The sequence below is a fragment of the Ochrobactrum sp. AP1BH01-1 genome, from assembly GCF_018066705.1.
Taxonomy (GTDB): domain Bacteria; phylum Pseudomonadota; class Alphaproteobacteria; order Rhizobiales; family Rhizobiaceae; genus Brucella.
This window is the reverse complement of sequence record NZ_JAGPOU010000001.1, coordinates 170,828-286,170: the sequence shown is the minus strand read 5'-3', so window position 1 is coordinate 286,170 and position 115,343 is coordinate 170,828. Positions and strand designations below refer to the sequence as shown.

The window sequence follows — 115,343 nt, the reverse complement described above, 5'->3', positions numbered from 1 at the left end:
TTCGCTGCAGATGTCCGGGCGGATGACGCAACATCAGCGCTCGTAGCGCCCTCGCCTCGCGAATGACGGGTGCAGGTGCCACGAGGTAGCCGAGCCGAAGTCCCGGAAATAGAGATTTGGAAAAGCTGCCCACATAGAGAACGCGACCATACTGGTCGAGCGATTTCAACGCCGGCGTCGGTGGCTGGAGAAAGCTCATCTCGAATTCGTAATCGTCCTCAACGATGACGAAATCGCGTTCCGCAGCTGCCTCCAGCAAAGCGATACGCCGCGCCCGGGGCATGGTGGCGGCTGTGGGGGATTGATGACTTGGTGTAACAAAGACCGCGTCGATCCCATCCGGTAGCAGTTCCGGCGGCAAGCCGCCTTCATCGACGTCGAGTGCCGTAACACGGGCTCCTGTCAGATGGAGTGTAGCGCTGATATCCGGATGCCCGGGGTTCTCACACGCGACATGCGAACGTCGCGTCAGAAGCAGATGGCTGATGATCCAAAGCGCGTTCTGTGCGCCAACAGTGACCAATATCTCGTCCTGCTCTGCGCGTATCCCACGGCTCGGTAGAGTCCTGGAACGGATATAGTTGACGAGTTCCACGTCGTCGGAAGCCGCGAAGTCACCAGCCATCAGAGTGAAATCCTCCCGTGCCAGCGCGCGCCGGGCGCAATCACGCCATGCGGCCAAATCGAACAAGGTCTGGTCCATCTGGCCATAGAGAAAGGGATAGCGATATTTCCGCCAATCGAGAGGCTTGCGGATGGTCTTGGCGATATTGAATCCGGGACGCAGCTTGGACGACCAGTCGACTGCGATGTCGGGTGCCAGCAGAATGTCCTTGTCGGGACGGCTTACCGGCGGCGTCGTGGCTACGTGATAGGCACTGCGCGACCGTACTTCCAGATAGCCTTGGGAAACAAGCTCCTGATAGGCCAGTGTTACGGTTAGGCGCGAGACTTTCAGATAATCGGCCAGCCCTCGCGTCGACGGCATGCGCGCACCGGGTAAAACGGCGCCGGAAAGAACGGCGGTTACGGCTGTTTCCCGGATCTGCGATTGCAACCCGCTGTTTCGGCTACCGTCTATGAAGAATATCGTCGGCGGGACTGCCTCCAAGGCCTTGCTCCGTTAGCACATCTGAAACTTCACCCAACTTTGCGTCAGTTTTTCCGCTTCGTGCTTCACTTAGCAATAGCGTTTCTTCTTTCTGTTTCTCTCCGTGGAATAATTTCAGTGGCAAAAACGAGCGGTCGCCGCGATTTCCGGGTTGTGCCGTCTCGGGCGCCTAACTGGACCTATTGACTATTCCAACTGGATATAAGGCAAATGCGATGGCACGGATATCGTTCGTAACTGGAACTAGAGATTGGCGAAAAACGCCAGCGGTCGTGACCAAGTCAGGCATGGTTCTTAAATGGAAGGGGAACTCCATGAACTATTTCAACAGCATAAAACGGGTGGTGTTATTTTCGGCCGTAGCAGCGCTTTCAACATCTGCGGCCTATGCCGAAACCACGGTCGTGGTCGGCTATCAGCAGATCGTCGGGCCATTTCTGACCGCGATCGCCGACGGAAAGTTCGATGCGGCAGCAAAGGAAGCCGGATACAAGATCGACTGGCGCCAGTTCGCATCGGGTGGCGATATTTCGACGGCACTTGCGTCCGGGAATGTGCCGATTGGCGTTATCGGTTCAACGGGCATCGCAGCCGCCGCTACACGTGGCGTCGACCTTCAACTCTTCTGGATCCTCGATAATATCGGTAAATCGGAAGCACTGGTAGCGCGCGAAGGCTCGGGTATCGAGAAGCCGGAGGACCTCAAGGGCAAGAAGATCGGCGTGCCTTTCGTCTCGACCTCGCACTTCCATCTTCTCGTCGGCATGGACGATATCTGGAAGATCAATCCGCGTGACGCGGAGATTCTCAACATGACACCGCCGCAGATCGTTGCTGCCTGGCAGCGTGGTGACATCGATGCGGCCTATGTCTGGCCCCCTGCTCTTTCTGAAATCCTCAAGTCGGGCAAGGAAATTGCCAATTCCGAAGAGATCGGCGCGAAAAGCGTCCCGACTTTCGACGGGCTAGTGGTCGACAAGAGTTTCGCCAGCGACAATCCGAAATTCATGACCGCCTTTACCACGGTGCTGAAGGATGCCTATGCCGACTACAAGGCCAATGCCACTCAATGGACGGCAGATTCCGAACAAGTCAAAGGCATGGTCAAACTGATCGGCGGCAATGCAGCCGACATACCAGGGGCGCTCGCACTACTGTCATTCCCGACAGTAGAGGAACAGGCTTCGCCCAGTTGGCTCGGTGGCGGCAAGGACAGCGGTGCGCTCAAGTCCGTTACCCAGAGTGCCAAATTCCTCGTCGATCAAAAACAGCTCGACCAGGCTCTGGATGACTATAGCGGCAACGTAAATGGTAGTTTTGCCGAAGCCGCCGCAAAGTAATTACGTGAAGTAATTCAAGCGCCTCCGCCAGCGGATGTCTTTAGAAGACAGTCGCTGAACCGAGACGGTTCCTGCAACGACGCAACCTTTGGTTTATGCCGGAACCGCTTTCTCGTTCCCGAAAGGTGACGTTATGGAAACCTTGAACGTATCGAATGTCAGTCTGACTTACCCCGGTCTTTATGTGGAAGAAGCCGTGATTGCACTGAAGGGTGTCAATCTGCGGATCGACAGCGGGGATTTCGTCGTGGCGCTGGGTGCCTCCGGCTGCGGCAAGACCACGCTTCTCAATCTGATGGCGGGGTTCATGATCCCCTCATCCGGTGAAATCACGCTGGGCGGAAGGCAGGTGCGCGGCCCCGGCGCCGACAGGGGTGTCGTGTTTCAGAAACACGCACTTCTTCCGTGGCTGAACGTCATCGACAACACCGAGTTCGGCCTCAAGCTTCAAGGTGTGCCGAAGGCGGAACGCCGCGCACGCGCCACAAAAAATCTGGCTCTGGTAGGCCTGCAGGATTTTCACAATCACAAGATCTACCAGCTTTCCGGCGGCATGCAGCAACGGGTCGGCATTGCCCGCGCCCTGACCTGTGATCCGGCAATGTTGCTCATGGATGAACCGATGGCAGCGCTCGATGCCCTCACCCGCGAGACAATCCAGGAGTTGCTCTTGCGGGTCTGGCAAGTGACCAACAAAATGTTCTTCTTCATCACTCACAGCGTCGAAGAGGCCCTGTTTCTCGGTTCGCGGTTGATCGTCATGTCGCCGCGTCCTGGACGGATCACCCATACCTACGATCTGGATTTCAACCGGCGCTTTCTGGAATGCGGTGACGCGCGCGCCGTAAAGTCCAGTCCCGATTTCATCAAGATGCGTGAGACAATTCTGGGGATTATCTATGGCGATGAACGTGCATCAGGAAACCCGGAACTGGTCCATGCTTGAGTTCGTAACTCGGGCGCGGCCAGTTAAACCCGGTAAAATCTATGGCGCCCCCGGCGACGGCAATAGCGGCTTTATAAGCCTTGTGACCGCACTGATTTTGCTGGGGCTCTGGTTTCTCGTGACAGGAATGGGATGGGTCAAGCCGCTGTTTCTTCCTTCTCCTTTCGCAGTCTATGGCAAGTTCATGGTGGCGATGACCGATGGCGTGGCAAACTCCACTCTGGCCGAACATACGCTCGCCAGCCTTGGGCGCGTATTGGGTGCCTTCGCGATTGCCTGTGTCACGGCAATTCCTATCGGCATCATGATGGGCATGAGCAGTTTCGTTCGCGGCGTTCTGGACCCGATTATCGAGTTCTACAGACCGCTGCCACCTCTCGCCTATCTGCCGCTGATCATCATCTGGCTCGGCATCGGTGAATTTCCGAAGGTGTTCCTCATCTTCCTCGCGATCTTCGCGCCGATGGCGATTGCGGCCAGAGCCGGCGTTCGCTCGGTCTCCACTGAGCAGATTCACGCCGCCTATGCGATGGGAGCATCCCGGACGCAGGTGATAACGCAGGTCATCATGAAAGCGGCAATGCCGGAAATCTTCACCGGCATGCGCATCGGCATCGGTGTAGGCTGGACGACGCTGGTTGCCGCGGAAATGGTGGCGGCACATCGCGGGCTTGGCTTCATGGTGCTCAATGCCGCGCAGTTTCTGGCAAGCGACACCGTCATCATGGGCATCATCGTCATAGGCGTGTTCGCTTTCGCCTTCGACCTTCTGATCCGCTATCTGGAAAAGGTCCTTATTCCATGGAAGGGCAAAATCTGACGGTGTCACGACCGCTTTAACCAGCCTGACCCAAGTCCAATTCGCAATATCAACCGCGCGGCAGTGCTGCCGCGCCACGGGGGAGTTTTGCCCGAAATGAGGGCAAATACGAGACTTACCAAGGAGCAATGGAATGTCCGCCGGACAACTCACAGAGAAGCATTTTTCCGACCTCTTCGACGCCTTCAACCGGCATGACATCGATGCGATCATGGCGTTTTTTGCTGACGATTGCGTGTTCTTCACCATCGGCGGCGATGAAGTTTACGGTACGCGCCTCGAAGGAAAGGACGCCATCGCAAAAGCTTTTTCGGGCGTATGGGCTGCCATGCCCGACGTGAGATGGGATGGGCATCGGCACTTCGTAAGCGGCGACCGCGCCGTGTCCGAATGGACTTTTCGAGGGACGGATGCCAATGGCGCACGCGTCGAGGCTGAAGGCTGCGATCTCTTCACACAGCGCGGCGGCAAGATCGTCCGCAAGCAGGCATTCCGCAAGAACCGGCCTTTGCTGAAGGCGTAAGCCCCAACATTGTCCGTCGGTGATTTGGAGGACCGACATATGGATACCCACACGCTCAACAGTTTCTCGGCCACCCAACCATTCGATCCCGCCTATGATCCGGTGGTTTCGAAAACGCCCGGGCAAGGCCGCGACTATGCGCCAACCTACTGGATCGGCACGGCTGGACCCGCGCCCGAAGATTACGGCCCCATTCGCGGTGATGTCGATGCCGATGTAGTGGTCGTTGGTTCGGGCTATACTGGGCTTTCTGCCGCGATCCACCTCGCCCGCGACCACGGCATCAAGGCGACGGTTCTGGAAGCGAACGGCGTGGCCTGGGGGTGCAGCACCCGAAATGGCGGTCAGGCGCAGATTTCCGCTGGCCGGCTCAAGCGCTCCCAATGGATCGAGCGCTGGGGCGTGGATGTGGCACGCAAGCTGCACCGGGAAATCGCCGAAGGGTTCGATCTCTTTCGCGCCCTGATCGCGGAGCCGGAAATCGATTGCGATCCACAGGATGGCGGCCATCTTTACATTGCGCATCGCGACAAGGTGCTTCCAGCGCTGGAGAAGGAATCCCGCCTGCTGAACGAGGTTTTCGGCTATGGCACCCGCATGGTGGGCCGCGAGGAAATCCACCGCGATTTCATCCGCGATCAGGAAGCCCGCGGCGCAATGTACGAACCGGACGGCATCGGCATCCATGCTGCAAAGCTCGCCTTCGGCTATCTCAGGCTTGCCCGCAAGTTGGGCGCGAAGGTGCACACGGCAAGCCCGGTACTGAGTTGCCGCAAGAACGGCAATGTCTATCATCTCAACACGCCGAACGGGACGGTCAAGGCGCGGCAGGTCTGTTTTGCAACTGCTGGTTACACGTCGCCCGGCCTGCATCCGCTGACCCGCTATCGGCTGATGCCGGTCTTGTCGAACTCGGTCGTGACACGCCCGCTGACGCCGGATGAAATCGAGGCTTGTGGTCCAAAGACCGGCATTCCGTTGACGGACACGCGCACGCTTCGCCATTACTACCGCTTTCTCCCCGATGGGCGGATGCAGATCGGCAGTCGCAGTGCCATTACCGGGGCCGATGCACCGAACCCGAAACATTACGATCTGCTGCTTTCCGGCCTCTACCGGAAGTTCCCGGCGCTCACCGGCATCGAGATCGATTATTCTTGGTGGGGATGGGTCGATGTCAGCCACGACATGATGCCCCGCATCTATCGCCCCGACCCGGCGCAGGAAATCTATTATGCCATGGGTTATGGCGGCAATGGCGTGATGTATTCGGCGCAGGCTGGACGCCGCGTCGCCCAATTGATGACAGGTCGCGGACAGGGACTGGACCTGCCTATCTTCACCTCCGAATTGCCGAGCTACGGCATGCTGACCCCATTCAGGCGCATAGGCCAGCGCGCAATGTATCGCTGGTATGCGCTGAAAGACGAAGTTCTCTGAATTCCAAGGAAAGGTACGCGCCATGAAAATGACGACGGAAGAGGCATTTGTTAAGGTTTTGCAGATGCATGGGATAGAGCATGCATTCGGCATCATTGGTTCTGCGATGATGCCGGTATCGGATCTGTTTCCAAAGGCGGGCATTACCTTCTGGGATTGCGCGCATGAGACGAATGCGGCGCTGATCTGCGACGGCTATACGCGTGTGACCGGCAAGATGGGGATGGCGATTGCTCAGAATGGCCCCGGCGTGACCGGCTTCGTCACCGCCATCAAGACGGCCTACTGGAACCACACGCCCATGCTGCTTGTCACGCCGCAGGCTGCCAACAAGACCATCGGTCAGGGCGGCTTTCAGGAAGTAGACCAGATGGCGCTTTTCGAGGAAATGGTCTGCTATCAGGAAGAGGTGCGCGATGCGACCCGCATTCCCGAAGTGCTGAACCGGGTGATTGAGAAGGCATGGCGCGGCTGCGCACCGGCACAGATCAACGTTCCGCGCGATTTCTGGACGCAGGTTATTGATGTGGACCTGCCGCAGATCGTGCGGCTGGAGCGCCCAAGCGGCGGACGCGAGGCGATTGCCGAAGCCGCAAAGCTTCTGACGGAAGCAAAATTCCCGGTCATTCTTAATGGCGCCGGTGTCGTTATTGGCGGCGCAATCCCGGAATCCATCGCACTTGCCGAAAAGCTCGATGCGCCAGTCTGCTGCGGCTATCAACACAATGATGCCTTTCCAGGCACGCATCCGCTGTCCGTAGGCCCACTCGGCTATAATGGTTCGAAGGCCGCGATGGAATTGATCGCCAAGGCTGACGTTGTTCTTGCCCTCGGCACACGCCTCAATCCATTTTCGACACTGCCCGGCTATGGCATCGATTACTGGCCAAAGGAAGCCAAGATCATTCAGGTCGACATCAATCCGGACCGCATCGGGCTTACCAAGAAAATCTCGGTCGGCATTTGCGGTGATGCCAAACAGGTTGCGCAGCAAATCCTCGTCCAGTTGGGAGCCAATGCGGGCAATGCCGGACGCGACGAGCGCAAGCAACTCATCCATCAGCGCAAGTCCGCCTGGCTGCAACAGCTTTCCTCGATGGACCACGAGGATGACGATCCGGGCACGCACTGGAATGTGGAAGCGCGGGCGCGTGAAAAAGACCGCATGTCGCCGCGGCAGGCATGGAGGGCCATTCAGGCTGGCATGCCGAAAAACGCCATCATGTCCACCGACATCGGCAATAATTGCGCCATCGGCAATGCCTATCCGAGCTTCGAGCACGGACGCAAATATCTGGCGCCGGGCATGTTCGGCCCCTGTGGGTACGGCTTTCCGTCGATTGTCGGCGCAAAGATCGGCCAACCTGACACGCCAGTGGTCGGCTTTGCGGGCGATGGGGCTTTCGGCATTTCGATGAACGAGATGACTTCCATTGGCCGAAAGGGTTGGCCAGCAATCACCATGGTCATCTTCCGCAACTATCAGTGGGGCGCAGAAAAGCGCAACACGACGCTTTGGTACGACAACAATTTCGTCGGCACCGAGCTCAATCCGAATCTGAGCTATGCAAAGGTGGCGGATGGCTGCGGTCTCAAGGGCGTTACCGTCGATAGCCAGCAGGCACTCACCGAAGCCTTGCAGACGGCGATCGACGAACAGGCAAAGGGCGTGACCACCTTCATCGAAGTGGTGCTCAACCAGGAACTGGGCGAACCATTCCGCCGCGATGCAATGAAAAAGCCGGTGGTCGTGGCGGGCATCGACAAGGCCGACATGCGGCAGCAAATACCGGTTTAAACCAGTCCATCAATTCGGGCCGGGGGTAAAACTCCCGGCCACTCCAGAGAAACATATTTCAATGCTGCCGTTGGAAAAGATTTTTGAGAAAGCGCGTTCAAGACCGCGTCACATCGTGCTGGCCGAAGGCGAAGACCCGCGCATCATTGATGCGGCGCTGCGTGCCGAGCGCGAAAACATTGCCCGGATCACGCTTCTGGGTTCGCGGGATGTTATTGACGGGCAGATGGATGGATCAAACATCGAGATCATCGATCCCAAGACATCGGCCAGAAGTGCTGATTATGCACGCGCTCTTTACGAACTGCGCAAGGCCAAGGGCATGACGCCGGAACAGTCCGATTCAATGGCAAGAACGCCGCTAGGCTTTGCGGCCATGATGGTACGTGAAGGCGATGCGGACGGGACAGTTGCCGGTGCAGTTGCGACGACAGCCGATGTGGTGCGCCATGCGCTCCAGATCATCGGCAAGGCCGAAGGCGCTTCACTCGTATCGAGCTTTTTCCTGATGCTGCTGTGCCAGTCCCATCATCAGAAGAAAGGCGCTTTCATCTTTGCCGATTGCGGCCTCGTGGTAGAACCGGATTCCGCGCAGCTCGCAGACATCGCGATGCAGTCGGCGGAATCCTACCACCAGTTGACCGAAAAGGACCCTGCTGTCGCGATGTTGTCCTTCTCAACCGGCGGCAGCGCGGCGCATGAGCGCGTGTCAAAGGTCGTTCAGGCAACCCGGACGGTCCGGGAGTGGAAGCCGGATTTGTGTATCGATGGCGAACTGCAATTCGACACGGCCTTCGTGGAGGCGATCAGCCACGCCAAGTCACCGGATTCGCCGCTTAAGGGCAACGCCAACGTGTTTGTGTTTCCCAATCTCGAGGCCGCCAATATCGGCTACAAGATTGCCCAGCGGATCGGCGGCGCACAGGCCATTGGTCCCGTGCTTCAGGGGTTGGCAAAACCTGCCAACGACCTTTCCCGCGGTTGCAGCGCTGACGATGTCCTCCACATGATCGCTATAACTGTCAATCAGGCCAAGTGAAGGACACCGCGCTAATTGCAGCAGCTAGGACTTCAGGAAGCGCGCGGCTATGTCGTAGAGAAACTGCGGCAGCACGGTAAAGGCATAGGGAGCGTAGACCCGTTCCAGCCGCTGATGGTACTCACGGCCCCACGGACCGATATTCACCACTGGATACGAAAGTGCCTTCGGATTGGCGCGATCTATGAATTGAGCTGCCGGTGTGTTGGCCGCAATGACCTCACTATCCGCCGCATCCGGAATATGACCGAAGAAACTCATATCGGAAATACCGGCAAATATCTCCCGATACCGGATTGTCGTATCGAACTGGCGCTCCGCATCCACCCGCGCGGTTTCCAGCGCTTCTGCGAAACGTTGTTCCTCAACCGTTTCAGTCCCCATGCGAACATGCGGATAGACGAGACTTCCGAAGCCAATGATGACTGTTGGGCCTGTAATGCGTGCCTCGGCAACCATACGATCCACAAGTTCCCGCGTAATGAGAAGCGGGTTGTCGCTGCTTAAAAGTTCAGCTTCCAGCGCTGCAATCCGTTCCAGCGCCGCCCCGCCGCCAACGCGCCGAACTTCCTCGCGTAATTCCGCCGTAGTGAGAATTCGGCCCTTGTGATTGGTGTCGCTGGCACTGCCAACGAGCCTTGCGAAGCGCTCTGCCTCGACATTGAAATGTGTGATTGCGCGGTCCAAGGCGTCATCGACAATCGTCTCGAAGCGCTGGAACAGAGCGTCAGGCGAGACGGAATGGGTCAGCCAGTTGAACGCGATCCATGTCCGTTCCGGCGTGGTCACTTCATAGCCGCCACGGAAATCTCGTGCTTCAAGACAAATAGGCGGTGGCGAAACCTCGCCGTCAGCCGTATCGCAAAGGGCGGCATTGGCTTCGACTGCCCGCATGATTTCCGACGCAATGAGGTGCGCACTGACACCTTCGAACGGATAGCTCGCATGCGACGGTTGCCCAACGACGAAAGCAAAGGGAAGCTGTTTGCCGATCGTGCCACGATAGATGGCGCGGCCTTCGGCACCATCCCCCTGATCGCTCGTCGCGTCCAGATTGATACCGGCAACGATATCGAGGCCCCAACGTTCAACAAGTTCCGGCAAGGCATCGCGCAGGCTGCGCATCCCTCGCGAACCACGCTCTTCGTCAGGGGTAGCGAACAGGATCAGATTGCCTTCCCGGTCCGGCTGCTGCGAGAAACGTTCCAATACTGCAATGCCTGCGGCGACCCCGCTTTTCATGTCGAGCATGCCGCGTCCGGGAACGTAATTTCCGCTCTGGAAATCGGCGAGAGCCTTTTCCTCGTTCGGCGCAAGCGGACGGCTCGTAAGGTCTGCAAGAAGCGCTTCAAGCAAAGCATCGGGTTCAAATGCCAGATGCTTCAGATCCCGATAATTGCCGGTTTCCACCACATCGAAATGGCCGGCCAGCGCCAAGGTTCGCCGCCCTGTACCGCGAACGACCGCGATGACATTCTTGGTTATCGGCGAACCATGGCTGTCGATGACAGCAATATCGTCAGGATTTTCCTGGAAATAGGGAATCTCGCGCAAAAGCTCGGCAAGCTTGGGTCCGAACGATGCCTCGTCAGGTGTTCCTGTCTCGCTTGGCCATCTTACCATGCGATAGGAGAGTTCTCGCACCCGTTCGGTCGGGTTCCATTCATTTGGATTTGCCACGGTCTTTCCTCGCTCAATAGTTCCCCATCCCCGTTCCTGCTCAGGCACGGGCGGGTATCATAATCCGGTTTTTAAAAGTCGACTTACTGGTTGAGGTGTTTTCTCAGGAACGCTCTCGTTCTCTCATTTTCCGGATTGGTGAAGATTAAATCCGGCTTGCCTTCCTCGACCACAACGCCCTTATCCATGAAGAGCACCTTGTCGGAAACTTCAGCCGCGAAGCGCATTTCATGGGTCACGATCAGCATGGTCATATGCTCCTGCGCGAGCTGCTTCATTACCTGATTGACTTCCTCGACCAGTTCCGGGTCAAGCGCGGATGTCGCTTCGTCGAACAGCATGACTTTCGGCTGCATCGCGAGTGCGCGGGCGATAGCCACACGCTGCTTCTGCCCGCCCGAGAGACGCGATGGATACATCGCAGCCTTGTCGGCGAGACCGACTTTCTTCAAAAGCGAAACGGCCAGTTCCTGGGCTTCCTGCTTGCTCTTGCCCTTCAACTTGATGGGCCCGAGCGTGATGTTCTCCATCACGTTGAGGTGCGGAAACAGATTAAAGTGCTGGAAAACCATGCCCATCTGCTGGCGCACGGCATTGATATGGCGCTCGAATGCTCGTCCATTCAAAGGCTGGTTTACCTGTACGCCGTCCAACAGTATCTGGCCCGAATTGACTGTTTCCAGATGGTTGATGGAGCGCAGCAGCGTGCTTTTACCGGAACCAGACGGGCCGATAATGGCAATGATCTGGCCGCGTTCGACCGACAGGTTTATGCCTTTGAGAACCTCGAGTGCGCCATAAGCCTTGTGGACGTCGCGCACTTCCACCATGGGTTTGCTGTTGCTCATCGGTAAGCCTCGACTTTCTTTTCCATCCAGTGCAATCCGGCTTCCAGGATGAGATTGAGTACGTAGAAGATCACTGCGGCAGTGATGTAGAATTCAAACGGGCTGTAGGTTTCGCTGATCGCCTGTTGCGATGCATGAACCAGCTCGGTGATGCCGATTACCGACACAAGCGCTGTGTCTTTCAGAAGAGCGATCAGATTGTTACCCACCTGCGGCAGCGCGTTGCGAACTGCCTGCGGTACGATGATGTAGCGCAGTGTCTGGCCACTGCCGAAACCCAGCGAGCGAGCGCCTTCGTTCTGCCCCGGATCGACGGTCAGGATCGCAGTGCGGAACAGATCGGAATTATAAACCGCGAAATGCAGACCAAGGCCGATGATGCCCGTCCACACGGCGGGAATGTTGATGCCGACCTGTGAAAGGCCGTAATAGAGCAGGAACAGCTGCAAAAGCAGCGGAGTGCCCATGAACAGCCAGATGAAAAAGCGAACAGGATAGCGCACCAGCCAATTGCCATAGAGCACGAGCAGGGCAAAAGCGATGCCGCCGAAGAAACTGACGATGGATGAAGATACAGCGATAATGAGCGTCCACCAGACGCCGGTCATCAGGAGTTCGGTATAAGGCGGGACGATGGAGAAATCGAGTTGCATGGTGTCACCGCCTATTTGAGTGCGTAGCGGGCTTCGAGGAAATCGACGAAGCGTGCAACGATATAAATGAGGACCATGTAGATGGCCGCAGCGATGCCGAAGATTTCAAACGGTCGGTAGGTTGAGCCGATGAAGCGCTGGGCTGTATAGGTCAGTTCGACCACCGAAATCGCTGAGACCAGAGCGGACCCCTTGATCAACATCACTGTGTTGACCCCGAGCGAACGGATCATCAGGCGGGCTGCCTGCGGCAGAACTACAAAGCGCATCGACTGTCCACTGCTGAAGCCGATGGAGCGTGCGGCCTCGTTCTGGCCAGCATCCACCGTTAGAATGGCGCCTCGCATGGCTTCGGCGTAATATGCGCCGATATTGAGCCCGAGACCGATTGCTCCGGCTGCGAAAGGCTCGAGATTGATACCGATCTGCGGTCCGCCGAAATAGAGTACGAAAAGCTGCAAAAGACATGGAGTGCCGCGAAACACGCTGACATAAGCCGTTCCGATAAACCGCAATGGCCAAAAGCGCGACAGTTTCGCGGCTGTGGCAAGCGCGCCAACGCTCAATCCTATGAGAATGGCCAGCGCCGATATTTCGACGGTGACCAGGGCGGCCTCCAGAAAATATGGAAAGACCTCCGCCATCAAAGAGAAATTCATTATCTCCCCTTTCCTGTCTGGAAAACCAAGCCGGAAAGATATGTCGCCGGGACGTTCAACTAATTGCCGTCCCGGCAATGGTTCATACGTTTAGCGGATGTCGCGACCGATCCACTTGGTCGAGATCTTCTCGTAGGTGCCGTCGGCCTTCATGTCATCGAGAGCCTTGTTGATCGCGTCCTTCAGCTCAGGATTACCCTTGCGCAGGGCGATGCCGACATTATCGGTGCCCTGAAGTTCAGGCGTATCGAGCTGGCGAACCTTTTCGCCGCTTTCTTTGATGGCGATCAGTATCGGAATATCATCCGAGGCAATGGCGTCCACGCGGCCCGAACGAAGCTCGAGCAGCAGTTCCGGAATGCCTTTGTAGGTGCGAACCGTCCAGCCGCCCTGCTCGCGCGCCCACTTGTCACTGGTTTCACCAAGCGTAACGGCGATGGTCTTGCCCTGCTTCAGTTCGTCCATGGTCTTGATCGGCGAAGCTTCCGTCACGAAGATGCCGCGGCCACCACGATAGTAAGGGCCCGCAAAATCGACCGCTTTTTCACGTTCTGGCGTAATGCTCATGCTGCCGACGACCACGTCGAACTTGCCCGCGCGCAGACCGGCAATGATACCGTCGAAAGCCGTGGTTACGACAACCGGCTTCACACCAATGCGCTTGGCAATTTCAGTGCCGATATCGACGTCGAAGCCGACAACCTGGTTCTGGCCGTCGACAAAGCTGAAGGGCGGGAAAACACCGCTCATGCCGATGCGCAATTCACCGCTCTGTTTGACCTTTTCGAGGTCGTCAGCATGGGCGGGAGCAAGCATCATTAAAGCGCCCACGCCAGCTGCAATGAGTGAAGACAGAAGAGTTTTCATTTCGTTTTCTCCTAAGTGATCGTAATGCGATCACGGGCGATGCCCGTTCCGAGCGCCGGACCGGGCGCATCTTTCCAGATCGTCGACACCTGACAGGCGGCGGCAAATTGCTCGGGAAAACAGATTCGGAACGGACAAGACCGTCGCGTCCTGGTTACCCAGGAGCGGGAGAAAGAAAACTCCATTGATCCACCTCCGAATTCCCCATGCCGGTTGCGTTGCTGCTTATCCGGCTTGTTTGTTTTCAAGCACGCTAACGGAGCAAAGGATCAACGAAAACGCCATTTCTGTATAGAAATGTCTAGTAATCTGCGATAAACGCAATCAAATTGACAAAATCGTCAAAAGGCGGTGTGACGATGGATGATCTGGATCAACGATTAATCTCGGAACTGCGTATCAATGCACGTGCGTCCATCCCGACGCTTGCAAGCATCCTTGGTGTAGCGCGAGGCACGATCCAGAGCCGGATGGAACGTCTGATTGCATCCGGCGTCATTGCAGGCTTTACAGTCCGGCTGAAAGATCATGGTGCCACCGACATGATCCGCGGCATCATGATGATCGAGCTGACGGGACGAAACATCAAAAGCGTTATCGCGACCTTGCGTAAAAATCCCGGCTTTTCCGCAGTGAACACGACCAACGGAACCTGGGACCTGATCGCGGAGATCGAAGTCCCCAATATGAATGAATTTCACCGTCTGGTAACAGGCATTCGCGCCATGGATGGGATAGCGAAGTCCGAGACGCATATCTTTCTCGGACCCGCCTGAGCCCCGACAGTTTATTCTGCCGCTTCCGCCCCATAACCGAACTGCATAACGCCTTGCGGCGCAGCCACGCCCGGCAGAATGCGGCCATCATCCACCGGCGTCCCCATCTGGATGCTCATTGGAATGACGCCGGCCCAGATCGGCAGCGCATAATCGGCATCGTCATCCTTCGGCGGGCCCGAACGGACTTTTGCCGAAGCTTCGTTCAGTTCCAGTTCGAGAAGCATGGTGGCCTTCAGCTCCTTTGCCATCATCGGACGCAATCCTTCCCAACGACCAGGGAAAAGGCCGTTTACGAAGCTGCGCAGGTGATGTTCCTTCATCCCGACATCTGAAACCTTGTGCGCTGTCCCGAATGCCATGACCGAGCGATAATTGCAGGAATGATGAAACGCCGACCGGGCAAGAACCAGCCCGTCGAGCAGTGTGAAGCTTACACAGACTTCCGCTTCATCGCAGCTTTCCAGCATGCGGCTGGCGGACGACCCGTGCCAGTAGATGAAATTGCCTTCGCGCCATACCAGCGTCGGCGTGACATAGGGCGTTCCGTTGAACACATAGGCGACATGCGCCAAAGGTTGCGCATCAATGATTGCGTGGACCGTGGCTGCGTCATAGGCGCCGCGTTCGTGCAGGCGTTTTACGCGGCTGCGTTCGGTGGGGGCTTTGGTCATGACCGATATTTCTCCTTTATGTCCAGCCCAATTACCTGCATAGTGGCTTTGATAAAATAGCCACTTTGACCGAATACGAAGATGCCAATTTCCAATACGCTTCCGGAGTTCGGGATTGATCGCGCCAGCGATATTCCGCTTACCGCCCAGTTGGTTGACCAGATAAGGCAAGCTGTTTTAGCCGGGCGGCTGAAGCCAAATGCCAGACTGCCGTCCACCCGCGCCTTGTCCTTGGAACTTGGCTTGTCGCGAACAACTGTTCTTGCGGCATTCGATCAGTTGATTGCCGAAGGTTACCTGGAGGGACGACTGGGTTCGGGCACTCGTGTCACCGCAGAACTTCCCGATAGCAAGCTGACCGTAAATCAACCGCCCATCCATGTAATCGACCAGCCGCGTTTTCATCGGGAGAATCCCAAACCCTTTCGTCTCGGCCTATTCGATAGCGAGCATTTCCCTCACGATGAGTGGGGAAAACTTCTGGGCCGCATCTGGCGCAAGCCTGCCCCGGACCTATTGAGCACTGATGATCCCTTTGGCTTTCATCCTCTGCGATCATCGCTCGCCCGGCATTTGCACGAATGGCGCGGCATGCTCGTGTCGCCGGAACAGATCGTCATAACCGGCGGCAGCGCAGACGCGCTTTCACTCATCCGGGAAGCCTTGTTCACCCGCGGCGACAGGCTGTGGATGGAGGAACCGGGATATCCACCGGCGCGCAAGATCCTCGGCGTCAATGGCCTCGACATCGTTCCAGTGCCGGTTGACGGTGGAGGTCTTGATGTTTCCACCGGACGAGAAAAGGCGAACGATGCGCGCGGTGCGTTTGTTACACCTGCACGGCACCACCCGACAGGGGTAACCATGACGTTGGGACGCCGTCTCGAACTCATTACCTGGGCAAGAGAACGTGATGCGATAATCATCGAGGACGATTATGATAGCGAGCATCGGTATATCGGCCAGCCGCTGCCAGCACTGATGTCGCTCGACCCGGGCCGCATTCTTTATATTGGAAGCTTCTCCAAGGTATTTTCGCCCGTCCTGCGGCTCGGTTTTCTGATCGTGCCGTCGCACAGAGTGACGCAATTTCGGGAACTACGGCAGACCTTGTTTCCCGCGCCCTCGCCGCTGGCGCAGCCAGCGCTGGCTGCTTTCATTGAAACGGGAGCTTTTGCCCAACACATAAGACGTATGCGCCGCATCCATGCCTCGCGCCGCCGCAAACTGATAGCAGCGCTTGCACCTGGAGAACCGGATCTGTTCCGGATTGAAGCTCCGCCTGCCGGACTATCCTTACTTATGGCTTTGCCAGAGGGACAAAGCGATACACATCTCGCGTCCGTTCTGGCAGAGGCTGATATCGAGGTTCATCCGCTATCGACGCTCTTTACAAAACTGACGCCACGTCAGGGACTTATTCTCGGTTTCTCAGGATTTGATGAAACCACACTGGAAAATTCTGCAACAGCTTTGATAAAAATCCTCAAACAGTCGAATTAAAGAATTCGCATTAGCAATTTCGTAAACTTTGGATTCAGCTTTTCCCGGTAAGCTTTGATTAGCAATTAGCTCGGGAGGAGCGTTGCAGCCCATTTGTTTTGCGTTACGGGTGCTCATGCGTTCTTCGGTTGTATCAGTCATTGCCCTTGCCTGCGCCGCCTTGACGGGCTGTACGTCAAGCTCCGGCGTCGACAGCATCATGCTTCAGTCGAAAACCTCGGCTGAGACAACGAGTTCGGTTGTCCGCCCGGTTCCACCCGCTCCTTTGAGCGAAATGGCGAGCGCGCCCCAGCCAATGCCCGCGGCAAATCAGGAAGAAGTACTGGCATGGGCTGGCCCTATTCCGGATGCCGGTCCGTTCAAGACGGAGCCGCCAGCTCCCATTGCGCCGAGACCACAGCCCCAGGAGCGTCCACAGGCCCGGATTTCGGTGCCGACTCCGGAGATCGCGGCCTATCCACCCGTGCGCCTTGCACCGCAGGAACGATCCAGAGTCTACAGCCACCGCTTTCGCGATGCGAAACCAATCAATTTCGGACGTTCATCGCCGCGCAAGCTGGCGGTGCACGGCGTGGATGTATCCCGCTGGCAGGGCGATATTGATTGGGTGAAACTGCGCACGCAGGGCGCAAACTTCGCCTATATCAAGGCAACTGACGGCGGTGACCATCTCGATCCCATGTTCCGCAAGAACTGGCGCGAGGCGAAAGCGGCTGGCATCAAGCGTGGTGCCTACCACTTCTTTTACTGGTGCCGTGTGGCAAGCCAGCAGGCCGATTGGTTCATCCGCAATGTTCCCAAGGAAGCTGATGCGCTTCCACCAGTCATAGACGTGGAATGGAACGGGGATTCTTCCTGCAAGAGGCGGCCTTCTCCGGCGCAGGTGCGGGAAAAAATGCAGGTCTTCATGGACAAGCTGGAGCAGCATTACGGCAAGCGACCGATCATCTATACCGCTCCGGATTTCTACGACGACAATCTGAAAGGTGCTTTCACCAACTATCCTTTCTGGCTGCGCGCAGTCGCCCAGCATCCGTCCAAAGTCTATCCCGGTCGCCCGTGGACTTTCTGGCAGTATTCGGGATCGGGCCTGTCACAGGGCGTAAACGGAAAGATTGATCTGAATGTGTTCCACGGCTCGGAAGACGACTGGCACAGATGGTTGGCGCGCGCCGGCAGCTAATTGCTCTCGAAGCTGGCAAGAGGCCAGTTTCGATGTTATGAACTCGTATCAGGGATAACCGAAGCTTTGCCTCGAAACCCGGCATGCAATCTCACCATGCCGGGACGTTTGTTGCCCGCATGGTGTTACCATGAAGGGGAACGCCAAACATGGACACCCGGATATTTGTGCTCGCGCTGGCGACATTCGTTACCGGCACCGCCGAGAACATCATTGTCGGCATTCTTCCCGGTATTGCCCGAGGCTTCGATGTTTCAGTCAGCGCCGCCGGTCAGTTGACCTCGATTTTCTCCCTTACCTTTGCGCTGGCCGCTCCGCTCGCGCTCATCCTCACCACGCGGTATGAGCGGAAAGCCATTCTGGTCTCTGCGTTGGGTGTTTTCATTGCAAGCAATATCGTCGCGGGCTTGAGCCCCAATTACGGGATTCTGTTTGCCGCGCGTATCGGGATGGCGGCGGCAAGCGCGGCCGTCTGCTTGGTCGCCACGATGCTGGCAACGGAAATGGTCAATCCGGCAATGCGTGGCCGCGCTATCGGAATCATATTCATGGGTATCAGCGGATCGATGGTGGCAGGTGTTCCCACGGGAATGGCCGTCAATGAGTGGCTGGGCTGGCGAGCGGTATTCCTGTGTCTGGCATTGGCAGCAGCATCGGTTCTGCTCCTGTCAATGTGGGCATTGCCCGGCGCGGGGCGCCGCCAGCGCGGCTTGCCGCCCTACATGCCGCACTTCAAATCCTTCCGGCTGGTATCGGCGCAACTGGTTTCCATCCTGATGATTGGCGGTCACTTCGTACTGTTTGCCTATCTTGCACCCTACCTTCTGGATGCAGTGCACGTCTCTTCGCGAAAAATTATCTGGGCAATGTTGGCCTTCGGGGTGGCCGGAATGGCGGGCGGGTATCTCGGTGGGCTGCTCGTTGACAAGGTGTCTCCACGGTTGGCTATCGTGCTGACGCCGCTTCTCTATCTGACGGCACTAACAGCGATACCGCTCGCGATCGGCTTCAGCCCTGTTTTCGGTGTGATGCTGATGATCTGGGCTTGTTTGAGCTGGATGATATCGCCAGTCGTTCAGAGTTTTCTCATTACGACCGATCCTGCAACGGCAGAGGCCGGGGTCGGGATCAATCTCTCCGCCATGCACGTGGGCGTAGCTCTCGGCACGGTAACAGGCGGGCTTGCGTTAGAGTCCATGTCGTTGCAAGCCCTGCCCTGGACAGGATCTATTCTGGTCACGCTGTCCTTGCTATGCGCTCTTAACGCTTCCCGATATTCTGCAGGTCGTAAGGCGTCGATTGATACATCTCGTTGATCCAGTTTCCGAACAGAAGATGCGCGTGGCTGCGCCAGCGATTTTCCGGCTGGCGCGTCGCATCGTCTCCAGGGAAATAGTTTGCCGGAACCTTCGTGTCTGGCTGGACCTGAATGTCGCGGAAATACTCATCCGCAAGCGATGTGGTGTCATACTCCACATGGTTGAACATATGGAGCGAGCGGTGATGCGGATCGTCCAACAGGCAGAGGCCTGTCTCTGGACTATCGACCAGCACCTTCAGCCCACTATCCGCCGGAATGTCGCTCTTGCGCACCTCGGTCCACCGTGAAACCGGTATCTTGAAATCATCCGAGAAGCCTCGAAGATAAGGCGATGAAGGCGCAAGGTTGCGCTGGCTATAGACGCCTGAGGCCTTGTCCGGGAGTTCATACTTGCCCATGCCGTGAAAATGATGAACGGCGGCCTGCGCCGCCCAGCATATATTCAGCGTCCGGTGCACATGGGTCTGCGTCCAGTCGAAAACACGCTGCATTTCGTCCCAATAGGTGACTTCCTCGAACTCGAGCCGCTCGACCGGGGCACCTGTAATGACAAAGCCGTCAAAGCGTTGATCCTGCACATCTTCCCACGGCTGATAGAAGGACAACATGTGATCGGCAGGCGTATGGCGCGCCACATGATTGGTAATTCGAACGAGGGTCAATTCCACCTGCAACGGTGTTGCGCCGAGAAGACGCGCAATCTGCGTCTCGGTGGTGACCTTGTTCGGCATAAGATTGAGGAGGCCGATCCTCAGCGGACGAATATCCTGACGAATGGCATCTGCTTCCCGCATGACCATAACGCCCTCGGCCTGGAGAACACTGGTTGCTGGCAGATCGTCAGGAATTTTAATCGGCATGTCGCGTCGGTCCCTAGTTTATGTTGGAGCGGACGCGAGTGGCTTTATCCGTATATTTGCCGGTTGGGCCACATCCTCCCCTTACAGAGAGTACCACCTTGCCCGGAAAGGCAGGTTGGCGTTGGGCGTCGCCCCAACTCTTGATGTGATGACACTTCTACTCAAACTCTCTCAGGGTGGCAATAGGGTTTAAGTGCCGCCTCGAACTGTTTGAGAAATTTCCTTTTCAGGGGCTGGCCACTGCGCGAAATCCGCACTGCGACGGACACGGAATTTGGAATGAAGGACCTTTAAATATGGTCGACTGCAGCTTTCAGCTCAGCGACGCACGCGGCTGATGTCCGAAATGATCGTTCCGCAGCGAAACCGAAGGCGATTGCACGAGAATCCTTTTCTTCGACTGAAACGCGACATGAAGCATGAACTTCTGTCGCACCGGTGGCTTCGATTATCCGGCCTACATTATGGGCGTTGACGCCGCTGCCGGGCATGATGCTGATGCGCTTGCCAGCCTTTCCCGCCAGCTGCCGCAGATTGTCCAGTCCCTCTTCCGCGGTCTGCGACAGGCCGGACGTCAGGATGCGCTCGAAGCCGAGCGCGATTGCCTGCTCCAGCGCTGTCTCCGCGTCTGGCACGAGATCGAAAGCGCGATGGAGCGTCGTTCCAAGCCCTTTTGCCTCTGCAACCAATCTTTCCAACAAAGTAACATCAAGCGAACCATCGGGAAGCGAAGCGCCCAGGACGACCCCTGCCAAGCCGGCATTTCTGGCGTTGCCAATGTCTGCCGCCATGAGGGATTCATCCTCAGCCGAGAAGCAAAAGCTGCCCGCATGGGGTCTGATCATTGCGTAGACCGGGATTGGCGCTTTTGAAGCAAGCGCCATCAATGCCTGCGAGGGCGTCAAGCCACCAAGTTCAAGGGCGGAACAGAGTTCGATGCGATCCGCGCCACCTTCAATTGCCGAATGAAGACCTTCGGCGCTATCCACGCAGACTTCGAGTAACACGCTCACGCCTGATGCCCCAATATCGCCGCCCCGACCAAACCGCCATCGCTGCCGAATATTCCGGGAACGACGATCGACTGTTCTGTTTTGCGCAGGATTCGGGCTCTCACCGCTTCATCAATGGCCGAAATCAGCTCGGACGCCGTGGCAAGCCCACCGCCTACGGGAATGATGGACGTGCCGGTTACGTTGACGACTGCAGCCAGCGGATCGGCAACCAGCTGGAGATAGGCGGAAACTGTCCTTCCAGCCTTGTGACAACCGGCGAGCCAATCTTGTATAATCTCATGGCTGGTTGCATCGGCGGCATTCAAAAATCGATGCAGCCTCTCAATTCCGCGCGCGCCGCCAATGGTATCGACACAACCGCTTTGCCCACAGCCGCAACTGAACCGTGGGACGTGCATAGTTTGTCCATCAATTTCTACGGATGTGTTCAGTATCGGGCCGTGTTCCCATTCGCCCGTCAATCCGCCCTTTCCTCGAACCAGCCGACCATCGACAACAAGCCCGCCGCCTACGCCTGTGCCTAGCACCGCGCAGAAGACGATATCGTGTCCTTTACCGGCGCCCTCAATCGCTTCGGCAAGCGTCAGACAATCGGCATCATTAGCCGCGATGACCCGGCGCTGCAGTCGCTCTCCAAGTTCGAGGCTTAGCTTGTGACCTGTAATGCAGGGAATATTTGCCGACAGAGCAGTCGTTGTGTCCGGATCGACCAATCCGGCGATGGAGAGGGCAAGTGGCCACTCGTCGTTCGCTGCATGAGTTTGTAGTGCGGTTTCCAGTGTGCCACTGAATTCATCCCAGCTGCCTGCCGGAGTGGGCAGCTTTTCGAGAATATCTATATTTCCCGGATGCGAAGAACGCGCAAGCCGGATGAAGGACCCGCCGACATCTGCGGCGAGAACAGTTCCAGACTTTTGAGACGGACGTGTTCTTCTGTTGTGCATGGGTGGATCTTCCGCCGATACGTTTCGATGTTCCATCCAATCATCGCAAATGTACCGGCAGTCAATCGTGGAGCGCGGTCTTTCCTATGGTTTCCGCGCGACAAGCGAGATGTTCACACCTTGCGGGTCCTTGCATTGAACGACCCACTCGCCGTTCGGCACCTCCATAGGTCCTTGCAGGACGGCTCCGCCAAGAGACTTGACCCTGTCGGCTGCTTCCTTGACGCCTTCCACCATGAAGTAAAAACCCCAGCCGACCGGTGTGCCGGGAGACGCGGTCATGATGCCTCCATGATCAGCGCCATCGACGCTGAATATCTTGTAGTTGCCCATAGGCCCCATGTCGAAATTGCGTGAGAGTTTCCAGCCAAACACTTTCTCGTAGAAGGGAAACGCCGTCTCGCAGTCCTTCGCGTGGAGTTCGTGCCATCCCGGATGTCCCGGCTTGCGCGAACCGAAGTCAGCCGGGGCCGGCATATCGCCCATCGGCTCGAAAAGTGCAAAGATGCCGCCTTGTGGATCGGATACGATCGCGAAGCGCCCGATATTCGGGATATCTTGCGGCGCTCTGAGAACCTTCCCGCCTTCCGCTTCAACTTTCCGGGCATAGTCATCGGCATTCGTCACACCGACATAACCGAGCCATCCCGGTTGGCCTCCGCAGTCCTCCTTGGGCATGTCCGCCATCGACATCATGCCTGCGATCATGCATCCGGGCACTTCAAACAAGGTGTATTTCATGCCTGGAACACCGGCGTCCTTGGCTGCCCAGCCGACGACTTTGGTATAAAAATCCTGCGCGCTGCCCGTGTCTGTCGTCATAAGTTCGTACCAGACGAACGGAGATGAGCCCTGTTTCATTGAACGTACTCCCTTGGTTCTCTCTTTTGTTCGGACGATCAGCCACAACAGCTATGACCGGATGCCTTTGTTTCGTATTCATCGTGCCGCTTGACGAAATGCATCGTCCCGTTTTCATTGCGACCCTTGGGCGCTCGATCGAGGATCATCAACGTACCTATCCATTCCTCGATGCCGCGGGCGTAGCTGGAATAGGTGTGATAGATCGTACCGCTTTCATCCTTGTAGAAGGCGCTCATGCCCGGCAGTTCATCGAAAGCATCTTCTGCCGCAAGCTTGTCGAAATTATAAAACACGCGATTGTTTTCGAGTTCATCCTTTGTGAAGGAGACATGGTAGTCGAAATTGAACTCGCTGCCTTCCGACGAAACCCATGGGAAATGCCAACCCATTCGCTTCTTGTAGGATTCGAGCTTTGCCAGCGGAGCGCGCGAAACAGCAACAAGTGTTACATCGTGATTGTTGAGATGAGTCACCGCGCCATCGAAATTGTCAGCAAGGAACGAACATCCCGTGCAGCCTTGATCCCAGTCCGGCCCGAACATGAAATGATAGATCAATAACTGGCTGCGCCCGTCGAACAGATCGGAAAGCGTTTTCCGGCCCGAAGGCGTATCGAACGTATAATCCTTCTCGACCTTCACCCACGGCAGAGCCTGCCGCTCACGGTTGACCTTGTCGCGCAGATGGGTGGCTTCTTTCTCGCTTGCCAGAAGCGCGCGCCGCGCGTCCAGCCAAACCTCTCGGGATACGACCTCATTCATGGTGCAAGCCCTCCTCCGGCTTTTGCTCCCGCGCCCAGACTTCAACGTTCCTGCTTGACGATTTATATTGATATCAATATTAATAAACCATGTCAAATAGCCACGATGTACCTTTTGAAACAACGCTTCTGGTTCGTGATACCTGCCTTTGCTTGCATGTTCAGCGCGCCGCCCGCGCCCTCGCCCGCCGCTTTGACGATGCTCTGCGTCCGGTCGGGCTAACCAACGGCCAATTCTCCTTGATGATGTCGCTCAATCGCCCGGCGCCTCCACCGATGAAGCCGGTTGCCGAGCTTCTGGCCATGGATCAAACGACGCTGACCGCGGCCCTGAAGCCGTTGCAACGGCGAGGCTGGGTGGAGATCATCGTGAACCCCCACGACAGGCGCGAGCGGCTATTGCAACTTACACCGGAAGGAAAAGCCGCCCTTGCCGCAGCCGTGCCAATATGGAAGGCTACACATTCGGAAATTGAGAAGCAGCTTAAAAACGGCAATGGCGACGAAATCCGTCGCGACTTGCTGGTTATGTCATCGGTCTGATTGCGGTTGCCCTCTTCGGAATGCCGTGGCCTTCAAAGGCAGCCGGTCTGGAAAACGCGATATGCAGGTATACATTGATGTCGAGCGGTCGCTGTGCCGGTGGGAAAGACTGATCGTTCGCCCAATGATCCAGAAAGCAGGCTGAAATAATGAGCGAAAAGCACGTCCCCCATCTTGTTGTTGTCGGTGCCGGTTTTGGCGGATTACAACTGATCCACGACCTTAGAAACGTCGAGATCCGGATAACGCTGATCGATCAGCGCAATCATCATCTTTTCCAGCCGCTTTTATATCAGGTTGCAACAACTATCCTTGCCACGTCTGAGATCGCCTGGCCGATCCGCCACCTGTTTCGTGACCGTAAGGAAGTGACAACACTGCTGGGTACGGTCACGGACGTAGATACCGAACGCCGCCAGGTGCAACTGGAAAACGGCACAGAGATTTCATACGACATGCTCGTGCTCGCCACCGGGGCCCGCCATGCCTATTTTGGCAACGACCAGTGGGAAGCGCTGGCGCCCGGACTGAAGGCGCTTGAGGATGCAACCACCATTCGCCGCCGCCTGCTGCTCGCCTTCGAGAGAGCCGAACGCGAAACGGATGAGGCAAAACGGAAGGCGCTGCTGACATTTGCCATCGTTGGCGGCGGACCGACCGGCGTGGAGCTTGCAGGCATTATCGCAGAACTCGCCAAGCAAACCATATGGCCCGAATTTCGCAATATCGACACCCGGCAAACGCGTGTAATGCTGCTTGAAGCGGGACCGCGCATCCTCGCGGCCTTTCCAGAAGATCTGTCCGATTACGCATTGAAGGCACTGGAAAAACTGGGCGTGGAAGTACGGCTCGGGATTCCGGTCAAGGATATAACAGCCGAGGGCGTTACAGTCGGCGAAGAGTTTATTCCATGCCGGACGGCAATCTGGGCGGCGGGCGTCGCCGCTTCCCCAGCCGCGACGTGGCTGGGCGCCGAGAGCGACCGTGCGGGCCGCGTGAAGGTTCTATCCAACCTGAATGTACCCGGCCATGAGGACATTTTCGTCATTGGTGATACGGCATGGGTCGAGGGACCGGACGGCAAGCCGGTTCCGGGCATAGCGCCTGCCGCCAAACAGCAAGGCGCCTACGTTGCCACGGTCATAAAAAGCCGTGTCGAAGGGCAAACCCCGCCGATGCCGTTCCGTTACAAGCATCAGGGCAATCTCGCCACCATTGGCAGAGGCGCTGCTGTGGTTGATATGGGCCGCTTCAAGCTGAAAGGCATAATCGCCTGGTGGTTCTGGGGCATCGCGCACATCTTCTTCCTGATTGGAACAAGAAGCCGTGCCGCTGTCGCGTGGAGCTGGCTGTGGACTTACATTTCCGGCCAGCATAGCGCCCGGTTGATCACACAGGGAAAATCTGTCGAACGATGAAAACGAAACGGCCCGCCGAAGCGGGCCGTTTCCTTTCAAGTCGATTACAATTATTCAGCAGGTTCCATCTGCGGAATAACATCCGTGATGAGAGGCGCACCGTTCATCGCCGCGGCAAGCTTGTCCGTGTCGAGTTCATTTTCCCAACGCGCCACCACAATGGTTGCCACTGCGTTGCCGACAAGATTTGTCAATGCCCGGCACTCTGACATGAAGCGATCGATACCCAGAATGAGGGCCATGCCCGCAACCGGAACGGCCGGGACGACAGACAATGTAGCCGCCAGCGTAATAAAACCGGCGCCCGTGATGCCAGCGGCACCCTTGGAGCTCAGCATCGCCACCAGCAAAAGCAGAATCTGATCGCTCAACGACAACGGAATATCCGTAGCCTGCGCGATGAAGAGCGCGGCCAATGTCATGTAGATATTGGTGCCATCCAGATTGAACGAATAACCGGTCGGAATGACCAGCCCCACGACTGAACGCTTGCAGCCGGCCTTTTCCATTTTGTCCATCAGCGCTGGGAGTGCCGCTTCAGACGAAGAAGTACCCAGAACGAGAAGCAGTTCTTCCTTGATGTAGCGGATGAGCGCCAGGATCGAGAAACCATTATAGCGAGCGACCGCTCCCAGAACGACAAGCACGAACAACAAGGATGTGAGATAGAACGTGCCGATCAGCAGCGCGAGATTGGCAATCGAACCGATGCCATATTTGCCGATCGTGAACGCCATAGCGCCAAAAGCGCCAATCGGAGCCGCCTTCATAAGGATCGCAACCAGTTTGAAAACCGGCGCAGTCAGGACGTGAAGAAAATCGGTAACAGGCTTGCCCTTGTCACCGACCAGAGCCAGCGCGATACCGAACAAGACCGAGAAGAACAGCACCTGCAGAATGTCGCCGTCAGCGAATGCGCCGACAATTGTCGTTGGAATGATGTTGCTCAGGAAACCAGTGATGGTCTGCTCATGCGCCTTGGCGGCATAGTTGGCAACGGCCTTTGGATCGAGCGAAGCCGGGTCGATATGCATGCCTGCGCCCGGCTGCACGACGTTGGCGACGATAAGCCCCACGATCAGAGCGAGTGTCGAGAACGTCAGGAAGTAGATCATCGCCTTACCGGCAACGCGTCCGACTTTCTTCATGTCGGTCATACCGGCGATGCCAGTTGTAACGGTCAAGAAGATGACCGGGGCAATGATCATTTTTACGAGCTTGATGAACGCATCGCCAAGCGGCTTCAGCTGCGTTCCCAGTTCGGGATAAAAATGACCAAGGAGAATACCGGCGGCAATAGCCACCAACACCTGGACATAAAGGTGCTTGTAAAAGGGAATACGACCACGCGGTGAAACCGCGGCGCCTGTCGGTACTGCAATCATAACGTCCTCCGTTCGGCCCAGCCTGGAACCTGTCCAACCTCCCGAGCCTTTCAGTCTCAACTCTTCAGCGATCAGGACCGCTGCTGAATTGTTTGACTGCAATGTCTGTGCCAGTTTGCCAGAAAACCACTAAACTATTGTTTTAACTAACTTTAATGTATTCGAGAGTGATCGATTTGCATGAAAAGTGCGATTATCCGCACAAATCTATTTCCTGCATGTCTGAAATGTTGCACAATAATGTAATGAAATCGCACCTTCCGAACGTGGATAGTTTGACTCACACCGCAAACGCCAACCGCCGCACATGGGCGCTGTTTGGTTTGTTTTGGGCTGTAGTTTTCACGCTCGCTTTCTGGATCGTCGGCGACCTGGCGCGAGACAAAGCGATGCTGGCATTAAGCGAACAGACGAGGATTGATGCCAATCTAAATACCGCATTGTTGCGTGCTGTCCTCGACAAGCAACGGGCGTTGCCGCTGGTGCTGTCAAAGGACAAGGCACTGGAAGCCGCATTGCAGGACAATACGGTAGCAACAATCACTTCCTTGAACGAGAAACTCGAGGCGCTGGCGCGAGGCACGCAAGCAGCCGTCATCTATCTCGTCGGCATGGACGGTATTGCCATTGCTGCGAGCAACTGGCGCGAACCGGACAGCTTTGTCGGCAATGACTACAAGTTCCGCCCCTATTTTCACAACGCATTGAAAAACGGAGACGCCGAGTATTTCGCGCTGGGCAATGTCAGCAATCGCCCTGGCTTGTACATATCGCGCCGCATTGATGGCCTGAGCGGCCCGCTTGGCGTGATCGTCGTGAAACTGGAATTCGACCGTCTCGAAAGCGACTGGAACACTGCCGGGCGTCCGACCTTCGTAACGGACGAACGCAACATAGTCCTGATCACGAGTCTGCCGTCGTGGCGTTTCATGACCATTGGATCAATCGGTGATGAACAGATCCAGTCAATTCGGGGTAGCCTGCAATTCGGAGACGCACCGTTGAAACCCTTGCCGCTTTCGGTGAAGTCGGTGGATAGCGGCGATTTTCTGCTGATCGACGCATTGTTACCCGGCAATGCACGCAGCACCGACTTTCTCGCAATCCGCTCTACTGTCCCCTCCACTCCGTGGCAAATGTACAGTCTCGCATCAATTCGCCCGCAAATTCCTGCCGCAGTCCGAGAAGCCCGGCTGTTCGCATTTGTCGTTCTGGCAGCGATTGCTAGCGTTGCCGGTCTCCTCCTGCGACGCAAACAGAAGCTTGCCGCCCGCATTGCCGACGCCCGACGCACACGCATGGAGCTTGAGAAGCGTGTTGCAGAACGCACCCGCGACCTCAGTCTGGCGCGAGACAGGCTGCAAGCAGAGATCAGCGATCACAGGCGCACCGAAACGATGCTGCAAGGGGTGCAGCAGGATCTTGTCCATGCCAATCGTCTCGCCATCATGGGACAGGTCGCGGCGGGCGTCGCGCATGAAATCAACCAGCCGGTGGCGACCATTCGCGCTTATGCAGACAACGCAAAAACCTTCATTGAACGAAAACGCCTTTCTGATGCGACTGACAATCTCGCCGAAATCGCCGCACTGACGGATCGCATCGGCACCATCACTGGTGATTTGAAAGCGCTTGCGAGAAAGGGACGTTCTCCTTCCGAGCCAACCTCGCTCAGCAAGGTTATTTCGGGAGCTCTGGTATTGTTGCGAAGCCGTTTTTCCGGGCGAATGGACCAACTCGACGTGGCATTGCCGCCGCCCGAACTGCACGTCGTCGGTCATTCCATCAGGCTTGAACAGGTTTTCATAAACCTGTTTCAGAATGCACTGGAAGCAGTTGATACCAAGGAAAATGATGGCCGGATAGAAGTCCGAACCCATGTGGAGAACGACAAGGTCATCATCATCGTCTCCGATAACGGACCAGGCATGCCGCAGCATATTCACGACAATCTGTTTTCGCCCTTCAATACATCGAAGGAAAAGGGGCTCGGCCTTGGTCTTGTAATCGTCAAGGAAATCGTCACCGACTACGGCGGGACAATTTCCGCCGAGAGCAGCTCGTCTGGCACATCTTTCCGCATCGAATTGAGAAAAGCATGATGGATAAATCACCCTCCGTTATTCTGGTCGATGACGACAGGGCGCTGCGACGTGCCACCCGGCAGACGCTTGAACTTGCAGGTTTCGATGTTTCAGACTTTTCAAACGCCCTTGATGCCTTGAACAGCGTTACAACTGCTTATGACGGCGTTATTGTTACCGATGTACGCATGCCGCAGATTGATGGTCTCCAGCTTTTCGCACGGATCAAGGCAATTGATGCCGAACTGCCAGTCATCCTGATCACCGGTCATGGCGATATTCCGATGGCCGTGCAGGCCATTCAGGATGGCGCTTATGACTTTATTGCCAAGCCATTTGCAGCCGACAGGCTCGTGCACAGCATCCGGCGCGCCTGGGAAACGCGTCAGTTGATCCTTGAAAACCGCGCATTACGCGAAGCCGCCCAGAATGTAGAGGGCGATCTGCCGCTAATCGGCCAGACACCCGCGATGGAAAACCTGCGCAGGACGTTGCGGGATATAGCCGATACCGATGTTGATGTGCTCGTGGCTGGCGAAACTGGCAGCGGCAAAGAGGTGGTTGCACAATTGCTGCACAATTGGAGCCGTCGCCGCAAAGGCAATTTCGTGGCGCTCAACTGTGGTGCCTTGCCCGAAACGGTGATCGAAAGCGAATTGTTCGGCCACGAGGCAGGCGCCTTCACCGGAGCACAGAAAAAGCGGCTTGGCCGGATTGAACATGCAAGTGGCGGCACGCTGTTTCTGGATGAAATTGAAAGCATGCCAGCTGCAACACAAGTGAAGCTGCTACGCGTGCTTGAGATGCGGGAAATCACCCCGCTCGGTACAAATGAGGTCCGTCCTGTCGATCTTCGCGTCGTTGCGGCAGCAAAGATCGACCTTGCCGACCCTGCCCAGAGAGGTGACTTCCGTGAAGACCTTTATTATCGGTTGAACGTCGTCACCCTTTCCATCCCGCCTCTAAGGGAAAGGCGGGAGGATATTCCGCTGCTTTTCGCGCACTTCCTGTCGCGTGCTGCACAACGCTTCAAACGCGAGATACCGGTGATTGACGCCGCCACGCATCGCCATCTTATGAAACACAACTGGCCGGGAAATGTTCGCGAACTGGCACATTTTGCCGACCGGGTGGCACTTGGCGTTGCAAAACCAGCCCATTCGCCAACGCCCGCGATCAGTGGCCAGGAGCCGCTTCCCAAACGGCTGGAGCGCTACGAAGAAACGATAATTCGCGAGACGCTCGCCGCGCATAATGGCAATGTTCAGGAAACGATCGAGGCGCTCGGTATTCCAAGGAAGACCTTTTACGATAAGATGCAGCGCCATGGCATCAATCGTGCGGACTATCGCAGCAACGGCGATTGAGTTTGATCTGCATCGGTACGGGAGGACCATGATGTCGCTGAAACTCTACCTGCATCCCTTCTCATCTTACTGCCAGAAGGCGATAACTGCTTTCTATGAGAAGGACTTAGGCTTCGAAGCACGAATGCTGGATGGCACCGAACCGATAGCCAGCGAGTTCGCCGCACTTTGGCCTTTCGGCAAATTTCCAGTTCTAATGGACAATGGAAAGCTGGTCTTTGAGGCAACCGGAATCATCGAATATCTTGAAGCTGCCTATCCGCATTCCAGACGCCTGATCCCGTCAGACCCAGTTGCAAGCGCCAATGTGCGCATGTGGGATCGTTTCTTCGATAATTATATAAACTACCCACAGCAACGCCTTGTATATATTGCGCTTGGGCGTGAACACGACGACGGCGGTCATCGCTGGCAATCCGCACTCACCACAGCCTATGCATTTTTGGATAGACATATGGATGGTCGAAAATGGGTCTCCGGTGATGAGTTCAGTCTGGCTGACTGCGCTGCGGCTCCCTCCCTGCTCTACGCAGATTGGACATATGCCATTGCCGAAGAATTCACCAATGTGTGGGCCTACCGCAAACGTCTGCTTGCTCGACCGAGTTATGCCCGCGCTCTGGACGAGGCACGACCGTTCCGACATCTATTCCCGCTGGGAGCGCCCGAAGAAGGCAGAGATTAGCGTGCGTTTCTGTCGGATCGGCTACAGGGATCGCATGAACTCGTGCAGAACCACAGCCTGATTATGCTCCTCGTCTTTCGCGCCATACAACAGCGTCAGACGATTGTCTTTCCGTCCAGCCTTGGCAATCAGCTCTTTCAGTGCCGGAATGTTGCTTTCGAGCTCTTCGCGATACTTTTTCTGAAAATCATTCCACTTGGCCGGATCATGGCAGAACCATTTGCGAAGATTGGCGGATGGAGCAATATCCTTTGCCCACATGTCTATACCGGCTTTCTCCTTGGTCATACCGCGTGGCCACACGCGATCCACGAGCACACGGTAACCATCGTCCGGTGAAGGAGCATCATAAATGCGTTTCAAATCAATCGTCGTCACAACAACTGCCCCGTAATGCACTACTGATACATATGGCCGTTGGATCGCCTTCGGCAAGTCCGACTGTGCATGGACAAAAGAAAAGGCCGCTGCAAATCGGACATCCTATGTCCGACAGGCAACGGCCTTTGGCGGCAAAAACCGACTGCGAGGGAGCCGCCGGTTATCGCACGAAACTGAAAACTTAGTGCTTCTTGGCCGAAACAGCCTTCTTGTGCGACTTCTTCGCAGTGTGATGCTTCTTGTGAGCCTTCTTCACATGATGCTTGGCAGCAGTCGTGTGCGTTGCAGCAGCCGGAGCGGCGTTAGCAGCACTTGCCGTCAGGACAGGAGCGGACAGGCCCAGAACAGCAGCCAGACCAAGAGCAGAAATAAGGGACTTCTTCATTTTCCGGTTCCTCAATTGGGTTTTCCGTTCGGGGTCTTCCCCGTCGGAGGTAAAGCACTTTCCTGTCCGCCTGTATCGGCCATGTCAGGTTTGACCCCTAGAAGCTTGAGGGCCTCGGCGTAGGCTCGCAAGCCCTGCGCCTCTCTTCTGCTTGCGCAGAATTTCATCCCCCTCTTCTGCAAGGCCTCTGCCTGACGGGCCTGCCGAGTTTCGGCACGGCCGGAAAGCGCGGTTTGCAGTTGATGCTGAAGCCTGTCACACCGTTCGCTACGCGTTACGAGTTGTGCTGCTGTTGCTCCGTTGGGAAGCGGGAAGGACAGCATACCCGCAAGACAAAGTGTTGAAAGAAACGCTTTCGTTGCTGTTTTCGATATGAAAACCGACTTGAACATACGAATTCAATCTTTCATTGGACTTCAGTTTCTTCAGCAAAACCGTTATGGCATAGCTTGTTTGCCCTTGTTTTTCGCATCTGTTGCAATTTGTTTCTGAATTGTAGCGCCAACTCATTGCCGGTTGAAAACCATTGCCGAAGGCTTTTTATCGTCGCAATCTAAGCGCTACTATCCCGCGACCACAGGCTATTACGGATATCTCAAATTGAAAGAAGACGCCCACGTTCTGATTGTCGATGACGACAAGGACATACGTGACCTTCTGCACGAATTTCTCAAACGGCGCGGCATGCGTGTTTCCATCGCTCAAAATGGCGAAGAGATGCATGATGTGATGAGCCGGATGGCGATTGATCTGATTATTCTCGACGTTATGCTTCCCGGCAAGAGCGGCATCGAAATCTGCCAGGATATCCGTCGCCATTCGCGTGTTCCGATCATCATGCTGACGGCAATTGCTGATGCTGCCGACAAGATATTAGGCCTTGAGATCGGCGCCGATGACTATCTGGCAAAGCCGTTCGATCCGCGCGAGCTTCTGGCTCGCATACGCGCTGTACTCCGGCGCCTGGAGAACAACCGCGCGCCCAGCCGCCCCGTCACTCATAGTTACCGCTTCGCTGGCTGGACACTCGACTGCGCACGAAGGCGACTTACCTCTCCAGCCGACGTGCGTGTGGAGCTGACGACCGCGGAGTTCAATCTTCTCGAAGCCTTCGTCAAAAGTTCCCAACATATACTCAGTCGCGATCAGCTGATGGAAATGGCCGGAAATCAGGCTGTTTACGGCTATGACCGCAGCGTCGATATCCTGATCAGCCGGTTGAGGCGCAAGCTGAACGACGACTCTCGTTCACCCAAATTAATCCTCACCATTCGCGGCGGCGGCTATCAGTTTGGCCATGAGGTCGAGACGGAATGAAGTTCCCGTTTCCGCGTTCGCTACCGAGTTGGCTCCTCACCATTCTGATCAGCGGCCTTCTGATTACCCAGATCGCAACCCTCTGGATCGTTTCGCAAGACCGTAAGGAAGCCAACAATGCGCTTGAACTTTTCCGTCTCAGCGAAAGGGCGACATCCCTCGTCAAGCTCCTCAACACGACCCCTGTTGGCGACTGGAACAGCCTTGCTTCTCGCCTGGCGAGCTCAGGTCAGGGCATTACCATTACCACGCAACCCGATGTGCCTACTGTGCTCGCCAGCGAGGAAGATCTTGCTGAACTGGAAGATGTTCTGGTCGCACGTCTGGCGCGCTACGGCGTTATCGATGCACGCATACGCCGGGACAAGCTTGCGCATGGCCCGCACACTGCCCTTGTGCAGATCACTGACAGCGGTGATATCGGCGATGTCGAAAAGCAGATCAACGACATTGCGGCAACGACAAGTTTGGGTGCCAGCCTGACGACTTCCCTACAATTCGGCGACGGGCGCTGGATCAATTTTACCACGCGGATCACCCCGGCGGATCCAATTATGACGACCGAAACCATCCCGCTTTTTGCACTTGTGGCATTCAGTGTCGTGCTCGTCGCGATCTGGGCAACCCGACGCCTGACAGCCCCCTACCGGGTACTCGAACGCGCAGTACACCGGATCGGTGGTGATTTGAAAAGTTCACCGCTGCCTGAACATGGAAGCAGGGAGTATAAGGCGGCTGCACGAGCCGTGAATACGATGCAATCGAAGCTCCTCGATTATGTGGCAGAACGTGAGCAACTTGCGGCTGCCCTTGCACACGACTTGCGAACGCCACTCACGCGCATCCGGCTTCGCCTGGCGCTTGTCGAAGATGAAGTTCTCGCGAGGTCGCTCGCCAAGGATCTTGGCGACATCGAGGCTATTTCTCGTTCCGTGATCGACTTTGCAACCTCGGAACTTGCAAACGAAAAGAAGGAGAAAGTCGACCTCTGGTCGCTTCTCCTTTCCATTGCGGATAATTATCCGGAGGCAGCTCTGGATGAAAGAAATTCCGACAGGGTGGCTGCAATAACGTACTGTCAGCCGGTTTCCATTCAGCGCAGTATCACCAATCTCATTGACAATGCCATTGCCTATGGCGGCAAGGCAAAATTATCGCTTCGCCAGGAAAACAACGAACTCGTGCTGCGGGTGAAGGATAACGGGCCGGGAATCCCAGCGAACCAGATCGAGGAAATGTTCAAGCCCTTCAACAGAGCGGACAAGTCCCGAAATCGGGATTCCGGCGGTTTCGGGCTCGGTTTAACCATCGCCCGCAATGTGGCGCATGCCAATGCCGGTAATATTCTTTTGAAAAACGATCCGTTGGGCGGGTTAATCGCTGAATTACACCTGCCAGTCTGGCGGGAATAGTCCCCGAAGCTGACCTCCGGGGACAGATGGCTCAAGCGAAGACGATATCAACGGCCTTTTTCGTGGCAGCGACAATCTTGTCTGCTTCCTCGGTCGTGAGGCAAAGTGGCGGCGCAAATCCCAGAATGTCGCCTTCCGGCATGGCGCGCCCGATAACCCCGTTGGCCAAAAGAGCCGCTGAAACCTGTGCGCCAATCTTCAGCGACGGATCGAAAAACTTGCGATCGTCACGATCTTCAACGAATTCGATAGCGGCCATCAGCCCTTCACCGCGAATTTCGCCAACATGCTTATGACCGCCAAGGGCATCCTGCAATACCTTGCGGAAATATGTGCCTGTGGAACCGGCATTTTCAACCAGCTTCAGTTCGTCGATGAGTTTGAGGTTGGCCACGCCTGCCGCTGCACATATCGGATGAGCAGAATAGGTCCAGCCGTGACCGATTGGTCCCATCTTGTCCGATCCCTGAACCAGCACCTCCCACATGCGGTCAGATACAATCGAACCGGAAAGCGGTGCATAGGCCGAGGTCAATCCCTTGGCGATGGTGATCAAGTCGGGCTTCATGCCGTAGTGGTCGGAACCGAACATGCTGCCCAGACGGCCAAAGCCGGTGACGACTTCATCGGCAACAAGCAAAATATCGTAGCGATCAAGTACAGCTTGAATTTTCTGCCAATAGCCAGCTGGCGGCGGAACAATGCCGCCGGTACCCAGTACAGGTTCGCCTATGAAGGCTGCGATTGTATCTGGCCCTTCTGCAAGGATCATTTCCTCAAGCTTGTCGGCGCAGTGTTGCGAGAATTGCTCTTCGTTCATAGAGCGATCCGAACGGCGAAAATAATATGGCGACTCCGTATGCAGAATTGGCGCGCGCGGCAGATCGAAGGCATTGTGGAAGGTTGCAAGCCCAGTCATGCTGCCCGTCATCACGCCTGAACCGTGATAACCGCGCCAACGGGAAATGATCTTCTTCTTTTCAGGGCGGCCCAGAATATTGTTGTAGTACCAGATGAGCTTGATGTTGGTTTCGTTCGCGTCCGAGCCCGAAAGGCCGAAATAAACGCGGCTCATATGCTCCGGCGCACGATCGATAATCATCTTGGCAAGCGTGATCGACACTTCGGTGCCATGACCGACATAGGCGTGATAATAGGCAAGTTTGCGCGCCTGCTCCGCAATTGCATCCGCTATTTCCGTCCGGCCATAACCAACATTGACGCAATAAAGCCCCGCGAAAGCATCCAGACTTTTGCGACCGTTCACATCTGCAATGTAAACGCCCTCGCCGCCTTCCAGCACGCGCGTCGGTGTTTCGCCGCGCGCATGCATGCCCATATGAGTGGAGGGGTGGAAGAAATGATCCCGATCCCAGGCGGCGAGCTCATTGCTATTGTTCAACATGGGTATGTTCCTTTCCTGTCGCCGAGCTTTCACGTAGCGGTATCGATGCAGAGATATTTGAGTTCGGTGAAGGCTTCGATGCCTTGATGGGAGCCTTCGCGGCCAAGCCCGGATTGCTTCCAGCCGCCGAAGGGGATCGGTGCGCCGGTGATCTTGGCGCGGTTAACGGCCACCATTCCGTATTCGAGCGCACGTCCCATGCGAAGCTGTCGCGCACCATTTGCCGTTACGACATAGGCAACCAGACCGTATTGTGTGGCATTGGCACGCTCGACGACTTCGTCCTCATCGACAAATGCCGTGACGGCGGCAACTGGTCCGAATGTCTCTTCGTGCATGATCGCGGCATCATCCGGCACATCGACCAGCAAAGTCGGCTCGAAGAAAAGCCCTGCTTCCCCAATCCGGTTACCGCCCACGACTATCGTGCTGCCCCTTTCCTCAGCATCACGCACTTGTTCTTCAACCTTGGCGACCGCGCGACTATGCATCAGAGGGCCTATATCCGATGCCGGATCAAGTCCGTTGCCTACCTTCAGTGCCGCAATACGCTCAGCAAACGCCTCGGTGAAAACTTTCAAGATACCGCGCTGGACAAAGATGCGGTTCGCAGCAAGGCAATCCTGGCCGGACGTCGCGAATTTGGCAGCCATAGCAACATCTACGGCCCGTTCGACATCAGCATCATCAAAGATGATCAACGGCGCATGTCCACCAAGTTCCATGATGAGCCGCTTCATGGTGTTTGCACATTTGGTTGCAATCAGCTTGCCGATTTCCGTTGACCCGGTGAAGCTCACCGCCCGCACACGCTCATCACGGCAAAGCATGTCAACGATAGGCGCGGCTTTGCCCGTCACCACATTAAAGGTCCCCGCGGGCATTCCGGCTCGTTCAGCCAGTTCGGCCAAGGCAAGTGCGGAAAGCGGTGTTTCTGAAGATGGATGCACGACAACGGGACAGCCTGCGGCAATCGCCGCCGCCGCCTTGCGGGTGATCATGGCATGCGGAAAGTTCCACGGGGTAACAAGCGCGACAACACCCAGCGCTTCGCGGCGCACCAGCATTTCGGCATTTGAGAGATGGCTCGCTATGGTTTCACCGTTGAGCCGTTTCGCTTCTTCGGCAAACCACTCGATGAAAGATGCGCCATAGTCGATCTCGCCGCGCGATTCCGCCAGCGGCTTGCCCTGCTCCAGCGTCATCAGCAATGCGAGATCTTCGCGATTTGCGAGGACCAACTCGAACCACCGCCGCAAGACCGTGGAGCGTTCCTGTGGTAGCTTATCACGCCAAGCCGGGAACGCCTTTACTGCGGCATCGATCGCAAGCGCCGTCTCCACTTCGCCAAGATTTGCCACGCGAGCAAGCCGGTGACCCGTTGCAGGGTCGAGAACAGGGAAGGTTTCGGCTCGTTCTCCCGCTACCCAGCGTCCATCGACATAGCCAAGTTCACGAAAAAGATGCTTGTCGCGAAGTCTGCCAAGCCCGTCATGTTGTATCGGATGATCCAGAACGGCATTCATTGCTCTTCTCCCAATTCAGGAAGAAGTTTGTCACAGGATCGCTCTGCATTCAGACCAAAGACATCCCAACGGAGACCTACATTGGACTAAAATTAAGAGCCAGATAGTCTGTTTGAGCTAGCTTGCAACTTCCTTGAACAGCGATAGGGGCGCACTCGCCTTCTCGTCCTTGACGAGCTTGGTCACGATATAGGTGAAGTAGCGTTCGATGCCGATATTCTGGTCCAGAAGACGGTCAATCAGACGTTGATAGCCGTCAATGTCGCGCGCCACAATCATCAGAAAATAGTCCACGCCACCGCCAACCGACCAGCAGGACACGATTTCGGGTACAACTGTGATGGCTCTTTCGAACCGCTCAAAATCGCTTTGACGATGATTACCCAGAGTGATCTGCACAATGACGTGCGCAATCGGAGCTATTTTTCGATAGGCGATGCGTGCGTGATAGCCAGTCACGATGCCCGCCTCTTCCAGCTTGCGCAGTCGCAGCCAGCAGGGTGTCGCAGAAAGCCCGACCTTCTCCGCCAAGGCAAGCTTGGTAATCCGTGCATTTTCCTGAACGGCTTCGAGAATACGCAAATCGACGGCGTCGAGCTTCAGGGCGGCTTTCATTCTGTTGATCCAGCATCTGCAAACATTCCTGTTCTCATTGGCACGCCCTTGCGTCGCTGACAAGGCTCCGACACCGAAAAGTCGTAACAGATCAAAATTGTAATGATCCAATATAATTATTGACATGATCCTATTGGTCTTTCACACATAGAGCCAAGAATAAAAAAATCAAACATATGGGGAACGAGGATGCGACCTTACGGTTTCGCATGTGGTGCATTATTGCACCTTCTGTCCGCTCATCCATTGCAGCGTTCGACAAAACTCAATGCTGCCTTCCCCATTGCCATGATGCTATGAGAGGCAGCGCTGTGCCAAGAATGACTCATGAAATGGTTGGTCTTGAGGAAATAGAAGCAGCGCATGAGAGGCTGAAAGGCCTCATCGTGAGAACGCCGCTTACACGCTCGGAATATCTCAGCGAACTTACCGGAGCTCCGGTCTCTCTGAAACTGGAAAATCGGCAGACGACTGGCAGCTTCAAGCTGCGCGGTGCCGCAAACGCTGTCCTTGCTCTGTCGCCGGAAGAGCGCAAACGTGGACTTGTGACCGCCTCGACCGGCAATCATGGACGTGCTCTTGCGCATGCCGCTTCCGAACAGGGATTGGTCGCTACCATTTGCCTTTCATCGCTCGTGCCACGCAACAAGGTAGAGGCAATCCGCGATCTTGGGGCGGATGTGCGCATCGTCGGGAAATCGCAGGATGACGCCATGGACGAGGTGACGCGACTAGCCCGTGAAAAAGGAATGAACGTCATTCCGCCTTTTGATGATCCGCGAATTATTGCCGGACAGGGCACAATCGGTCTGGAGATCATTGATGATCAACCCGACACCGAAACTGTTCTTATTCCTCTTTCAGGTGGAGGACTTGCTGCCGGCATAGCCGCAACTGTGAAAGCCCGGCGCCCACATTGCCGCGTGATCGGTATTTCCATGTCTCGCGGTGCGGCCATGTATGCCAGCCTAAAAGCCGGCAAGCCGGTCAATGTCCAGGAGTTGGAAACACTTGCAGATTCTCTGGGGGGCGGCATCGGGCTCGACAACCGTTGGACTTTTGCGATGTGTCGCTCACTCTTGGACGACGTGGTCCTGCTTGATGAAGCAGAGATTGCTGCGGGGATCAAACATGCCGCGACGGAAGGCGAAATTGTCGAAGGAGCTGCAGCGGTGGGCATCGCTGCCTTGTTGAGCGGCAAAATCATCCCAGCGGGACCAACTGCCATCATTATCTCAGGGGGCAATATCGATCCCGAACAGCATCGCATGATCATGGAAGACTGCTATCGGAGGGCAAGCTGATGGCCGAGATGAGAATTCTGACCGAAGCCGATCTGCGAGAGATCATAGCCCTCGACCTTGAAAGCGTAACTTGTGTGGAAAATGCTTTTCGGGCACTCGCCAGCGGTGGTGTCAGCATGCCGCCAATACTCCGGCTGGACATCCCCGCCGAACGTGGCGAAGTCGATGTGAAAACGGCCTATATTCCCGGACTTGACAGTTTTGCCATCAAAGTAAGTCCCGGTTTCTTCAACAATCCCTCCATCGGCTTGCCCTCTACCAACGGACTGATGATCCAGTTCTCGGCAAGGACCGGGCTTATTGAAGCGCTATTGCTGGATAATGGCTATCTGACCGATGTGCGTACTGCGGCAGCAGGTGCTGTCGCCGCAAAATATCTGGCGCGGGAAAACGCCCATGTGGCCACCATCTTCGGCGCCGGTATGCAGGCTGGAATGCAGCTTGAAGCGTTGACGCTGGTGCGCCCCATCACCGAGGCCAGAATTTGGGCACGCAAATTCGACAGCGCGCAAAAAGCCGCGCGAAACTTTACCGAGAAGTTTGGAATACCGGTGACAGCAGTTGCAGATGCGCAAGAAGCTTGCGACGCCGCTGATATTATCGTCACGACGACGCCGTCGGAAACGCCGCTCTTAAAGGCTGAATGGCTTGTATCAGGGCAACATATCACCGCGATGGGTTCAGATGCCGAACATAAGAACGAGATCGATCCCGCCCTGTTTCGGCGACCGATCACCTATGTGGCCGACAGCCTGTCCCAAACACGCAGGCTTGGCGAATTGCGTCATGCAATCTCGGCGGGAATTGTTACGGCGGATACCGCTTTCCTAGAATTGGGCCAGATCGTTCTCAACGCGCCCAAATTCCATCGGAAGGCTGAGGACATAACCTTCTGTGACCTCACGGGAACGGGGGTTCAGGACACCGCTATTGCTCGCCTTGCGTCGGAGCGCGCCAGCCTGCGCGACGCAGGCACGAAAATCGATTCAAACAAAACTGCAGGAGCCCGTCGATGAGTGTGGAACTCAACTTCACCCGCGCGGAATACGATCAGCGAATAGCCAAAACCCGTCGCGCCATGGAGAAGGCAGGCTTCGATGTCCTCATCGTCACCGACCCATCCAACATGCACTGGCTGACCGGCTATGACGGTTGGTCCTTCTATGTCCATCAATGCGTTGTGCTTTCGATGGAGGGGGAACCGATCTGGTACGGTCGCGGTCAGGATGGCAACGGTGCAAAACGCACGGCATGGCTCAGCCACGACAACATCGTCGGCTATCCCGACCACTACGTTCAATCACTTGAACGTCACCCTATGGATCTTCTGGCGTCGATGCTGGAAGAAAAGGGCTGGAACAACAAGGTCATCGCCGTCGAGTTGGACAATTACTGGTACACGGCCGCCGCCCATCAAGCGTTGCAGAAGCATCTGCCGAATGCCCGCTTCAAGGACGCGCAAGGACTGGTCAACTGGCAGCGCGCCGTTAAAAGCCCGACGGAAATCGGCTATATGCGCAAGGCCGGTCGGATTGTTGAAGCTATGCACCGACGCATCGTCGACAAAATCGAGCCAGGCATGCGTAAATGCGATCTGGTTGCAGAAATCTACGATGCGGGCACGCGCGGCGTTGACGATTTCGGTGGCGATTATCCTGCCATCGTGCCGTTGCTGCCTTCCGGACCCGACGCATCCGCGCCGCATCTGACGTGGAACGATCTACCGATGAAGACCGGCGAAGGCACCTTCTTCGAGATCGCCGGTTGCTATAAACGCTATCATTGTCCGCTGTCGCGCACCGTATTTCTAGGCAAGCCGACACAAGCCTTTCTCGACGCCGAAAAAGCCACACTTGAAGGTATGGAGGCAGGACTTGCCGCCGCCCGTCCAGGCAATACATGCGAAGACATTGCCAATGGCTTCTTCGCCGTGCTGAAGAAATACGGAATTATCAAAGACAACCGCACCGGCTACTCCATCGGCCTGTCCTATCCGCCGGATTGGGGCGAACGCACGATGAGCCTGCGCCCCGGCGACCGCACCGAATTGCAGCCCGGCATGACCTTCCATTTCATGACAGGCCTCTGGCTGGAAACCATGGGACTGGAGATCACCGAAAGTATCGTGATCACCGAAACGGGTGTCGAATGCCTCTCGAATGTGCCACGCAAGCTTGTGGTCAAGGATTAGGACGCTGCGATGATGCACACCTCGCCTCCATCACGTCCCTCCCCGATCACACCGACCGTCGATCTTAACCGCGACGGCGTGCAGCACGGGCATTTGCGACTGCCTTGGTCCAGAGACGATTCCGCATGGGGATCGCTAATGCTGCCCATCTGTGTGATCCGCAACGGCGACGGCCCCACCGCATTGCTGACTGGCGCCAATCATGGCGATGAATATGAAGGGCCCGTCGCCCTCTACGACCTTGCCGCCAGTCTGAAACCGGAAGAGATCAGTGGCCGTGTCATCATTGTTCCTGCAATGAACTTCCCGGCTTTCCTGGCGGGAACGCGAACATCCCCCATCGACAAGGGCAACCTCAACCGCAGCTTTCCGGGGCGCCCGGATGGTACCGTCACGGAAAAGATCGCGGATTATTTCACCCGCTACCTTTTGCCGGCTGCCGATATCGTCATGGATTTTCATTCCGGCGGACGGACACTCGACTTCCTGCCTTACGCTGCCGCGCATGCCTTGCCCGATACGGCACAGGAAGCCCGCTGCTTTGCAGCCGTCAAAGCCTTTTCGGCTCCCTTCTCCATGCGAATGATCGAGATCGATGCTGTTGGGATGTATGATACGATAGCAGAGGAAGCAGGCAAGGTGTTTGTCACGACGGAGCTTTCCGGCGGCGGCACGATTTCTGCCCGCACTGCTTCAATAGCCAAACGCGGCATTCGCAATCTTTTGCGTCATGCGGGCATTCTGCAAGGTGAGGTGGAGCTTTCACCCTCGACATGGCTCGCTATGCCATCGCAGGAGTGTTTCGGCTTTGCCGATACCGAGGGTTTGCTTGAACCGTTGGTCGATCTCGGCGCAGAAGTGCGCAAGGGCGAGATTATTGCGCGCGTTCATTCCGTAACCCGCACAGGTGTGGCTCCGCAGGAATACCGCGCCGCGCTCGACGGAATTCTCGCAGCTCGACACTTTCCCGGTCTCATAAAGATGGGCGACTGCCTGTCTGTCATTGCCACGATCAGCGAGGAGCCGGCCTCGTAACTGATCAATACCAGCCATTGACAAGCCGGGCAAAAAACAACCGGCATTCAAAAAGAGGAGTGAACACAATGCGCATGAAACTTCATACGATTTCCGCCCTGTTTTCAGCAGCGGCGGTTCTGGCTCTCACGCTTCCGTCACAAGCCGTCACGGTCGATGACCTCAAGAGTGCGGGCTTCGTTCGGGGAGCAACAGCCAATGAAGTGCCTTATGGCTATATGGACGAGAGTGGAGCGGCCAAGGGCATTGGCCCCGACGTCGCAGCCGCAATTTTCAAGAAACTCGGCATTGAGGAAATCGACTGGACAGTTACCCCCTTCGGCTCGCTCATTCCCGGCCTGAAGGCCAAGCGGTTTGAATTCGTCGCAGCCGAACAGAATGTTCTGCCGGATCGTTGCAAGCAGGTGCAGTTCACCGTTGCAAATTCGAGTTACGGTGAAGGCCTTCTGGTTCCCAAGGGCAACCCGAAGAAGATTCATTCCTATGAAGACATCAAAAAAGACCCATCGCTGAAAGTTGCAATCGTTTCCGGTGCGGATCAAATCGACTTCCTACATGGCATGGGCATCGATGAATCTCAGATCGTCATGATCCAGGGCAATGCCGACGCGCCGTCGACGGTCCAGACGGGGCGTGCTGATGCCTATGCCGCAACGGAACTGACAGTTGCCAAGCTCGTCGACAATTCACCGGAGCTGGAACAGGCGCATCCATTTACCGATCCGGTTGTCGACGGCAAGTCTGCCAGAAGCTTCGGTGCTTTCAGCTTCCGTCCGGAAGACAAGGAGTTTTACGAAGCCTTCAACAAGGAGCTCATCGAGTTCAAAAAGACCGACGACTACAAGAAAATATTGATGACTTATGGGCTTAGCGAAGAAAGCGTGGAAGCTGCGCGAACGGTGGATACGGCCAGCCTCTGCAACGCAAAGTAGGTTGATTTGCTGCCCGTCGGACCGGTCATCGGTTCGGCGGGCTTTGTCTCATCTCAATTGGAGACGACCATATGCACTGGACGGAATATCTCCCCGCCCTTTTCAAAGGGGCGCAAATCACGGCCATTCTCGCCCTCAGTTCAATGGCTATCGGCACTGTACTTGCGTTTGCAGCCGGGATTTCCCGTTTCGCAGGCGGGCCCATCCTGTCCACGATTGCGGTGATCTATATCGAGATATTCCGCGGCACATCTCTCCTCGTGCAACTGTTCTGGCTCTACTATGCCCTGCCGCTGATCGGTATTTCGTTTGACCCAATCACGACTGGCATCATGGGGCTTGGCCTCAATATCGGTGCTTATGGCGCGGAAGTAGTCCGCGGGGCATTGCAGGCAGTGCCTGAAGCACAACATGAGGCCGCGCGCGCGCTTAATTTCAGCAAAGGGCATACCTTGTTTCATGTCATCCTGCCGCAAGCGGTGGTTGAAATGATGCCAGCCTTCGGTAATCTCGCAATCCATAATCTCAAAGACACCGCGCTTGCCTCACTGATCGCAATCAGCGATCTGACCTTCCAGGCTCAACGCTTGCGCAATCTGACGCTCGACAGTGTGACGATCTATACGCTGACACTCTTTGGATACTTTGCGATGGCGCTCGTACTTGCCGCAGCCATCCGTTGGCTCGAACGGCGTTTGAGACGTCAGACCATGGCTGGAGGTTTCGCATGATCTACGGCTATGCCTGGGACACCTCGTCAACGCTCTCCTTCGCCATTTCCATTCTTCCAATTCTGGCGATCGGACTTACCGTAACCCTGAAAGCCGCTGCCACCGGCTTTGCAATTGCGCTGGTCCTTGGCCTTGTCTTCGCGCTTCTGCGCCGCAGTCCATACAAGATCATATCCTGGCCGACTGCCGTCGTGGTGGAGTTCCTTCGCGATACCCCTCTGCTGGTACAGCTGTTTTTCCTGTACTACGTGCTGCCCGTTTACGGCATTGTTCTGCCTGCTTTCCTGACCGGCGCTTTGGCATTGGGGCTTCAATATTCCGCCTATACGTCGGAAGTTTATCGTGGAGGGATCGAAGCCATCCCGCGCGGACAATGGGAAGCAGCACGCGCGTTGAATCTGACGTCTTGGCGCACCTATCGCGATATCGTCGTTCCACAAGCCATACCCCGGATTATCCCGGCTATGGGCAACTACCTCGTCTCCATGCTGAAGGAGACACCGGTGCTGTCTGTTGTCAGCATTGTCGACATGCTGAACCTGGCCAACCTGATCGGCGACCGCACGTTCGAATATCTGGTGCCGCTCTCAATGGTGGGCCTGATCTTCCTTGTGCTGACTTTGATCTGCTCAGCGCTCATACGCTTGCTCGAACGCACACTTCCAAAAAACGGGATCGCCCTCAAATGACCCAGGAAATTATCCGCTTTCAGAATGTAACCAAACGCTTCGGAGCGCTGACAGTACTGGATCGCTTCAATTTTTCGGTCAAGACAGGCGAAAAAGTCACGCTGATCGGCCCCTCGGGATCGGGGAAATCGACAGTACTCCGTATCCTCATGACACTGGAACCGTTTCAGGAGGGTACGCTTGAGCTTGCAGACATGTCCTATCACGAGCCTAACGGGAAAGGGCAATTTCAAGCGAGCGAAGGCCATTTGCGCAAGATCAGATCACATGTTGGCATGGTGTTCCAGAGCTTCAATCTGTTTCCGCATATGTCGGTGCTCCGCAACATTATCGAGGCACCGATTCATGTTCTGGGTATGAAACGGGGTGAAGCGGAGGCTCGGGCGCTTGATCTGCTCTCTCTTGTGGGATTGACTGACAAGAAGGATCACTATCCTTCTCAGCTTTCAGGCGGCCAGCAGCAGCGCGTCGCCATTGCGCGATCATTGGCAATGCGGCCACGCGTATTGTTGTTTGACGAACCGACATCCGCGCTGGATCCGCAGCTTGTTGGAGAAGTGCTTTCTGTCATCCGCAGCCTGGCGCAGGAACATGACCTGACCATGCTTCTTGTCACACATGAGATGCGGTTTGCCAGGGAAGTATCTGATCGCGTTTGCTTTTTTGATAAGGGACGCATCTGCGAACAAGGAACGCCGGAACAGATATTCCAGGCACCGACGGAAGCCCGCACCAAGGAGTTCTTGCAGTCAGTGCTCTAGGATCAATCGCCTAAGCAATCGATCCCACATCATAGACGGGCGGCAGTTGAGCAAAGGTTTCACGGATCGTCTCAAGTGCCGCCTGCAAAGCCGAACGCGAAAGCCGCCCGCCAAGACAGACACGGATGCCCCCGTTCCCTCTATCCGCGCCAGCTACAAACGGATCAGACGGCGTGACTGCAACACCTTTGTTGGCAAGGGCGCGCACGAGCCCCTCCTCCGACCAGTTGCGAGGGATTTTCAGCCAGGCGCAAAGAGACAACGGATTACTGCCTGCTACGAGTGTACCCAAAATGTCAGTTACCTGCGCTTGACGGGATCGCAGTTCACTGCGCTGGATGTCGATAAGTTCTGCCGCTGTACCATCCTCGATCCAGCGGCTGGCCATCTCTCCCATGAGATTGACACCGCTCCAGCTTGTTACGCGCAGAATAGACGTAACACGAATGGAATATTGTGTCGGCACAACGAGATAACCCGTCCGCAAGCCGGTCATGACCGTCTTGGTGAAGCTCGTTACGAAGAAGCCCAGTTCCGGTAAAAGTTCCGGCATGGAAGGCTGTTTCTCTTCGAGAATGGGTTTGTAAACCTCATCTTCGATAACACAAACGCCGTATCGCCGAGCTATTTCGGCAATGGCGATGCGCCGCTCCGCCCCCATCAGATGGCTGGTCGGATTACCCAGCGTGGGGATTATCACGAGTGCACGAACATCGCCAGACTTGCAGGCCACTTCGAAAGCATCCGGCAGAATGCCCTGCTCATCAGTGGGGAGCCCTCGCAGAGTAAATCCAAGCACATTGGCAAGGCCAATGATGCCATGGTCAGTCAGGCTTTCCGTCAGCACCACCTCGCCCGGTTGAACAACCGCCGCGACAGCGAGAAACAGTCCGTGGGCGGCACCGTTCGTGATGATGATGCGACCCGGATCAACATCCACCGATAAGCCTTGCAGCCAGCCCCTCGCCACAGCACGATGTCTGTCCAAACCCGCAATCGGACGGCACGGACGCATGAAGCTTGCATTGTCCGACCGGCTCATTTCTTCCAGCAGGTGGCGCGAGGCGTTCTCATGGGCTTCAGTATAGACGGCGCGAATGATAGACAGATCCGCCGTTCCACTGGGGTCTCGATCAAGCATGAACCGATCCGCTCGCTCCGTCACCCGATTGCACACGTAGGTCCCCCGCCCCACTTCGCCGCGGAGATAGCCACGTCGTTCAGCTTCCTTATAGCTGATACTGACGGTTTGAACCGAAAGCCCAAGCTTATGAGCCAGATCACGGTGAGTTGGCATACGCGTGGCGGGCAGAAGAATGCCCTTCTCGATATCATCGACAATTTTTTCGGTCAGAAGCCGGTGCTTGGTGATGCCCTTGCGCATTTCCAACATTGGTTCCCACATGCGTCAGCCGACTCCATCATTACATACTGAAGATTGTCTTATTGTACTAGATAATCATCATGACAATCCAGCCCAATAAGCGACTACGAGCAGCCTTCTCCTATCCCGATGATGCCCGCCAAAATGAGAGATGCGGTTCTTTCGTGGATACACGGCAGAGGTGACAAACCCGACTATTACTGCATCAAAAACAGGGCGCATCTCATCATTGAAGATGACATGACCGACAAAACAAACTATTGATAGATAAAGAAAATTCTATCTCCAACTGTACCATCGCTCCCCCGCCGGATGAAATGCGCATGAATGAAAAACGGAGCTCCAAGGCTTCCAAGCCGCAAAATCCCGCCAAACCATTCCTTGAGAATGAACGACCAACGTTGAAAACAATAGCATTCATGACCGGACTGGGTGTGACGACAGTCTCACGTGCCTTGAAGGATGCGCCTGAAATTGGCCCCGAAACCCGCAAACGTGTACAACTGATCGCGAGGCAGATCGGTTATCGTCCCAACCGTGCAGGTGTGCGTCTTCGCACCGGCAAGACTAACGTCATTGCGCTTGTCCTGAATACTCAGGACGAGATCATGGGCTTTACCAGCCAGGTCATTCATGGCGTTGCGGACGTGCTGGCCGAAACGCAATACCACCTCATTTTGACGCCCTATTTTCATTCTCGGGCACCGATTGAGCCGATCCGCTATATCGTGGAAACCGGTTCGGCCGACGGAATTATTTTCTCACGCACAGAACCGGACGATCAGCGCATCCATTATCTGATGGAACATGATTTTCCATTTGCCACCCATGGTCGCACCGATACGGGCATTGAGCACCCTTATCACGACTTTGATAATTTCACTTTTGCGCTGAACATGGTTGGAAAACTCTCGGCGCGCGGGAGAAAAAAACTTGCTCTGCTGACCCCGCCGGCACATCTCACCTACTACCGGCATATGGTGAGCGGATTCTATGAGGGACTGCGCACTTTTCATTGCAGTGGTGCACCACTCGGAGGCGTCGATCTGGATACGCCGCTTGAGGACTTGCGGCTACATGTTGCCCAGCTGATGAGAAGGCCAGATCGACCGGACGGTATTATCTGCTCAGGCAGTGCGGCCGCTCTCGCGGTCGTCGCAGGTATTGAAGACGCTGGGCTGAGCATCAGTAATGAAGTCGACGTCGCAGCCAAACAATCGACCGAGATATTGCACTGGTTTCGTCCGGGGCTGATTGTCGTCGAGGAAAGTTTCAAGCTCGCTGGACAACATCTTGGTAAAGCCATCCTGGGCCGTATCAACGGCAAAGACATCAAATCCCTGCAGACAATAGGATAAAATGGGTGGAGGCCACTCCGATCCCGCAGGATCGAAACAGCCTCCAATCGCTCGGGAGGAGCGATGCAAAGTCAGTTTGCCGCCCGTTTCTTTCTGTCTTCTGCGGGTCGAAGCAAGGCTTCTGCCGCAGCAATATCAAGTGCTTCCGGGCGCGTGCAGCGCATTTCGATGTCAATGAAACGCTTTTCTTCGCCTGATTTGAGAATAGCCAGCATGACATTGATCCCATGCAGTGCTCGCTCCAGAGAACAACGCATGTCGCGGCCATCCTGAAGGGCAGCAGCCATATCCGCCAGCCCTGCTGCTCTATAGTTCGCCATCATACCTTGCGAATGCTGTTCATTGGCAATTGCAAACGGATGGTCCCAATTTTCAACAGGTTCGGCGGGTTCACCTGGCTTCGCTAACTCCACTTCCCCGCCGAAAAAATTGGGGTCCGGCAGATAGATTGAACCTTCGGTACCATAAAGTTCCATGTTCGCATGGCGATGCGCCCACACGTCCCAACTGGCTGAAAGCGTTATTGTTGCACCTTGCTCGAATTCCAGCAGTGCGTGAATGGTTGTAGGAGTCTCCACAGGAATGGTTTCGCCCCTGCGCGGTTCAGAAGCAATCGTCCGTGTCGGCGTGGCCATTGAGGTCAGCGCGGCGACACGCTTCACCGGCCCTATCAGATTGACAAGATTGGCGATGTAGTAAGGCCCGAGATCAAGTATCGGGCCGCCACCGTGCTTGAAGAAAAAATCCGGATTCGGATGCCAATGTTCCATACCATGGCTCATGACATGGCACGTACCGGACGTGATGCGCCCCACTTTACCGCTATCGATTTCGCGGCGCGCCAACTGGTGCGCGCCACCGAGAAACGTATCTGGTGCGCAACCCACTTTGAGATTGCGGCCATCGGCAAGAGCTTTCAGTTCCAGCCCCTGCTCCATCGACAGAACCAAAGGCTTTTCCGAATAGGGATGCTTGCCTGCGGCCAGAATTCGCTTTGTAACGTCATAATGGGCATCGGGAACGGTCAGATTGACGACGATGCCGATATCGTCATTCCGAAGCAACTCATCGATAGTCTGCGCTTTTACACCAAACTCATCCGCGCGTGCATTTGCGGCAGCGGGATTGATATCCGCGCATGCTCTTATTTCTATGCCTCGAAACATAGGCGACAGCCGCAGATATGCAGCCGATATATTGCCACAGCCAATAATCCCGACACCAAGCGTTTTGGTCATTTCGTTCTCCAACTCAGAAATTTCTTACGGTTTCGATGGAACGGCTTGCAAACCTGGTGTCGTCTGACGGATTATCGTGTTCCATGATAAAATATCGGGCAGGCGTCTTGCGCAGTACTGCAAACAATGCAGCCCAGTCGACAGTTCCGTGTCCGACATCTTCCCAGCCGTCTTCGTCTGCTTTTTCACCGGTTTTGGCTATATCCTTGACATGGACCGCAAGTATGCGGTCGCCATAGCGCCTGATCCATTCAAGCGGGTCTGCACCACCTTTGATGATCCACGCGATATCTGCTTCCCAAGCCAGATCCGGCGAAGCGTCGAGAATATGTTCCTGTGGCACGGAACCGTCGGCCAAAGGCTGGAATTCGAAATCATGGTTGTGCCAACCAAAGGCATAGCCCTCATTCCGATAAGGCTCGCCAGCCGCGACCAGACGGCTCCCGAACTCCTGCCAGCCCGCAACACTATCCGGACGGCGATCTGCATCGAGATACGGACAGAAGATCGCCTTCATATCGGCGGCCTTCGCAATCTCCAGAACGCGGTCGACCTCGTTCTCCAGCATATCCAGACCAAAATGGCCGGTAGGCATGGAAAGTCCCAGAGCGTCGAGTTCTTTCTTTAATCGAACCGGATCGCCGTAAATCCCCCCATAACCTTCTACCCGTCGATAGCCGAGGTCGCTCAGCATCGTGAGTGTACGCTCCAGCGGTTGGAAATTGCGGGAGCTGTAAAGTTGATAGGAATATCCGTTCATGTCCTCATCCTTCAAACTCGTTCCTGAATTTTTCAGGCCTTCACGAGACAAAAATCTCCCTACGGTTCGAAGCAACCTTCGAGCCGCCAACGGAAAGCCAATAGCGCTGCCTCGCGAGGCTCTTAAGGGGAGTATTCGACGCTTATCATCTAAAGCCTCTCTTCCGTTTGGGCATCGAAGAGCGACAGCATATCGGGTTTGAAGCCGATCCTGACCTTCTCTCCTGCCCGGTAGCGTTTGCCGGCTTCCACCCGCGCGGATAATGGATGTCCGTTCAGGCGAAGCCAGACCAGACTGTCGGCGCCCATCGGCTCATCCAGCTCCACGGTCGCTTCAAAACCGTCCTCGGCTTCAAACCGGATATGCTCGGGGCGAACCCCGAGCGTGGCCTTTTGCCCCGGCACCAGTTCGCCGGCATATCCGTCCAGCGGCACCGCGGCTTCGCCGATATGAAATACGGGCTTGCCATGTGTGGCGGTGATTTCCCCGGAAAAGAAGTTCATCGAGGGCGAACCGAGAAACCCTGCGACAAACCGATTCTTGGGACGGTTGTAGATCGTCAGCGGATCCGCCAGTTGCTGAACCACCCCACCCTTCATCACGGCAATGCGGTCCGCCAGCGTCAAGGCTTCGATCTGATCATGCGTGACATAGATCATCGTATTACCGAGCTTCTGATGAAGACGCTTGATCTCGACGCGTAGTTCGGAACGCAATTTTGCATCCAGATTGGACAGCGGTTCATCGAACAGAAACACATCCACGTCGCGCACCAGTGCGCGACCAATCGCAACACGCTGGCGCTGCCCGCCTGACAGTGCCGCAGGCTTGCGTTGCAGCAAAGGTTCGATCTGAAGGATTTCAGCAGCACGCTTGATGCGCGTGTCGATCTCGTTCTTCGGCAGACCGGCGACCCGCAAACCGAAGGAAAGGTTCTTTTCAACGGTCATCTGCGGGTAAAGCGCATAAGATTGAAACACCATGCCGATGCCGCGATCCTTCGGCTCCTCCCAGGTAACATTTCGTCCTTTGATAAAGATGCTGCCTTCGGAAATATCGAGAAGTCCTGCGACGCAATTCAGCAGTGTGGATTTGCCGCAGCCGGAAGGCCCGAGAAGGACGAGAAACTCGCCCTCTCCGATTTCCAGATTGAGATTTTGAAGCACGTTGACCGAGCCGAAACCGAGCGACAGGTCCTGGATGGAAACGCTTGAATTCATGAACTCATCCTTTCACTGCGCCAGCGGCAATGCCGCGAACGAAATATCGGCCGGACAGAAAATATACGAGAAGCGGCACGGCACCTGTGAGGAGGGTGGCGGCCATATTGACGTTATATTCCTTCACGCCCTGCATGGAGTTGACGATATTGTTCAGCTGCACGGTCATCGGGAAGTTCTGCGTTCCTGCAAACACCACACCGAAGAGAAAATCGTTCCAGATGCCCGTCACCTGCAAAATGATCGCAACGACGAAGATCGGCAGTGACATCGGCAGCATGATTTGAAAGAAAATGCGCCAGAACCCGGCTCCGTCGACACGCGCCGCCTTGAAGAGTTCCGGCGGCAGACCGGCAAAATAATTGCGGAACAAGAGTGTCAGGATAGGCATGCCGAAAATGGTATGTATAAAGACAACGCCAGTCAGCGTGCCGAAAATCCCAAGCTCCCGTGTGATGATAACGAGCGGATAGAGCATGACCTGATACGGAATGAATGCCCCGAAAAGCAGGACTGCGAAGAAGATTTCCGATCCCTTGAACTTCCAGTTTGCAAGCGCGTAGCCATTGACCGATGCAATAGCGATGGAAACGATTACACTCGGAACAGTAATCTTGATCGAATTCCAGAAACCTGCGCTGATCCCCTCACAATAAAGCCCGGTGCATGCCTGGCTCCAGGCCTTGACCCATGGTTCAAATGTGATTTCGACCGGTGGTGAAAAGATATTACCAAGCCGGATCTCAGGCATGCCTTTCAGAGATGTCACAACCATCACGTAGAGGGGCAGCAGGTAATAAACGGCAGCGACAAACAGGATGCTGTAGAGCATGATGGTTGTGGGCGTGAAACGCCGTTTCGGCTTGCGGCCCCAAGGCTGTGAAGCCTGCCTTTGTGCCGGACGAGGTTGGGCGGCTGCAGCTTCGGTTTCAGTCGGCATCTTTCTGTGCAGGACAGCTTCCGTCATCGCGCTTTCCTCCGGCTGAACTCAAGCATCGTCCACGGAACGAGTATGATCAAAACGGTGGTCAGCATGACCGTGGAAGCGGCAAGCCCCTGCCCCAGATTGGCCCAGCCGAACATGAAGTCGTAGACATATTTTGCCGGGACTTCCGACGCGATGCCGGGACCGCCATTGGTCATGGCAACCACCAGATCGTAAAGTTTGACGATGCCTGTCGCGATCAGGACGACGGTCGTCACCAAAACGGGGCGCATCATCGGCAAAATGATGAACAGATAGGTTTTCCATTTCGGAATGCCGTCAACGCGCGCAGCCTTCCAGATTTCGTCGTCAACATTGCGCAGCCCGGCCAACATCAAAACCATGACCAAACCTGTCATCTGCCAAAGCCCGGCAATGACAATCGCATAGATGACGTAAGTTCGGCTCGACAGGATCGCCATCTGGAAACTGTCGAAACCGATATCGCGAATGACTTTCTCCAGCCCAAGTTGAGGATTGAATATCCACTGCCAGACAAGCCCCGTCACAATGAACGACAGGGCATAAGGATAGAGAAAGATTGTACGAAATGTGTTCTCAAACCGGATCTTCTGATCCATCAGAGCAGCAAGAACCAACCCGGTCACAAGGGAGAATCCCATGCAGAGGACGCCGTAGATCGCCAGATTGCGAACCGATACATGCCAGCGGGTTGCCGAAAACAGACGCGTATACTGGTCGAAGCCGACAAAGTTCAAAGTCGGCAGCGATTTGGAAGACGTAAAGGAATATACAACCGTCCAGAGCGTGCAGCCAATGAACACCACGAGAACCGTCGCGATCATAGGAAGCGCTGCAACCTTTGCATTCAGATTGCGGAATATTCCCGGCGGCTTTCTACGATTGCCCTCTTCCATGACGGCCATGATGTTCCTCCCTTACCCGGTTCTCGGGAGTCCTGCACCGTCCTCATCGATAGTGCAGACCCTTACCGAGACTATTGCGCCTGCTCGATAATCTCCGCAAAACGTTCCTGAAGGTCGTCGACCGTCATGTCGGGATTGGAGAAAAACTCAGCCGCCAGGCTTTCGATCTGCCCTTGCGTATCGGGTGCGCGCAATTGCTCCACAGAAGGAACGATGTTGTCCGGGTTCTTCAGAATATCGATGCCCGCACGCATGCAACTCGACGCCGCATCCAGATCGACATCACCACGGATCGGCAGAGAGCCCTTGGCAAGATTGAACGCGACCTGCGTATCTTTGGAAACAAGCATGCTTGCCAGCTTGAGCTGCGCTTTTGTAACTTCCGGGTCCTTGTTCTTCGGGAAGTAGATAGCATCGCCGCCGGTATCCAGGTACGGATGGACGCCGAGGCCCGGCAAGCAGTCATAATCCTTACCTGCAACCTTGCCGGCGGTGCCGAACTCGCCCTGCGCCCAGTCTCCCATGATCTGCGTTCCGGCGCGCCCGGTGAGCACCATATTGGTGGCCTCATTCCACGAGCGTCCGACATAACCCGGATCAGCCATTGTGCGGGCTTGCGCCAGCGCTTCAAATACCTTCTTCATTTCGGGGCTGCGCGCTGCCTCCGCATCCTTGTCCTTGTTGACCTTGAGATAGAGGTCTTTGCCACCGATTGCGGTTGTCAGGACGGTCAGCATGCCATTCACCTGCCATCCGTCGCCGGTTGCCAGCGGCACGATGTTCTTTTCTTTCAGCCTGGGAGCAGCAGCGACGAGATCATTCCAGTTCTTTGGAGGTTCCGTGCCAGCATCGCGGAAGGCTTGCGGATTAATCCACATCCATTCCCACGAGTGAATATTCAGCGGCACGCAATAAAGACGCCCTTCGTAGGTGCAGGATTCCAGAAGGCTCTTCGGACGAATGAAATCAGCCCAGCCTTCCTTTTCAGCAAGCTCGGTCAGGTCCGTCATCAAACCACCTTGAACCAGCTCCTCGGCCTGCCGTCCGTGATTGAGTTGGGTCGCGCCCATGGGATTACCGCCCAAAATTCGACTGATAATGATCGGGCGCGCCGTAGCGCCGCTGCCGGCAATCGCTCCATCGATCCACTTGTCACCGCCAAGCGCATCAAACTTTTCGGCCAGGACTTTAACGGCTGCAGCTTCGCCGCCAGATGTCCACCAATGCGTAACTTCGAGATTGGCTGCCGGGGCCGAACCTGCCATTGTCAACGTTGTCATAACCAGACAAACGGATGCGGCGAGTATCTTTGCTCTTTCAGGCAACATTTCATATCCTCCCAAATCTGAAACGTTACAGATATGGTATTCAAAACGGTCCTTCTTGCAAGCTTTAATTCGCGATATAGGGATTCCCCGACTGGAACGGAATTAGTAGTTTGTTTTTGCGGGAATTTTTGCGCTAGAATTTCTGTGGGTGGAGATATTCTTCGATGCGCCATTACTGACCGGATAGTCCCAGACGTATGTATACGTTTGCAAACTGTAACGTTACAGTTAAGAGTTTAACCCAATAGAAAGGGCGCCCAAAAGGGCGCCCTTCTCCGCATTCCCAAACAAGCTTCAGTCAGGCGGCCTTGCCCACCAAGCCATGCGGGTCGAGAACAAATTTTTTCGCAGCGCCCTGATCAAAGCTTTCATAGCCCTTCGCCGCATCCTCAAGCGATATGACCTGAGCGTTGACAATATCGGCTATATTCAGACGTCCGTGAAGAATAGCTTGCATCAGCTGACGATTGTACTTTAGCACGGGCGTCTGCCCCGTGTGGAATGACTGTGCCTTGGCCCAACCGAGGCCGAAGCGCAACGACAGGCTGCCCTGCTTTGCCGCGTTATCGACGGCGCCAGGGTCTTCAGTGACATAGAGTCCCGGAATACCGATAGCTCCTGCCGGCCGAGTTATCTCCATCATCTGGTTCAGTACGATCGCTGGCTGTTCCCCCCCACTGTGGCCGCGCGCCTCGAAGCCGACGGCATCGATCGCACTGTCGACTTCGTTACTGCCCGTAACCTCTGCGATCATGTCGCCAAGGCGGTCACTGGCCGAAAGATCAATCGGTTCAAACCCGACTTTCCGCGCGTGGTCGAGGCGTTCCTTGTTGAAGTCGCCTATCATGACGACTGCAGCACCCAGGATGCGTGCAGATGCGGCAGCAGCAAGTCCGACCGGTCCTGCGCCCGCAACATAGACAATCGAACCAACGCCCACTCCAGCCTTGACCGCACCGTGAAAGCCGGTTGGCAGGATGTCGGAAAGCATAGTGAGGTCCCGGATTTTTTCCATCGCCTGTTCACGATCGGGGAACTTAAGCAAGTTGAAATCCGCATAGGGAACCATGACATAGCGGGCCTGCCCGCCAATCCAGCCGCCCATGTCGACATAGCCATAGGCGCCCCCCGCACGTGACGGGTTGACCGTCAGGCAAACGCCGGTGTCCTGAGATTTGCAGCAGCGACAACGTCCGCAAGCAACATTGAACGGCACCGAAACGATATCGCCCACGTCGAGCATTTCGACGTCGCCGCCCTTTTCGATAATCTCGCCGGTAATTTCATGTCCAAGCACGAGGCCGGGCATAGCAGTGGTACGTCCGCGGACCATATGTTGGTCCGACCCGCAAATATTGGTGGAAATGACCTTCAATATAACGGCGTGTTCCAGCTTCCTCCCATCCGGTGCCGCCAACACTGGGTCTTCAATATCGCGTACTTCGACTGTCCCGGGCCGCAAATAAACGACGCCACGGTTCTTGCTCATGTCTACCTCCTCCAGGTCGAACAACACTGACAGATTTCAAACAATGCAATGATCGATAGTTTCCGGGCGCAAATTGAAAGCGTCCGTTTCTGGGAGGTTACAGACAGAACGTGCGTGGTTCAGTCCCAATCGCGACACGTCTCATTCAAATTAAACTTTAGAAGGCTGCTTGCAGGCTGTCAGTACGTTGTAGACTTTGCCTGCCCCGCACCTTCGTCGAAAATAAATGCCGGACCAACAACACGCACATTGCTGTCGCTCATGGGAGAAAAAGACGTTACGGAAATGCTGGTCTCATCATTGCGAGCCGGACGTGTGTCCGGCATGGGAACGACCACGTTTCTGAATGCCTGGCTGCCTTTGCTATTCGCTCGCAACTCACTGATCTTGTTGACATAACCAGCCCAATCGCACTTCTTGAAATCGCTGCCCCCCTGATAGTTGTAGGCAGTTGGCAGCTCGATGTAAGATTTGCCGTTGGAAACGGAAACCATATCCGCTGTTTCACCATTCGGATCGTTCAAAACATAGAGATCGACATTCTCTCCCTGACAGATGAAACGGCATTGCGCCAATGTTTCTGCCACATTGTCGGATTTCTGAAATTGCGAATGCGGAGCAGGAAACAGATAGCCATCCGACAAGCGCACGCAATACGTCAGGGCCCCTTTTACGCCAGTCGGAACCCATGGTTTGCTGGGTGCGGTGACTGAAGACGTTTTGGGCCGGTCAAGTTTCACCTTTGTAGCTTGCGGCGCTGCAGGCTGTTCGGCGCACGTCCGGGAAGAAAGCGAGCTTGCAGAGAGTTGTCGCTGGATTTCAGCAATACGCTGAGCGAGATCACGGCATGGATTGAAGAATCCTCCGCGTTCGTCGCCCCCCTTGCAACCGCGGCTGCGCTCTATCGCGCGCAAGGCTGAAAGCTGACGTTGCGTCATCAGATCCGCCGCGCCGGCTGCTCGCGTACATGACGCGGCAGCCAATTGCGGATAACAAAATAACCCGATCAAAAGCAGTAGAGCGAGGTTTTTTGTCACAACGACACCCTTTGAACCTATGACTTTATCTTGCTGACAAGAGATGAAGCGGTCTTTCCATTTCTGATCCCGCGCGTTTGGGGTTCAGCACTTCATCCGGGTCCATCTCCGATACCAAAGCAGCTAACGCCAGTCTTAGATAAAGAGGCGCATCAGTTCGATCTATGGCCTTCAAGGCAACTCGCGAAATACCGAGAGAGTGAGCCAGTTCTTGCTCGGATGTGTTCAGGGATGCACAGATTCTCGCGAGCTTTTCGTATGCACGTCTACCCATTACCGTCGTTCCCTCCTCCACGCACTGGCGACCAATTCGGCCCGCCATTGTTTTCTTCTTCCCAATTCGATCGCCTGCAGACTTATTGAGCTCAGCTTTAGTTGGATCGCTGGCGCCCCCCCCCCCGCGGCCTGATCCTCCCGCGAGAAACGCTGCTAGATGAGCTCTGCTTGCTCCAGTGTCCGGCTTTTGCCGAGGCTGACAGGATAAAATCCCTTCGAGCTAAGCTGTGCCCTGTTCGCCCGGATCGATTGGCGCTGCGCCGGATAAAAAAGAAACGCACAAGAGCACACATTGCGACGCCAATCCCCCCTCAATTACCAGCCATAGCTTGCCCGCAACAATAGAAGGACATTTTCTTACATTAAGCAATGTGAAATATCAGACAGAAAGTAAAACTACTTCCATCCAATAAGGATAAGCAAACAAAACAGCTCGATGCTCCAATATGGCACACGCGCTTCCGGAGTATACCTCTTCTTCGTATACTTATTCGATCAACGCTTTGATTTTATTATAAAATAATCAAAAATCCCCCTGAATAGGGGGATACATTTCCGCGCAAAACCAACACCCCTTGATTGAATCTATAGATGTTGGTCAAACATAAATTGCATGACTGAAAAGAAGTCAAAATGAGACAGGCATTAACGATATCTGGAAAAAAAAGAGCCACCCGTGCCTTCAACTCGGCTACAGCAACCGTGGAGTGATGGAATCGGAAAAATCGGTGGGGCTCAGACGTGGATTCGGCGCGACTTCTCGCTGGCGCACTTCCACCAGATCCGACAGCTGACGCCGAAAAACTTCAGCTCTAGAAATCATCCCTGTGGCGGATGGATTGCAGATAGGCGTAGGCGGTGCCCAAAAGCACTGGCACGATTACCAAAGCGGTCCAGAATAGAATGTTGCTCATCTCTGCCCTCTCCCATGGTGCGCAACGATGTGCGTTCTGCATCTCTGCGGGCTTTATTCTAACACGGAAATGGCCGTCTTGTTCCAGATTCTTAATGAGAGGTTAACGAGATCAAACATCCTGACCGGCGAATATCGTCACCAACCAATCGATGAATACCCGAACACGCGGGGAAAGCTGGCGGTCACGTGGATATATGACGGATACAGGCGACGGAGTTGGAGGATAAGCAGCCAGTATCTGAACCAGTTTTCCATCGGCAATGTGCTTCATCGCATGATAGCGTGGAATCTGTATGATACCGAGCCCCAAACAGGCTGCTGCCGCATAGCTTTCAGCGGCATTGACCGTAACCGGCGCGGGGATGGTGACCGTCCGCAACTTTCCATCAACCATAAATTCCAGTGGCATGCGCGCAATACTGCCGCTGGCTCTGAAACCGATCATCTGGTGGCCGTAGGCCAGCTCATCTGGATGTTCGGGGCGTCCAAATCGTGCGAGATAGAAAGGAGACGCTACGGTGATCTCGTCCAATGTCGCAACGCGTCGGGCAATCATGTCGCTATCTTGCAGCGAGCCAACACGCAGAACACAATCGATACCTTCCCGAACCGGATCGACGAACCGATCTCCTTCGGTCATATAGAATTCAATCTCCGTATATTTTTCCAGAAAGGCCGGCAATTCCGGCAGAAGAAAATGGCGCGCCAGTGTTCCCTGAACCTCGACCCGAAGCAAACCTTTGGGCGTAGCCCCGGAAAATCCGCCTTCGGCGTCCTCGACATGGGCTAGGATTTCTTTGCAGCGCTGATAATAGGCCTGACCGTCAAGCGTCGGGTTGACGTGGCGGGTGGTCCGCAGAAACAGCTGCGCACCCAGTCGTTTCTCGAGCTGCTTGATTGCGTCGGTGACGGTCGAACGCGGAATTCCCAGATCCTCAGCCGCCAGAGTGAAACTGCGTCGTTCCAATACGCGAGTAAAGACCCGCATCGCGTCGAACCTGTCCATCTTATTGTTCGCCTTTTTCGGATAGTGATAACAAACGATGCCCGATTAAACGGCGATGTAAAAGTGCCATGTTGTTGGAACCTGAATGGACGTAACGATCGGAGCACAGAATGTCAGATAGGAAAAACAAGATTGCCATCGTCACCGGCGCGTCGCGAGGTATCGGTGCCGCCATTGCGGAAAGGCTGGGTCGTGATGGTTTTACGGTCATTGTCAACTATGCCGGCAATGCTGCCATGGCAGACGCCGTGGTTGCCAAGATCGAGGCTGCGGGTGGCACCGCGCTGACAGTAAAGGCGGATGTTGCCGATCCCGCCGCCGTGAAGAAGATGTTCGATGCTGCCGAAACCGCGTTCGGCGAGGTCGACGTCCTCATCAACAATGCCGGAATCATGGGCCTGTCACCTCTCGCCGCCACAGACGATCTCGATTTCGACAAGATTGTTTCGGTCAATCTCAAAGGGACATTCAATACGATGCGGGAGGCAGGCAGGCGTCTGCGCGACAATGGACGCATTATCAATTTCTCTACCAGTGTCGTTGGCCTGAAATTGGAAAACTACGGCGTTTATGCAGCGACCAAGGCCGCGGTCGAAACGCTGACGGCCATTATGGCCAAGGAAATGCGCGGCCGAAACATTACCGTCAATGCAGTAGCGCCCGGCCCCACGGCGACTGATCTTTTTCTAAATGGAAAATCAGAGGAACTGGTTGCACGCATGGCGAAAATGAGCCCGCTCGAACGACTGGGCACACCGGAGGACATTGCAGGCGTGGTTGCGTTTCTCGCGGGACCGGACGGCGCATGGATAAACGGCCAGACCTTACGCGCCAATGGCGGGATCATCTAAGGCATCCGGATATGTTCTGCGAGACATGCATCTCGCAGAACGTATTTCCCAAAAACTATCCTAATAGTTGTAGATAATCCCTATTCGCCTTGACAGTTTGTCGCGGCGAGGCTTCACATGAGCCGGATTCTTTTCGCCTTTTCTAATAGATTGGAATGGCGCCGACCGTTGTGAGGGGATGCAAATGCGTATTGGTTTCAACCGCCTTTTATGGGCCTTTGCAGTCGCAGCCTCCGTTTCGGCTGCTCCACACAACACACAAGCCGCCGAAACCCGGCGCATAGAAATTACCAAAGATAGCGATTATTTCGGCTTCGACCTGCGCACGGAAAAGAATGTCTCGCTCGACCAGTGCAAAAGCATTTGTCTGGGCGACAATGCCTGCCTCGCCTTCACCTATAATCCGAAGGTCAAATGGTGCTTTCTGAAATCAGATTTCAACAAGCTCAATCAGTCCGTTGGCTCCATTGCAGGTAAGGTCGTAGCGCAATCTACATCGTCCCGCGAAGTCGAAGATATCGGCGCTCCGCCAACCATCTCCTTCTTTGCTGCCAATCTGGTTGACGAGGCTCGTCGCCTGAAGCGCGAACTGGCTGGCATTGAAAGCCCGGACAGCCTTCGCTCGTTGAAAATTGAAGCGGCATCTGCCGCTCTTAATGGCGATCCGCGCACGGCAATGGAAAAATTCCGCCTGGCTGCCAGCATGTCGCCGGACGAAAGCGAAATCTGGACCGGATATGCGCTGTCAGCGCTTGCGACCGAGCCGTCCAATGGCCAGGAACGCTCCAAGTTCCAGCGCGATGCGACGTCGGCCTCGTGGTTTGCCTACCAGACCTCACGCACCAAGGATGAGCGCGCGCAAGCGCTTGCCGTCATGGCGCAGGCACTCGAAAAGCGCGATGCATCGCGCCCGGCCTTGCAGGCTTATGAAGCGAGCCTTGATCTCGTCAACTCCGCATCCGTTCGGGCTGCCTATGACGATCTGAAAGCGCGCAAAGGCTTCCGCATCGTCAATAATACGGTCGATAATGATAATGCCGCGCCGCGCATCTGCGCGCAGTTTTCCGAAGAACTGGTGAAAAGCGGTGTCGATTATTCGAGCTTCGTTACACTCGATAATGGCGCGCCAAAAGCTGTTGACGCCAAGGACCGCCAGATTTGCATCGAGGGTCTGGAACATGGCCGCAATTATACGGTGACTTTTCGTCAGGGTTTGCCATCGGCTGTTGGCGAAGTGCTGCCAGCTCCGGTCAATCTTTCGATCTATGTGCAGGACCGCGCGCCATCGGTCCGCTTCACTGGCGACAGCTTTGTGCTGCCTGCCAAGGCACGTCGCGGCATTCCGCTGGTCAGCGTCAATTTGAGTACAGCCAAGGTCAAGCTTTACCGCGTTGGCGACCGTTCGCTGGCACAACTTCTTTCCGGCTACCAGTTCCTCCGTCAACTCGACAGCTACGACATCAGCACGGTTTCCGAACAGATGGGCGCGCCTGTCTGGGAAGGTGAGGTCGAGGTTGCAGGCAATGAGCTGAATAAGGAAGCGACGACCAGTTTCCCGGTTGATGAAGCGCTGCCGGAACGCAAACCCGGCGTGTATGTGCTGACCGCCGAGCCGCTGGTCCAGAAGTCCGACGAAGAATACGGCACCAAGGCAACGCAGTGGTTTGTCGTTTCCGATATTGGCCTTTCGACCTATACCGGACAGGACGGTATTAATGTCTTCGCCCGTTCGCTGGAAAGCGCAGAACCGCTCAAGGATGTGAAGCTGACCCTGCTTGCCCGTAATAATGAAGTGCTGGGCGAAGCGATCACCGACAGCGATGGCCGGGCAACCTTTACGGCGGGACTGACACGCGGCACGGACGGCATGGTGCCAGCGGTGCTGATGGCCAGTCAGAATGATGATGATTTCACATTCCTTGATATGGCGCGCGCCGGGTTTGATCTTTCCGATCGTGGTGTGACGGGCCGCGCCGTGCCCAAGGGACTCGATCTTTATGCATGGACTGAGCGCGGTATCTATCGCGCCGGCGAAGTCGTGCATGTGGGCGCGCTTGCGCGTGACGACACCGCAACCGCAATCGATGATCTGCCGCTCACCTTCATCTTCACGCGTCCCGACGGTGTGGAAGATCGCCGTCTCGTTTCCGACAGCAAGCTTGCCGGTGGTCATGCCATCGACCTGACCTTGCCGTCGAACGCCATGCGCGGGACCTGGAACGTTTCGATCTATACCGATCCCAAGCAGCCAGCCATCGCAACGCAGATGTTTCTGGTTGAAGATTTCGTGCCGGACCGGATCGAGTTCGACCTGACGTCTGACAAGCCGGAAATCGCCGTGGGAGAAACCGCCAATATCACCGTGGACGGTCGTTTCCTCTATGGTGCGCCTGCCGCCGGTCTTGCGCTTGAAGGCGAAGTCACGCTTTCGACCAAGCGTCAGTGGGACCGCTTCAAGGGGTATTACTTCGGCCTCGCCGATGAAGAACAGGGCGAAGCCACGCGCTTGCCGCTCGATGGCCTGTCGAAAGTCGATGACAACGGCAAGGCAACCTTCCCGGTTGCAGTCGATGAAATGCCGTCAACAACGCGCCTCGTAAACGCGGCCGTGACCGTTCGTATGCGCGAAACCGGTGGCCGCGCGGTTGAGCGCAAGATCGACATCGCCATTCAGCCGGAGACCGATCTCATCGGCATTCGTCCGGATTTCTCAGGCGATGAAGTGCCGCAAGGTGGAACCGCAAAGTTCAGCCTAATCGCTTCTGACAGCAAGGGTGATCGCAAGACACTCGATGGCGCGCAATGGTCGCTGGTCAAGATCGAGCGCAATTATCAGTGGTATCGCAGTGGCAACAGCTGGAACTACGAACCGGTCACTTTCACCAAGGCGATTGCCAACGGCAAGATCGATCTGAAAACCGATAGCGAGGCTGAAATCAGCCTGCCGGTCGATTGGGGTCGTTACCGTCTGGAAATCGAAACTGCCGATGCTTCGGGTCCGGCTAACAGCTACGAATTCGATGCGGGCTGGTATGTAAGCTCGACCTCGACCGAAACACCGGATGGGCTCGAAATTGCGCTCGACAAGGAGCATTATGCGGTTGGTGATACGGCTGAACTGAAAGTTTCGCCTCGTTTTGCAGGTGAGTTGCTCATCACCATTGGTGCGGAGAAGCTGCTTAAGACAATCACCGCAAGCGTACCGGAAGGCGGCACGACCATCAATATTCCGGTCGGTGAGGATTGGGGTGCGGGCGCCTATGTCACGGCAACGCTGTTCCGTCCGGGTGAGGCTATTGAAAGCCGTATGCCTGCGCGTGCGATTGGTCTTAAATGGCTGAAGATCGATCCTGCCGACAAGCAGCTTGCAGTCAAGCTGACCCCGCCTGAAAAGATCACACCGCGTTCCACGCTTTCCATCCCGGTTTCGGTTGAAAATGCGGGTGGCGAACAGGCCTATGTCATGGTTGCGGCAGTCGATGTCGGCATTCTCAATCTGACACGCTATCAGCCGCCGAACCCTGAAAACTGGTTCTTCGGCCAGCGTCAGCTAGGCCTTGAAATTCGCGATATGTATGGTCGCCTGATCGATGGTTCGCTCGGCGTCACCGGCAAGCTGCGCACAGGTGGCGACGGTGGCAATATGGCAGCGGAAGGCAGCCCGCCTACCGAGAAGCTGCTGGCGCTGTTCTCCGGTCCGGTTAAACTTGACAGCGATGGCAAGGCTACAATCACCTTCGACGTACCGCAGTTCAACGGAACGGCGCGCGTCATGGCGGTGGCATGGAACAAGAAGGCTGTTGGCCATGCGGTTACGGATGTCATCATTCGCGATCCTGTGGTCATCACCGCCGGTCTGCCACGCTTCATGGCCCCCGGCGATCAGGCCAATATCCGCTTCGATATTGCCAATACGGATGCCCCGGATGGCAATTATCGTGTGAGCCTTGAGACCACCGATAATCTTGGCGTCGAGGTTGGCTCCTATCCTGAAAGCATTGCACTGGCCGGCGGCAAGCGGCAGTCGATCACCGTTCCGCTCAATGCTGTGGCCACGGGTGCCGGTGGTGTGACCATCCGCCTTTCCAACGATGCGGGCCTCAGCGTTGAACAGGCTTTGGCATTGCCGGTGCGTCCGGTCGATCTGCCGGTCACGAGCCGCCATGTCGTCAATCTCGCGGCCAATGGCGGAAGCCTCAAAGTCGATGGCGGTCTTCTGTCGGAAAGCCTGCTTGACGGTGCTTTCGTCAGCGTTGGTGTGACGCGAAGTGCCGCATTTGATGTGCCAGCCTTGTTGATGGCGCTCGACCGCTATCCTTATGGCTGCACAGAGCAGACCACCAGCCGCGCATTGCCGCTGCTATACTTAAGCGAAATGGCTGCAAGTACGGAAGCGGCAGCGGGTCTGGAAAGTCAGGAAGAACTTAAGAAGCGTGTACAGGACGCTATCTTCCGCGTGCTGAACAACCAGTCCTCTAGCGGTTCGTTTGGCCTCTGGTCGCCGGGGTCAGGTGATCTTTGGATGGACGCCTATGTGACCGACTTCCTGACGCGTGCCCGCGAAAAGGGCTATGACGTGCCGCAGCAGGCGATGCTGTCCGCGCTCGGCAATCTGCAAAATGCGCTCGGCTATACCACCGACGTCAAGGAACGCGGTAACGATATCGCCTATGCGCTCTATGTTCTGGCACGCAACAAGAAGGCATCTGTTGGCGATCTGCGTTATTTTGCCGATACCCAGCTTGAAAACTTCGCCAGCCCCATGGCAGTTGCGCAGCTTGGCGCGGCGCTCGCCCTTTATGGTGATCAGCCGCGTTCCGAACGAGTGTTCGATGCGTCGCTCCAGCTTGCAACCAGCCAATCCAGTTTCGACTATAACCGCTCCGATTATGGTTCGCCGCTGCGCGACGGTGCGGCAATGCTGGCTTTGGCTTCCGAAACCAAGCCTGCACCGAAAGTGCTGCCATCGCTGATTACACTGGTGGAGTTCCAGCGGGAAAAGGCACGTTATCTCAGCACGCAAGATCAGGCGTGGATGCTACTTGCAGCACGTGGCCTGCAGGATGACAATGGCGCAATCAACCTCGACATCAATGGCACCGCTCATCAAGGCGCGTTCTCCGAACGTCTCACCGGTGCAGCTCTGGAAGCGCAGCCGCTGACCGTCACCAACAAAGGACAAGGTTCGGTCGACGCTGTCGTGACCGCCGTGGCGCCGCCTGCACAGTCTCTTCCTGCGGGTGGAGAAGGTTTCACCATCGAGCGCACCTATTATACGCTCGATGGTGAACTGGCCAATGTGACCGGCGTCAATCAGAATGAGCGCTATGTGGTTGTCCTGAAAATCGACGATCTGCAGGAATGGCAGTCACGTCTGCTCGTGACCGATCTGCTGCCGGCCGGTTTCGAGATCGATAATCCGGGGCTTGTGTCGAGTGCGGATCTTGGCAATTTCCCTTGGCTGGAGAGCACACAGGCAGCGCATCTCGAATTCCACAATGATCGTTTTGTGGCCGCCTTCGACCGTTCTGCAGGCGAGAAGAAGCCGATTACGCTGGCTTATGTGGTGCGTGCGGTGACGCCGGGTCTCTATACCCATCCGGCAGCAACTGTTGAGGACATGTATCGTCCGCAATTTGCAGCGCGCACGGCAACGGGCATGATGGAGGTGGCCGCACCTTAGTGTGCGGCTAAACAGATGAAAAGGCGTTGGAAAATAGCGATTGGCGGTGCCGCATTTCTCGGCATCGCTGCTATTGGAACGGTGGTCGGGCTTAACTGGCTCGACCGCGTCTATCCCCCGCCTTTGCCGGAACGGCTGACCATTTCCACTGAAGTTATGGATCGCGACGGCGCTTTGCTGCGCGCCTATGCAACGCCGGACGGCTATTGGCGGCTTAATACACGGATTGAGGACGTCGATCCCAAGTTTGTGAAAATGCTTATCGCCTATGAGGACAAGCGTTTTTACGATCATGGCGGCATCGATTTTACAGCGCTGCTGCGGGCTGCCTACCAGCTTGCAGGCAGTGGCCGTATTGTGTCCGGCGGCTCCACACTTTCCATGCAGCTTGCCCGGCTGATCGAGCCGCGCGAAAGCCGCAGCTTCGGCTCCAAGTTCCGGCAACTGGCGCGTGCGGTCCAGATCGAGCGGCGGCTTAGCAAGTCTGAAATTCTCGAACGTTATCTCACACTCGCACCCTATGGCGGCAATCTGGAAGGCGTGCGGTCAGCTTCGCTTGCCTATTTTGGCAAGGAACCGCTGCGCCTCACCATATCGGAAGCCGCATTGCTTGTGGCCCTGCCGCAATTGCCGGAGCGCCGCCGCCCGGATCGCGAGATGAAGAATGCAGTTGCAGCACGGGATCGTGTATTGAAACGCATGGTTTCGTCTGAGGCGTTCACGAACGAGGAAGCCGAGCGCGCATCGCGTGAGCGCATATCCGCTACACGTCATCCCTTGCCTTCATTGGCCGCCCACTTTGCCGATCTGGCATTGAAGCAGGCACCGACCGAGGCTCGGCATCAACTGACGCTTAAGAAGTCGGTGCAGGCTGGGCTTGAAGTTGTGGCACGCGAAGCTGCTGCCAAGCTTGGGCCAAAAGTATCGGTCGCCATGGTGCTGGCCGACAGTCGCAACGGCAATATCTTAGGTGAGGTCGGTTCTGCTGATTATTTTGACGGCAAGCGGCAGGGCTGGATCGACATGACCCGCGCCGTGCGCTCGCCGGGTTCAACGTTGAAACCTTTCATCTATGGGTTGGCCTTCGAGCAGGGACTGATTGCCCAGGAAACCATCATCGAGGACCGCCCGCAGGATTTTGCAGGCTATCGTCCGCGCAATTTCGATATGAGCTATCAGGGCGATGTCAGCATTCGCCAGGCGCTGCAAATGTCGCTGAATGTGCCGACCATCAGCCTGCTTGATGCAATTGGCCCTGCACGGCTCACCACGCGTATTCGACAGGCGGCGGTTAATCTGCAATTGCCGAAAGGTGAAGCGCCGGGACTGGCCATCGGCCTTGGTGGCGCGGGCATCAGCCTGCGCGATCTGGTGCAGCTTTATACCGGACTTGCCAATGGCGGTCGCGGTACGGCCTTGCGCGACGGCACCGAAGGCTCCGAGCCTGTGCAGCCTTCCGCCCCTATTCTCACCGAGCAGGCATCCTGGCAGATTGGCGATATTCTAGCGGGGATCGTGCCGCCGCAGGGGGCGAAACGCCTCGGCCTCGCCTACAAGACCGGCACGTCCTATGGCTATCGCGATGCTTGGTCGGTCGGTTATGACGGGCGTTATGTGCTGGGTGTCTGGGTGGGGCGTGCTGATGGCGGTTCGGTGCCGGGCCTTGCGGGCTATGTTTCGGCGGCCCCCATCCTGTTCGATGCCTTTGTGCGCTCCGGCATTGCTTCTGTCCCGCTGCCGCGTGCGCCCGCGGGCGCATTTCGCACTGCACGCGCCGATCTTCCTGTGACGCAGATACGCTTTTCATCTGCAAGCGATCCTCTGCCGGTTCTCAAAGCCAAGATCGAGCCTGCACCGCGCATCGTATTTCCACCTGATGGCGCGCATGTCGAACTGAAAGCCCTGACCGATAATGCATCGCCGCTGGTGCTGAAATTACAGGGCGGGCGCGCGCCATTTCGCTGGCTTGCCAATGGCAAGCCCATCGCCGAGATCGAGCGACGGAGGACAAAAAACTGGCAACCGGACGGAACCGGATATTCGACATTGACCGTAATCGATGCTGCCGGTCGAGCCGCAAGCATCAACATTTTTGTTGAATAGCGGCCTATTGAGCAGCTTCCGATTGAACAGTGTTCACCGCGGCCCTCTTCTCCAGCGACATGACTTTCAAATTGCCCGAGAACAGGATGCCGGTGATCGGAAGAACGGGTTGGTCGGGCAATTCCTCGTGGTGGACACTGTCTTTGGGAACATGCAGCTTGTGTTCCATGCCCTCCTCGGCACCGGACAAAGTAAGCGCGATGTTCCCGCGCGCTTCCAGCAGCTTAGCGCCGTAAAAAAACTCAAAGCTCAGCATCGAAACGAGAAACTTGTAGGTTCCGTCCCGCACGCCTCCCTTCATCATGGCAGCACGGTGCACCTCCGCGGCCGTCGTCACATCAAGTGGCGGAATGCGAGGATCGCAGACATAACCAAGCGCCAGCAGCTGTCCGCCCTCAACCTCAAAGCGCATTTTATCCGAGCCAAGATCAAGTGCCGAGATCGAGAAACGGCGATTTCTGTATTGGACCGGCACGCGTCCGAGCCGCTTGCACAATTGCTCGCCGCTCAAGGCCCGCGCATTGGCAAAATGGTCCGGATCAATGGCGAATGGCAGTGCTTTTGGATAGTGAGGAACAGACAGGGCCGGCTCGAGAACATCCGCAATCAAATTCGCAACGATAGTCGTTGAAACCGGACGCGCATAATGCCCCTGATCCAGATAAAATGCCGGGATGCCCACGACATCACGGCCATATTGCTGCATCAGCATTCGAGAGACATCGACCGGGATGGTTCCGTACCATTGCGAGATGTAATTGATACCCGCATCAATCGAGGGAACGGAATTCAGAAACGAGCCATTGCGCGCGCCGAACACAAGCGTTGCAATCCGCAATTTTGGATTGCGTTCAAGCGCATAACGAATGATCCCTTCATAAAACCTTGCCCAATGCCGGAATGGACGCCGTTCATCACCATAAACGAAAGCATCATTAATGGCATATTCGATTAGTAACAGCTCGCAATCTTCGAGATGTTCAAACTGTTTGAGCTGATAAAGGCCAAACGCGCTAGTCGTCCCTCCGACCGCAAGATCGGCGACAATGTCGAGTTCCGTTCCACGCCTAGCCATCGTCGACAGAAGCGTCGGCAGGTAGCCGGGAAGCATGACGGTGTTCGAACCGCCGATGATTACAGTCTTGAGCTTCATTTCGTCACCGTCGCAGCGCGTCCCGCCGGCGTCAGTGATCCGCAGCGCCACACGCCGTAAGGGCTCGCATCCCAATCAAAATAATAGGCGGCTGCAATCTGGCCACTATCCATCATCTGCCGAAAGCGGTCGCGTGTTTTCTCGACCAGTTGTTCGCGGTTATTGTCATTAGCAGGACAGGCCTTTGAGATATTGGCAAAACCCCATTCCGTGATCCAGCACGGCTTGCCACCCGCACCGCCGCAAACCGAAAGCGCATTGTTGATGTGTTTTGCGCGAGCAGCGCGTGTGCCGCTGCTGCCGGGATAAATGTGCATGCCATAACCATCGGCAGCTTTATCCAGACCGTATTTTTTGAGAAGATCGGTAAAGACGGCTGGATCAACGGTATCTATTCCCCGCCGGTCGGCATCGATGAAGGGGATATCGGACAAGCCCGCAGATATGACCTTTGCCTTCGTGCTGTTCTTGGTTTTCGCCAGTTCTGCTTTGACGATACGCAGAAGCTCGACATATTTTTCCGCACCTTTTTCGACCAAAGGAAGTTCCTCCATCTCGGCCAAAGAGCGCGCGGTCTTCATCTTCTCCTTGGGCAGAATGGCAAGATCGCCATTATAGGCACCCCAGTTGATCTCGTTGCCGGGTTCAACGGCAACGAGCGGCACTCCCAGCGCATCGATCTTTTGCAAGGCGTCAGCGACCGCCTGCTGAAAGCGCTCCGGCGATATGTCGGAAAGCCGATACATGTCCCATATGCGCCCGCGCCCCGACCGGGGTTTTGTTCCATCCGGATAAAAATCCGCATTGTTGAGCGAGATTTCGAGCAGGATCGCCAAGCCCTTCTTGTGAGCAAGGCGCACGGCATCGATGCTTTGGTCGAACGGTCGTGTGAGCGACAGCCGGACCGCGACCACACCGTTCTCCACCATCTGATCGAATATCTGTTCGCGCTCTGCCGGCTTGAGCCAGGCCATATTGACCCGGTTGACGCCAAAGCGCGTATCGGCAAGAGCACCATTTGAAACAATGCCCAGCAAGGCGGCACCTAGCAAGGCTGCCATTGCTCGTTTCTTGCCCCTGATGCTCTTGCAGCTAATCATCGGATACCGATATCCTTCAGTGCACCGTTGAAGTTGGCTTCGCATTCCGAATAGCGATTGATCGCAGCTGGCACATCAATCTTGGAAAGAAAGTCGCGCAGGTAAGCTTTCTTCTGTGGTTCACGATTCCAGACACTTGCCTCGATGTGCGGAAAACCGACGAAGCCCAGCATTTCGCGCATACGGTCGTCGACTGCGATCATCAGGCCGGGAATACCTGACTGCATGCCTATGATCGTGCCATGAAAGCGGCGGCTCAGGCCGAAATCCTGACTGGAAATCCAGCTGCGCCATTTGTGCGTGTCGAAAAACACCAGCAACTCGTTCTTGCGCTGCCATTTTTCCATATGCTTGTAATCGACAGGCGCGATGATGCGACTTGCGGCCTGATCATAGGCTTCGGTGTGATCTTCGCCTGCCATATTCATGTTGTAGACGATCACCTCGTCCTGAATGACATAGCTTGCGACACTGTCCTTTTCGAGCAACGCATGCGCATCGACAATGGTGTCCGCCACACTGCCAAGATAACCGCCAAAGGAAATTTTCTGGGCGTCGGCAAGCGTTGGATCGGCGAGACGAGTCAGCGAGCGCTTCATCTGGTCCGGTGCATAATAGAGTGACGGGCAGCCCGTCGGACGGACATATTTCATGCCCGCATCCTTCAGAAACTCTTCAGTGAAATGGCCTCGCGTGAGGAAGAAACTCTCCTTGCGGCGCAGAATTTCCAAGAACCGGCGCGTACCTTCCGGCAGTTCCGCCTTCAGGTTTTCCTTCTTCTGAATGCCGATGCCCATGACCACAATAGGCATGTTCAGCTTTTCAAAGACGAAGGATTCCGTTGTCGCCGCATAGCCGGGGCGCAGAAGATTGGCCGATGCGAACAGGCAGAGATCGAAGCTCTCATTGAGTGCTGCATAGGTGTCCGGCGAATTGAGGCTGTTGGCGAGGTGCCAGAACGGCACGTAGGTCACATCATGGCCGCGCACCGCGTTAGCCGCGCCCTCCCCGATGAGATAATTGCCCGTATTGGCAATCTTCTTGACCTGATCGATCACATCCTTCTTGGTGCGGATGGGCTCGAAATAAGGGCGATGCTTGACGCTCGCCCCGGAAACACTTTCGACGGTCCGCATCAGATATGACGGAATGCCGGTGATCATTATGCGCATGGTGATCCATCTTCGCTGGAGTTATAAAACGGCTCGTGGATTGGGAGCTATCCAATGCCGATTTCTGAAAGAACGCTTCGGAAATTGCGTTCTCGCGCCGAGTAGTTCTCGATGACTTCGGGAATGTTCATCGCGGCAATGTGTTCGCTCACGAAAGCCCGCCGATCATTTGCGGCGTTGAGATCGCGGGCATCGATCTTTGGCAGACCTGAGAAATTGAGCATCTCCCGCATACGGTCATCGACGGCGACCATGAGGCTCGGCACACCGGCCTGCATGGAGATGATATTGCCATGGAAGCGGCGACCGAAAGAAAAGTCCATAGTCGAGCACCAGGCACGCCATTGATTGGTGTCGAGGAAGGCGTGCACACTGACCTTCTTCTTGAGATCACCCGAGCCTTTATAGGTCAGAGGGCCGACGAGTTCGCCGGTAGTTGAATCGTAGGCGCGACCATTGACATCGGCCTCAAGCTGCATGTCGAAATGCAGCAGCTCGTCCTGAACCACATAGGCTGAACGTCCGTCATCAGAGCCGAGCGCATTCATGTCGCCGATGGTTTCAAGTTCGGCTCCCATATAACCGGTAAAAACGGTGCGGACCTCACCAACCTTCACGTCCGGCAGACGGCTGATCGCCCTGCGCATATTGTCCGGGCGGAAGTAAAGCGATGGACAACCGACGGGGCGGACATAGGAAAAGCCCTGATCACGGAGATAGCCGGCTGCATTTTCGCCCCGCGTGAGAAAATAGTGTTCGCGGCCTTTCAGCACTTCCAAAAGCTTTTTAGTACCCGCTGGCAGACCGTCTTCGCTTTCGATATCGGGACGGTTCTGGATACCGATGCCCAGCATCACGACGGGCATGTCTAGCCTGGACAGAACAAGCGCTTCTGCATCCGCCGACAAGCCCTTGCGTAGAAGGTTTGCACAGGTAAAAACGCAGATGTCGAATTCCTTGTTGACCTCTTCGAGACCCGTTCCATTGTTGACGCAATTGTAGAGGTGCCAGAATGGAATGTGCTTGGCAGTCGGCAGAAGCGCTGTCATCGCGCCTTCGCCGATCAGATAATTGCCGGTATTGCTGATGTTCTTCAGCTCCTGGATAAAATTATCCCTGGATTCGGAATCCCGCTGCTTTTCCGAGTAATAAACCTGCGCCTTATCCGCACGCTGGATAAGGCGTGTCAGATGGCTCGGAATGCCCGTGACGAGGATTCTTGGATTGGTTGGGCGGCTCATAGGTCGACCTTTCTGGTATAATCAGGCAACTGCACGACCGGGGAGAACGGCGGTCGCGCTGGCATCGTCTGCAACGTCCGGCTGGGAAGACCGGGATTTCGGATATGCGGGGCGTATTTCATTCGCCCAATCAGTAAATTCGGAGAACGCCGAGCTCCATGTACGATGAGCCGCCGAAGCGAGAGCGCCTTCGGCGGTCCGCATTAGAGCGTCGCGATCCTGTGCAAGAATGGTCAGAATGCGGGTCATGTCGGAGACAATCTGCGCATCATTGCCGTTGCGGATGAGAATGCCGTCGCGACCGTGATTGATGAGCTCGTCGACGGCACCAACGGCGGTTGCAACCGGTACGCAGCCAAGCTGCTGTGCTTCGGCAATCATCAATGGTGCACCTTCCCAGCGCGAAGGCATCAGGAGAACATCGGCCCAGGCCAGATGGTTCGCAATGTCCTTGCCGTCAAAGACGGGCGGCGATACCTTGACGCCCGCATCCTTCAGGCGCGTCATCCATGATGCGCTGGGATCATCGGAAAGAATTTCGCCGCCGATAGCCTGCGCCTCGAACGGAATGCCCTGTTCTTTCAGCTTGACGATTGCGTCATGCAGCCGGTCGATGCCCTTCTGACGGTCGAGGCGCCCCATATAAAGGATACGCGTCGGCTCGCCTTTGCGACCTTGCTTGCGCGCCGTGGAGACCTGCGCCCGCAGCTTTGTATCGATTGAAAAACTGGCTCCGTTTGGCACGGAAAATACTTTTTCGTACGGAACACCGAAGCTGTGCAGATAAATTTTCAGCTGATCCGAACAGGTGAGAAAGGCGTCATAGGCGTGTTCGAAGGCGATCGCCGCATAGGGCTGGCCTGCTTGACGGCGGAAGACGGTTTCATCCACCACATGCAGATAGCAGGCGGTGCGTGTGCCTTCCGAGCGAAGCTTCCCCATCAACGGATGCGCCGCCATGACGTGATTGTTCACAACCAGATCGAAGCCGGAAAGCTGGCCGCGCAGGATGCTCCAGTCCAGCGGATGATCTTCCGTGATGAAGTCTTGACCGAGAAAGCGGTTAGTGTCGCCCCAGGCGGGGATGCCATCCTTCCAGAAATGCAGGTAATCGAAGGACTGGTCGAATTCATCGAGCACGTCCATCCGCTCATTGCCGAGAACGAACAGATGGGTTTCGAATCCTTGGTTCTTCAACTCGCGACCGGCAGCATAAGCAACCTTTTCAGCCCCGCCGAAAGAAGCGTTCGGCACCAGAACGGCAGCCGTCTTTTTTCTCGCCGGGTTATGCGCAAGCGGCAAAACGGGTCCACCACCCAATTCGTTTCGCAACACCTGATACATTTCGGAAAGGGCCGGCAGGCGACGCGGACGCCATGTCCAGCGTGTGGCTGCGCTCTGCTTCAGCGGACTTGTTGCAATTGACGTCACCAGATTGAGCATTGACTGTTCTGGCCGTGAGAGAGCGCGGCGCTGGCGAACACGCGGGAACGGAAAGCGCACTTTCATCCGCGCCGATGTGGGCCACAATTGCTGCGTGCCCAACGATGCGAACCAATCCAGTGCATCGTTTTCAATGATTTCCTTTATGAGCCTGGTCGAAACGAAAATGAGATCGGCATGTGGCTGCCGCGTTCCCGACGGCATGATTTCTGTGTCGATACGCCGCTCGTCTTCGACATTGGTCAGTTCCACAAAGACGATGTTGGCCTGCTCTGCCAGCTTCTCAAGCCGTGACAGGATATTGGGCAACAGCCGCGAACGCGCCAGAAGCTTCAGTGTTTCGGTATTGGACGAGGCAAGAAACGGCGGGAAATGGAAATTATCCGGCTCGGAAACACTGCCCCAGAAGGCACGGATCGCATCATCGAACTTGAGATCGGTAGTGCCAAGGCCAAGATCGGTGAAAAGACTGACCGTCCCCTCGCCAGCCCGGATTACACCATAGCGCGGGCATTCCTCATGCTCGAAACCTACGAGTGTCGGACGGCGAAACAGCGCCTTGTGCCGCTTGCGCAGAAAGCTGATCGAGCCGGAGCGGTCGCGATTGGCCTCCTTGAAGCGGCTTTCCGCTCGCAGGCGATATTCAAAGCCGGTATCGTGACAGGGCGTCCCGACAAAGCCCGCTTCAATCGCCGAAAGCCAGAACTCCCAGTCTTCAAATCCGTTCTGACGATCATCGTCGAAACGGACGCCGCTGCGGAAAACATCCGCAGAAATCATCGACCCCGTATCGCAGATATTGTCTGTGATGCAATGGATCAACCGCGAATAGCTATTGCCATAATGGGCCCGCCAGTTGACCGAAAAGGTGTCGATATTGGTGTAGACCCAGCCGGCATTCGCCGCCAGCAGCTGACGGTAGAGCGTGTCGATGGTGTGCGGCTGCACGCGGTTGTCGGCGTCGACAAAGTAGACCGCCTTCACGTCCGGCATTTCTTCGAGAATATAGTCGACAGCGCGATTACGGGCGCCACCGGGACCGGCATTTTCGCCAAAGATGATATGGATGTTGGAATGCGCTGCCGCATAGAGCGTCAGGCTGTCGAACACTTCGCGACGGGGGTCTCCGTCCACCGACACCACGATCTGCGTGCGAAAAACCGTCTCTGATGCGAGAATGGTTTCCAGTGCTTCGAGCGCCAGTGCCGCATGACCGTAAAGCGGCATGGCGACGACGATCAAATCCTTCGACCTATCGTACATTCGCAGCCTCTTTGGCTAGTTGTTCCTTACCGGGGCGCGCTTCGATGTGCTTGACCAGCCGGAAGTTGAAGACCTTGAGCCATGAAAAGTCGACCGATTCTGCGGCGGCCTTGCTGAGGACAACGAGATCCATCGTCCGGTCGACCGGCCCTTCAAGCATGAAGTTGATATCGATCGGGCGATTGGGCGCGACTTCCGACCAACCGCTGAACAAAACCTGTTGGCGTCGACGGTCGAGATTGGAAATCGCATTGATTTCGTCCTTCACATCTGACGCCAGATTGACCAGCAAGAGACCGACCGCACAAGGCTGGCCTTCCGGATGGTCGATCACCGCCCGTGCAGAAACGCGGACCGTGCCTGGCGCCACCACCCGTCGTATTGCGGCTGCGGTAACGCCCTCCTCAAGCGGATGGCAGCCAATGGCATCTTCATGTTCCAGAAAACGCACGGTCGGAAAATCAGGAGTGACGGACGTAACGGACACGTTGGCTACGTTGCGCAGCAGTTCAACGGGCAGACGATAGTCGTCAACCTTTCGGCCATTGATCAGCGCAGTCGGCACGATGGCATTTGGCAGCGACGCAGGACGAACGCCCGGCAAGCCGGTGAAAATCCGCAATGCCAGCGGACGCATGTCGAGATCGGCATGCGGAATGCGCGCACGCGCCGCATAGCGCTCGTTGGCGATCACATTGCCCAGCGACAGTTCCGGCGGAACTCCACCCGAGGCGGAGATGCGCAGGCGCAGCGTCCGATGGCCGCCGTCACATCCCTTTGGAAGTGAGAAAAAATTCCATTCCGGATGCAGCGCACCGTAAGGCACCAGCCATTCGGCAATTCCTTCGCCATTTTCGAGATAGTCCAGTGTTACGATCAACTGGCCATTGCGATTGGCCGGGAGATCACGGAAATGCAGGGCGAAACCGGAAACGGCATAGCTCGATATGGGGAAAAGCTGCTCGATCTCCGATTCGCGCAGCAGACGCGCAAAGCCTTCATCCTTTGGATCGACCAGTGGGGCATGACTGAAAATCTCCGTCGAGGAATCCCAGTTGCGGGCGTGGAATGCGTCTTCAATCGCCCGATAATTCTCAAACATGGTCTCGCGCTCGCGGCGCAGCATGGCGAGCTCGGTGTGAACCTTGCTCACATGGCCCACAAGGCGATCCAGGCTGCTCTCAAGCAACTGCGTAACCAACAGCGGAGCAGTTTCGGGGGACGCTTCATCGACCCGCACAACGGGTAGTTCCGGAATGGTGCTCAGACGATAGATCTGCTGCAGAACCGTCTTCAGTTCGTTCTCGCCCTCTTGCGAGGCGGCGACCGCAATGAGTGGAAATGTATTCGCCAGACGAAGGCGTTTTCCGTCTCCTTCGACAAAGGTGGTCAGCTCGCCTAGAGACGTCGCTTCCAGCGCTTCACGATCACGCATCGAAGCAATGGCATATCGGCGGGATTTCCGCGCCGAGATCGCAGGAAGTGGTGTGCTCAACATAATCATCCATTGTGTGATGGCCGACTTGGGAGTCTCGGCCTGCACTTGCAATGTGAAAATACAGATCATGTATTGTCAACAGTCTTGTAGCATCAACTATATGATAATATTACGAATGTTTGGAAGGAGTTTAATTCAAAATTTGAAACAATGTGAATATATATTGAAACGATAGCGTAAATACGCGCAAATACGTGTTTTTATATTTATTTTACAGGGCTTGCACGCCCGATTGTCGCCACATACCAATTACCGGCCGTTTAACACTGCGTCGATCAAGGTTTTTTGCTGCCGTAAACAATCCGACAATCTGAACCGGGTTTCGACGGTTCGGCGTGCTGCAGCCCGCATCTGAAGACATGCGTCAGGATCGCGAAGGACGTTCATGATCACCTCCCCCAATATATCCGGCTCAAAAAACGGTACGAGCAGCCCGTTTTGGCCCGAGCGAATGAGTTCCCGCACGGGGGGCGTATCCGAACCGATGATAAGGGCACCGCAAGCCATCGCTTCCACGACCGACCAGGACAGGACAAAAGGATAAGTCAGATAGATATGGGCGGTCGATATCTGATAGAGTTTTCGCAGCTGAGCGTGCGGGATAGTGCCCGGAAACACGATGCGATCCGGCGGCAGATCAAAATTCCTGACAAGATGCTCGCGCCACGAACCGCCGCCCGGCGGCGGCGTTCCATAGCTGACGCCATCGCCGCCGACAAAAACGAAGATCGCATCGTCGTTCTGCCGAATGACCTTGGCCGCAGCTTCCAGCGCCTGAGGAAACCCGCGATAGGGTTCGAGATCGCGAGCCACGAATGTGATTACGCGCGATTCTCCTGCCTTCAGCGTCCGTCCATCCGGCAGCTGAATCGTTGCATGACGATCCGGATAGAAGAGCTTCGTATCCACCCCTTCGTGAACCACCGCAATACGGTTCTGAACCGAGCGCGGATAGAGGCTTTTCTGCCAGTGCGTGGGGCTGAACCCGCCGTCAATTGCGTCGAGCGTAACGAGTTGCGCCATGTTGCGCAGGCGCAGGCGCTTGCGGGTTTCGACGTCTGGCCGATCGCCGGGAGCGAAGCCTACATCCGCGCCATTCGCGCGGTAAAAAAATTCGCAGTAGCCGAGTGCGGGTACTGAGGGCAGCACGTCCTTCACGAACATCATGCTGCCCCAGCCGATATGACCGACAACGATATCGGGAGCCTGACCTTGATGAGCCATGGATTCCAGGGTTTCGGCCACCCTGTACCCGATCCTCGTGTGATGATCGGGTACTTCCAGATATCTGGCCATCGCACCGCCGGTGCGAGGACCAGACTCTGCTCTGTGGCGGATGACGCGGACCGCAGGGAGGCGACGGTCCACTGTCTCGCAGATCAGGCTTACGTCATGTCCGCCCGTAGCCAGATTCTCGGCCAACGCAGCGAACTGCCCAAAACCGCGCCTGTGCACAAATGCTATACGCATGTTACGAAACGTGTTCGGCTAGCGGCCGAAAATCATCGCAACACATCAAATACCAAACCGTGCGGCATTGCCCCACACGACTTCCAGTCTGTGCAGAGTCTGATAGGCAATCTCCAGATTCCGGAGATCGTCATCATCGCGAGTGAGGATATGATTGTAGGAGCGGCTTGCATTTCGCAAGCTCGCGCACAACCGTTCACCCTTGTCCGTCAGGCGAATCCGGGCCGATCGCTTGTCTCTCTGCGAGGTCACACGATCGACATACCCGCCATCGGTAAGCTGTTTAAGATAATAGGAAATGTTGGAACCGACGTAATGCCCGCGATCCAATAGTTCACCCACAGTGAGCTCGACATCGCCAATAGCCATCAGAACCAGGGTCTGGGCCGGGCCGATATCTTCCACGCCTAACTTCGTCAGCTCGGTTTTCAGCAAGCTCACAAAGCGGCGGTTCACTCGTTCTATCATCCGGGCCAGTTCGAAATGCGTGATAACGACTGTATGAACCGGATGTCTGCGTTCCTGTTTTTCGGCGGTAACTTCAGGAAAATCAACGGCAGTAAAGCCATCGACTGATGTTTCGACTTCCACTCCCTCGTGTAGAAGTTTTTGCATCTTTTGCTCTCCATTTTCAATTTTACTTCAAATTTTGAAGAAATTTGCAGTTATATTTTCCTTGCTCCTTTCGCATTTCCCCGCCGTAAGAACCTTTTTTCTGTCACATTCTCCACAGTATTAATTTACTGATCTTGAGAACTAGCACACAGTTTTTAGGGATATCCGCCACCTGTGACCATTCCAAGGCAGATAGCGTATGAATGATACTCGCGAAAACAACTCGATTGGCAAGAGCCCTGCGCACAAAAAGGGCCCGGACGATTCGGTAACTACGCCGAAAGGCCTGATTTTCAAGGCCCGCCGCGTTTTCCTGTCGGGACTACTTTATGCAGTGCTGCTGAGCGCCTGTATCAATTTGCTACAACTCACTGTACCTCTCTATATGTTGCAGGTTCATGATAGGGTGCTGAACAGCCGAAGCATGGACACGCTCACCATGCTGACTGTGCTCGCCATCGGCGCCATGCTGGTATTCGGGGTACTGGAATTCATTCGTTCCCTTTCCTTCCAGGCCATGGGTAGCGCACTTGTGCGCCGCCTGAATCTAGCGGTCCTGACCGCAGCGGTGCAGGCCTCCGTGAATCAAGGCATGCCGAAAGCGACTCAGACGCTTCGCGATCTCAATGAGCTGCGCAGCTTTCTCACCTCGCCAGCTATCAATGCTCCACTCGACGCGGCATGGTCGCCGATCTTTCTCGGCGTCCTGTTCCTGCTTCACCCGATGCTGGGTGTGATTGGCCTCGTCGCCGTCATTATCCTGATTGCGTGCGGCGTATTGACCGACCTCCTGACCCGAAATCTGATTCAGGAGGCGAACCAGGCGAACATCGAAGCGGTTTCAAAGATCGGCAGCAGCTTGCGGCATGCCGAAGTCATCGAAGCCATGGGTATGCTCCCGGCGCTCGCCCGCCGCTGGCGCACGATGCAGGTTCAGGCGCTGGAAGTGCTGGATCTTGGCGGAACCCGCGCCCGCGCCCTCTCCTCGATTGCCCGCACGGCGCGTTTCATTATCCAGATCGGGTCGCTAGGCATAGGCACGCTGCTTGCCATGCAGCAGGAAATCACCCCGGGCGCGATGATTGCGACCAGCATCATCATCGGTCGCTTGCTGATGCCGTTCGACCGAATCGTCGAAAACTGGCGGCAGTGGGTCAGCGCTATAGCGAGCTGGAAACGCGTCCAGTCACTGCTTTCTGAAAATCTGGCCGTTCGCCAGACCATGCCGACGCCGCGCCCCAATGGCGACCTCGTGATCGACAAGCTCATCTATGCCGCCCCCGGCGTCGATGTTCCGATCATCAAGGGCATTTCGTTCTCGATATCCCCCGGTGAAGTTCTCGGCGTCGTTGGCCCCTCGGCTGCGGGTAAATCGACACTTGCGCGGCTGTTGATCGGAATCGTCAAGCCGACATCGGGGGGCGTATTCCTTGACGGCAATAACGTTTATCTCTGGGAACGCGGTTCTTTCGGCGAGATTGCCGGCTATCTGCCGCAGTCTGTCTCGCTGCTGGATGGAACCATCAAGGACAATATCGCCCGCATGGGTGACAGCGATCCGCACCGCGTGCTGGAAGCCGCGCGCCTTGCGGATGTGCATGAAATGATCGGTCGCATGCCGCTTGGCTATGATACGCCGGTGGGCGATGGTCGCCTGACATTGTCCGGCGGGCAGCGCCAGAGAATCGGTCTGGCACGCTGCCTCTACAACCGCCCGCGCCTGATTGTTCTCGATGAACCGAATTCGAACCTCGATGCGGTCGGCGAACGCGCCCTGATCCGTGCCGTCGAACACGCTCGCGACGATGGCGCCATTGTCATCATGATTGCGCATCGGCCGTCTATCATGCAGGTGGCCGATAAGCTTCTCGTGCTCGAAAACGGGCGCATCTCGCAGTTCGGTCCGCGCACCGATGTTGTCGCTTCACTGACACCCGCCAATAATGGCCCGCAAATGGGAGCAGCAAACGCATGATGGGTAAATCGGTCATTCCTCGCCGTGTTTCCAGCCTGCTTGCGCCGCGTGCAGAATCGTCGGATCACAAGGCTCTCACCCGCTTCGGCAGCGTCAAACCTGAATGGGCGCTCGATCTGGAGCGGGAGGATTTGAGATCGCCTTTGCGCGGCCTCATCATCGCTGGCCTAGCCACAATAGGGGTTGCTTTCGGCGGCTTTTTCGCATGGGCTTATTCCGCCAATCTGGGAAGTGCAGCCGTCGCAATGGGTACTGTGATTGTTGATTCCAAGCGCAAGACCATCAGCCATCTCGAAGGCGGCATCCTTGATCGCCTGCTGGTACAGGAAGGCGATATCGTCAAGGTTGGTCAGCCATTGCTTCGGCTCGACGACACCAAGGCACGTTCCGACCTCCAGTCCCTTGAAAGCAGGCGCATCGGCTTGATCGCAAAACTCGCTCGTCTGCGCGCCGAACAGTCGGGCGCGAAGGAAATCAGCTTTCCAGAAAACTTCGCTGATGGCGGTGAAAACGCGCAGAATGCCATTCGCGCCGAAAACATCTTTTTCCAGAAACGACTGGCGCAGAAACTGAGCAAGATCGACATCCAGCAGAAAACCATTGAGCAATATACGGAGCAGGCCAAGGCATCGACCGCGCAGATAGCTGCGACGGACCGGCAAATCGAACTCATCAGCGATCAGCGCAAGGCGATTGCCAGCCTTGTCGAAAAGGGCTTTGCTCAGAAATCGAAGCTTACGGAAATTGATACACGTCTTAGCCAGCTTGCGGGTGACAGGGGCGAATATGCAGGCGACAAAGCGAAAGCCGAACAGGCGAAAGCCGGCGCGGAATTTGCCCTGACGGGAATCGAGAGCGATCTTCAGTCCGAGATAGCCGGGGAGATCACATCGAGCCAGGTCGAACTTTCGGATGTGCAGGAACGCATCGTCGCCGCCAAGGATGTGATGCGGCGCGTGGAAGTTCGCTCGCCGCAAGACGGGATTGTAGCCAACATTCGGCTGCGCACGCCGGGCGGCGTCATCGCACCGGGCGAAGCGATCATGGATATCGTCCCTGAAAACGAACCCCTCGTCGTTGAAATGAAAATCAGCCCGCGGGACATTGACAGCATTTCGGTCGGCGCAGGTGCTCAGATCCGGTTGACCGCCTATAATCAGCGCTCGATGGCTCCGCTTGATGGCAAGCTGACCTATATCGCCGCCGATCAGTCACTTGATGAGAAGACCGATACCGCATTTTTCGTCGCACGCGCCGAAATCACTCCGGCGTCGCTCGCCGCAAATCCGACTGCCCGACTTTATCCCGGTATGCCCGCTGAAATCATCATCGTGCACAAGGAACGCCGTGCCATCGATTATCTGGTTTCTCCGATCACGGATAGCTTGAACCGGGCATTCCGCGAAGATTAATATCCAGAGAATTTCAAAGTAAAACTCGATCAGAGGTTGAAATTTCCGATGGAAGCGTCGCCGCGCATGAAATGATATGCGCGGCGTCATGTTGTTGAAATATATTCGCATTTCCTTCATCTTAGCCAAATATTTCAAATTTCCAATTAATTCCTATGTAAATACAAAACAAATATAAATTATAATCACTACAAATATATTTCATATTTATGTTTACAGAACTGCAATATAAATTAATGGTAATAATTTGTTACTTACACATGCCGCAATTATACCAAATGGCGATGTTGCAATTCCACATAATGCAGAGCAGACTACTAAGAGCATAATGGTCGGAGCATTCCGGCTTGTGGAAACCCCTACAGGAACACAAGGAGAAGCAGATGGCCACTCTAGAAGGCGGCGCCTACGACGACGTGTTGTTCGGCTCCCGCTTTGACGATTTCATCCGTGCCCATGGCGGTGATGATCTCGTATTCGGAGGCGATGGTAACGACACCGTCTTCGGCGGCAACGGGAATGACATCCTTTTCGGCGGCACGGGTAACGACACCCTGTTCGGCGAAAACGGAAACGACATTCTCTTCGGCAATGAAGGAAATGACGTCCTGAGCGGCGGCAATGGCAGCGACGTGCTGTATGGCGGCAATGGAGATGACATTCTCCAGGGCGGCAACGGCTCCGACCTGCTCTATGGCGGCGCGCATAATGACATTCTCTACGGTGGGAATGGCAACGACATCCTTGATGGCGGTGCTGGAAACGACGTTCTCATCGGCGGAAATGGCAGCGATACATTCCTGTTCAATGGTGGCGGCGGAAACGACGTCATTCTCGACTTCAATCCCGGCGAAGACATTCTGCAGATTCAGAAGGGTATCAATGGTCTTGATATCTCTTCCGCAGACGATCTTGCCGACCGTGTCACGCAGGTCGGTGGCAATGTCGTTGTCGACCTCGGCAATGGCGACACCGTTACCCTCGTGAACACCAATGCAGACGATGTACAGGCTCATCCCGACCAGTACTTCACCGTTCACTGATTGAACAATTGAGAGCGTGCCCGGCAATCCTCCCGCCGGGCACGTTTCGACTTCGCCGGACACGCAACTTCCTCTGTTGGGTGTCCGGACCTCCTGCAAGCTGAACTTTTCTGCAAGAATGAAAGGGCCACACATTGAACCTCGACCATTCGGCGGACATTGAAAGCAAAACCGAGAACCTCTCCATTTGCCGTCTTTGCGCCGATGTGGCTGTGGTCATCTGGGATATTCCAGGCCCGGCTCGCACGACCACCAAATGCACATTTGAAATGCCGGTTCAGCCGGTCCCGTTGCTGAGCGTCAGCATTCCGCTCGAAAATGGCGGCCTGCGCGTGTTCTGGGCCATGCGTACCGGCAGTGAACCCGCCGAACTTTCGCTCTCGGCAGGGTCTCTCGGTCCGACGGCGCAAGCGATCGTCTATCCGGCAAGGGAACTCGCCCCTTTCGATGTCGAATATGCCGTAGGCGATCTGACGCTCCCCGGACATATCAAGCTTCTTACCACTATCCTGACCACGTGGCGCAGCACTTTCCGGCTCTCGCGAAACCAGACTTTCGCATCCCTCGTGCGTGACCTGACTTTCGCGTTGACGCCGGAACCGCGCGAAGCCCAGCATTGCGGCGAACCGGTTCAGGGACACCATCTCCTTGAAACAGCGATCGACCCGATGCTGGGCGAGATTTCGGCTATCTATGGCATCACATCCGGCGGTGTCATGGTCATTCCACCACGCTTCGTGGTTGGCCGGCAGGCGCGCAATGCCTGGCAGCCATGCCATCTTCTGCTGGAAGCAGCGCAACACCTGCCGTCATCGCTGCTGCTGGTGCTCACCGGTCAGAAGGGCGTTGCAGTTCGCAAGCTTGCGTCCACCACAAGCGAACAAACGGATTTTGCCCAATGGTGGACCAAATGGCAGGGAAACGGCGCATTGCGGGAGTTTCTTGTTCGCCAGCTCGGCAAGCTAAGTCCTGCGGGTGCGGCAGTCGCCATTGATTTGCAAACGCGCACGCCGCTGCCTGTCCGCCAGATTGCACAGTCTGCCACTCATCCGGCCGCTGAAATCGATCTCGCTCTGGCGCTCGATGGCGGGTTGATCGTGGGCGGATGGATGCATGATCCCGCCGCCATGCTTGCGGATATCGATTATCTCCCGGAAAATGGAAGCGCGTTGTCGCTGAAGCCGAACTTTCACAAATTTCCCGGCAAGATTGCCAAGCGGGAAGATGCGCCGCAGCAGGATGTGACGGGGTTCGTCGCCTGGCTTCCTTCGGTGCAAAATCTTGGGCCGCTTCTGCAGCCACGTTTCCAGTTGCGCCTTGCCTCCGGCACCACCGCGTCCCTCGTACCAGCACCACAACCCTTTGAGCCAACGGCGCAACGTAACCGCATCTTGCGGTCCGTACCGCCGCAACAGGCAAGGCCGCACGTCTTTTCCCGTATTCTCGGACCGGCCCTTACCGAAGTTGAGAAAAAACTCGCTGCAACAGTGCGGATATCCGAGGTGAAGGATTACGGGATGACGCCTGCTTCCCCGCTCGCATCCATCGTTATTCCACTCTATCGCAACCTTGATTTCCTGCGTTTCCAGTTTTCATCCATGGCGACAGACCCGTGGCTGGTGGAGAATGCAGAGTTCATCTTCGTGCTGGATTCTCCTGAAATTCAGGACGACACGGAACACATGCTGGGTGGATTGCACATCCTGCACGATATGCCGTTCAAGCTGGCAGTCATGAACCGCAATGGCGGCTATGCGCGTGCCTGCAATGCGGGTGCCAGCATCGCCACCGGAACAACCATCGTGATGTTGAATTCCGATGTCGTTCCTGCACAACATGGCTGGTTGCAGCAGTTGATCCAGCCATTGTTCGATCAGCCCAAGCTCGGAGCAATCGGCCCTCGCCTTCTGTTCGAGGATGGCTCGCTTCAACATGCGGGGCTTTATTTCGCACGTGACCGTCAAGGGATTTGGCTCAATCACCACTATTACAAGGGCATGCCGGGCAACTATCCGCCGGCACTTCGGCCACGCGAAGTACCGGGCGTCACGGGCGCCTGCCTCATAACCCGCAAGGATATCTTCGATCTCGTCGGCGGTTACACTGAAGATTATGTCATCGGCGACTATGAGGACAGCGATCTTTGCCTGAAAATCAGGCAACTCGGCTTCCATATATTCTATGAGCCTTCCGTCGCGCTTTACCATTTTGAGCGCCGCTCGATCCGTCGCAGCGCGGATTATATGCGCGGCCTCGCCAGCCAATATAATTCCTGGCTCCACACGCAACGCTGGGATGAAGACATTACCGATTTGATGGTCCAGCCACAGGAACAGGAAGGCACCGCCGATCTGTCGAATGTGATCATGACCAAATCTGAAAGGAGCGCCGCTTGACCGACGTGGTAGCGCTGAAACAGCCAGAACCTGAAGCCAAACCAGCAATACCGGATGCGCAGATCGACTGGTTGATGCAGTCGGTATTGAAAAACCGTTTCTTGCCCTCGCCCGATCCGAACAGCGTGTTCGTCGGCGACGGCGATTATCGCGCGGTCGGCGCAGAGTTCCTCGGACACTTCATTCGCAAGGGCGGCCTTCGCTCCGACGCACGCGTGCTCGATATCGGTTCCGGCATCGGCCGCATGGCGATGCCGCTGACACAATATCTGGACCCGGCACAAGCCCGCTACTCCGGCATTGATCCCGTGGCAGGCGGCGTGAACTGGTGCCGCCAGAACATCACATCACGCTACCCGAATTTCGAGTTCCGCCATATTGATATAGCTCACGATCTCTACAACCCCAAAGGGGCGGTCAACGGGCTCAGTCTCGTCCTGCCTTTCGCTGACAAGAGTTTCGATTTCGTCATCATGACATCGGTGGTGACCCATCTGCCGTCCGACGAAGTCAAAACCTATCTGGATCAGGTGTCCCGTGTGCTTGCTCCCGGCGGAAAACTGTTCATGACGGCATTCGTCGTGGACGATGTGGCCGCCCGCGACCGTCTCGGCAAACGCGACAAGCGGCTTGCATTTGAACGCCACGGCAGCGGACCGTGCTGGTTTGTACCAGAACTGCCGCCGCTTGCGGCCGTGGGATTTGAAAACGGTTTTCTGGATCGCGTCCTCGCCGGTGCAAAACTGACGCTCGAAACAAAATCCTTCGGCCACTGGCGCGGGATCGAGGCGGATCACTATCAGGATATTTTCATCGCCGCACGGGGTGCCGTCTGATGGCTCAGCGTGTCCTCATAGCGGCCCATAACCATCCGTCACTTCATCCTGGCGGAACGGAAATTTTCGCGCATGACCTGTTTCGCGCCTATCAACGTGCCGGTTGCGAAGCCATGTTCATGGGCGCCACCAACAAGGTGCACCGCGAAGCCCGCCCCGGAACAAGCTTCCAGAGCATTGGCAATGGCGGCGATGAAATCCTGCTCTGGTCCGGTCATTTCGACCGCTTCTATATGAGCCAGATCGACCTTTACGGGATTGTTCCCGACATTGTCGAACTGTTGCAGGACTTCCGACCCGATGTCGTCCATCTGCATCACCTGCTTTTGCTTGGCGCCGAATTCCCGCATATCGTGCGCCGCACGCTGCCAGACTGCCGTATCGTCCTGACCCTGCACGATTATTATCCCATCTGCCACCATGATGGATTGATGGTCCGCACCACCGGCAAGGAACTATGCCATGGTGCAAGTCCCGACCGCTGCCATGCCTGTTTCAAGGACATTGCGCTGGATAAGTTCGTGCTGCGCGAACGGCATATCAAATCGCTCTTGAGCGCTGTCGATGCGTTCGTTTCACCGAGCGAGTTCCTCAAGCAACGCTACGTGGAATGGGGCCTCGCGGAAGAACTGATCAGCGTCATTCCCAATGGTCAACCGGAGCGCCCTTCGGTTGAAACAAGGCAAGTTGAGCGCAGCAAACCGGTTTTCGGCTATTTCGGAAACCTAAATCCGTGGAAGGGAGCAACGGTCCTGCTGGAAGCAGCACAGCAGCTCATCTCAGAGGGTTTCGATTTCGAACTGCGCGTACATGGCGCAGCGCCGTTTCAAAACGAAAGCTTTGTCAGCGAAATCGAGCGGCTTTTTGCCGAGACGTATCCTTTCGTCCAACGCCGGGGAGCTTATCGACGCGATGACATCGCCCAACTGATCCAGACCGTCGACTGCGCCATCATGCCGTCGATCTGGTGGGAAAACGCTCCACTTGTCATTCAGGAAGCACAGGGACAGAACCGTCCCGTTATATGCAGCAATATCGGTGGAATGGCCGAAATGATTGAACATGAGGTCAACGGCCTCACCGTTCCGCCGAACGATCCGCTCGCACTCGCCCAGGCGATGCGCCAAATGGCGGAAAACCCGGATCTGCGCCAGTCGCTCAGTGAGAATGCGCGCCATCCGGACACCATCGACACCACGGCAGCGCGTTATCTCGATCTGATCGGGACATTGCGTATCGCGCGTGTCGAGGCAGCATAAGAGGTAAATCATGAACATCGCGACCAAAGTTCCATCCGAGGGGGAAGCAAAACAGGCAGCAGCGCCCAATGCCGCCGGGCCTCAAAGGACCGAAGCCATGAAAGGACGCGTTGACGCCATTGAGGAAGGCCGTCTCTATGGCTGGGCCTTCGATCCATCCTTTCCCACCGAACGGCTTCTGATCCGCGTTCTGCTTGACGACAAGCCTATCGCGGAAGCGCCTGCCGACAAGGATCGCCCCGACCTCAAGCGCAACGGCATCGGCGATGGAAAGCACGCATTTGAAGTGATGCTGCCGCAATTCGCAGCCGCTCGTGCTGGCGAACTCGTCGTCGTCGCCGCCAATGCTGTCGGCACCGAGCAGAAACTGCGCGTGCCGAAACCCGACGAACAGGCTGCGGAAGCGCTGATCGCCGCGCCAATGACGCGCATTCTGGACAAGCTCGACATGCTGATGGCGGCGCAACGCCAGTTGCAGGTCAATCAGCGTTCTCTCCAGCGCGTCGCGCCGACGCTGGATGCATCCGGCAATGCCGCCCCTGCGGAACTTCTCGATATCGCCAGCTCCGTCGATGGTCTGCGCACCGATCTTCATCAACGCATGACCGAACTTGATGTGCACATCATGCGCATGGATGGTGTCGTTGCGGGGCTAGAACAACGCATGGAAGATGTGCGCAAGCGCAGCAGCGGCGACATCAAACTTCTGTTCATGCTGATGTTCGTGATGGCAGGTTTCGTGGCCGGTGCGCTTCTGACGCTCGCGGTCATGCCCTGAGGAAACATCCCCATGGCGCAAGACGAAAGACCTGTCGCTCAACAGCCCGCCGCAAGAACGGCCCGGTCGCCGGATCGTCCTCCCATGATGATGGAAGGCGAAATGGTCGTCGGCAGCGTGATCGAAGACACGCTGGTTCTGGTGCTCGGCATCGGCAGTGCCACAAACGATCAGGTAACGGCCTTTCTCAACGGCGATCCTGCCATGAGCGTAAAGACAAGCGTGATCACATGGCCGCTCAAGGAACCTTCGCCTGCCGGAACGCACGGCTTTGTCGCCATCGTGCCAACCGCTGCTCTGCGCCGGGGCATGTTGAAGACGATCATGTTCCAGCACCGGGCGAAGGTCGCTCGTTATAATTTCGCGTCGCGCTCCGCTTCCATCGCTGATTTTGTTGCCATGATCGGCGATCTTTCCGGACCGAGCCTGCCGGGTGTCATCGATGAGCTGGTGGAAGGTCTGATCTCCGGTCCCATCAGCCGAAAGAAACTTTCGGCTATTACCGTTCTGTTGCAAGCGGGAGCTCGATCCGACGGTTGCATCGAACTCATCGGCGGCAGCGATGAAGGCGAGATTTTCGTTCAGGGCTGGGCACAGGACCTGACGCCTGCCGTCACCCGGCTGTTGATCAGCGGCAAAAATCCTTCGCTCGCGGAATGCGCGATCAGTGTTTTTGCGCGGCCTGATCTCAACGACGAAGCTTCCGGATTTGCGGGGCTTCTGCTTGCCAATGAGCCGGTGGAACCGACCGACATCGAACGGCTCCTGTTTCGCGGGCGGCGCGGCTGGCGTTTTACCGAAGTCTATGACCGCAGGCTCTTGTCCGGTTCGCGGGAAACACCGGGTCATATCCGGGCTATACTGCCTCGGGTACGCAGTTCGACTGACATTTTGTTGCGCATGCGTTCAGCCGCCAACCGCTTCGATGGCACAGACACGGTCTCCAGCCTTCCCTTTCCTGTCCGGATGGGCATGGACAATGTCTTTCGTGTCGAGGGAAGCGGCATGCTGCTTTCCGGCTGGCTTCTCGATCCTGACAGCCATGTGGAAAGCGTGAAGCTGCGCCGCCATCGCGGCGAAATCCAGATCGACACTACATGGACTCGTATCGATCGGCCTGACGTTACCCGCGAATTCGACAATCAGCCGCCATTCAATGCGGGCCTCGATCCCAGCCGTCACGCTCACGGCTTCGTCGCCTTCGCGCCGGAACTCGCCGGAGACAGCACCTCGCCATTCTACCTCGAACTTGCGATCAGCGACGGGCGGCGGGCCTTCTTTCCATTGACGCCTACCCGCGTCACGTCCCGCGAGGCTATTGTCCGGCAAATCCGCGCGACTGACCCCAATGCCTGGGCTTTGCGTCATATTGTCGACCAACAGTTTGTGCCGCTCCTGCGCGGCGTCAGTCGTCCAGCGCCGGAAGTCTTCGGTGTGGTCGATCTTGGACCCTTCGAGGATGCGATAGGACCTGCGATCATCCTCGGTATCGATGAGCGCGTCGAGGAAATCGAACCTTTGCTGGCGCTTCTCGCACTCGATCCGGAAACCCGGATCGCGCCGATCGTGATTGCGGCTGCCACCGAGATCATCGACCGCGTCGGCGTACAGATCAGACGCCTCGCGGATTTCTACCGCCTGCGCATCCGTCTCGTTTCCGCCACGGGGTCGGAAGACCTGTACGACGCACTCGAAGTCGGCGCCCGCACGGTCTCAACGGATCAGGTGGTATTTCTGGCCGGATCGCTGCTGCCGCGCCGCGCCGGATGGCTGGACAAACTCGTCAGCGCTTATGAAGCACACAAGGACTGTGTTCTGTCTCCCAGTCTCGCTTATGAGGACGATTCAATCCGCTGGGCGGGAACCTGGGTTGCAGGGCCGCAATCAGACCGGGCGCTGATCAGCCGCTATGCCGGTTATCCCCTCGATGCTGTTTCAGGAATGTCCCTGACGGAAGTGGCTACGGCTACATTCGAGTGCTGCATCCTTCCACGCGAAGCCCTGTTTTCCGTCGGCGGCTTCACGCGCGGTTATCTCGGCACCCATGAAAAGGGACTGGATCTCGGATTGAAACTGAAACAATCGGGCTTACGCTCCTATTGGTTGCCTTCGGCCCAGATGCTGGGAGCTGACGACACATCCGTTACCGACAGGGCATCGACCATTGCACTTATCGAGCGCATCGACAGGCAAGTCTTCGACGCCCGCTGGTCGTCCATTCTCGCTGGAAGGCGCAAGATGCAGGCGGAGGAACCCGCATGAGCGATAAGCTGCGCGTCCTCGTCATCTCGCACGCCCACCCTTCGATCTCGCTGGGCGGCGGGGAGATTGCCTCCTATAATCTGCACAAGGGCCTGAACAGCATTCCCGGCGTACAGTCGGTCTATCTGGCGCGGGCCGGGCAGCCGCTGCCTCGGCATGGCACCACGGCGTTGATGAGCATGCGCCGCGCCAGCGACGAAATCCTGTTTCACGCCGACGAGTACGACCATTTCTACCTGTCGAACAAGAACACCGATGAAATCCGCCGCGACCTGCTCCGCTTTGTGCGCGACTTCGACCCGGACATCGTGCATTTTCATCATGTTTTGGGCCTCGGACTTGAGACTCTCTATGCCATCCGCGAGGCGCTGCCGGACCGCATCGTTCTGGTGACGTTTCATGAGTTCCTGTCCATCTGCAACAATGACGGACAGATGGTCAAAGCTGGCACGTCCAAGCTTTGCAACGAGGCGTCCCCTATCGATTGCCACGCATGTTTTCCGCAGATACCGCCAGCGCGTTTTCTCAAGCGGGAACGCTTTGTGCGCGGCATGCTCGATCTGGCCGATGCCTTCGTTTCGCCGAGCGAGTTTCTCGCCAATCGTTATCTTGAATGGGGGTTGAACCCCGACAAGATGGAAGTCATCGAAAACGGCGTAGCCATCCGCGAAGTGACGCCTCCGCGTGAACTGACCGGTCCGAACCCGCGTCGCAATCGCTTTGCCTTTTTCGGGCAGATCAATCCCTTCAAGGGCATAGACGTACTGGTCGATGCGGTATCCCGTGTCCCGGAACAGGTCTGGGGTGAGGATTCTCGCCTGATGATCTTCGGCGGCAATCTTGAAAAGCAGCCCCCCGCCTTTCAGGAGCGCATGCACAAACTGATCGAGGAGGCTGGCCCGCGTGTGCGCTTCTATGGCGCTTACCAGAATACTGAGATGCCGCGTCTCATGCAGTCGGTCGACTGGGTGGTGATGCCCTCGATCTGGTGGGAAAACTCACCCATTGTCATTCAGGAAGCCCTGCACCATCGCCGCCCGGTCATCTGCTCTAACATTGGCGGCATGGCCGAGAAAATCCGCGATGGTGAAGATGGCTTGCATTTTCGTGTGCGCAGCGCCGAGGATCTGGCTGACCGCTTTACAGAAGTTCTGAGCGAACCGGGCATTTGGGACAGGCTGCACCGCTCCATCCGCAATCCAGTCCATTTTGTCGACTGCGCGAAGGAGCATCTCGATCTCTATAACCGGCTGCGTGAGTCAAAACCGCGCAGACAGAAACCGGCAGTTTCTGAAACTGCTCTTTCTCAGGCAAGCTGAGCCTGGCTTGACCTTAGTGAAACAGAAGGAAGACCGTATGGCACGCGCCCTCGTCATGATCCCTGCGGGAGAAGTGTACGATCACGACAATGTCCGCTGGTATCGTCACACAGACGTTCAGGGCAGCATCAATCATTATCATAATATCGGCGATGCCTTCGTCTTCGAGTCGTCTTTGAAGCTGATGAATTACGAGAAGGCTGCCGAACTCCCGATCACCAATTTCTCCCCGGACAAAATCGACCAGTTGCGGGAGGAATATGATTATGTGGTCCTGCGCGGCTCGAACTATATCAACAAGGACATGAACTGGCGCGACACGATCCCGGTGCTGCAGCGACTGAAACTTCCGGTCGTTGCATTCGGCATCGGGGCGCAAGCGCCGGTCAGAGGGGAAATACAGCTTTCCGAAGAGACGAAGGCCGTCCTGCGCATCATCGCAGATTCCACCAACTCCCTCGGTGTGCGCGGCGCTTACACGGCCCAGGTGCTGAACGATATAGGTATTCGCAATGTGCGCATCGTCGGTTGCCCGACGGCCTTTCGCCGCAACAACCAGCACCTGCGCATCAAGTTGCCGCCGCTTGAGGCCGTGCAGCAGGTGGGCGTCACGGTGCGCCGTGAAGTTTCGCCAGCCTATGCGCAGGATATCGAGCAGTATCTGACCCGTCACCGCGACCTCATCAAATCCATGGCCGAACGCTTCGATGTAACATTGATGGCGCAGGGCGAGATCGATGAAAAGAAGATGGTCTTTGGCACGGTAGAGCAGAAGGAAGAAGCCATCGCGGCCCTCAAGGCGCATCGCTGGACAGCGGACTGGTATTTCGACGAAACGATAGAGAACCTCTATCGCCATCGCATGTTCTATTCGGATGTCGTCGCCGATTACGAGGAACTGGTGCGCAAGCAGCAACTCGTCCTTGGTTATCGTCTGCACGGCAATCTGATGGCTCTGGCCAATGGCGTTCCGTCCATCTACTTCACCTATGACAGCCGCACGGCCGAATTTGCCGAGACCTTCAAGATACCGAGCTATGACGTCTTCAGCGACAAGCCCTTCCGGCTGGAAGACTATTGGGATCAGTCACTGTTCGACAAATACAACCGGGCATGGTTTGAGACCTATGCCGAGATGAAGCAGTTTCTCGATGAAAACGGCGTCGACAACAAGATGACCGACACCGGACTTCCCATCGCCGAACTGAAAGTTGCCTAGGTTTTATTCTGTTGGCAGTTGGGCGGGACTGTTGCCCTTCTGCTCTTCTGCCAGAAGCGACCAGGCGGCAATGAACATTGCGGCAATTAGCGGCCCAACCACGAAACCATTGATCCCGATCAGCGAAATACCGCCGACGGTGGAAATCAGCACGACGTAATCGGGCATGCGGGTGCCCTTCCCGACGAGCGGCGGACGCAGGAGATTATCGACCAGTCCGATCACGAATACGCCGACGAAGACCAGAACAGCACCGCTGATCCACTCCCCGCTTGCAAAGAACCACGCCGCCGCCGGTATCCAGACAAGGGCAGCACCAACAGCTGGCAGCATGGAGAGGAACGTCATCATGACGCCCCAGAGCAAGGCGGCTTCCACGCCGAGGAGCCAGAATGTCACCCCGCCTATCGTACCCTGAATGATGGCGATGATAATGTTGCCCTTCACTGTCGCACGGATAACGGCAGTGAACTTTTCCAGAAACTGCCGTGTGTAATCGTCGTTGAGCGGAATGGCCTGCCTGATCTTCCGTCCAAGGTCCCCACCGTCCCGAAACAGGAAGAACAGCAGATAAAGCATGATGCCGAAGCCGATGAAGAATTGCAGGGTGTTCTGACCGAAGCTCACCAGCCTTCCGGCGAAAAGCTGACTACCCTGCATGATGGCAGAGGAGATGCGCGAGCGCCATTCGGCAAAATCACCGAGCTCGAACCGGGTCAGCCACTCCTCCAGCGAATCCGGCAAGGCACCCAGAATGCGTGAGATATAACTGTTCAGGTCAAACTCGCGGCTGCTCAGGCGTTGATAGAGGGAGTTGCCCTCCTGAACCAGCGAACCGAAAATCGCCAGCATCGGAATGATGACCAGACAGATGCACATCAACACGGAAAGCAGGGCCGCGATATTCTTCCTGCCGCCGAACAGACGTTCAAGGCGCTGCTGCACAGGCGAGAAAACCACCGCAAGAATAACAGCCCAGAGTACCGCCGAATAATAGGGCAGCAACAGCCACGCAAAGGCGATGGTGACCAGTGCCAGTAGGATATAAAAGCTCGCGCGCTGGACGGACATGAACACCTGCAGCTGATTTCCGGGTCAGAAGACCCTGCCCGGAAAACCGTATCGATTCAATAGAGAAGCGCGAGATCAGCCGTTATGCTGCTTTGAGAGGCACCAGCTTCTCATTCGGCAGGGAACGGGCAAGCGCACCCAGAAGATCACTTTGCGACACCAGCCCGACGATACGGCGCATCTCATCGATAACGACGACAACATGCGCCAAACCATCAGTGAGGCTCGGCACGAGGCTCATCACCGGATCAGTCTGCGACGCGGTGGGAGCCTCCACGACATAGTTTCTGAAATCGTCGCCCGGATGCATCAATTCGCGCAAACCGATCACGCCTTTCAGTCGGCCATCGGCTGTTTGCACCGGCAATGTCAGCAGATTATGCCGCAAGATCAGCTCGCGGGCCTGGCTGGCGGTTGCCTCTTCCTCGATACTCACCACATCCCGCGACATGATATCCGCGCATGTGAGGTCGCCGCGCGAACGCGTGGACACTTCAAGCTCCACCTGCCGCAGCAAACGCCCAAGATCGTTACGATCAATATCGAAGCTTTCATCCAAGGCAAGCAAGGCGCGGTCGATGTCTTCCTCGCGGATACCCATGCGGACCGAAGGCGGCAAGTCTACAGTGCTGTGCTTGTTGACCGGAGCGGCAGCTGCCACATGCGGATATTTGCGGCGTGACAGTTTGTGAAACAGAATGCCCAGGCCAACAAGAAGACATGAATTCAGCGCAACCGGCACAAGCGGAAACAGCAAGCCCCACTTGGCGACCGCCGAACCACCCAGAACCGCTGTCAGCGCCGCTGCGCCGCCGGGCGGATGGAGGCTGCGGGTAACGGACATCGCGGCGATTGCGAGCGCTACGCCAAGACCGATTGCCAAAGCCGGATCATCGACAAACTGGGTGACGGCCAGTCCCACGAAGGCGGAAATCGTATTGCCGCCGATGATAGACCATGGCTGGGCCAGCGGGCTTGTAGGTACTGCGAAAAGCAAAACCGCCGACGCGCCGATCGGCGCAACGATCAAAGGCAGATGCGGACCGCTGCCAAGCAACATGCTCGATATGAATCCGGTCAATGCAATGCCGATCAGTGCGCCAAAACAGGCAATCGAACGTTCGCGCAGCGTTGCACCGGCAAGAATCGGCTTGAACAGCCGGAACGCGCGCGACTGGTTTGGTTCTGTTTCTCTTTGGGTCATTCCGTCAATCGGGCCGATGATAAGAAAACTCCAGCGAAACCCGTTGGAGCCAAAGATTATTCTCTTGGGGGTTGAGACAATATCCTGCCCTTGCCGGATTCGAACAAGAAAGCAAATCCGTATCCATGCGTCGGATGGGAAAAATCGTTCCGCGTTCTTCAACTCATCGAGAACAACGGTCTCAATGCCATCTCAAGGCCGAGAACCATAAGGCCGATCAGAAACCAACGGCGAAAGTTGTCCGGCCGGATTTTACGGCGATAAGCCTGACCTATGAACATGCCTGCCAGCGAAGGAAAGACGGAGAGAACGGATACCAGCAGGAGATCGCCCGAATAGGCTTCCCTGCTCGAAAGTCCGACCGCAAGTGCAGCGGTCGAGACAGTAAAGGAAAGCCCGAGCGACTGCACGAGATCGTCTTTCCTGAGCCCCAGTGATTGCAGGTAAGGCACAGCCGGAATAACGAATATTCCCGTAGCACCCGCAATCAAGCCAGTCAGCAAGCCAATGAAAGGAGAAAGCAGGCGCTCAAGCCTTCCCGGCACCTGTAGCTCCCGGGCAAACAACGTATAGGCTGCATAGATAACAAGCGAAGAACCCAGCATCGATGTGGTGACTGCAATGTTTCCGCCGACCAGAACCGCAGTTCCCGCGATGCTTCCCACGCCGATGGCAAGCATCATGCTCCAGAGGCGAAGCATTAATTGGCCAAAGCTGGGCCCGGCCAGAAGCTGCCAGAGATTGGTAACGAAAGATGGAATAATCAGCAGACTTGCTGCTGCAAGCGGAGATATCAGCGCGCCCAATATGCCCATTGCGACCGTGGGCAGTCCCATTCCTGTCACGCCTTTGATAAAACCGGCGCCAAGGAACGTAATCGCAATCGTCAGGATCAGGGAGAATGAATAGGTCATGCCTCTCCTATAGCGACATGGCCGCTCGACGGAATGCGGAAGTTCCTCACCCAGCATTCGGCTTTTCCATAGACAGAATTCGCGCTAATGTTGCTTATGCGCTTCGATCTTACCGACCTCCGCCTTTTCCTCGCCGTGGCCGATACCGGCAGCATTACCCATGGCGCGGCTGAAGTCGGCCTGTCGCTTCCAGCGGCAAGCGAGCGTCTGCGCGATATGGAAGCCACAGGGCAGGTTTTGCTTCTGGAACGGGGAAGGCGCGGCGTCACGTTAACTGAAGCGGGGGATGCCCTTGTCCATCATGCGAGGGCCGTAATGCGACAGATGGCCGATATGCATAGCGAACTTGGGTTACATGCCAAAGCGATGCGCACTGCCATTCGCGTTGCGGCGAATACCGCTGCGGTTACCGAATATCTTCCGGAGAGGCTTGCCCGCTGGATGGCTGATAATCCCCGCATCGACGTGGAACTGAAAGAACGGCAGAGCATCGATATTGCCCGCGCCGTTTTACGCGGTTTCGTTGAAATCGGCATACTGTCGGATGCCGTGGAAACGACGGGATTGGAACTAACACCATTTGCAACAGATCATTTGGCGCTGATTACGGCCAGACACCATTCTTTTGCCGCGCGCAAGCGTGTGAACTTCTCCGATCTTCTGCAGGAACACTTCATCGGTCTTTCCTCCGGCGCTTTGCAGGAGCATGTCGAAATTCAAGCAAACCGGCTGGGCAACAGACTTAAAATCAGGACAAGGCTCCGCACGTTTGAAGGTGTCGGCAATATGGTTGCAGCCAATGTGGGCATTGCGATCATTCCGCAGACGGCTGCTCGACGCCTCAGAAAAACGCTCCCCATTGCAACGGTGGCAATTTCTGACGCTTGGGCAAAAAGAAACCTGGTAATCGCAGTGCGGTCCCGTGAGGAACTGACCGCAGCCGCCAGATCCCTCGTCGACCAACTGGCCGAAAAGCGAGCTACCCAGACTTTGGTAGTATAAGCGCTTTCATTGAAGGTCAGGCATTGGCAAGCCGTCAGGATACATCTACATTCTTCCGGAGAGCACCGGATAATCATGCCGATTCAAGAACAACCTCGGTGTAAAATATTATTATTGCAGTGATTTGATAATATCGCATCTGATTGCCCGAAGCGCCCGAAGAGGCGTTGGGAACTGAATTCAGAATACGGGCTCGCCCGCCGCAACATAGTCTGGGAGGACGCTATGATGAAGACCATCGCCGCTCTGGCGACGACATTTGCCATTTCCGCTGCAACTTTCACCGCACAGGCACAAAACTACCCGGAACGGACGATTACCATGGTAGTGCCCTTCGCGGCAGGTGGGCCTACCGACACCGTGACGCGACTAGTCGCGGAGTCGATGTCCAAGGATCTCGGCCAACAGGTCATCGTCGAAAATGTCGGCGGCGCGGGCGGAACACTTGGTGCGGGGCGCGTCGCAACCGCTGATCCGGATGGCTATACGCTCCTGCTTCATCATATCGGCATGGCGACAAGCGCCACGCTCTACCGCAAGCTTGCCTATGACACGCTGAATGGCTTCGAATATGTCGGACTGGTTACGGAAGTTCCGATGACCATCGTGGCGCGCAAGGACCTAGAACCGACCGACCTCAAGGGGCTGATCGAATATGCCAAGACCAACAAGGACACCGCAACGGTGGCCAATGCCGGCATCGGCGCAGCATCGCATCTTTGCGGCATGCTGTTCATGAGCGCGATTGAAACTCCGCTCGTCACAGTTCCTTATAAGGGCACCGGCCCGGCCATGACCGATCTGCTCGGCGGCCAGGTCGACATCATGTGCGATCAAACCACGAATACGACGAAGCAGATTCAGGCGGGAACGATCAAGGCCTACGCCGTCACCTCGCCGGAACGGCTTGACGTATTGAAAGACCTTCCGACCACCAAGGAAGCTGGTCTGGACGGTATGGAAGTCGGTATCTGGCACGGCATTTACGCCCCCAAGGGCACCCCGGCGGAAATCACCGAGCGTCTTTCGAAATCGCTTCAGGTGGCCCTGAAAGACCAGAACGTAGTCGCCCGCTTCGCCGAACTCGGCACAAAGCCGTCACCTGAATCCGATGCGACACCGGCGGCGCTGAAGGCCAAGCTGGAATCCGAAGTCGCGCGCTGGAAGCCGATCATCGAGGCTGCGGGACAATATGCGGACTGACTGTCAGACGTGCAATCAAGGTGTGTCCTTTGACGCGCCTTGGTTATCGTTTTCCCTCTGTGGCGGATCAAAAGCGCAGCCGGGATAGGCGACCGAGCTCGCATGCCGGACTCCGGCATAGCCCTCTCAACGGCAAATCCGAAAGATGATTGGCCCATGAACGAGCCTTCAAGAAAATTTTCAATCGATCCGACCAACGGATTGTGCGGTGGCCTCCTCGTACTGACCGGCGCTTTTTTCGCCTATCAGTCGCTGGGTCTGGACTTAGGCACATCGTTGCGCATGGGACCGGGATATTTCCCGCTCGTTCTCTCAGGCGTACTGGTCCTGCTTGGATTGGTAATCCTTATCCAGGCTACACGAGTTTCCGGCGAGCCAATGGGTCCCATCGCGTGGCGCGGCCTGTTCTTCATTCTGCCCGCGCCGATATTTTTCGGCCTGACGGTGCGCGGCCTCGGCTTCGTGCCGTCGTTGTTCCTGACCTGCCTCATTGCCTCTTTCGCGTCAATGCGCATGAAGCCGCTCGCGGCAATTATTCTTGCCGCCGCGATCACCGTCTTCTCCGTCATTGTGTTCAGCTACGCCCTTGCGCTGCCTTATCAGCGTTTCGGTCCCTGGTGGCCGTTCTAGGAGGCCGACTTGGAACTTTTCAGCAATCTCGCGCTCGGTTTTTCCACCGCATCGACGCTCGCAAATCTTGGTTTCTGCCTTATCGGTGTATTGCTCGGCACATTGATCGGCGTGCTGCCCGGCATTGGCGCGACAGCGACAATTGCCATGCTTCTTCCCGTCACATTCCAGATCGGCGATCCGGTTTCGGCGCTGATCATGCTCGCCGGTATCTATTACGGCGCACAATATGGCGGCTCGACCACCGCAATCCTCATCAACATGCCGGGGGAATCTTCGTCGGCTGTCACAGCCATTGACGGTTACCAGATGGCACGGCGCGGACGGGCAGGCGCAGCACTTGCCATTGCGGCAATCGGTTCTTTCTTCGCCGGCACCGTCTCGACCTTTCTCGTCGCAGTGTTCGCTCCGCCGCTGACTGAAATTGCCCTGAAATTCGGCTCGGCGGAGTATTTCTCGCTGATGGTCGTCGGTCTGGTGTCATCTGTGGCGCTGGCGCACGGCTCCATCATCAAGGCACTGGCAATGGTCGTTCTGGGGCTGCTGCTCGGCCTTGTCGGCACCGACATCTACACCGGTGCTCCGCGTTTCACGCTCGGCATCACGGAATATGCCGACGGGCTCAATTTCGTGGCGGTTGCGGTGGGCGTATTCGGCATCGCCGAAATTCTGCGCAATCTGGAAAGCGAACATTCGCGCGAAGTGCTGATGGCCAAGGTCACAGGACTGATGCCGACACGTGACGATTTCAAGCGCATGACGGCGCCGATCCTGCGGGGAACCGCCATCGGCTCGGCGCTTGGCATCCTGCCGGGTGGCGGGGCCATTCTCGCCTCCTTTGCTTCCTACACTGTGGAAAAGCGTATTTCCAAAACGCCAGAAGAATTTGGCAAGGGCGCGATTGCTGGTGTCGCAGGGCCGGAATCCGCCAATAATGCCGGCGCGCAAACCTCCTTCATTCCCATGCTGACGCTCGGCATTCCGGCCAACCCGGTCATGGCGCTGATGATCGGTGCCATGATTATTCAGGGCATCGTGCCGGGTCCGAATGTTGCGGCAGAGCAGCCCGCCCTGTTCTGGGGCGTGATTGCGTCCATGTGGATCGGCAATCTCATGCTTATCATCCTGAACCTGCCGCTGATCGGGCTTTGGGTGAAGCTTCTGACCGTGCCTTATTATGTGCTCTTCCCGATTATCATGACGTTCTGTTCGATCGGGGTTTATAGCGTCAATTCGAATGTTTACGACCTCTATGCGGTCGCATTTTTCGGCTTCATTGGCTACCTGTTGGCCAAGTTGCGTTGCGAACCAGCTCCCCTGCTGCTCGGTTTCGTGCTCGGACCGTTGCTGGAGGAACATTTGCGCCGCGCCATGATCCTGTCGCGCGGCGACCCGGCAACCTTCTTCACCCGGCCGATCAGCGCCATTCTGCTGGCCATAGCCGCAGCCGTTCTCGTGGTCGTGCTGCTTCCATCGGTGCGCAAGAAGCGCGACGAGGTATTCGTCGAGGAAGGTTAGCGCGGTTTAAAGCATTTCCTGTTCAGGTGAAACGTTGTCGTTTCAGGCGCATCAATCATGATGCGCCTCAATTCATCCGCGCCGCGCGCCCGAAGATACGATGTCGAGATAAACGGCCAGAACAAGGATGCTGCCCTTGATGATCTGCTGCCAGAACGTGTCGACGCCGAGCATCGACATTCCGTTGTCGAGGCTCGACATGATGAGCGCGCCGACCAGTGCACCGAGCACCGAGCCGACGCCCCCACGCATGGAGGTGCCGCCGATGAAGCAAGACGCGATGGCGTCGAGCTCGCCGCCCATGCCCGCCGATGGTGTGCCAGCAGCAAGGCGCGAGGTTGTTGTCAGCCCGGCCACTGCCGCCATCAACCCCATCAGCGCGAAGACGGCCATCTTGACGAAATTGACGTTCACGCCGGAAAAGCGGGTTGCTTCGGTATTGGAGCCGACCGCATAAATGTGGCGACCAAACACGGTCTGTTTGGCGATGACGGTGAATACGCCGAGGATCACCAGCAGGATCAGGACCGGAACCGGCACGCCCTGATAGCTGTTGAGGATCAGGATGAAGCCAAGGATCAGAATACCTATGCCGAGCAGCCTCGCGACTTCCATACCGGATGAAAGCAACTGGAGATTATGCTTGCGCTTGCTCGCCCGCGTGCGCAGAGTCATCAGGATCAGCACTCCAAACAGCGCAATGGCGCAGAGATTGCCAAGCCAGCCCGGCAGATAGCCTTGCCCGATATATTTGAATTCCGGCGAGATCGGCGCGATGGTGACGCCGCCCATGATGCCCAGTACGATGCCGCGAAAGACAAGCTGACCGCCAAGCGTGACGATGAAGGACGGTATGCCGAGATAGGCAGTCAGCCAGCCATTAAAGGCCCCGATCGCCATGCCTAAAACCAGGACCGTGCTGATCGTGGCCCATAATGGCCATCCGAGGAGCACGTCGAGCACGGCGGCGATGCCGCCCAGAAGCCCAAGAAGCGCGCCCACCGAAAGATCGATTTCACCGGCAACGATGACGAACACCATCGCGGATGCGAGCATTCCCGTAATTGCCATCTGACGCAGGAGATTGGAGAAGTTGCGCGCGGTCAGGAACTGCGAGCGGCCCATCTCCGGATCGTAGGTGAGGATCGCAAAAAAGGCCCAGATGAGCGCCACCACAATCAACAGGGCGACGATCTTGTATTCCGCCAGAAACTTTCGAAGGCTTTTGCCTGTCAACGTCATGTCATGCACCGGTCAGATTTGCTGCGGATCACGCCGCATTGGTTGTCGGCTTGCCGATCGCAGCGGCGAGCACTTCTTCCTGGGTGAGATTTTCATTGGGGAAATCACCGCGCAGTCTGCCCTCGCCTATGACGAGCACACGGTCGCTGATGCCAAGCACCTCAGGCATTTCCGAAGAGACCATCAAGACAGCGACCCCCTGTTTCGCGAGCGTGAAGATCAGTTTGTAGATTTCATATTTCGCGCCAACATCGACACCCCGCGTCGGCTCATCGAGAATGAGCACTTTGGGGTCTGGCAACATCATCTTTGACAGCACGGCTTTCTGCTGGTTGCCGCCGGACAGTGCGGCGATTTCCAGCATGGGATCGGCGGTCTTCACCTTGAGACGCAGAATTTCGCGCTGGATCGTGGCGAGTTCGGCCTCCTTGTCGAGCAGCCCCCGCAAGGAAAACCGGTCCAGAACCGAGATCGTCATATTGTGGCCGACCGGCATGATGGGCAGGATGCCGTCCTTCTTGCGGTCCTCCGGCACCATGCAGATGCCTTGTCGAACCGCATCGCGCGGTGTGCGGATTTTCAGTTCCCGGCCTTCCAGAAAGACCTGCCCCTCATGCGCACCGGGCCAGACGCCGAACAGGCTGGAAACGAGTTCTGTGCGCCCCGCCCCCACCAGTCCGGCAATGCCGAGGATCTCACCGCGCCGCAGCGCAAACGACACGTCATCCACCACCTTGCGGTCGGGATTGGTCACATCCCAGCAACTGATGTTGCGCGCCTCAAAAATGACCTCGCCAATATCATGCGGCTCCCGCGGAAACAGGTTCTTCATCTCGCGTCCCACCATCATGGTGATGATGGCCGGCGTCGTCAGTTCAGCCATCGGCTTTGTAGCGATATGCGTCCCATCGCGAATGACCGTCACCGTATCGGAAATTTCGGCCACCTCGTCCAGCTTGTGGGAGATGTAGACGCAGGCCATGCCTTGCGCCTTGAAGTCCTTGATGAGATCGAGAAGGACGCGCGTTTCGGATGCCGTCAGCGCCGATGTCGGCTCGTCCAGAATGAGCAGTTTCGCGTTTTTGTTGATGGCCTTTGCGATCTCGATCAATTGCTGCTTGCCGCCCGGATAATGATAGACTGGAAGCGCAACATTGATGTCGTGAATATTGAGACGTGCTAGCAGTTCCGCCGCACGCGCATTCATCTGGTCATAATCGATGAAGCCGCCGCTCGTTGGCTCCGATCCCAGAAAAATGTTTTCCGCAACCGACAGGTGCGGCACCATCATGAGTTCCTGATGGATGATGACGATACCGGCGGCTTCCGTATCGCGGATGCCCGTCGCCTTCAGTTCTTGGCCTTCCCAGAAAATCTCGCCGGTCCAAGTGCCATGAGGATAGACGCCGGAAAGCACTTTCATCAGCGTGGATTTGCCAGCACCGTTCTCCCCGCAAAGGCCGACACATTCGCCCGCGCGCACTTTCAGGTGGATACCGTCAAGCGCTTTCACGCCGTTAAAGTCCTTACCGATATTGCGCATTTCTAGAAGATATTCGGACATCGCTTACGACCTTGCAGTAATGCAGCAGAATGAGCCGCTGAAAGATGGCCCGCGGCCAGCTTTCAGGGCGAAACCGCTTTAGACAACGTTGTCACAGACAGCACCGACAAGTCGGTAAGGCCAGAAGCTGGAACACGATTTCCAGACTTCCGGCCCCGCTGTTCGATCAGGCCGTATCGCTGGAGCCAACTCCAGCAATCGCCACGGGAAAGACTTACTTCCCGTAGATCTGTTCCTTCGTATAGAAGCCGTCCTGAATGTAGATGTCGATATTATCTTTGGTTACAGCCGTTGGCGTCAGCAGAAGCGTATCGACCTGCTTGCCACCATTGTCGAGCTTGGAATTGAACTCAGGCGTTTCGCCCTTGACCATCTGGACCGTCAGCTTTGCGGCTTCCGAGGCAATGAGTTTCAAAGGCTTGTAGACCGTTACTGTCTGTGTGCCATCGATCAGGCGCTTGACGGCGGCAAGATCGCTGTCCTGCCCGGAAACGGCGGTCTTTCCGGCCAATCCCTGTGCGGCAAGGGCCTGAATGGCGCCGCCAGCAGTGCCGTCGTTTGAAGCGACAACCGCATCGATCTTGTTCTGCGCGGCGGTCAGAGCGTTTTCCATTATGGAGAGCGCTTCGGTCGGGCTCCATTCCTTAACCCATTGCGACCCGATCACCTTCACCTTGCCGGAATCGATGGCTTCCTTGAGAGCCTTTTCCTGACCGGCGCGGAGAAGCTTGGCGTTGTTATCCGTCGGCGAACCGCCGAGGAGATAATAATTGCCTTCCGGCTTGGCCTTCAGAACGGCTTCCGCCTGCATGAAGCCGACGCGCTCATTGTCGAACGAGATATAGGCATCGATATCGGCATTGAGGATCAGGCGATCGTAGGAGAGAACCTTGATGCCGGACGCCTTGGCGTCGGCCACGACCGCGTCGAAAACCTTGGAGTTCATCGGCACGATGACAATGGCGTCAACGCCCTGCGCGATCAGGTTTTCAACCTGCTTGACCTGCTTTTCCTCGTTGCCGTCAGCCGACTGCACATTGACCTTGGCGCCCAGCTTTTCTGCAGCCTCAATGAAATAATCGCGATCGCGCGCCCAGCGCTCGACACGCAGATCATCGATGGAAAAGCCGATAACCGGATTTTCCGGCGAAGCATAGACCGGCGTCGACACCATGGCACCGATGCCCAAAGCCGCGGCAACCAGCGCGCCGGTCAGAAAATTACGACGTTTCATGCACTCCTCCTCCAAACACCACCGGCGTGCCGCCGGCTGATAGCAAACCTCGCCCCGAACGTATTCCGCCCCTGGAGTTCGGCACGACAAAACAGCCCTCTTCGGAGCTGCTTATTCCTCTAATGGCTGATCCTCCCGAAGGCGCCCCGCGCCAAGATCACTCCATCGGGACAACATGCAAAGACACACTGCCCCATCCTCGATGACCATTGATACGTGAAGAAAAATGAATAGCAAGCATTTTTTGATTTACGTACCTCATTTTTGATCTTATGGTCCGCGTCGAGGAGCGAGGATGAAACCGACAGTCCATGATATAGCCAGAACAGCGGGCGTCAGTCTTGCCACGGTCGACCGTGTGCTGAACGAACGTCCGGGCGTGAGAGCGAAGACGCGTGACCGCGTCATGGCTGCGATGAACACGCTTGGCTATGTGCGCGATGTGGGTGCTGCCAACCTCGCGCGCGGCAGGCTTTATCAGTTCGATTTTATTTTGCCGGACAATGAAAACACCTTCATGTTGAGCCTGCGTGCTGAACTGCAATCCGCGACCGAACGGGCACTGGCCGAGCGTGTATTGATCAATCTCGTCCTTGTCCCCGCCTTCGATGAAGCGGCGCTCGTGGCGGCGCTGGATGATTGCGCCACACGCAAGCCTGACGGCGTTGCTTTCGTCGCGGTCGATACCGACCCTGTGCGCGAAGCCTGTGTCCGGTTAAGCGAGCAAGGCATTCACGCCGTCACGCTTGTATCCGACCTCGGACAATCTACGCGGACGCATTATGTCGGCGTCGACAACGGTGCAGCCGGGCGCACCGCAGCCCGGCTTCTCGGCCTTTTCGCCAACGGGACGGATGGCGCGTTTGCGGTCGTTGCCGGTTCGTTGAAGGTCCGCGATCATCAGGAACGTTTCGACGGTTTTACAGCGGCGATGAAAGCAGACTTTCCGGGCCGCGAGATATTGCCGGTTCTGGAAGGCTTCGATGAAGGCCCGCGTGTGGAAAAGCTTGTCGACAAGCTGCTTGACGAGCGCAGAGACATCGCCGGAATTTACAGCCTGGGTGCAGGCAATAGCGGTCTGGTGAAGGCTCTGGCAAAACACAATTCCAATCGCCCGCTCGTCATCGCGCATGAACGCGATAGCGTGACCTCGAAAGCGCTGACAGACGGCATCATCCATGCAGTTCTGGCGCAGGATGCGGGCCATGAAATTCGTAGCGCCATCCGCGTTCTGAAAGCATCTGCGGATCGTCTGGCGATCGTGCCGGGACAGGAACACATCCGCATCGAAATTTTCCTCAAAGACAACCTGCCGCATTTCGACTGAGGCGCAGGCGACAAAGCCTTTCCAACAGGAGCAAATATGTATCTCGGGCTCGATCTAGGAACATCCGGTGTCAAGGCGCTGTTGATTGATGACAAGCAGACGGTCATCGGCTCGGCCCATGGCGATTTGGACGTCTCGCGCCCCCATCCGGGTTGGAGCGAACAGGACCCGGAACAGTGGATCAAGGCTTGCCGCACCGCCATTGATGGCCTGCGTGCGGACCATCCCAAAGAATTTTCGGCGATTGCTGGTATCGGTCTTTCCGGTCAGATGCATGGCGCAACCCTGTTGGACGAACAGGATCAGGTATTGCGTCCCTGCATCCTCTGGAACGATACGCGCAGCTACCGCGAGGCAGCGGCGCTCGACGCCGATCCCGCTTTTCGCGCTGTCACCGGCAACATCGTTTTTCCGGGCTTTACGGCACCGAAACTCGTCTGGGTTGCCAATAACGAACCCGATATTTTCGCAGTTACCCGCAAGGTGCTGCTCCCGAAAGATTATCTGCGCTTCTGGCTGACCGGTGAATACGTATCAGACATGTCGGATGCTGCGGGCACAAGCTGGCTCGATACCGGCGAACGCCGTTGGTCGCGCGAACTTCTGGACAAGACAAGCCTGACCGAAGATCAGATGCCGCGCCTTGCCGAAGGCACCGAGGCAACCGGACGCCTGCGGGCTGAACTTGCTGCCGAATGGGGCATCGCCAGTCAGCCGGTCGTGGCGGGCGGCGCTGGCGACAATGCGGCGTCGGCCTGCGGCATGGGTACGGTCAAACCCGGTCATGCTTTTGTTTCGCTCGGCACTTCGGGCGTGCTCTTCGCCGCAAACGGTGCCTATCAGCCGAAGCCAGAAAGTGCGGTTCACGCATTCTGTCACGCCCTGCCCGGCACGTGGCACCAGATGGGTGTCATTCTGTCCGCAGCAAGCGCACTCGACTGGTATGCGCGGCTTGTCGGAAAGACGGCCCACGAGCTCGATAGGGAACTCGGCGACACGCTGAATGCGCCGGGCAGTGCGACATTCCTGCCCTATCTCTCCGGCGAACGCACCCCATATAACGATGCAAAGATACGCGGCGTGTTTTCAGGTCTGGAACATGAATCCGATCAGCGCATCCTGACGCAAGCCGTGCTGGAAGGCGTTGCCTTCGCCATCCGCGACAACCTCGCCGCGCTGCAATCCGCTGGCACCGATATCAGCGCACTTACTGCCGTCGGTGGCGGCTCGCGCTCGACCTATTGGCTGAAGGCCATTGCGACCGCGTTGAATGTGCCGGTTGTATTGCCGGAGGAAGGCGACTTCGGTGGTGCTTTCGGCGCTGCGCGACTGGGTCTCATAGCGGCAACGGGTGCCGATCCGTTTGCAGTCTGCACCCCGCCACGCACGGAACGCACCATAGAACCGGAAATGACCCTGCTCCCGGCCTATGAGGAAGCCTATCAGCGCTATCGCGCCCTTTATCCGGCACTTCACGCCCTCGCCGGTCAGTGACGCTGCCTCAACCAATCAGACATGACGACATTCGAACGGGAGGACATAATGAGCACCGGATTTTTCGGCGACATTCAGAAGATCAAGTATGAGGGGCCGGACAGCGACAACCCGCTGGCATTCCGCCACTATAATCCGGATGAAATCGTGCTGGGCAAGCGCATGGAAGAGCATCTGCGCTTCGCGGTCGCCTACTGGCACAGTTTTGCCTGGGAGGGCGGCGACCCCTTCGGCGGACGCACCTTCGACCGCCCATGGTATTCCAACGAAATGGATGCAGCAAAGCTCAAGGCCGACGTGGCTTTCGAATTTTTCTCCCTGCTCGGCGCGCCCTATTATTGCTTCCACGATGCCGATGTGCGGCCCGAGGGACGCAACTTTGCCGAAAACACGCGCTATCTTAACGAAATCGTCGATATTTTCGAAAAGAAACAGGCTGAAACCGGCATAAAGCTTCTCTGGGGCACGGCGAACCTGTTCTCCAACCGCCGCTATATGGGCGGGGCCGCGACCAATCCCGATCCGGACGTGTTCGCCTTTGCCGCGGCGACCGTGAAAAGCTGCATCGACGCGACCAAACGGCTTGGCGGCGAGAACTATGTGCTGTGGGGTGGCCGCGAAGGCTATGAAACGCTGCTCAACACCGATCTTGGACGGGAACTCGACCAGATGGGGCGGTTCCTCAATCTGGTGGTCGAATACAAGCACAAGATCGGCTTCAAGGGCACGATCCTGATCGAACCGAAGCCGCAGGAGCCAACCAAGCATCAGTACGATTACGACGTCGCCACGGTCTATGGCTTCCTGAAACGCTACGGCCTCGAAAACGAGGTCAAGGTCAATATAGAGCAGGGCCACGCCATTCTGGCCGGACATTCCTTCGAGCACGAACTGGCGCTTGCCCGCACACTCGGCATTTTCGGCTCCATCGACATGAACCGAAATGACTATCAGTCAGGCTGGGATACAGACCAGTTCCCGAACAATGTGCCGGAAATGGCGCTTGCCTATTATCAGGTTCTGCTTGCAGGCGGCTTCACGACCGGCGGTACGAATTTCGACGCCAAGCTGCGCCGTCAGTCGCTTGATCCGCAAGATCTGCTGATCGGCCATATCGGCGGCATGGATTGCTGTGCACGCGGGCTGAAAGCCGCCGCCGGAATGCTTGAAGACGGCGCGTTGTCCAAGCCGCTTGAAGAGCGTTATAGAGGCTGGAATGGCGATTTCGGCAAGAAGCTTTTGACCGATCTATCGCTGGATCAGATCACGGCTGAAGTCGAAGCGAAGGACATCAATCCGCAACCGAAATCCGGCCGTCAGGAATATCTCGAAAATATCGTCAATCGTTACGTTTGATACCAATAAATTGTCAGACACAAAAAGGGCGCCAGTGGCGCCCTTTCTTTATTCCCTATCAATTTCTAAAGCTTGACCCAGCCACCATTCTTCTGTGAAGAGCGCACGCAGGCATCAATGAAAGCAACGCCCTTCAAGCCATCATCGACGGTCGGATAGATCACGGCACTGTCTGGCTTCTTGCCGTTCCGATGGGCCTCGATGGCATTGGCCGCTTCCGAATAGATCGTGGCAAAAGCCTCCAGATAACCCTCCGGGTGTCCAGCCGGTACGCGGGTCACGCGAGCAGCGGCGGACCCCACACCGGCACCGCCCCGCGTGATAAGCCGCTTCTGTTCGCCAAAAGGCGTGAACCAGAGATAGTTCGGGTCTTCCTGCGCCCATTCGATGCCGCCCTTCGTGCCATAGACGCGCAGGCGCAGCGCATTTTCATTACCGGGAGCAACCTGGCTGCACCACAGCATCCCCTTCGCCCCACCTGCAAAACGCAGCATCACATGCGCATTGTCGTCCAGGCGACGTCCCTCGACGAAACTGTCGAGGTCAGCGGCGAGGCTATCGAGCGTGAGGCCGGTCACGAAGGAGGCGAGATTGAAGGCGTGTGTGCCGATATCGCCGGTCGCGCCGCCAAGTCCGGATTGCGCCGGATCGGTGCGCCAGACAGCGCCCTTAGCGCCGGTCGCTTCAACCGCTTCGGTGAGCCAGTCCTGCGCATATTCCACCTGCACGACGCGAAGATCGCCAAGTTCGCCATTGGCGATCATTTCGCGCGCCTGTCGCACCATCGGATAGCCGGTATAATTATGCGTCAGGACGAACAAGGCACCGCTTTCGTCGGCAACCTTTTTCAGCTTCTTCGCATCGGCAAGTGTCGAGGTCAGCGGCTTGTCGCAGATGACATGGATGCCGCGGCGCAGGAACTCCTTGGCGGCGTCATAATGCACATGGTTCGGCGTCACGATGGAAACGGCTTCGATCCCGTTTTTCAGCCGCGCCTCGCGAATGGCCATGTCCTTGTAGCTGGAATAGATGCGATCTTCGGCCAGCCCCAGTTCTCGCCCCGAGGCCTGCGCCTTTTCCGCTGACGAGGACAAGGCACCTGCGACCAGTTCAAACCGGTTGTCGAGCCGCGCCGCCATGCGATGAACGCCGCCGATAAATGCGCCTGCGCCGCCACCTACCATGCCGAGGCGGATGCGGGGCGTTGCTGTTTCAGTGGTTTTAGCTTCGATGGTCATTGCGTCCTCATAATCCAAGCATGCGCCGGTTGGCGGCGTCATCGGTGCCGCCGGATGCGAAATCGTCAAACGCCTTGTCGGTAACGCGGATGATATGCGCCTTGACGAATTCCGCGCCTTCGCGCGCACCGTCTTCCGGGTGCTTCAGCGCGCACTCCCACTCAACGACGGCCCAGCCGTCAAAATCGTTCGCGGCCATCTTGGAGAACACCGCGCCGAAATCAACCTGCCCGTCGCCAAGCGAACGGAAGCGGCCCGCGCGATTGACCCAGCCCTGATAACCGCCATAGACGCCCTGCCGCCCGGTCGGATTGAACTCCGCATCCTTGACGTGGAACATCTTGATGCGGTCCTTGTAGATGTCGATATTGTCGAGATAATCGAGGCATTGCAGGACATAATGCGACGGGTCGTAAAGCATGTTGGCCCGCGGATGATTTTTGACCTGCTCCAGAAACATCTCGAAGGTCACGCCGTCGTGCAGGTCCTCGCCCGGATGGATTTCATAGCAGATATCGATGCCGTGTTCGTCGGCATGATCAAGGATCGGCTTCCAGCGTCTCGCCAGTTCCTCAAATGCCGTTTCCACCAGACCGGCGGGCCGCTGCGGCCACGGATAGACGAACGGCCAGGCCAGTGCGCCCGAGAAGGTCGCGTGCGCGCCAATGCCGAGATTACGCGATGCGCGGATCGCCATCTTCACCTGTTCGACCGCCCATTGCTGGCGCGCCTTGGGGTTTCCCCGCACTTCCGGCACTGCAAAACCGTCGAAAGCTTCGTCATAGGCCGGATGCACAGCAACGAGCTGCCCTTGCAAGTGCGTCGAAAGCTCCGTGACTTCAACGCCGTTCTGGCGCGCCACACCGGCAAACTCGTCGCAATAATCCTTCGATTCAGCAGCCTTTTTCAGATCGATCAGCTGGCTCGCCCATGTAGGAACCTGCACCCCGGCATAACCTTTTTGGGCGGCCCATTTGGTGATGCCATCCCACGTGTTGAACGGCGCTTCGTCGCCTGCGAACTGCCCGAGAAAAATGCCCGGCCCCTTGATCGTCTTCATCAAATTTCTCCTGAATATGCTCGGACCCCGCCATCGACCGGCATCGAGCAATTTGAGAGCGCGCTTCGCGCTGCATATCGGGATTGAAAAAGAAAAGCCGTGCGCCCGCTCCCGCAGGCGCACGGTATTTGATCACCTTAGAACGGCGAATCCGGGAAATAGAAATCCTTGGCGTTATCCTTCGTGACGAGCGTCGCATCGAGGATGTAATTGCCGCTCACCGGAATCTGGTCATAGAAATGACCGGCGGCAAGCTGCATTGCCGTGGACACCATCGCTGGCGGATAGAGAACGTCGACCGGCACAAGCTTGTCGCCATCCATGACCTTCTTGATCATGTCCTTGGAGCCCGCACCGCCCACGACATACTGAATGTCGGAGCGGTTCGCCTGCTTGATGGCTTCGAGAACGCCGACAGCCATGTCGTCATCCTGACACCAGACCACATCGATCTTCGGATATTTGGTCAGGAAATCCTGCATGACGCGGAAGGCATCGTCGCGGTTCCAGTTGCCATACTGACGGTCCAGAACCTTCACGTTGGAGCCTTCGATACCCTTGTCGAAACCATCCTGACGCTGCTGATCGATCGGGATCGGCAGGCCGCGGATGACGACGACCTGTGCATCGGGCGTGGTCTTCTTGATATATTCGCCAGCCACCTGTCCGAGCGCCGGATTGTTGCCAGCCACATAGAGATCGCGGATGGTGTTGTCGTTGCTACTCGGCGCGCGGTCGACCAGAGCGACAAAGGTTCCCTTGTCCTTGATCTCCTTGATGGCGTTGACGAGCGGATCGGGATCGGTCGGCAGGACGACCAGCCCGTCGAGGCCCTGTACGGCCAGATCCTGCAACGCATTGGCCTGCGATGCGGCATCGGGCGATGTCTTGACGATGACGTTGAGGCCTGGATGTTCTTCCATCAGCAACTTCGCCACGCGTTCGGCGTGATAGACGACACCCGCCGTCCAGCCATGATCGGCAGCCGGGATCGACACGCCGATCGTCACCTTCTTGTCCTGTGCGCTTGCCGCGCCGCCAAAGGCCAGCGCGCCCGCCGTCAAGGCGGCGAAAGCAAGCTTCATCAAATTCCCTCGCATAGTCTTCCTCCCAGTAAACGCGGGGCTCTCATTCCTCTCTGGCTGGAATCGCCCCACCAATCCCGCCAAAAACCGTAATTTCATCGCCGCGACAGCGAACGCTGCACCAGCATGGCGATGATGATGATCGCGCCCTGAATGGCCCCCAGCAGATACTCGCTGATGAAATTCGACAGGATCATGATGTTACCGATGAACTCCAGTATGAACGCGCCACAGATCGTCCCCCAGATACGGCCCACGCCACCGCGCATCAGCGTACCGCCGACGACGACAGCGGTAATGGCATTCAGTTCCCACATCATGCCGGTCTGGGCCGAGGTGGAGCCGAGACGCGGTACATAAAGCAGCACCGCAACAGCCACGCACAACCCTTGCACCACATAAGCAATAGTGCGCACCTTCTTGACCGAGATACCAGAATAGCGCGCCACATCTTCGTTGGAACCTGCCGCCAGCAAATGACGGCCATAGCGTGTGCGATAAAGCACAAAAGCTGCTAGCGCCGCCGTCGCAAAGATGAAGATAACGGGGACCGGAATGCCAGCTATGTATCCGGAGTAAACCGGGCGATACATGGCCTGAATTTCGGAATTGCGAAGGGTGATCGCGCCGCCCTGTGACAGCCAGGTCGTCAAACCTCTGTAGACCCCCATGGTTCCAAGCGTAGCAATGAAAGGCTCAATTCCGCCGACGGTAGTAATGAGTCCGTTCAGGAGGCCGCAGGCTGCTCCGAGTACCAGAGCCAGCAAGATGGCAACCAGCAGCAGCAGGACCGGGTCGGCAATGACGCCGGAATTGATGAAAAGGATCATCAAACTCGCCACAAAGGCCACCATTGATCCTACTGACAGGTCCAAACAACCTGAAGAGATTACATAGGTCGCGCCCACTGCAATAATCGCGATAAATGCGGCGCGTGTCATGACATTGAGCAAATTGTCTAGGCCAATGAAATTAGGACTAACAATAGCACCAAGTACAAGCAGCAAGGCGAGCGCAATGAACGGGGCAATTGCCCGCAAGTCCCAATCCTTGGATGTCCTCGGCACTCTGCTTTTATCGGTCGCAACCTGTGTCATCTACTTCCCACTTTATTGTTTTTATGCGGCGTTTTCGGCTTCAACGCCGGTTGCAAGCACGACGATGTCATGTTCCGTCATGCGCTCGCCTGTTACCTCACCGGCAATCCGCCCTTCCCGCATCACGACAATGCGGTCGCAGATGCCGATAAGCTCCGGCATTTCCGACGAAACGACGATGATCGATTTCCCCTCATCGGCCAGATTGGCGATGAACTGATAAATCTGCTCCTTCGTGCCGACATCGATGCCGCGCGTCGGTTCATCGATGATGACGATGGATGGATCGAGCATCATCATCTTGGCGAGCAGCAGCTTCTGCTGGTTTCCGCCCGAGAGCTGACCAGCCAGAATGTCCTTGCGGCCAGTACGAATATCGAACTCGCGGATTGCATCATCCAGCGCGGTGCGTTCCCTGTTGCGGTCTATCTGCAGCCCGCTCACGAATTTCTTCAATGAAGCAAGAGTGAGATTGACGCCGAGGTCCTTGGTCAGCAGCAGCCCTTTGCCCTTCCGGTCCTCGCTGAGATAAACGATCCCCGCCTTCTGGCTTTCATGCGCATTGCGGAAATGTACCGGCTTGCCATTATGGCGCGCATCGCCCTTGCTCGGTCGCAGACCGACGATACCTTCCATCAGTTCCGTGCGTCCCGCACCGACCAGACCGGCAAAGCCGAGTATCTCGCCCCGGTTGAGGTGAAAGCTCGCATCCTGAACATATCCTGGCACACTGAAATGCTCGATTTCCATAATGGCAGCGTTGTCATGCTGGCTTGCGCGGTCAGGATAGAGCTTTGCGACGTCGCGACCAACCATCAGGCGCGCCATATCAGACGGCTGCAATTCCGAGGCCAGATGTGCGGAAACAAGCTTGCCATCGCGAAGCACGGTCACACGATCGGATATTTCCTTCACTTCCGGAAGGCGGTGAGAGATGTAAAGGACAGCGACGCCCTTCGCGCGAATATCGCGAATGACTTTCAGCAGCGCTTCCGTCTCGAAAGGCGTCAGCGAAGCGGTCGGTTCGTCGAAAATCACCACACGATGCGGCACCAGCAGAACACGGGCAATCTGCACCAGTTGGCGCTGCGCAATCGACAGTGAACCGACAACCGCATCGGGATCGATATCGGCACCAAGATCACGGATGGCCTTGCGCGCGCCTTCGCGCATCGATTTGTCATCGACAACCAGCCCACGATGAAGCTCGCGACCGAGATAGATGTTCTGCGCGACGGTCAGATCAGGTGCGAGCAGAATTTCCTGATGAACCAGCACGATGCCCTGCGCTTCTGCCTCAACCGGCCCAGAGAAGGACACCGGCTTGCCATCCATGCG

Annotated in this window: 95 protein-coding genes and 1 riboswitch (2 of these 96 running past the window's edge); of the genes, 47 read left to right on the top strand and 48 right to left on the bottom strand. The window is 56.4% G+C overall.

Features of this window, described 5'->3' with window-relative positions:
• Positions 1–1,111 carry the 5' portion of a MocR-like pyridoxine biosynthesis transcription factor PdxR gene (gene pdxR / locus J9800_RS01275; RefSeq protein WP_114215007.1) on the bottom strand. The gene continues 374 nt to the left of window position 1, outside the view, so only the first 1,111 of its 1,485 coding nucleotides appear in the window; the start codon lies at positions 1,109–1,111; the stop codon falls past the left edge of the window.
• Positions 1,112–1,425: 314 nt separating this feature from the next.
• Here pdxR (J9800_RS01275) and tauA point away from each other — a divergent pair, with 314 nt between their 5' ends.
• The 7 genes from tauA (at position 1,426) to pta (ending at position 9,017) form a co-directional block, all read left to right on the top strand.
• Positions 1,426–2,451 carry a taurine ABC transporter substrate-binding protein gene (tauA, locus tag J9800_RS01270; RefSeq protein ID WP_114215008.1) on the top strand — a complete coding sequence of 342 codons (1,026 nt, stop codon included), beginning with the start codon at positions 1,426–1,428 and terminating at the stop codon, positions 2,449–2,451.
• Between the two features lie 133 nt (positions 2,452–2,584).
• Positions 2,585–3,397 carry a taurine ABC transporter ATP-binding protein gene (locus tag J9800_RS01265; RefSeq protein ID WP_025091973.1) on the top strand — a complete coding sequence of 271 codons (813 nt, stop codon included), beginning with the start codon at positions 2,585–2,587 and terminating at the stop codon, positions 3,395–3,397.
• Positions 3,390–4,217 (top strand): ABC transporter permease subunit, encoded by an 828-nt coding sequence (locus tag J9800_RS01260; RefSeq protein WP_006471746.1) that lies wholly within the window; start codon positions 3,390–3,392, stop codon positions 4,215–4,217. The genes J9800_RS01265 and J9800_RS01260 overlap by 8 nt, the downstream gene beginning before the upstream one ends.
• 133 nt (positions 4,218–4,350) lie before the next feature.
• The gene (locus tag J9800_RS01255) at positions 4,351–4,740 is read left to right on the top strand and encodes a nuclear transport factor 2 family protein (protein WP_112589061.1); all 390 of its coding nucleotides are present in this window, start codon (positions 4,351–4,353) and stop codon (positions 4,738–4,740) included.
• 39 nt (positions 4,741–4,779) lie between these two features.
• On the top strand, positions 4,780–6,180 hold the full coding sequence (locus tag J9800_RS01250; protein ID WP_114215009.1) for an NAD(P)/FAD-dependent oxidoreductase: 1,401 nt from the start codon (positions 4,780–4,782) through the stop codon (positions 6,178–6,180).
• Positions 6,181–6,202: 22 nt separating this feature from the next.
• Positions 6,203–7,978 carry a sulfoacetaldehyde acetyltransferase gene (xsc, locus tag J9800_RS01245; RefSeq protein ID WP_114215010.1) on the top strand — a complete coding sequence of 592 codons (1,776 nt, stop codon included), beginning with the start codon at positions 6,203–6,205 and terminating at the stop codon, positions 7,976–7,978.
• Between the two features lie 61 nt (positions 7,979–8,039).
• Positions 8,040–9,017: a phosphate acetyltransferase gene (gene pta, locus J9800_RS01240; protein ID WP_114215011.1), complete on the top strand. Its 978-nt coding sequence runs from the start codon at positions 8,040–8,042 to the stop codon at positions 9,015–9,017.
• A 24-nt stretch (positions 9,018–9,041) separates the two neighbouring features.
• Here pta and J9800_RS01235 read toward each other — a convergent pair whose 3' ends face one another.
• The 5 genes from J9800_RS01235 to J9800_RS01215 form a co-directional block, all read right to left on the bottom strand.
• Positions 9,042–10,640 (bottom strand): M20/M25/M40 family metallo-hydrolase, encoded by a 1,599-nt coding sequence (locus J9800_RS01235; RefSeq protein WP_114215075.1) that lies wholly within the window; start codon positions 10,638–10,640, stop codon positions 9,042–9,044.
• 140 nt (positions 10,641–10,780) lie between these two features.
• A complete protein-coding gene (locus J9800_RS01230; RefSeq protein ID WP_114215012.1) occupies positions 10,781–11,545 on the bottom strand; it encodes an amino acid ABC transporter ATP-binding protein in 765 nt (254 codons plus the stop codon).
• Positions 11,542–12,198, bottom strand: a complete 657-nt coding sequence (locus tag J9800_RS01225; RefSeq protein WP_112589050.1) for an amino acid ABC transporter permease — start codon at positions 12,196–12,198, stop codon at positions 11,542–11,544. The genes J9800_RS01230 and J9800_RS01225 overlap by 4 nt, the downstream gene beginning before the upstream one ends.
• A gap of 11 nt (positions 12,199–12,209) precedes the next feature.
• Positions 12,210–12,857, bottom strand: coding sequence for an amino acid ABC transporter permease (locus J9800_RS01220; protein WP_114215013.1), 648 nt, complete (start codon positions 12,855–12,857; stop codon positions 12,210–12,212).
• A gap of 90 nt (positions 12,858–12,947) precedes the next feature.
• The gene (locus tag J9800_RS01215; protein WP_112589046.1) at positions 12,948–13,724 is read right to left on the bottom strand and encodes an ABC transporter substrate-binding protein; all 777 of its coding nucleotides are present in this window, start codon (positions 13,722–13,724) and stop codon (positions 12,948–12,950) included.
• A 359-nt stretch (positions 13,725–14,083) separates the two neighbouring features.
• Between J9800_RS01215 and J9800_RS01210 the strand changes: the two genes are divergently transcribed.
• Positions 14,084–14,500 carry an Lrp/AsnC family transcriptional regulator gene (locus J9800_RS01210; protein ID WP_010658693.1) on the top strand — a complete coding sequence of 139 codons (417 nt, stop codon included), beginning with the start codon at positions 14,084–14,086 and terminating at the stop codon, positions 14,498–14,500.
• A gap of 11 nt (positions 14,501–14,511) precedes the next feature.
• On the opposite strand, the gene J9800_RS01205 is transcribed toward J9800_RS01210, so the two are convergent.
• Positions 14,512–15,174 (bottom strand): pyridoxamine 5'-phosphate oxidase family protein, encoded by a 663-nt coding sequence (locus J9800_RS01205; RefSeq protein ID WP_114215014.1) that lies wholly within the window; start codon positions 15,172–15,174, stop codon positions 14,512–14,514.
• A gap of 81 nt (positions 15,175–15,255) precedes the next feature.
• Between J9800_RS01205 and pdxR (J9800_RS01200) the strand changes: the two genes are divergently transcribed.
• The 3 genes from pdxR (J9800_RS01200) to J9800_RS01190 all read left to right on the top strand — a co-directional run bounded on the left by pdxR (J9800_RS01200) (position 15,256) and on the right by J9800_RS01190 (position 19,176).
• Positions 15,256–16,677, top strand: a complete 1,422-nt coding sequence (pdxR, locus tag J9800_RS01200; protein ID WP_114215015.1) for a MocR-like pyridoxine biosynthesis transcription factor PdxR — start codon at positions 15,256–15,258, stop codon at positions 16,675–16,677.
• Positions 16,678–16,792: 115 nt separating this feature from the next.
• Positions 16,793–17,860, top strand: a complete 1,068-nt coding sequence (locus J9800_RS01195) for a glycoside hydrolase family 25 protein (RefSeq protein ID WP_114215076.1) — start codon at positions 16,793–16,795, stop codon at positions 17,858–17,860.
• A gap of 149 nt (positions 17,861–18,009) precedes the next feature.
• Positions 18,010–19,176, top strand: coding sequence for an MFS transporter (locus tag J9800_RS01190; protein ID WP_114215016.1), 1,167 nt, complete (start codon positions 18,010–18,012; stop codon positions 19,174–19,176).
• Here the strand turns inward: J9800_RS01190 and metA are convergent.
• The 5 genes from metA to J9800_RS01165 all read right to left on the bottom strand — a co-directional run bounded on the left by metA (position 19,121) and on the right by J9800_RS01165 (position 23,626).
• Positions 19,121–20,041, bottom strand: a complete 921-nt coding sequence (gene metA, locus J9800_RS01185; protein WP_114215017.1) for a homoserine O-acetyltransferase MetA — start codon at positions 20,039–20,041, stop codon at positions 19,121–19,123. The two genes, J9800_RS01190 and metA, sit on opposite strands and share 56 nt — an antisense overlap.
• 42 nt (positions 20,042–20,083) lie before the next feature.
• Positions 20,084–20,193: riboswitch (SAM-I-IV-variant riboswitch) on the bottom strand.
• 138 nt (positions 20,194–20,331) lie between these two features.
• A complete protein-coding gene (locus tag J9800_RS01180; protein WP_114215019.1) occupies positions 20,332–21,054 on the bottom strand; it encodes a copper homeostasis protein CutC in 723 nt (240 codons plus the stop codon).
• Positions 21,051–22,001: an ROK family protein gene (locus tag J9800_RS01175; RefSeq protein WP_114215020.1), complete on the bottom strand. Its 951-nt coding sequence runs from the start codon at positions 21,999–22,001 to the stop codon at positions 21,051–21,053. Before J9800_RS01175 ends, J9800_RS01180 begins: the two co-directional genes overlap by 4 nt.
• Positions 22,002–22,085: 84 nt before the next feature.
• Positions 22,086–22,862, bottom strand: coding sequence for a VOC family protein (locus tag J9800_RS01170; protein ID WP_114215021.1), 777 nt, complete (start codon positions 22,860–22,862; stop codon positions 22,086–22,088).
• Positions 22,863–22,900: 38 nt separating this feature from the next.
• The gene (locus J9800_RS01165; protein ID WP_114215022.1) at positions 22,901–23,626 is read right to left on the bottom strand and encodes a DUF899 domain-containing protein; all 726 of its coding nucleotides are present in this window, start codon (positions 23,624–23,626) and stop codon (positions 22,901–22,903) included.
• Between the two features lie 89 nt (positions 23,627–23,715).
• On the opposite strand from J9800_RS01165, the gene J9800_RS01160 reads away from it, so the two are divergent.
• Together J9800_RS01160 and J9800_RS01155 are read left to right on the top strand one after the other, a co-directional pair.
• On the top strand, positions 23,716–24,168 hold the full coding sequence (locus J9800_RS01160; RefSeq protein WP_114215023.1) for a MarR family winged helix-turn-helix transcriptional regulator: 453 nt from the start codon (positions 23,716–23,718) through the stop codon (positions 24,166–24,168).
• A 149-nt stretch (positions 24,169–24,317) separates the two neighbouring features.
• The gene (locus J9800_RS01155) at positions 24,318–25,586 is read left to right on the top strand and encodes an NAD(P)/FAD-dependent oxidoreductase (protein WP_114215024.1); all 1,269 of its coding nucleotides are present in this window, start codon (positions 24,318–24,320) and stop codon (positions 25,584–25,586) included.
• A gap of 50 nt (positions 25,587–25,636) precedes the next feature.
• Here the strand turns inward: J9800_RS01155 and J9800_RS01150 are convergent, their stop codons facing one another.
• Complete coding sequence (locus J9800_RS01150; protein WP_114215025.1) at positions 25,637–26,971, bottom strand: dicarboxylate/amino acid:cation symporter; 1,335 nt, start codon at positions 26,969–26,971, stop codon at positions 25,637–25,639.
• A gap of 245 nt (positions 26,972–27,216) precedes the next feature.
• On the opposite strand from J9800_RS01150, the gene J9800_RS01145 reads away from it, so the two are divergent.
• The 3 genes from J9800_RS01145 to J9800_RS01135 are packed head-to-tail and all read left to right on the top strand — an operon-like array spanning position 27,217 to position 31,107.
• On the top strand, positions 27,217–29,073 hold the full coding sequence (locus J9800_RS01145) for a sensor histidine kinase (RefSeq protein WP_286167442.1): 1,857 nt from the start codon (positions 27,217–27,219) through the stop codon (positions 29,071–29,073).
• Positions 29,073–30,422 carry a sigma-54-dependent transcriptional regulator gene (locus J9800_RS01140; protein ID WP_210845652.1) on the top strand — a complete coding sequence of 450 codons (1,350 nt, stop codon included), beginning with the start codon at positions 29,073–29,075 and terminating at the stop codon, positions 30,420–30,422. The genes J9800_RS01145 and J9800_RS01140 overlap by 1 nt, the downstream gene beginning before the upstream one ends.
• A gap of 31 nt (positions 30,423–30,453) precedes the next feature.
• Positions 30,454–31,107, top strand: a complete 654-nt coding sequence (locus tag J9800_RS01135; RefSeq protein WP_114215026.1) for a glutathione S-transferase family protein — start codon at positions 30,454–30,456, stop codon at positions 31,105–31,107.
• A 21-nt stretch (positions 31,108–31,128) separates the two neighbouring features.
• Here the strand turns inward: J9800_RS01135 and J9800_RS01130 are convergent, their stop codons facing one another.
• The 3 genes from J9800_RS01130 to J9800_RS01120 form a co-directional block, all read right to left on the bottom strand.
• Positions 31,129–31,485 carry a DUF488 domain-containing protein gene (locus J9800_RS01130; protein ID WP_114215027.1) on the bottom strand — a complete coding sequence of 119 codons (357 nt, stop codon included), beginning with the start codon at positions 31,483–31,485 and terminating at the stop codon, positions 31,129–31,131.
• A 184-nt stretch (positions 31,486–31,669) separates the two neighbouring features.
• Complete coding sequence (locus J9800_RS01125; RefSeq protein ID WP_112589014.1) at positions 31,670–31,873, bottom strand: hypothetical protein; 204 nt, start codon at positions 31,871–31,873, stop codon at positions 31,670–31,672.
• An 11-nt stretch (positions 31,874–31,884) separates the two neighbouring features.
• A complete protein-coding gene (locus tag J9800_RS01120; RefSeq protein ID WP_112589012.1) occupies positions 31,885–32,265 on the bottom strand; it encodes a hypothetical protein in 381 nt (126 codons plus the stop codon).
• 208 nt (positions 32,266–32,473) lie between these two features.
• Between J9800_RS01120 and J9800_RS01115 the strand changes: the two genes are divergently transcribed.
• On the top strand, positions 32,474–33,190 hold the full coding sequence (locus tag J9800_RS01115) for a response regulator (RefSeq protein ID WP_112589255.1): 717 nt from the start codon (positions 32,474–32,476) through the stop codon (positions 33,188–33,190).
• Positions 33,187–34,602 (top strand): ATP-binding protein, encoded by a 1,416-nt coding sequence (locus J9800_RS01110; protein ID WP_114215028.1) that lies wholly within the window; start codon positions 33,187–33,189, stop codon positions 34,600–34,602. The genes J9800_RS01115 and J9800_RS01110 overlap by 4 nt, the downstream gene beginning before the upstream one ends.
• Before the next feature lie 31 nt (positions 34,603–34,633).
• On the opposite strand, the gene J9800_RS01105 is transcribed toward J9800_RS01110, so the two are convergent.
• The 3 genes from J9800_RS01105 to J9800_RS01095 all read right to left on the bottom strand — a co-directional run bounded on the left by J9800_RS01105 (position 34,634) and on the right by J9800_RS01095 (position 38,136).
• Positions 34,634–36,007 (bottom strand): aspartate aminotransferase family protein, encoded by a 1,374-nt coding sequence (locus J9800_RS01105; RefSeq protein ID WP_114215029.1) that lies wholly within the window; start codon positions 36,005–36,007, stop codon positions 34,634–34,636.
• Positions 36,008–36,036: 29 nt separating this feature from the next.
• Complete coding sequence (locus J9800_RS01100) at positions 36,037–37,533, bottom strand: NAD-dependent succinate-semialdehyde dehydrogenase (RefSeq protein ID WP_114215030.1); 1,497 nt, start codon at positions 37,531–37,533, stop codon at positions 36,037–36,039.
• Between the two features lie 117 nt (positions 37,534–37,650).
• A complete protein-coding gene (locus J9800_RS01095) occupies positions 37,651–38,136 on the bottom strand; it encodes an Lrp/AsnC family transcriptional regulator (protein WP_205315900.1) in 486 nt (161 codons plus the stop codon).
• 344 nt (positions 38,137–38,480) lie between these two features.
• Between J9800_RS01095 and eutB the strand changes: the two genes are divergently transcribed.
• The 8 genes from eutB to ehuA all read left to right on the top strand — a co-directional run bounded on the left by eutB (position 38,481) and on the right by ehuA (position 45,791).
• On the top strand, positions 38,481–39,452 hold the full coding sequence (eutB, locus tag J9800_RS01090) for a hydroxyectoine utilization dehydratase EutB (RefSeq protein ID WP_114215032.1): 972 nt from the start codon (positions 38,481–38,483) through the stop codon (positions 39,450–39,452).
• On the top strand, positions 39,452–40,468 hold the full coding sequence (locus J9800_RS01085) for a cyclodeaminase (protein WP_114215033.1): 1,017 nt from the start codon (positions 39,452–39,454) through the stop codon (positions 40,466–40,468). Before eutB ends, J9800_RS01085 begins: the two co-directional genes overlap by 1 nt.
• Positions 40,465–41,643 carry an ectoine hydrolase DoeA gene (doeA, locus tag J9800_RS01080; RefSeq protein ID WP_114215034.1) on the top strand — a complete coding sequence of 393 codons (1,179 nt, stop codon included), beginning with the start codon at positions 40,465–40,467 and terminating at the stop codon, positions 41,641–41,643. The genes J9800_RS01085 and doeA overlap by 4 nt, the downstream gene beginning before the upstream one ends.
• Positions 41,644–41,652: 9 nt before the next feature.
• Positions 41,653–42,678 carry a N(2)-acetyl-L-2,4-diaminobutanoate deacetylase DoeB gene (gene doeB / locus J9800_RS01075; RefSeq protein ID WP_114215035.1) on the top strand — a complete coding sequence of 342 codons (1,026 nt, stop codon included), beginning with the start codon at positions 41,653–41,655 and terminating at the stop codon, positions 42,676–42,678.
• 68 nt (positions 42,679–42,746) lie between these two features.
• Positions 42,747–43,610 carry an ectoine/hydroxyectoine ABC transporter substrate-binding protein EhuB gene (gene ehuB, locus J9800_RS01070; protein ID WP_114215036.1) on the top strand — a complete coding sequence of 288 codons (864 nt, stop codon included), beginning with the start codon at positions 42,747–42,749 and terminating at the stop codon, positions 43,608–43,610.
• A gap of 71 nt (positions 43,611–43,681) precedes the next feature.
• Positions 43,682–44,341, top strand: coding sequence for an ectoine/hydroxyectoine ABC transporter permease subunit EhuC (ehuC, locus tag J9800_RS01065; protein WP_114215037.1), 660 nt, complete (start codon positions 43,682–43,684; stop codon positions 44,339–44,341).
• On the top strand, positions 44,338–45,030 hold the full coding sequence (gene ehuD / locus J9800_RS01060) for an ectoine/hydroxyectoine ABC transporter permease subunit EhuD (protein WP_112588990.1): 693 nt from the start codon (positions 44,338–44,340) through the stop codon (positions 45,028–45,030). Before ehuC ends, ehuD begins: the two co-directional genes overlap by 4 nt.
• Positions 45,027–45,791, top strand: a complete 765-nt coding sequence (gene ehuA, locus J9800_RS01055) for an ectoine/hydroxyectoine ABC transporter ATP-binding protein EhuA (RefSeq protein WP_114215038.1) — start codon at positions 45,027–45,029, stop codon at positions 45,789–45,791. The genes ehuD and ehuA overlap by 4 nt, the downstream gene beginning before the upstream one ends.
• Positions 45,792–45,801: 10 nt before the next feature.
• Here ehuA and ehuR read toward each other — a convergent pair whose 3' ends face one another.
• The gene (gene ehuR, locus J9800_RS01050) at positions 45,802–47,196 is read right to left on the bottom strand and encodes a MocR-like ectoine utilization transcription factor EhuR (protein WP_114215039.1); all 1,395 of its coding nucleotides are present in this window, start codon (positions 47,194–47,196) and stop codon (positions 45,802–45,804) included.
• A 302-nt stretch (positions 47,197–47,498) separates the two neighbouring features.
• Here ehuR and J9800_RS01045 point away from each other — a divergent pair, with 302 nt between their 5' ends.
• Entirely contained in the window at positions 47,499–48,533 is a 1,035-nt protein-coding gene (locus J9800_RS01045; protein ID WP_205315894.1) for a LacI family transcriptional regulator, read from the top strand.
• Positions 48,534–48,604: 71 nt separating this feature from the next.
• Here the strand turns inward: J9800_RS01045 and J9800_RS01040 are convergent, their stop codons facing one another.
• The 9 genes from J9800_RS01040 to J9800_RS01000 form a co-directional block, all read right to left on the bottom strand.
• Positions 48,605–49,771, bottom strand: coding sequence for a Gfo/Idh/MocA family protein (locus J9800_RS01040; RefSeq protein WP_114215041.1), 1,167 nt, complete (start codon positions 49,769–49,771; stop codon positions 48,605–48,607).
• A gap of 13 nt (positions 49,772–49,784) precedes the next feature.
• Positions 49,785–50,531, bottom strand: a complete 747-nt coding sequence (locus J9800_RS01035; protein ID WP_114215079.1) for a sugar phosphate isomerase/epimerase family protein — start codon at positions 50,529–50,531, stop codon at positions 49,785–49,787.
• Positions 50,532–50,680: 149 nt separating this feature from the next.
• Positions 50,681–51,751, bottom strand: coding sequence for an ABC transporter ATP-binding protein (locus tag J9800_RS01030; protein WP_114215042.1), 1,071 nt, complete (start codon positions 51,749–51,751; stop codon positions 50,681–50,683).
• A 4-nt stretch (positions 51,752–51,755) separates the two neighbouring features.
• Positions 51,756–52,691, bottom strand: coding sequence for a carbohydrate ABC transporter permease (locus J9800_RS01025; RefSeq protein ID WP_286167454.1), 936 nt, complete (start codon positions 52,689–52,691; stop codon positions 51,756–51,758).
• Between the two features lie 23 nt (positions 52,692–52,714).
• Positions 52,715–53,623: a carbohydrate ABC transporter permease gene (locus J9800_RS01020; RefSeq protein WP_114215043.1), complete on the bottom strand. Its 909-nt coding sequence runs from the start codon at positions 53,621–53,623 to the stop codon at positions 52,715–52,717.
• A 71-nt stretch (positions 53,624–53,694) separates the two neighbouring features.
• Positions 53,695–54,951 carry an ABC transporter substrate-binding protein gene (locus tag J9800_RS01015; protein WP_205315895.1) on the bottom strand — a complete coding sequence of 419 codons (1,257 nt, stop codon included), beginning with the start codon at positions 54,949–54,951 and terminating at the stop codon, positions 53,695–53,697.
• Between the two features lie 298 nt (positions 54,952–55,249).
• On the bottom strand, positions 55,250–56,440 hold the full coding sequence (gene fdhA, locus J9800_RS01010; protein WP_112588972.1) for a formaldehyde dehydrogenase, glutathione-independent: 1,191 nt from the start codon (positions 56,438–56,440) through the stop codon (positions 55,250–55,252).
• Between the two features lie 179 nt (positions 56,441–56,619).
• The gene (locus J9800_RS01005; RefSeq protein ID WP_353618718.1) at positions 56,620–57,477 is read right to left on the bottom strand and encodes a DUF2865 domain-containing protein; all 858 of its coding nucleotides are present in this window, start codon (positions 57,475–57,477) and stop codon (positions 56,620–56,622) included.
• Positions 57,478–58,778: 1,301 nt separating this feature from the next.
• Entirely contained in the window at positions 58,779–59,675 is an 897-nt protein-coding gene (locus J9800_RS01000) for a LysR family transcriptional regulator (protein ID WP_114215081.1), read from the bottom strand.
• A 110-nt stretch (positions 59,676–59,785) separates the two neighbouring features.
• Between J9800_RS01000 and J9800_RS00995 the strand changes: the two genes are divergently transcribed.
• From J9800_RS00995 to pbpC, 3 genes are all read left to right on the top strand, one after another.
• Entirely contained in the window at positions 59,786–60,526 is a 741-nt protein-coding gene (locus tag J9800_RS00995) for an SDR family oxidoreductase (RefSeq protein WP_114215082.1), read from the top strand.
• Positions 60,527–60,704: 178 nt separating this feature from the next.
• The gene (locus J9800_RS00990) at positions 60,705–66,209 is read left to right on the top strand and encodes an alpha-2-macroglobulin family protein (protein ID WP_210845387.1); all 5,505 of its coding nucleotides are present in this window, start codon (positions 60,705–60,707) and stop codon (positions 66,207–66,209) included.
• Between the two features lie 15 nt (positions 66,210–66,224).
• On the top strand, positions 66,225–68,312 hold the full coding sequence (pbpC, locus tag J9800_RS00985; RefSeq protein WP_114215084.1) for a penicillin-binding protein 1C: 2,088 nt from the start codon (positions 66,225–66,227) through the stop codon (positions 68,310–68,312).
• A 4-nt stretch (positions 68,313–68,316) separates the two neighbouring features.
• On the opposite strand, the gene J9800_RS00980 is transcribed toward pbpC, so the two are convergent.
• The 8 genes from J9800_RS00980 to J9800_RS00945 all read right to left on the bottom strand — a co-directional run bounded on the left by J9800_RS00980 (position 68,317) and on the right by J9800_RS00945 (position 79,267).
• A complete protein-coding gene (locus J9800_RS00980; protein ID WP_114215085.1) occupies positions 68,317–69,465 on the bottom strand; it encodes an SGNH/GDSL hydrolase family protein in 1,149 nt (382 codons plus the stop codon).
• Entirely contained in the window at positions 69,462–70,526 is a 1,065-nt protein-coding gene (locus tag J9800_RS00975; protein WP_205315901.1) for a glycoside hydrolase, read from the bottom strand. Before J9800_RS00975 ends, J9800_RS00980 begins: the two co-directional genes overlap by 4 nt.
• Before the next feature lie 35 nt (positions 70,527–70,561).
• Positions 70,562–71,737 (bottom strand): polysaccharide pyruvyl transferase family protein, encoded by a 1,176-nt coding sequence (locus J9800_RS00970; RefSeq protein WP_114215087.1) that lies wholly within the window; start codon positions 71,735–71,737, stop codon positions 70,562–70,564.
• 47 nt (positions 71,738–71,784) lie between these two features.
• Complete coding sequence (locus J9800_RS00965; RefSeq protein ID WP_114215088.1) at positions 71,785–72,978, bottom strand: polysaccharide pyruvyl transferase family protein; 1,194 nt, start codon at positions 72,976–72,978, stop codon at positions 71,785–71,787.
• 21 nt (positions 72,979–72,999) lie between these two features.
• Positions 73,000–75,684: a glycosyltransferase gene (locus J9800_RS00960; protein WP_114215089.1), complete on the bottom strand. Its 2,685-nt coding sequence runs from the start codon at positions 75,682–75,684 to the stop codon at positions 73,000–73,002.
• A complete protein-coding gene (locus tag J9800_RS00955; RefSeq protein ID WP_114215090.1) occupies positions 75,674–77,182 on the bottom strand; it encodes a DUF6212 domain-containing protein in 1,509 nt (502 codons plus the stop codon). The genes J9800_RS00960 and J9800_RS00955 overlap by 11 nt, the downstream gene beginning before the upstream one ends.
• Before the next feature lie 249 nt (positions 77,183–77,431).
• Positions 77,432–78,652 carry a glycosyltransferase family 4 protein gene (locus J9800_RS00950; RefSeq protein WP_114215091.1) on the bottom strand — a complete coding sequence of 407 codons (1,221 nt, stop codon included), beginning with the start codon at positions 78,650–78,652 and terminating at the stop codon, positions 77,432–77,434.
• A gap of 45 nt (positions 78,653–78,697) precedes the next feature.
• Positions 78,698–79,267, bottom strand: coding sequence for a MarR family winged helix-turn-helix transcriptional regulator (locus J9800_RS00945; protein WP_112588939.1), 570 nt, complete (start codon positions 79,265–79,267; stop codon positions 78,698–78,700).
• Between the two features lie 199 nt (positions 79,268–79,466).
• Here J9800_RS00945 and J9800_RS00940 point away from each other — a divergent pair, with 199 nt between their 5' ends.
• The 10 genes from J9800_RS00940 to J9800_RS00895 all read left to right on the top strand — a co-directional run bounded on the left by J9800_RS00940 (position 79,467) and on the right by J9800_RS00895 (position 93,766).
• Positions 79,467–81,242 (top strand): type I secretion system permease/ATPase, encoded by a 1,776-nt coding sequence (locus J9800_RS00940; protein WP_114215092.1) that lies wholly within the window; start codon positions 79,467–79,469, stop codon positions 81,240–81,242.
• Entirely contained in the window at positions 81,239–82,654 is a 1,416-nt protein-coding gene (locus tag J9800_RS00935; RefSeq protein ID WP_114215093.1) for an HlyD family type I secretion periplasmic adaptor subunit, read from the top strand. The genes J9800_RS00940 and J9800_RS00935 overlap by 4 nt, the downstream gene beginning before the upstream one ends.
• Before the next feature lie 383 nt (positions 82,655–83,037).
• Positions 83,038–83,697, top strand: coding sequence for a calcium-binding protein (locus tag J9800_RS00930; RefSeq protein ID WP_006470323.1), 660 nt, complete (start codon positions 83,038–83,040; stop codon positions 83,695–83,697).
• 134 nt (positions 83,698–83,831) lie between these two features.
• A complete protein-coding gene (locus tag J9800_RS00925) occupies positions 83,832–86,093 on the top strand; it encodes a glycosyltransferase family 2 protein (RefSeq protein ID WP_114215094.1) in 2,262 nt (753 codons plus the stop codon).
• Complete coding sequence (locus J9800_RS00920) at positions 86,090–86,929, top strand: class I SAM-dependent methyltransferase (protein WP_114215095.1); 840 nt, start codon at positions 86,090–86,092, stop codon at positions 86,927–86,929. The genes J9800_RS00925 and J9800_RS00920 overlap by 4 nt, the downstream gene beginning before the upstream one ends.
• Complete coding sequence (locus tag J9800_RS00915) at positions 86,929–88,188, top strand: glycosyltransferase family 4 protein (RefSeq protein ID WP_114215096.1); 1,260 nt, start codon at positions 86,929–86,931, stop codon at positions 88,186–88,188. Before J9800_RS00920 ends, J9800_RS00915 begins: the two co-directional genes overlap by 1 nt.
• A gap of 10 nt (positions 88,189–88,198) precedes the next feature.
• Positions 88,199–88,966 carry a hypothetical protein gene (locus J9800_RS00910; protein WP_114215097.1) on the top strand — a complete coding sequence of 256 codons (768 nt, stop codon included), beginning with the start codon at positions 88,199–88,201 and terminating at the stop codon, positions 88,964–88,966.
• A gap of 12 nt (positions 88,967–88,978) precedes the next feature.
• Positions 88,979–91,228: a glycosyltransferase family 2 protein gene (locus J9800_RS00905; protein WP_114215098.1), complete on the top strand. Its 2,250-nt coding sequence runs from the start codon at positions 88,979–88,981 to the stop codon at positions 91,226–91,228.
• On the top strand, positions 91,225–92,547 hold the full coding sequence (locus J9800_RS00900) for a glycosyltransferase family 4 protein (RefSeq protein ID WP_114215099.1): 1,323 nt from the start codon (positions 91,225–91,227) through the stop codon (positions 92,545–92,547). Before J9800_RS00905 ends, J9800_RS00900 begins: the two co-directional genes overlap by 4 nt.
• Positions 92,548–92,584: 37 nt before the next feature.
• Positions 92,585–93,766 (top strand): polysaccharide pyruvyl transferase family protein, encoded by a 1,182-nt coding sequence (locus J9800_RS00895; protein ID WP_114215100.1) that lies wholly within the window; start codon positions 92,585–92,587, stop codon positions 93,764–93,766.
• Between the two features lie 3 nt (positions 93,767–93,769).
• Here J9800_RS00895 and J9800_RS00890 read toward each other — a convergent pair whose 3' ends face one another.
• From J9800_RS00890 to J9800_RS00880, 3 genes are all read right to left on the bottom strand, one after another.
• Complete coding sequence (locus tag J9800_RS00890; RefSeq protein WP_114215101.1) at positions 93,770–94,837, bottom strand: AI-2E family transporter; 1,068 nt, start codon at positions 94,835–94,837, stop codon at positions 93,770–93,772.
• Positions 94,838–94,919: 82 nt separating this feature from the next.
• The gene (locus J9800_RS00885; protein WP_114215102.1) at positions 94,920–96,041 is read right to left on the bottom strand and encodes an HPP family protein; all 1,122 of its coding nucleotides are present in this window, start codon (positions 96,039–96,041) and stop codon (positions 94,920–94,922) included.
• 158 nt (positions 96,042–96,199) lie between these two features.
• Positions 96,200–96,955 (bottom strand): sulfite exporter TauE/SafE family protein, encoded by a 756-nt coding sequence (locus J9800_RS00880; protein ID WP_114215103.1) that lies wholly within the window; start codon positions 96,953–96,955, stop codon positions 96,200–96,202.
• Between the two features lie 96 nt (positions 96,956–97,051).
• On the opposite strand from J9800_RS00880, the gene J9800_RS00875 reads away from it, so the two are divergent.
• The 4 genes from J9800_RS00875 (at position 97,052) to J9800_RS00860 (ending at position 101,308) form a co-directional block, all read left to right on the top strand.
• Positions 97,052–97,957, top strand: a complete 906-nt coding sequence (locus tag J9800_RS00875) for a LysR family transcriptional regulator (protein WP_114215228.1) — start codon at positions 97,052–97,054, stop codon at positions 97,955–97,957.
• A 225-nt stretch (positions 97,958–98,182) separates the two neighbouring features.
• Positions 98,183–99,160 (top strand): tripartite tricarboxylate transporter substrate-binding protein, encoded by a 978-nt coding sequence (locus J9800_RS00870; protein WP_114215104.1) that lies wholly within the window; start codon positions 98,183–98,185, stop codon positions 99,158–99,160.
• A 156-nt stretch (positions 99,161–99,316) separates the two neighbouring features.
• Positions 99,317–99,790 (top strand): tripartite tricarboxylate transporter TctB family protein, encoded by a 474-nt coding sequence (locus tag J9800_RS00865; RefSeq protein WP_114215229.1) that lies wholly within the window; start codon positions 99,317–99,319, stop codon positions 99,788–99,790.
• Positions 99,791–99,799: 9 nt separating this feature from the next.
• Complete coding sequence (locus tag J9800_RS00860) at positions 99,800–101,308, top strand: tripartite tricarboxylate transporter permease (protein ID WP_112588908.1); 1,509 nt, start codon at positions 99,800–99,802, stop codon at positions 101,306–101,308.
• A gap of 72 nt (positions 101,309–101,380) precedes the next feature.
• Here the strand turns inward: J9800_RS00860 and J9800_RS00855 are convergent, their stop codons facing one another.
• From J9800_RS00855 to xylF, 3 genes are all read right to left on the bottom strand, one after another.
• Positions 101,381–102,550: a sugar ABC transporter permease gene (locus J9800_RS00855; protein ID WP_114215105.1), complete on the bottom strand. Its 1,170-nt coding sequence runs from the start codon at positions 102,548–102,550 to the stop codon at positions 101,381–101,383.
• Positions 102,551–102,578: 28 nt separating this feature from the next.
• A complete protein-coding gene (locus J9800_RS00850) occupies positions 102,579–104,114 on the bottom strand; it encodes a xylose ABC transporter ATP-binding protein (RefSeq protein WP_114215106.1) in 1,536 nt (511 codons plus the stop codon).
• A 214-nt stretch (positions 104,115–104,328) separates the two neighbouring features.
• Complete coding sequence (xylF, locus tag J9800_RS00845; RefSeq protein WP_112588902.1) at positions 104,329–105,348, bottom strand: D-xylose ABC transporter substrate-binding protein; 1,020 nt, start codon at positions 105,346–105,348, stop codon at positions 104,329–104,331.
• A 295-nt stretch (positions 105,349–105,643) separates the two neighbouring features.
• On the opposite strand from xylF, the gene J9800_RS00840 reads away from it, so the two are divergent.
• Genes J9800_RS00840 through xylA form a run of 3 tightly spaced genes read left to right on the top strand, consistent with a single transcriptional unit; the run spans position 105,644 to position 109,525 of the window.
• The gene (locus J9800_RS00840) at positions 105,644–106,675 is read left to right on the top strand and encodes a LacI family DNA-binding transcriptional regulator (RefSeq protein ID WP_114215107.1); all 1,032 of its coding nucleotides are present in this window, start codon (positions 105,644–105,646) and stop codon (positions 106,673–106,675) included.
• Between the two features lie 36 nt (positions 106,676–106,711).
• Positions 106,712–108,169, top strand: coding sequence for a xylulokinase (gene xylB, locus J9800_RS00835; RefSeq protein WP_114215108.1), 1,458 nt, complete (start codon positions 106,712–106,714; stop codon positions 108,167–108,169).
• Positions 108,170–108,217: 48 nt separating this feature from the next.
• A complete protein-coding gene (gene xylA, locus J9800_RS00830) occupies positions 108,218–109,525 on the top strand; it encodes a xylose isomerase (RefSeq protein WP_114215109.1) in 1,308 nt (435 codons plus the stop codon).
• Between the two features lie 65 nt (positions 109,526–109,590).
• Here xylA and J9800_RS00825 read toward each other — a convergent pair whose 3' ends face one another.
• The 5 genes from J9800_RS00825 to J9800_RS00805 all read right to left on the bottom strand — a co-directional run.
• Positions 109,591–110,763, bottom strand: a complete 1,173-nt coding sequence (locus J9800_RS00825; protein WP_114215110.1) for a Gfo/Idh/MocA family protein — start codon at positions 110,761–110,763, stop codon at positions 109,591–109,593.
• A 7-nt stretch (positions 110,764–110,770) separates the two neighbouring features.
• Positions 110,771–111,823 (bottom strand): sugar phosphate isomerase/epimerase family protein, encoded by a 1,053-nt coding sequence (locus J9800_RS00820; protein WP_114215111.1) that lies wholly within the window; start codon positions 111,821–111,823, stop codon positions 110,771–110,773.
• A gap of 137 nt (positions 111,824–111,960) precedes the next feature.
• The gene (locus J9800_RS00815) at positions 111,961–112,923 is read right to left on the bottom strand and encodes a substrate-binding domain-containing protein (protein WP_162792626.1); all 963 of its coding nucleotides are present in this window, start codon (positions 112,921–112,923) and stop codon (positions 111,961–111,963) included.
• Between the two features lie 80 nt (positions 112,924–113,003).
• Entirely contained in the window at positions 113,004–114,005 is a 1,002-nt protein-coding gene (locus J9800_RS00810; protein ID WP_114215113.1) for an ABC transporter permease, read from the bottom strand.
• Between the two features lie 21 nt (positions 114,006–114,026).
• Positions 114,027–115,343: the 3' portion of a sugar ABC transporter ATP-binding protein gene (locus tag J9800_RS00805; protein WP_114215114.1), read on the bottom strand. Its footprint extends 207 nt past the window's final position; the window shows 1,317 of its 1,524 coding nt (coding positions 208–1,524); its start codon lies beyond the right edge, outside the window; the stop codon is at positions 114,027–114,029.

Bases quoted from the DNA above. Each gene is read 5' to 3' on its own strand.
- tauA (WP_114215008.1), top strand. From the start codon at position 1,426: ATGAACTATTTCAACAGCATAAAACGGGTGGTGTTATTTTCGGCCGTA.
- J9800_RS01265 (WP_025091973.1), top strand. From the start codon at position 2,585: ATGGAAACCTTGAACGTATCGAATGTCAGTCTGACTTACCCCGGTCTT.
- J9800_RS01260 (WP_006471746.1), top strand. From the start codon at position 3,390: ATGCTTGAGTTCGTAACTCGGGCGCGGCCAGTTAAACCCGGTAAAATC.
- J9800_RS01255 (WP_112589061.1), top strand. From the start codon at position 4,351: ATGTCCGCCGGACAACTCACAGAGAAGCATTTTTCCGACCTCTTCGAC.
- J9800_RS01250 (WP_114215009.1), top strand. From the start codon at position 4,780: ATGGATACCCACACGCTCAACAGTTTCTCGGCCACCCAACCATTCGAT.
- xsc (WP_114215010.1), top strand. From the start codon at position 6,203: ATGAAAATGACGACGGAAGAGGCATTTGTTAAGGTTTTGCAGATGCAT.
- pta (WP_114215011.1), top strand. From the start codon at position 8,040: ATGCTGCCGTTGGAAAAGATTTTTGAGAAAGCGCGTTCAAGACCGCGT.
- J9800_RS01235 (WP_114215075.1), bottom strand. From the start codon at position 10,640: ATGGTAAGATGGCCAAGCGAGACAGGAACACCTGACGAGGCATCGTTC.
- J9800_RS01230 (WP_114215012.1), bottom strand. From the start codon at position 11,545: ATGAGCAACAGCAAACCCATGGTGGAAGTGCGCGACGTCCACAAGGCT.
- J9800_RS01225 (WP_112589050.1), bottom strand. From the start codon at position 12,198: ATGCAACTCGATTTCTCCATCGTCCCGCCTTATACCGAACTCCTGATG.
- J9800_RS01220 (WP_114215013.1), bottom strand. From the start codon at position 12,857: ATGAATTTCTCTTTGATGGCGGAGGTCTTTCCATATTTTCTGGAGGCC.
- J9800_RS01215 (WP_112589046.1), bottom strand. From the start codon at position 13,724: ATGAAAACTCTTCTGTCTTCACTCATTGCAGCTGGCGTGGGCGCTTTA.
- J9800_RS01210 (WP_010658693.1), top strand. From the start codon at position 14,084: ATGGATGATCTGGATCAACGATTAATCTCGGAACTGCGTATCAATGCA.
- J9800_RS01205 (WP_114215014.1), bottom strand. From the start codon at position 15,174: ATGACCAAAGCCCCCACCGAACGCAGCCGCGTAAAACGCCTGCACGAA.
- pdxR (WP_114215015.1), top strand. From the start codon at position 15,256: ATGCCAATTTCCAATACGCTTCCGGAGTTCGGGATTGATCGCGCCAGC.
- J9800_RS01195 (WP_114215076.1), top strand. From the start codon at position 16,793: ATGCGTTCTTCGGTTGTATCAGTCATTGCCCTTGCCTGCGCCGCCTTG.
- J9800_RS01190 (WP_114215016.1), top strand. From the start codon at position 18,010: ATGGACACCCGGATATTTGTGCTCGCGCTGGCGACATTCGTTACCGGC.
- metA (WP_114215017.1), bottom strand. From the start codon at position 20,041: ATGCCGATTAAAATTCCTGACGATCTGCCAGCAACCAGTGTTCTCCAG.
- J9800_RS01175 (WP_114215020.1), bottom strand. From the start codon at position 22,001: ATGCACAACAGAAGAACACGTCCGTCTCAAAAGTCTGGAACTGTTCTC.
- J9800_RS01170 (WP_114215021.1), bottom strand. From the start codon at position 22,862: ATGAAACAGGGCTCATCTCCGTTCGTCTGGTACGAACTTATGACGACA.
- J9800_RS01165 (WP_114215022.1), bottom strand. From the start codon at position 23,626: ATGAATGAGGTCGTATCCCGAGAGGTTTGGCTGGACGCGCGGCGCGCG.
- J9800_RS01160 (WP_114215023.1), top strand. From the start codon at position 23,716: ATGTCAAATAGCCACGATGTACCTTTTGAAACAACGCTTCTGGTTCGT.
- J9800_RS01155 (WP_114215024.1), top strand. From the start codon at position 24,318: ATGAGCGAAAAGCACGTCCCCCATCTTGTTGTTGTCGGTGCCGGTTTT.
- J9800_RS01150 (WP_114215025.1), bottom strand. From the start codon at position 26,971: ATGATTGCAGTACCGACAGGCGCCGCGGTTTCACCGCGTGGTCGTATT.
- J9800_RS01145 (WP_286167442.1), top strand. From the start codon at position 27,217: ATGAAATCGCACCTTCCGAACGTGGATAGTTTGACTCACACCGCAAAC.
- J9800_RS01140 (WP_210845652.1), top strand. From the start codon at position 29,073: ATGGATAAATCACCCTCCGTTATTCTGGTCGATGACGACAGGGCGCTG.
- J9800_RS01135 (WP_114215026.1), top strand. From the start codon at position 30,454: ATGTCGCTGAAACTCTACCTGCATCCCTTCTCATCTTACTGCCAGAAG.
- J9800_RS01125 (WP_112589014.1), bottom strand. From the start codon at position 31,873: ATGAAGAAGTCCCTTATTTCTGCTCTTGGTCTGGCTGCTGTTCTGGGC.
- J9800_RS01120 (WP_112589012.1), bottom strand. From the start codon at position 32,265: ATGTTCAAGTCGGTTTTCATATCGAAAACAGCAACGAAAGCGTTTCTT.
- J9800_RS01110 (WP_114215028.1), top strand. From the start codon at position 33,187: ATGAAGTTCCCGTTTCCGCGTTCGCTACCGAGTTGGCTCCTCACCATT.
- J9800_RS01105 (WP_114215029.1), bottom strand. From the start codon at position 36,007: ATGTTGAACAATAGCAATGAGCTCGCCGCCTGGGATCGGGATCATTTC.
- J9800_RS01100 (WP_114215030.1), bottom strand. From the start codon at position 37,533: ATGAATGCCGTTCTGGATCATCCGATACAACATGACGGGCTTGGCAGA.
- eutB (WP_114215032.1), top strand. From the start codon at position 38,481: ATGGTTGGTCTTGAGGAAATAGAAGCAGCGCATGAGAGGCTGAAAGGC.
- J9800_RS01085 (WP_114215033.1), top strand. From the start codon at position 39,452: ATGGCCGAGATGAGAATTCTGACCGAAGCCGATCTGCGAGAGATCATA.
- doeA (WP_114215034.1), top strand. From the start codon at position 40,465: ATGAGTGTGGAACTCAACTTCACCCGCGCGGAATACGATCAGCGAATA.
- doeB (WP_114215035.1), top strand. From the start codon at position 41,653: ATGATGCACACCTCGCCTCCATCACGTCCCTCCCCGATCACACCGACC.
- ehuB (WP_114215036.1), top strand. From the start codon at position 42,747: ATGCGCATGAAACTTCATACGATTTCCGCCCTGTTTTCAGCAGCGGCG.
- ehuC (WP_114215037.1), top strand. From the start codon at position 43,682: ATGCACTGGACGGAATATCTCCCCGCCCTTTTCAAAGGGGCGCAAATC.
- ehuD (WP_112588990.1), top strand. From the start codon at position 44,338: ATGATCTACGGCTATGCCTGGGACACCTCGTCAACGCTCTCCTTCGCC.
- ehuA (WP_114215038.1), top strand. From the start codon at position 45,027: ATGACCCAGGAAATTATCCGCTTTCAGAATGTAACCAAACGCTTCGGA.
- ehuR (WP_114215039.1), bottom strand. From the start codon at position 47,196: ATGTGGGAACCAATGTTGGAAATGCGCAAGGGCATCACCAAGCACCGG.
- J9800_RS01045 (WP_205315894.1), top strand. From the start codon at position 47,499: ATGAATGAAAAACGGAGCTCCAAGGCTTCCAAGCCGCAAAATCCCGCC.
- J9800_RS01040 (WP_114215041.1), bottom strand. From the start codon at position 49,771: ATGACCAAAACGCTTGGTGTCGGGATTATTGGCTGTGGCAATATATCG.
- J9800_RS01035 (WP_114215079.1), bottom strand. From the start codon at position 50,531: ATGAACGGATATTCCTATCAACTTTACAGCTCCCGCAATTTCCAACCG.
- J9800_RS01030 (WP_114215042.1), bottom strand. From the start codon at position 51,751: ATGAATTCAAGCGTTTCCATCCAGGACCTGTCGCTCGGTTTCGGCTCG.
- J9800_RS01025 (WP_286167454.1), bottom strand. From the start codon at position 52,691: ATGCCGACTGAAACCGAAGCTGCAGCCGCCCAACCTCGTCCGGCACAA.
- J9800_RS01020 (WP_114215043.1), bottom strand. From the start codon at position 53,623: ATGGCCGTCATGGAAGAGGGCAATCGTAGAAAGCCGCCGGGAATATTC.
- J9800_RS01015 (WP_205315895.1), bottom strand. From the start codon at position 54,951: ATGTTGCCTGAAAGAGCAAAGATACTCGCCGCATCCGTTTGTCTGGTT.
- fdhA (WP_112588972.1), bottom strand. From the start codon at position 56,440: ATGAGCAAGAACCGTGGCGTCGTTTATTTGCGGCCCGGGACAGTCGAA.
- J9800_RS01000 (WP_114215081.1), bottom strand. From the start codon at position 59,675: ATGGACAGGTTCGACGCGATGCGGGTCTTTACTCGCGTATTGGAACGA.
- J9800_RS00995 (WP_114215082.1), top strand. From the start codon at position 59,786: ATGTCAGATAGGAAAAACAAGATTGCCATCGTCACCGGCGCGTCGCGA.
- J9800_RS00990 (WP_210845387.1), top strand. From the start codon at position 60,705: ATGCAAATGCGTATTGGTTTCAACCGCCTTTTATGGGCCTTTGCAGTC.
- pbpC (WP_114215084.1), top strand. From the start codon at position 66,225: ATGAAAAGGCGTTGGAAAATAGCGATTGGCGGTGCCGCATTTCTCGGC.
- J9800_RS00980 (WP_114215085.1), bottom strand. From the start codon at position 69,465: ATGAAGCTCAAGACTGTAATCATCGGCGGTTCGAACACCGTCATGCTT.
- J9800_RS00975 (WP_205315901.1), bottom strand. From the start codon at position 70,526: ATGGCAGCCTTGCTAGGTGCCGCCTTGCTGGGCATTGTTTCAAATGGT.
- J9800_RS00970 (WP_114215087.1), bottom strand. From the start codon at position 71,737: ATGCGCATAATGATCACCGGCATTCCGTCATATCTGATGCGGACCGTC.
- J9800_RS00965 (WP_114215088.1), bottom strand. From the start codon at position 72,978: ATGAGCCGCCCAACCAATCCAAGAATCCTCGTCACGGGCATTCCGAGC.
- J9800_RS00960 (WP_114215089.1), bottom strand. From the start codon at position 75,684: ATGTACGATAGGTCGAAGGATTTGATCGTCGTCGCCATGCCGCTTTAC.
- J9800_RS00955 (WP_114215090.1), bottom strand. From the start codon at position 77,182: ATGTTGAGCACACCACTTCCTGCGATCTCGGCGCGGAAATCCCGCCGA.
- J9800_RS00950 (WP_114215091.1), bottom strand. From the start codon at position 78,652: ATGCGTATAGCATTTGTGCACAGGCGCGGTTTTGGGCAGTTCGCTGCG.
- J9800_RS00945 (WP_112588939.1), bottom strand. From the start codon at position 79,267: ATGCAAAAACTTCTACACGAGGGAGTGGAAGTCGAAACATCAGTCGAT.
- J9800_RS00940 (WP_114215092.1), top strand. From the start codon at position 79,467: ATGAATGATACTCGCGAAAACAACTCGATTGGCAAGAGCCCTGCGCAC.
- J9800_RS00935 (WP_114215093.1), top strand. From the start codon at position 81,239: ATGATGGGTAAATCGGTCATTCCTCGCCGTGTTTCCAGCCTGCTTGCG.
- J9800_RS00930 (WP_006470323.1), top strand. From the start codon at position 83,038: ATGGCCACTCTAGAAGGCGGCGCCTACGACGACGTGTTGTTCGGCTCC.
- J9800_RS00915 (WP_114215096.1), top strand. From the start codon at position 86,929: ATGGCTCAGCGTGTCCTCATAGCGGCCCATAACCATCCGTCACTTCAT.
- J9800_RS00910 (WP_114215097.1), top strand. From the start codon at position 88,199: ATGAACATCGCGACCAAAGTTCCATCCGAGGGGGAAGCAAAACAGGCA.
- J9800_RS00905 (WP_114215098.1), top strand. From the start codon at position 88,979: ATGGCGCAAGACGAAAGACCTGTCGCTCAACAGCCCGCCGCAAGAACG.
- J9800_RS00900 (WP_114215099.1), top strand. From the start codon at position 91,225: ATGAGCGATAAGCTGCGCGTCCTCGTCATCTCGCACGCCCACCCTTCG.
- J9800_RS00895 (WP_114215100.1), top strand. From the start codon at position 92,585: ATGGCACGCGCCCTCGTCATGATCCCTGCGGGAGAAGTGTACGATCAC.
- J9800_RS00890 (WP_114215101.1), bottom strand. From the start codon at position 94,837: ATGTCCGTCCAGCGCGCGAGCTTTTATATCCTACTGGCACTGGTCACC.
- J9800_RS00885 (WP_114215102.1), bottom strand. From the start codon at position 96,041: ATGACCCAAAGAGAAACAGAACCAAACCAGTCGCGCGCGTTCCGGCTG.
- J9800_RS00880 (WP_114215103.1), bottom strand. From the start codon at position 96,955: ATGACCTATTCATTCTCCCTGATCCTGACGATTGCGATTACGTTCCTT.
- J9800_RS00875 (WP_114215228.1), top strand. From the start codon at position 97,052: ATGCGCTTCGATCTTACCGACCTCCGCCTTTTCCTCGCCGTGGCCGAT.
- J9800_RS00870 (WP_114215104.1), top strand. From the start codon at position 98,183: ATGATGAAGACCATCGCCGCTCTGGCGACGACATTTGCCATTTCCGCT.
- J9800_RS00865 (WP_114215229.1), top strand. From the start codon at position 99,317: ATGAACGAGCCTTCAAGAAAATTTTCAATCGATCCGACCAACGGATTG.
- J9800_RS00855 (WP_114215105.1), bottom strand. From the start codon at position 102,550: ATGACGTTGACAGGCAAAAGCCTTCGAAAGTTTCTGGCGGAATACAAG.
- J9800_RS00850 (WP_114215106.1), bottom strand. From the start codon at position 104,114: ATGTCCGAATATCTTCTAGAAATGCGCAATATCGGTAAGGACTTTAAC.
- xylF (WP_112588902.1), bottom strand. From the start codon at position 105,348: ATGAAACGTCGTAATTTTCTGACCGGCGCGCTGGTTGCCGCGGCTTTG.
- J9800_RS00840 (WP_114215107.1), top strand. From the start codon at position 105,644: ATGAAACCGACAGTCCATGATATAGCCAGAACAGCGGGCGTCAGTCTT.
- xylB (WP_114215108.1), top strand. From the start codon at position 106,712: ATGTATCTCGGGCTCGATCTAGGAACATCCGGTGTCAAGGCGCTGTTG.
- xylA (WP_114215109.1), top strand. From the start codon at position 108,218: ATGAGCACCGGATTTTTCGGCGACATTCAGAAGATCAAGTATGAGGGG.
- J9800_RS00825 (WP_114215110.1), bottom strand. From the start codon at position 110,763: ATGACCATCGAAGCTAAAACCACTGAAACAGCAACGCCCCGCATCCGC.
- J9800_RS00820 (WP_114215111.1), bottom strand. From the start codon at position 111,823: ATGAAGACGATCAAGGGGCCGGGCATTTTTCTCGGGCAGTTCGCAGGC.
- J9800_RS00815 (WP_162792626.1), bottom strand. From the start codon at position 112,923: ATGCGAGGGAATTTGATGAAGCTTGCTTTCGCCGCCTTGACGGCGGGC.
- J9800_RS00810 (WP_114215113.1), bottom strand. From the start codon at position 114,005: ATGACACAGGTTGCGACCGATAAAAGCAGAGTGCCGAGGACATCCAAG.